The 115343-nt window shown below is 57.6% G+C and carries 101 protein-coding genes (1 of these 101 cut by a window edge); 41 read left to right on the forward strand and 60 right to left on the reverse strand.

The features are described 5' to 3' along the window. Positions 1-100, reverse strand: partial view of a hypothetical protein gene (locus SH661x_RS08070; protein ID WP_437229769.1) — the start only. 167 nt of this gene lie to the left of the window's left edge; only the first 100 of its 267 coding nucleotides appear in the window; its start codon is at positions 98-100; the stop codon falls past the left edge of the window. Here SH661x_RS08070 and SH661x_RS08075 point away from each other — a divergent pair. The 18 genes from SH661x_RS08075 to SH661x_RS08160 all read left to right on the forward strand — a co-directional run bounded on the left by SH661x_RS08075 (position 99) and on the right by SH661x_RS08160 (position 15204). Continuing rightward, complete coding sequence (locus SH661x_RS08075; RefSeq protein ID WP_437229771.1) at positions 99-1295, forward strand: pyridoxal phosphate-dependent aminotransferase; 1197 nt, start codon at positions 99-101, stop codon at positions 1293-1295. The two genes, SH661x_RS08070 and SH661x_RS08075, sit on opposite strands and share 2 nt — an antisense overlap. Before the next feature lie 121 nt (positions 1296-1416). Further along, complete coding sequence (locus SH661x_RS08080) at positions 1417-3204, forward strand: ArnT family glycosyltransferase (protein WP_437229773.1); 1788 nt, start codon at positions 1417-1419, stop codon at positions 3202-3204. A gap of 14 nt (positions 3205-3218) precedes the next feature. Next, positions 3219-3350: a hypothetical protein gene (locus tag SH661x_RS08085; RefSeq protein WP_437229775.1), complete on the forward strand. Its 132-nt coding sequence runs from the start codon at positions 3219-3221 to the stop codon at positions 3348-3350. Positions 3351-3410: 60 nt separating this feature from the next. Next, entirely contained in the window at positions 3411-4664 is a 1254-nt protein-coding gene (locus SH661x_RS08090; protein WP_437229777.1) for a CvpA family protein, read from the forward strand. Positions 4665-5322: 658 nt separating this feature from the next. Next, the gene (locus SH661x_RS08095) at positions 5323-5556 is read left to right on the forward strand and encodes a hypothetical protein (protein ID WP_437229779.1); all 234 of its coding nucleotides are present in this window, start codon (positions 5323-5325) and stop codon (positions 5554-5556) included. A 3-nt stretch (positions 5557-5559) separates the two neighbouring features. Then, positions 5560-5850, forward strand: coding sequence for a hypothetical protein (locus SH661x_RS08100; RefSeq protein ID WP_437229781.1), 291 nt, complete (start codon positions 5560-5562; stop codon positions 5848-5850). Between the two features lie 236 nt (positions 5851-6086). After that, positions 6087-6434 (forward strand): hypothetical protein, encoded by a 348-nt coding sequence (locus SH661x_RS08105; protein WP_437229783.1) that lies wholly within the window; start codon positions 6087-6089, stop codon positions 6432-6434. A gap of 710 nt (positions 6435-7144) precedes the next feature. Further along, positions 7145-8659: a hypothetical protein gene (locus SH661x_RS08110; protein WP_437229785.1), complete on the forward strand. Its 1515-nt coding sequence runs from the start codon at positions 7145-7147 to the stop codon at positions 8657-8659. 123 nt (positions 8660-8782) lie between these two features. Then, positions 8783-8914 carry a hypothetical protein gene (locus tag SH661x_RS08115; protein WP_437229787.1) on the forward strand — a complete coding sequence of 44 codons (132 nt, stop codon included), beginning with the start codon at positions 8783-8785 and terminating at the stop codon, positions 8912-8914. Positions 8915-8917: 3 nt separating this feature from the next. Continuing rightward, positions 8918-9229, forward strand: a complete 312-nt coding sequence (locus SH661x_RS08120; RefSeq protein ID WP_437229789.1) for a hypothetical protein — start codon at positions 8918-8920, stop codon at positions 9227-9229. A gap of 98 nt (positions 9230-9327) precedes the next feature. Continuing rightward, positions 9328-9495 carry a hypothetical protein gene (locus SH661x_RS08125; protein WP_437229791.1) on the forward strand — a complete coding sequence of 56 codons (168 nt, stop codon included), beginning with the start codon at positions 9328-9330 and terminating at the stop codon, positions 9493-9495. A 2-nt stretch (positions 9496-9497) separates the two neighbouring features. Further along, a complete protein-coding gene (locus SH661x_RS08130; RefSeq protein ID WP_437229793.1) occupies positions 9498-10862 on the forward strand; it encodes a hypothetical protein in 1365 nt (454 codons plus the stop codon). A gap of 129 nt (positions 10863-10991) precedes the next feature. After that, positions 10992-11213, forward strand: coding sequence for a hypothetical protein (locus SH661x_RS08135; protein WP_437229795.1), 222 nt, complete (start codon positions 10992-10994; stop codon positions 11211-11213). Between the two features lie 3 nt (positions 11214-11216). Further along, positions 11217-12914, forward strand: a complete 1698-nt coding sequence (locus tag SH661x_RS08140) for a zonular occludens toxin domain-containing protein (protein ID WP_437229797.1) — start codon at positions 11217-11219, stop codon at positions 12912-12914. Further along, positions 12886-13740, forward strand: a complete 855-nt coding sequence (locus SH661x_RS08145) for a hypothetical protein (protein WP_437229799.1) — start codon at positions 12886-12888, stop codon at positions 13738-13740. The genes SH661x_RS08140 and SH661x_RS08145 overlap by 29 nt, the downstream gene beginning before the upstream one ends. Continuing rightward, complete coding sequence (locus SH661x_RS08150) at positions 13740-14066, forward strand: hypothetical protein (protein ID WP_437229801.1); 327 nt, start codon at positions 13740-13742, stop codon at positions 14064-14066. Before SH661x_RS08145 ends, SH661x_RS08150 begins: the two co-directional genes overlap by 1 nt. Before the next feature lie 146 nt (positions 14067-14212). Beyond that, a complete protein-coding gene (locus SH661x_RS08155) occupies positions 14213-14521 on the forward strand; it encodes a hypothetical protein (RefSeq protein WP_437229803.1) in 309 nt (102 codons plus the stop codon). Positions 14522-14625: 104 nt separating this feature from the next. Further along, positions 14626-15204, forward strand: a complete 579-nt coding sequence (locus tag SH661x_RS08160; protein WP_437229805.1) for a hypothetical protein — start codon at positions 14626-14628, stop codon at positions 15202-15204. Positions 15205-16245: 1041 nt separating this feature from the next. Here SH661x_RS08160 and SH661x_RS08165 read toward each other — a convergent pair. From SH661x_RS08165 to SH661x_RS08205, 9 genes are all read right to left on the reverse strand, one after another. Continuing rightward, positions 16246-17229 (reverse strand): acetyl-CoA carboxylase carboxyltransferase subunit alpha, encoded by a 984-nt coding sequence (locus tag SH661x_RS08165; RefSeq protein WP_437229807.1) that lies wholly within the window; start codon positions 17227-17229, stop codon positions 16246-16248. Between the two features lie 186 nt (positions 17230-17415). Next, the gene (locus SH661x_RS08170) at positions 17416-18900 is read right to left on the reverse strand and encodes a serine/threonine protein kinase (RefSeq protein ID WP_437229809.1); all 1485 of its coding nucleotides are present in this window, start codon (positions 18898-18900) and stop codon (positions 17416-17418) included. 238 nt (positions 18901-19138) lie between these two features. After that, entirely contained in the window at positions 19139-19372 is a 234-nt protein-coding gene (locus SH661x_RS08175) for a hypothetical protein (protein WP_437229811.1), read from the reverse strand. Positions 19373-19374: 2 nt separating this feature from the next. Further along, on the reverse strand, positions 19375-21216 hold the full coding sequence (lnt, locus tag SH661x_RS08180; RefSeq protein ID WP_437229813.1) for an apolipoprotein N-acyltransferase: 1842 nt from the start codon (positions 21214-21216) through the stop codon (positions 19375-19377). 113 nt (positions 21217-21329) lie between these two features. Beyond that, positions 21330-22571: a molybdopterin molybdotransferase MoeA gene (locus SH661x_RS08185; protein ID WP_437229815.1), complete on the reverse strand. Its 1242-nt coding sequence runs from the start codon at positions 22569-22571 to the stop codon at positions 21330-21332. A 104-nt stretch (positions 22572-22675) separates the two neighbouring features. Next, complete coding sequence (locus tag SH661x_RS08190; protein WP_437229817.1) at positions 22676-23581, reverse strand: hypothetical protein; 906 nt, start codon at positions 23579-23581, stop codon at positions 22676-22678. A gap of 79 nt (positions 23582-23660) precedes the next feature. Next, positions 23661-24629, reverse strand: coding sequence for a methenyltetrahydromethanopterin cyclohydrolase (mch, locus tag SH661x_RS08195; RefSeq protein WP_437229819.1), 969 nt, complete (start codon positions 24627-24629; stop codon positions 23661-23663). A 116-nt stretch (positions 24630-24745) separates the two neighbouring features. After that, complete coding sequence (locus SH661x_RS08200; protein WP_437229821.1) at positions 24746-25540, reverse strand: inositol monophosphatase family protein; 795 nt, start codon at positions 25538-25540, stop codon at positions 24746-24748. A gap of 186 nt (positions 25541-25726) precedes the next feature. Continuing rightward, the gene (locus tag SH661x_RS08205; RefSeq protein WP_437229823.1) at positions 25727-26659 is read right to left on the reverse strand and encodes an FHA domain-containing protein; all 933 of its coding nucleotides are present in this window, start codon (positions 26657-26659) and stop codon (positions 25727-25729) included. Positions 26660-27309: 650 nt separating this feature from the next. Between SH661x_RS08205 and secA the strand changes: the two genes are divergently transcribed. From secA to SH661x_RS08220, 3 genes are all read left to right on the forward strand, one after another. Beyond that, on the forward strand, positions 27310-30864 hold the full coding sequence (gene secA, locus SH661x_RS08210) for a preprotein translocase subunit SecA (protein WP_437231180.1): 3555 nt from the start codon (positions 27310-27312) through the stop codon (positions 30862-30864). Between the two features lie 394 nt (positions 30865-31258). Continuing rightward, on the forward strand, positions 31259-32317 hold the full coding sequence (locus tag SH661x_RS08215) for a DUF1559 family PulG-like putative transporter (RefSeq protein ID WP_437229824.1): 1059 nt from the start codon (positions 31259-31261) through the stop codon (positions 32315-32317). Between the two features lie 127 nt (positions 32318-32444). After that, positions 32445-32870: a hypothetical protein gene (locus tag SH661x_RS08220; RefSeq protein ID WP_437229825.1), complete on the forward strand. Its 426-nt coding sequence runs from the start codon at positions 32445-32447 to the stop codon at positions 32868-32870. Between the two features lie 132 nt (positions 32871-33002). Here the strand turns inward: SH661x_RS08220 and SH661x_RS08225 are convergent, their stop codons facing one another. The 8 genes from SH661x_RS08225 to SH661x_RS08260 form a co-directional block, all read right to left on the reverse strand. After that, positions 33003-34622, reverse strand: a complete 1620-nt coding sequence (locus tag SH661x_RS08225; protein WP_437229827.1) for an Nramp family divalent metal transporter — start codon at positions 34620-34622, stop codon at positions 33003-33005. A 406-nt stretch (positions 34623-35028) separates the two neighbouring features. After that, positions 35029-35985 (reverse strand): lysophospholipid acyltransferase family protein, encoded by a 957-nt coding sequence (locus SH661x_RS08230; RefSeq protein ID WP_437229829.1) that lies wholly within the window; start codon positions 35983-35985, stop codon positions 35029-35031. 268 nt (positions 35986-36253) lie between these two features. After that, the gene (locus tag SH661x_RS08235; protein WP_437229831.1) at positions 36254-37180 is read right to left on the reverse strand and encodes a hypothetical protein; all 927 of its coding nucleotides are present in this window, start codon (positions 37178-37180) and stop codon (positions 36254-36256) included. A gap of 117 nt (positions 37181-37297) precedes the next feature. Further along, on the reverse strand, positions 37298-37717 hold the full coding sequence (gene rbfA / locus SH661x_RS08240; protein WP_437229833.1) for a 30S ribosome-binding factor RbfA: 420 nt from the start codon (positions 37715-37717) through the stop codon (positions 37298-37300). A gap of 125 nt (positions 37718-37842) precedes the next feature. Further along, positions 37843-40683, reverse strand: coding sequence for a translation initiation factor IF-2 (infB, locus tag SH661x_RS08245; protein WP_437229835.1), 2841 nt, complete (start codon positions 40681-40683; stop codon positions 37843-37845). Between the two features lie 146 nt (positions 40684-40829). Beyond that, positions 40830-42239 (reverse strand): transcription termination factor NusA, encoded by a 1410-nt coding sequence (gene nusA / locus SH661x_RS08250; RefSeq protein WP_437229837.1) that lies wholly within the window; start codon positions 42237-42239, stop codon positions 40830-40832. Between the two features lie 520 nt (positions 42240-42759). Continuing rightward, positions 42760-44139: a YbaY family lipoprotein gene (locus SH661x_RS08255; RefSeq protein ID WP_437229839.1), complete on the reverse strand. Its 1380-nt coding sequence runs from the start codon at positions 44137-44139 to the stop codon at positions 42760-42762. A gap of 211 nt (positions 44140-44350) precedes the next feature. Then, a complete protein-coding gene (locus SH661x_RS08260; protein WP_437229843.1) occupies positions 44351-45322 on the reverse strand; it encodes a PstS family phosphate ABC transporter substrate-binding protein in 972 nt (323 codons plus the stop codon). A gap of 601 nt (positions 45323-45923) precedes the next feature. Here SH661x_RS08260 and SH661x_RS08265 point away from each other — a divergent pair. Then, a complete protein-coding gene (locus tag SH661x_RS08265; protein ID WP_437229845.1) occupies positions 45924-47990 on the forward strand; it encodes a carboxy terminal-processing peptidase in 2067 nt (688 codons plus the stop codon). 135 nt (positions 47991-48125) lie between these two features. Here the strand turns inward: SH661x_RS08265 and SH661x_RS08270 are convergent, their stop codons facing one another. The 5 genes from SH661x_RS08270 to SH661x_RS08290 all read right to left on the reverse strand — a co-directional run bounded on the left by SH661x_RS08270 (position 48126) and on the right by SH661x_RS08290 (position 56348). After that, the gene (locus SH661x_RS08270) at positions 48126-49028 is read right to left on the reverse strand and encodes an alpha/beta hydrolase (RefSeq protein ID WP_437229847.1); all 903 of its coding nucleotides are present in this window, start codon (positions 49026-49028) and stop codon (positions 48126-48128) included. 31 nt (positions 49029-49059) lie between these two features. Then, positions 49060-49728 (reverse strand): HAD family hydrolase, encoded by a 669-nt coding sequence (locus tag SH661x_RS08275; RefSeq protein ID WP_437229849.1) that lies wholly within the window; start codon positions 49726-49728, stop codon positions 49060-49062. Next, positions 49725-50411, reverse strand: coding sequence for a 3-keto-disaccharide hydrolase (locus SH661x_RS08280; protein ID WP_437229851.1), 687 nt, complete (start codon positions 50409-50411; stop codon positions 49725-49727). Before SH661x_RS08280 ends, SH661x_RS08275 begins: the two co-directional genes overlap by 4 nt. A 121-nt stretch (positions 50412-50532) precedes the next feature. Continuing rightward, positions 50533-51777: an amidohydrolase family protein gene (locus SH661x_RS08285; RefSeq protein ID WP_437229853.1), complete on the reverse strand. Its 1245-nt coding sequence runs from the start codon at positions 51775-51777 to the stop codon at positions 50533-50535. Between the two features lie 59 nt (positions 51778-51836). Further along, entirely contained in the window at positions 51837-56348 is a 4512-nt protein-coding gene (locus SH661x_RS08290; RefSeq protein ID WP_437229856.1) for a DUF4175 family protein, read from the reverse strand. A 111-nt stretch (positions 56349-56459) separates the two neighbouring features. Between SH661x_RS08290 and SH661x_RS08295 the strand changes: the two genes are divergently transcribed. Continuing rightward, on the forward strand, positions 56460-57080 hold the full coding sequence (locus tag SH661x_RS08295) for a M50 family metallopeptidase (protein ID WP_437229858.1): 621 nt from the start codon (positions 56460-56462) through the stop codon (positions 57078-57080). A 10-nt stretch (positions 57081-57090) separates the two neighbouring features. On the opposite strand, the gene SH661x_RS08300 is transcribed toward SH661x_RS08295, so the two are convergent. The 7 genes from SH661x_RS08300 to SH661x_RS08330 all read right to left on the reverse strand — a co-directional run bounded on the left by SH661x_RS08300 (position 57091) and on the right by SH661x_RS08330 (position 64198). Further along, positions 57091-58803: an AAA family ATPase gene (locus tag SH661x_RS08300; protein WP_437229860.1), complete on the reverse strand. Its 1713-nt coding sequence runs from the start codon at positions 58801-58803 to the stop codon at positions 57091-57093. 334 nt (positions 58804-59137) lie between these two features. Further along, the gene (locus SH661x_RS08305; protein ID WP_437229862.1) at positions 59138-60484 is read right to left on the reverse strand and encodes a hypothetical protein; all 1347 of its coding nucleotides are present in this window, start codon (positions 60482-60484) and stop codon (positions 59138-59140) included. Then, positions 60453-61310 carry a sensor histidine kinase gene (locus tag SH661x_RS08310; protein WP_437229864.1) on the reverse strand — a complete coding sequence of 286 codons (858 nt, stop codon included), beginning with the start codon at positions 61308-61310 and terminating at the stop codon, positions 60453-60455. Before SH661x_RS08310 ends, SH661x_RS08305 begins: the two co-directional genes overlap by 32 nt. 232 nt (positions 61311-61542) lie before the next feature. Next, a complete protein-coding gene (locus tag SH661x_RS08315) occupies positions 61543-62040 on the reverse strand; it encodes a hypothetical protein (RefSeq protein WP_437229866.1) in 498 nt (165 codons plus the stop codon). Between the two features lie 131 nt (positions 62041-62171). After that, on the reverse strand, positions 62172-63008 hold the full coding sequence (locus SH661x_RS08320) for a hypothetical protein (protein WP_437229868.1): 837 nt from the start codon (positions 63006-63008) through the stop codon (positions 62172-62174). Next, positions 63008-63742, reverse strand: coding sequence for a MotA/TolQ/ExbB proton channel family protein (locus SH661x_RS08325; protein WP_437229870.1), 735 nt, complete (start codon positions 63740-63742; stop codon positions 63008-63010). The genes SH661x_RS08320 and SH661x_RS08325 overlap by 1 nt, the downstream gene beginning before the upstream one ends. Positions 63743-63796: 54 nt before the next feature. Next, positions 63797-64198, reverse strand: a complete 402-nt coding sequence (locus tag SH661x_RS08330) for an HIT family protein (protein ID WP_437229872.1) — start codon at positions 64196-64198, stop codon at positions 63797-63799. Between the two features lie 370 nt (positions 64199-64568). On the opposite strand from SH661x_RS08330, the gene SH661x_RS08335 reads away from it, so the two are divergent. Both SH661x_RS08335 and SH661x_RS08340 read left to right on the forward strand, forming a co-directional pair. Beyond that, on the forward strand, positions 64569-65030 hold the full coding sequence (locus SH661x_RS08335) for a hypothetical protein (RefSeq protein WP_437229874.1): 462 nt from the start codon (positions 64569-64571) through the stop codon (positions 65028-65030). A gap of 52 nt (positions 65031-65082) precedes the next feature. Next, positions 65083-66135, forward strand: coding sequence for a zinc-binding dehydrogenase (locus SH661x_RS08340; RefSeq protein ID WP_437229876.1), 1053 nt, complete (start codon positions 65083-65085; stop codon positions 66133-66135). Between the two features lie 38 nt (positions 66136-66173). Here SH661x_RS08340 and SH661x_RS08345 read toward each other — a convergent pair whose 3' ends face one another. Continuing rightward, positions 66174-67340 carry a sensor histidine kinase gene (locus SH661x_RS08345; RefSeq protein WP_437229878.1) on the reverse strand — a complete coding sequence of 389 codons (1167 nt, stop codon included), beginning with the start codon at positions 67338-67340 and terminating at the stop codon, positions 66174-66176. A 420-nt stretch (positions 67341-67760) separates the two neighbouring features. Here SH661x_RS08345 and SH661x_RS08350 point away from each other — a divergent pair, with 420 nt between their 5' ends. After that, positions 67761-68228 carry an Hsp20/alpha crystallin family protein gene (locus tag SH661x_RS08350; RefSeq protein WP_437229880.1) on the forward strand — a complete coding sequence of 156 codons (468 nt, stop codon included), beginning with the start codon at positions 67761-67763 and terminating at the stop codon, positions 68226-68228. Positions 68229-68251: 23 nt separating this feature from the next. Here the strand turns inward: SH661x_RS08350 and SH661x_RS08355 are convergent, their stop codons facing one another. Beyond that, entirely contained in the window at positions 68252-69613 is a 1362-nt protein-coding gene (locus SH661x_RS08355) for a sigma-54-dependent transcriptional regulator (protein ID WP_437229882.1), read from the reverse strand. Between the two features lie 414 nt (positions 69614-70027). On the opposite strand from SH661x_RS08355, the gene SH661x_RS08360 reads away from it, so the two are divergent. From SH661x_RS08360 to SH661x_RS08370, 3 genes are read left to right on the forward strand one after another with little or no spacing between them, the layout of a single operon-like run. After that, positions 70028-70429 carry a hypothetical protein gene (locus SH661x_RS08360; RefSeq protein ID WP_437229884.1) on the forward strand — a complete coding sequence of 134 codons (402 nt, stop codon included), beginning with the start codon at positions 70028-70030 and terminating at the stop codon, positions 70427-70429. A gap of 45 nt (positions 70430-70474) precedes the next feature. Continuing rightward, entirely contained in the window at positions 70475-70948 is a 474-nt protein-coding gene (locus SH661x_RS08365; RefSeq protein WP_437229886.1) for an NUDIX domain-containing protein, read from the forward strand. After that, positions 70945-71961, forward strand: coding sequence for a zinc-dependent alcohol dehydrogenase family protein (locus SH661x_RS08370; protein WP_437229888.1), 1017 nt, complete (start codon positions 70945-70947; stop codon positions 71959-71961). Before SH661x_RS08365 ends, SH661x_RS08370 begins: the two co-directional genes overlap by 4 nt. Position 71962: 1 nt before the next feature. On the opposite strand, the gene SH661x_RS08375 is transcribed toward SH661x_RS08370, so the two are convergent. After that, positions 71963-72871 carry a universal stress protein gene (locus SH661x_RS08375; protein ID WP_437229890.1) on the reverse strand — a complete coding sequence of 303 codons (909 nt, stop codon included), beginning with the start codon at positions 72869-72871 and terminating at the stop codon, positions 71963-71965. A gap of 389 nt (positions 72872-73260) precedes the next feature. Between SH661x_RS08375 and SH661x_RS08380 the strand changes: the two genes are divergently transcribed. Further along, positions 73261-74082 (forward strand): universal stress protein, encoded by an 822-nt coding sequence (locus tag SH661x_RS08380; protein WP_437229892.1) that lies wholly within the window; start codon positions 73261-73263, stop codon positions 74080-74082. A 41-nt stretch (positions 74083-74123) separates the two neighbouring features. Here the strand turns inward: SH661x_RS08380 and SH661x_RS08385 are convergent, their stop codons facing one another. Beyond that, positions 74124-74609, reverse strand: coding sequence for a hypothetical protein (locus SH661x_RS08385; RefSeq protein ID WP_437229894.1), 486 nt, complete (start codon positions 74607-74609; stop codon positions 74124-74126). A 412-nt stretch (positions 74610-75021) separates the two neighbouring features. On the opposite strand from SH661x_RS08385, the gene SH661x_RS08390 reads away from it, so the two are divergent. After that, on the forward strand, positions 75022-75225 hold the full coding sequence (locus SH661x_RS08390; protein WP_437229896.1) for a hypothetical protein: 204 nt from the start codon (positions 75022-75024) through the stop codon (positions 75223-75225). A 42-nt stretch (positions 75226-75267) separates the two neighbouring features. Here the strand turns inward: SH661x_RS08390 and SH661x_RS08395 are convergent, their stop codons facing one another. From SH661x_RS08395 to SH661x_RS08435, 9 genes are all read right to left on the reverse strand, one after another. Then, a complete protein-coding gene (locus SH661x_RS08395; protein ID WP_437229898.1) occupies positions 75268-75717 on the reverse strand; it encodes a Fur family transcriptional regulator in 450 nt (149 codons plus the stop codon). Between the two features lie 154 nt (positions 75718-75871). Continuing rightward, on the reverse strand, positions 75872-76795 hold the full coding sequence (locus SH661x_RS08400; protein WP_437229900.1) for an NAD(P)-dependent oxidoreductase: 924 nt from the start codon (positions 76793-76795) through the stop codon (positions 75872-75874). A 115-nt stretch (positions 76796-76910) separates the two neighbouring features. Beyond that, positions 76911-77828, reverse strand: a complete 918-nt coding sequence (locus tag SH661x_RS08405) for a carbohydrate kinase family protein (protein ID WP_437229902.1) — start codon at positions 77826-77828, stop codon at positions 76911-76913. Between the two features lie 162 nt (positions 77829-77990). Next, on the reverse strand, positions 77991-78440 hold the full coding sequence (locus SH661x_RS08410) for a hypothetical protein (protein ID WP_437229904.1): 450 nt from the start codon (positions 78438-78440) through the stop codon (positions 77991-77993). A 60-nt stretch (positions 78441-78500) separates the two neighbouring features. Continuing rightward, positions 78501-78896: an arsenate reductase ArsC gene (locus tag SH661x_RS08415; protein ID WP_437229906.1), complete on the reverse strand. Its 396-nt coding sequence runs from the start codon at positions 78894-78896 to the stop codon at positions 78501-78503. 43 nt (positions 78897-78939) lie between these two features. Further along, positions 78940-79398 (reverse strand): DUF6428 family protein, encoded by a 459-nt coding sequence (locus SH661x_RS08420; protein ID WP_437229908.1) that lies wholly within the window; start codon positions 79396-79398, stop codon positions 78940-78942. A gap of 31 nt (positions 79399-79429) precedes the next feature. Continuing rightward, the gene (locus SH661x_RS08425) at positions 79430-79813 is read right to left on the reverse strand and encodes an ArsR/SmtB family transcription factor (protein ID WP_437229910.1); all 384 of its coding nucleotides are present in this window, start codon (positions 79811-79813) and stop codon (positions 79430-79432) included. A 110-nt stretch (positions 79814-79923) separates the two neighbouring features. Beyond that, complete coding sequence (rnr, locus tag SH661x_RS08430) at positions 79924-82164, reverse strand: ribonuclease R (protein ID WP_437229912.1); 2241 nt, start codon at positions 82162-82164, stop codon at positions 79924-79926. Positions 82165-83002: 838 nt separating this feature from the next. Continuing rightward, a complete protein-coding gene (locus SH661x_RS08435) occupies positions 83003-83515 on the reverse strand; it encodes a hypothetical protein (protein ID WP_437229914.1) in 513 nt (170 codons plus the stop codon). Between the two features lie 292 nt (positions 83516-83807). Here SH661x_RS08435 and SH661x_RS08440 point away from each other — a divergent pair, with 292 nt between their 5' ends. The 3 genes from SH661x_RS08440 to SH661x_RS08450 all read left to right on the forward strand — a co-directional run bounded on the left by SH661x_RS08440 (position 83808) and on the right by SH661x_RS08450 (position 86973). Continuing rightward, positions 83808-84548 (forward strand): sugar phosphate isomerase/epimerase family protein, encoded by a 741-nt coding sequence (locus SH661x_RS08440; RefSeq protein WP_437229916.1) that lies wholly within the window; start codon positions 83808-83810, stop codon positions 84546-84548. A 775-nt stretch (positions 84549-85323) separates the two neighbouring features. Next, positions 85324-86355 (forward strand): DUF1559 family PulG-like putative transporter, encoded by a 1032-nt coding sequence (locus tag SH661x_RS08445; protein WP_437229918.1) that lies wholly within the window; start codon positions 85324-85326, stop codon positions 86353-86355. Positions 86356-86574: 219 nt separating this feature from the next. Next, a complete protein-coding gene (locus tag SH661x_RS08450; RefSeq protein ID WP_437229920.1) occupies positions 86575-86973 on the forward strand; it encodes a carboxypeptidase-like regulatory domain-containing protein in 399 nt (132 codons plus the stop codon). Between the two features lie 213 nt (positions 86974-87186). Here the strand turns inward: SH661x_RS08450 and SH661x_RS08455 are convergent, their stop codons facing one another. Further along, positions 87187-87711: a hypothetical protein gene (locus tag SH661x_RS08455; RefSeq protein ID WP_437229922.1), complete on the reverse strand. Its 525-nt coding sequence runs from the start codon at positions 87709-87711 to the stop codon at positions 87187-87189. A 478-nt stretch (positions 87712-88189) separates the two neighbouring features. Between SH661x_RS08455 and SH661x_RS08460 the strand changes: the two genes are divergently transcribed. After that, positions 88190-89371, forward strand: a complete 1182-nt coding sequence (locus SH661x_RS08460) for a XylR family transcriptional regulator (RefSeq protein WP_437229924.1) — start codon at positions 88190-88192, stop codon at positions 89369-89371. 31 nt (positions 89372-89402) lie between these two features. Here the strand turns inward: SH661x_RS08460 and tadA are convergent, their stop codons facing one another. Continuing rightward, positions 89403-89891, reverse strand: a complete 489-nt coding sequence (tadA, locus tag SH661x_RS08465; protein WP_437229926.1) for a tRNA adenosine(34) deaminase TadA — start codon at positions 89889-89891, stop codon at positions 89403-89405. Between the two features lie 378 nt (positions 89892-90269). Here tadA and holB point away from each other — a divergent pair, with 378 nt between their 5' ends. Further along, a complete protein-coding gene (gene holB, locus SH661x_RS08470) occupies positions 90270-91277 on the forward strand; it encodes a DNA polymerase III subunit delta' (protein ID WP_437229928.1) in 1008 nt (335 codons plus the stop codon). Positions 91278-91399: 122 nt separating this feature from the next. Continuing rightward, the gene (locus SH661x_RS08475) at positions 91400-93091 is read left to right on the forward strand and encodes a glutamine--tRNA ligase/YqeY domain fusion protein (protein ID WP_437229930.1); all 1692 of its coding nucleotides are present in this window, start codon (positions 91400-91402) and stop codon (positions 93089-93091) included. Positions 93092-93241: 150 nt separating this feature from the next. On the opposite strand, the gene SH661x_RS08480 is transcribed toward SH661x_RS08475, so the two are convergent. Beyond that, complete coding sequence (locus SH661x_RS08480; protein WP_437229932.1) at positions 93242-94084, reverse strand: sugar transferase; 843 nt, start codon at positions 94082-94084, stop codon at positions 93242-93244. Positions 94085-94634: 550 nt separating this feature from the next. On the opposite strand from SH661x_RS08480, the gene fabF reads away from it, so the two are divergent. Together fabF and SH661x_RS08490 are read left to right on the forward strand one after the other, a co-directional pair. Further along, positions 94635-95918 (forward strand): beta-ketoacyl-ACP synthase II, encoded by a 1284-nt coding sequence (gene fabF, locus SH661x_RS08485; protein ID WP_437229934.1) that lies wholly within the window; start codon positions 94635-94637, stop codon positions 95916-95918. 73 nt (positions 95919-95991) lie between these two features. After that, positions 95992-96975 carry an alpha/beta hydrolase gene (locus SH661x_RS08490; RefSeq protein WP_437229936.1) on the forward strand — a complete coding sequence of 328 codons (984 nt, stop codon included), beginning with the start codon at positions 95992-95994 and terminating at the stop codon, positions 96973-96975. Between the two features lie 16 nt (positions 96976-96991). On the opposite strand, the gene SH661x_RS08495 is transcribed toward SH661x_RS08490, so the two are convergent. The 7 genes from SH661x_RS08495 to SH661x_RS08525 all read right to left on the reverse strand — a co-directional run bounded on the left by SH661x_RS08495 (position 96992) and on the right by SH661x_RS08525 (position 102599). Continuing rightward, positions 96992-97369 carry a hypothetical protein gene (locus SH661x_RS08495; protein WP_437229938.1) on the reverse strand — a complete coding sequence of 126 codons (378 nt, stop codon included), beginning with the start codon at positions 97367-97369 and terminating at the stop codon, positions 96992-96994. Between the two features lie 40 nt (positions 97370-97409). Continuing rightward, entirely contained in the window at positions 97410-98096 is a 687-nt protein-coding gene (locus tag SH661x_RS08500; protein ID WP_437229940.1) for a metallophosphoesterase family protein, read from the reverse strand. Between the two features lie 116 nt (positions 98097-98212). Then, a complete protein-coding gene (locus tag SH661x_RS08505) occupies positions 98213-99493 on the reverse strand; it encodes a terminase large subunit domain-containing protein (RefSeq protein WP_437229942.1) in 1281 nt (426 codons plus the stop codon). Between the two features lie 67 nt (positions 99494-99560). Further along, a complete protein-coding gene (locus SH661x_RS08510) occupies positions 99561-100229 on the reverse strand; it encodes a hypothetical protein (protein ID WP_437229944.1) in 669 nt (222 codons plus the stop codon). A 384-nt stretch (positions 100230-100613) separates the two neighbouring features. Next, positions 100614-101372, reverse strand: a complete 759-nt coding sequence (locus SH661x_RS08515) for an ATP-binding cassette domain-containing protein (RefSeq protein ID WP_437229946.1) — start codon at positions 101370-101372, stop codon at positions 100614-100616. Positions 101373-101415: 43 nt separating this feature from the next. Continuing rightward, complete coding sequence (locus SH661x_RS08520; RefSeq protein WP_437229948.1) at positions 101416-101994, reverse strand: ParB N-terminal domain-containing protein; 579 nt, start codon at positions 101992-101994, stop codon at positions 101416-101418. 245 nt (positions 101995-102239) lie between these two features. Then, the gene (locus tag SH661x_RS08525) at positions 102240-102599 is read right to left on the reverse strand and encodes a hypothetical protein (protein WP_437229950.1); all 360 of its coding nucleotides are present in this window, start codon (positions 102597-102599) and stop codon (positions 102240-102242) included. Between the two features lie 316 nt (positions 102600-102915). Here SH661x_RS08525 and SH661x_RS08530 point away from each other — a divergent pair, with 316 nt between their 5' ends. Next, positions 102916-104217 carry a phenylacetate--CoA ligase family protein gene (locus SH661x_RS08530; RefSeq protein ID WP_437229952.1) on the forward strand — a complete coding sequence of 434 codons (1302 nt, stop codon included), beginning with the start codon at positions 102916-102918 and terminating at the stop codon, positions 104215-104217. A 362-nt stretch (positions 104218-104579) separates the two neighbouring features. On the opposite strand, the gene SH661x_RS08535 is transcribed toward SH661x_RS08530, so the two are convergent. The 6 genes from SH661x_RS08535 to SH661x_RS08560 all read right to left on the reverse strand — a co-directional run bounded on the left by SH661x_RS08535 (position 104580) and on the right by SH661x_RS08560 (position 110690). Further along, positions 104580-106319, reverse strand: a complete 1740-nt coding sequence (locus tag SH661x_RS08535; RefSeq protein WP_437229954.1) for an alpha-keto acid decarboxylase family protein — start codon at positions 106317-106319, stop codon at positions 104580-104582. 208 nt (positions 106320-106527) lie between these two features. Continuing rightward, positions 106528-107511 carry a CAF17-like 4Fe-4S cluster assembly/insertion protein YgfZ gene (gene ygfZ / locus SH661x_RS08540; protein ID WP_437229956.1) on the reverse strand — a complete coding sequence of 328 codons (984 nt, stop codon included), beginning with the start codon at positions 107509-107511 and terminating at the stop codon, positions 106528-106530. 35 nt (positions 107512-107546) lie between these two features. Continuing rightward, on the reverse strand, positions 107547-108062 hold the full coding sequence (locus SH661x_RS08545) for a glutaredoxin family protein (RefSeq protein WP_437229958.1): 516 nt from the start codon (positions 108060-108062) through the stop codon (positions 107547-107549). A 162-nt stretch (positions 108063-108224) separates the two neighbouring features. Then, entirely contained in the window at positions 108225-108611 is a 387-nt protein-coding gene (gene queF, locus SH661x_RS08550; RefSeq protein WP_437229960.1) for a preQ(1) synthase, read from the reverse strand. 148 nt (positions 108612-108759) lie between these two features. Beyond that, positions 108760-110130: an anti-sigma factor family protein gene (locus SH661x_RS08555; RefSeq protein ID WP_437229962.1), complete on the reverse strand. Its 1371-nt coding sequence runs from the start codon at positions 110128-110130 to the stop codon at positions 108760-108762. An 8-nt stretch (positions 110131-110138) separates the two neighbouring features. Next, positions 110139-110690 (reverse strand): sigma-70 family RNA polymerase sigma factor, encoded by a 552-nt coding sequence (locus tag SH661x_RS08560; protein WP_437229964.1) that lies wholly within the window; start codon positions 110688-110690, stop codon positions 110139-110141. Between the two features lie 332 nt (positions 110691-111022). On the opposite strand from SH661x_RS08560, the gene SH661x_RS08565 reads away from it, so the two are divergent. Then, on the forward strand, positions 111023-112906 hold the full coding sequence (locus SH661x_RS08565) for a family 16 glycoside hydrolase (RefSeq protein WP_437229966.1): 1884 nt from the start codon (positions 111023-111025) through the stop codon (positions 112904-112906). 139 nt (positions 112907-113045) lie between these two features. Here SH661x_RS08565 and SH661x_RS08570 read toward each other — a convergent pair whose 3' ends face one another. Beyond that, positions 113046-115160, reverse strand: coding sequence for an elongation factor G (locus SH661x_RS08570; RefSeq protein WP_437229968.1), 2115 nt, complete (start codon positions 115158-115160; stop codon positions 113046-113048). Positions 115161-115343: the final 183 nt, after the last annotated feature.

Here is a 115343-nt window from a genome sequence, read left to right on the forward strand (position 1 = left end):
GCTTCGGTTTTTCCAGCCAGTCCCGGACAGAGAACCTGTTGCGGGCGTATTGTGTCCCCAGATCCGGCCATTCCGGACTCAAACCCAGACTGCATTCCATGCGACTCTCAGCTGCCGTCCAATCTCTGAAACCTTCCGCCACCATTGCTGCCGCCGCCAAAGCCAAAGCATTGAAAGCCACGGGAGTGAACGTTCACGAGTTCACGCTGGGCGAACCCGACTTCCCCACGCCGGACTACATCTGCCGGGCAGCGAAGGCAGCCATGGACGCCGGCCACACTCACTACACACCAGCAACCGGGATCCCCGAGCTGAAGAAGGCGATCTGTCAGGCATACCTGCGTGATTACGGCCTGAGCTACGAACCATCGCAGGTCATTGTCGCCAACGGCGCCAAACACGCCATTCATAATGTTCTGGCTTCGTTGTGCGGGCCAGGGGATGAGGTCATTATCCCGACGCCGTACTGGGTCAGCTACAGCGCTCTGGTCGAACTCACCGGTGCTACGGCCGTGCTCGTCCCGACGACTCAGGAAAGCGGCTTCTGTCTGTCGGCAGAGCAGTTTGAATCCCATATCACCGATCGAACGCGACTGCTGCTCCTGAACAATCCCTGTAATCCAACCGGGGCGGCCTATCCGGTCAAGACGCTGGAAGCGATTGCTCAGGTGGCAGTGAAGCATCAGATCCCCGTCCTCTCCGACGAAATCTATGAGAAGCTGATCTACGGCGATTCTGAATTCCGCTCGTTCGCATCCTTTGGAGAAGACGTGAAGAAGCTGACGATTATCGTCAGCGGTGTCAGTAAAGCGTATGCGATGACCGGGTGGCGAATCGGCTGGACGCTTGCTCCTGCGGACCTCACCGTCGCGATGAGCAATCTGCAGAGTCAGCAGACTTCGAACCCGTGCAGCATCAGCCAGTACGCTGCTGTCGAAGCTCTGACCGCCAGCCAGGACAGTATTCAGGAAATGCTGGTCGAGTTTACCAAGCGTCGGAACTATGTGATCGAGCGACTGCACGCGATGCCGGGCCTCAGCTTCGCCGAACCGGGGGGAGCGTTCTACGCGTTCTTCAACGTCAGCAGCTATTTCGGCAAGACACTCCCCGGAGGGAAGGTCGTGGACAACGCCACCGACTTCTGCAATGTCCTGCTGGAAGTTCCGCACGTCGCGCTGGTTTCCGGAGACGATTTCGGGGCTCCGGGCTATGTGCGTCTCTCGTTCGCGACGAGCATTCCGGCCCTGAAAGCAGGACTCGATGCACTCGAAGAGTTTTTAAAAGGGGCCAAGTGAGCCAGAATCACGGCCGAAATTGATCGTGTCCGGCGACAGGGGACAAACTGTCGCCGGACATGATGTTCTCAATCATTTAGCATGTCATTGAGAACTGTCTTGCGAGAAGGACTTCGCAACCATGAATCGACTAGTCCGCTCGCCCCGCGCTCCCGCGGGTCCTGTTCTCCTTCAAGACGGGCCTGCTCTGAATCGGCGAGTGGAGATTGGTCTTGTCGTCACCCTGCTGACGCTTCAGTTTCTGATCGGGCTGCACACAGCGTGGTCGAAATCGGTGACGCACGATGAAATCTGGCATCTGCCCGTCGGTGCGAGGAACCTGAGAGACGGACGATTCGACATTGAGCGGGTCAATCCCCCGTTGTCGCGAATGTGGGCAGCTGTCCCGCTGGTGGTGAGCGGAGTTCATGTCGATCGGGAGACGGTCGGGCAGGGGCTGGGGCTGAAATTTGTTGAAGACCACCCCCAGGACTTTGGCCGCTGGTACCGCTGGGGCAGGGGATTGAACCTCGCCTGGACGATCGCCACCGGCTGCATTGTCTATCTGTGGGGCCGACGATTTTATGGTCCCGTATCAGGACTGCTGTCGCTGCTGCTGTATGTGACATGCCCCAATGTGATTGCCTATGGAAGCGTGGTGACCCCGGATGCTGCCGGGACGTTCGGGTTTGTCTCGACCCTGTTTGCTTTCACTCTGTGGTGCGAACGTCCACGCTGGCGACAGGCGATGCTGTGGGGCGGCATGCTGGGAATCGCCCAAGGGGCAAAGTTCACCTGCCTGATTCTCTATCCTCTTCTTGTGGTCATCGCGTTCCTGCAGTGGGGGAAGCTCTCTTCAGAATTCAGAACGTCTTGGAAGCGTTTCGTTCCGCAAGTCCTGGGGGCAGTTCTCGTCAGCCTTCTCGTTCTGTGCGGCAGTTATGGTTTTCAGGGGATGTTCATCAGGCTGGCGGATTATCAATTTCATTCTGCCGGGATGCAGGCGATTCAGGCACTTTTCAGTTTTGTGAAGTGGCTCCCGGTGCCGTTTCCGCAGGACTATGTGCTGGGGATCGATGAGCAGCGATTGGTCATGGCGGGGCAGCATCCTGTTTATCTGGACGGAGACTGGAGTCTGACGGGGTTTCGTACTTATTTTCTGAAAGCCCTGCTCTATAAACTGCCGCATGTCTTTCAGCTGTTGGTGATCCTGGCAGCTTACCTGCTGGTCCGACGAAGGGGCGACATCCCGCAGCCGTGGCGGAAGGCAACGACCCTGCTTTGTCCGGTCGTTCTATTAATAGTCATCACTAGCTATGAAAGTCTGCAGCTGGGCCTGCGCTATATTCTGCCCGTGCTGCCGCTGCTGATGATATTCGCGGGGAGCTCTGCACATCTGTTTCGTTTTGAATCCTCCGGCAGACGCCGGCTCGCCATCGCCAGTGTGACGATCCTGTGTGGTCTTTCACTACGATTTCATCCCAGCCACCTCACGTATTTCAACGAAGGAGCAGGGGGGCCAGTCGGGGGACGGCACCACCTGATCGATTCCAATCTGGACTGGGGGCAGGATCTGAATGCTCTGAGTGAGTATCTTAAAGAGCAGGGGATCGACTCGCTGGGCCTCGCCTACTTCGGAATGGTTCCGCCGAAAGCGATGGGGATCCATTATGAACTGCCTCCCTCCTGGGAGCCGAAACCCGGACTGTATGCGGTGAGCGTCAATTTTGTGATGGGCAGGCCGCATGGGATCACGCTGGAAGATGGCGCCTTCCGCGCGGCCGACTTTCAGGAGTTCGGTTACTTCCGATTCTTCACTCCGATGAAAAGCTTCGGAGGTTCCATCGACCTGTACGACATTGAAACTGATGATATTGAAGAATGGAATCAGGCGCTGCAGGCTTCCGGTCTGTCCGGTCGTCGCAGATGAACATTGAACGGTTCGTGACCACTTGGAAATGGCTGCGACCGGTCAAACGACGTGATGAAGAGGGTCGCGTTCGGGAAGCTGTGCGAGTTCCCGAAAACGCCAGTCTTGCCAAAGTTCTCTTTACCCGGCGATCCAGCGGCAGATAGACTCTGGGGAAGGGCGTAGCCTCGCTGCTGGATCAGCGCAGGAGAGTGAACGGAGTCGCGATGATGATCATGTGGTATGATGTTCTGGTGCTGGGGATCCTGGCGTTCTTCGCCTTGCGCGGAGCGATGCGGGGATTCATCTTTCAGATCGCCAGTCTCGCCGGCATCATTCTCAGCTTCGTGTTCGCGGACGCAGTTTCCAACGCTGCCGGCCCGTACGTGCATCTCGACCCGCCGATGAACCACTGGGTTCTGATGGTGGCCTCTTATCTGGGATTCACGTTTCTCTGCTTCCTGGCTGCGCGGATGCTTCATGAAGTCATTGAGAAATGCAAACTGAAAGAATTCGACCGGCATCTGGGAGTCGCTTTCGGGCTCATCAAAGGGGTCCTGCTGGTCCTCATCATGACGTTTTTCATCGTGACGGTTTCGGAGAGCGCGAGGGCTTCGCTGAAGAATTCTTACACCGGCCGGTACTGCGCCATCATCATGGACCGGCTCGAGCCGATCCTTCCTCACAAATTGCATGTGGCACTCGAAGACTACATCCATCTGCTCGACTCTCCCGATCTGCCGCTGATTCATGAACACGATCCGTTTGAAGGTTCCTCCGGATCCAATTCCAGTCTGGGGCAATCGACGACCCTTCCCCAGCCGACCAATTCCGGATCGTCCTCGACCGGGACTTCTTCGCCCGCGTCTGCTCTCTGGGGCCAGCTGCAGCAGCTCTTCGATTCCCAATCGCAGCAGATCGTTTCCAGCGCGCTTCAGAATTCGGATCCGCAGACTCGAATTCAGCTCGAACAGAAATTGAACTCGCTCATCAATTCCATCCCTCCTCAGGAGCGGGCGAACCTGCAGCAGCAGATCGTTCAGGTGGGGGCTGGCCAGCTGCAGCAATATGTGGACTGGCGATTGAGTCAGCTCGGGACGCCGGTGTCGCCAGCTCCGTCGAATTCAAGTGCCCCGAGTCCGATTCCATCCAGCAACCCGCACCTGACGGTGATCCGCGAAATCGCCGCCGTCTATTCGCCGCTGCCCAACGTGCAGCAGAATATCGAACAGGACATCCAGCGGCGGATTGCCGGGATCCCGGACTCGGTCAGCAAGGCGGCACTCCACGACTGGAAGTCGGATCTCCTCGGCCACAAACCCGATCCTGATCCAAAGACGGGAGCACAGGTCCTGGTGGAGATTCGCATCATCAATCAGATGCAGATTCAGGGGCTCCGCATTGAGCAACTCGGAGCCGATGCCCAGCAGCGCCTCCGAGCCGCTCAGGCTCATTCGAATCCCTCGGGCAGTTCCTTGTAAGCAATCGCCTAAGCCGGTCGCTGCAGAGCAGGCGACCCAGTTCGGTTCAGCAGGTTCCGAGAGTCAAACAGACATGCTTCAGAACATCGATCTCAGGCACACGATGAACGATGCGGGGTCGCTGCGCGAAATCCGCAGCTGCGTCGTTGAATCAAATCGCCACACGCCTCAGGAGCGGCAGACCGTCTCCACAGAACTGAGATCGCACCCATACCCCAACGTCCGATAATGTCCGCTAAGCCTTTACAGGGTATTGACTTACGGCAAAATTGACGCGGTGACCGATTACCAGTCGGAAGCCGAAAATCTGAGAAAAAATTTCCAAGATATTTTTTCCAGACGGGGATAAAAAAGCCCCGCTCAGTTGGAGCTGAGCAGGGCGGTGAATTGAGCCAGCGACGTTACCAGCGTCCTCGCTCGTGATCACGCAACAGGTAGAAGCTGTGCGAGACGGTTTCATTCTATCGGCGGATTTGTACCCCTGCAATCTCATTGTGGATTGCTGGGGTTTCTGCGTTTCTCCGTCTCGCCTCGAAAGTCGTGGTTTTGCCCCGTCCCCTCAGTCACCAGCAGGGCAGGGAGCCGCGACTCCTTGCCTTAGGGACGGGGCTTTTTCTTCGATTCGTCGCGGCGAAAGTCTCTTCGCGGAGAGTGAAGCATGGAATTGTCAGAGATCGTTGCGTCCCTGCGTGCGTGTGACATCGCCCTGGGCGATGCAGCGCGTCCCCTCATTCAGATTTCGCAGCGTCAATCAGCAACTGCTGCTCGGGTTTTTGACCTTGTCCGCATTGCCCGTTTGCTTCTCAAGGAGGAGGCGGATGTGCTTCTCAGCGTTGCGGACCTCGAAAGCAAGGTCGCTGGTATCACGGCTCCATCAGTACAGGGGGGCTGAATCATGCAAGAGCAAGACCTTCTCAATCAATGCGATGAAATCGCTGGTGACATTGCCTCACTCGTTGATGTCACTTGTCCGATGCTCGCAGATGACGTTCATCAAATCGGCACAGTTGCCGATCGTCTCGGCGTATCCGTTCCGCAAGCCATGTCGATGGCAGTGCGTTTACTTGGCTCCTGCTGGGCTGATGGCGTGCTTCGCTCTGATGGTGAAACAAATTTCATCATCGCTCGCTGCCAGAATCTCGTTGATCGGCGGCTTCCCGACATCTACCGTCGGGTTCATTTCTGAAGTCTCCATCCCGGCTGCCTGCCTACACCAAACCTTACCAGTCCGCGCAGGCACTCGGGTTGAATCACTGGAAGCACAGGCGTTTTCTGTGCGTCTGCGTTGCCGTCGAGAATCCGCTGTAAGCATTGGATGCTTGCAGCGGTTTTTTATTGGGCAGCGTGGACCATCTCGACGGCAGCCAATGCAGGAAGCGGCGGCTGCTTATTTCTCTGTTGTTTGACACGGAAGGTAGCCCCATGGCGAAGAGCGTCGCCGAACTGTACATCGACCATCCTCCTTGCCACATCATCGGCATTAAGATGGCCTGCACTCACAAGCCGTCTCGGGAATTCGGAGACAAGTACATTGTCTCGGCTCAAACTCCCTTCGGAAAAGTCGAATCGAACGTTGACCCCGTCATTTTTCAGGCAGCGGAACGTCTCAAGGATGAAGACGGGGTTCTGCTCCATATTCAGCCCCGGCAGGAGCAGGTGAAGGGCCAGTTCAATAAGGGCGGGTACTTCTTTCAGTTCGACATCATTGACGTGACTGCCGTTCCGCTGAACTTTGGCGAACAGCCGAAGACGACGGCTCCGAAGATCTGAAGATGCCCAGGAGCGCCCCGGCCCATTTCCGACGTTTCGTTGGGCCGGGGCAGGTTTCTGCTTTCAGAGAAGTTCACGCAAGAATCCAGCTCACGAACTCACCAGCATGTCCGAGCGTCGATTCTGTCCACAGCGTGAATTTCTCCGATAGCAGCCCAGCTGCAAATAGGGGGGTGAGTCTCTCCCGCAGTGCCCATCACCTCCCCCCCACACCTGCGGGGGAGTGATGGGTGCGGAGGGAGAGACGGTCTCTCCTGTATCCCGGAACTTCCCCCTCTTCTTTTCAGAACATCGAAAAGGCCGCTGAGAGGTTGAGACTTCTAGGAAAACGCCGCCAGCGGCCTTCATTGTCTTCACGAGTTGAGGCAAGTGGACCAGAGGAAGATGGGGTGTGGGGAAGAAACCGGTGAGGTTTCCTCCCCACATTAGATCAGGAGAAAAGACGTTGTTCTTCATCCCCGGTTACATCGTCAAAGAGTGCTGTGAAGGTGAAGGGCAAGTTCTGTTTCGACAGTGGAAGCAAGCGATTCGAGAGAGCAACAGCGAAGCAAAGCGTAGTGCTGAGTTGGCATTGGCAGGATATTTCCGAAGCCGTCGCCGTGGAGAGCGAGACACGCAAGCCGCTGAGTTCCTTGAACGAGTTCCTGACTTGGGACGTGCCCAAGCAGAGAAAGAGTTTGGTGTAGTTCTTCAAACGAAGGAGCGGGAGCATGCGAGAAGCAAGCAAGGCAAGCCTCAACGTCAGCACTGGCAGCAATGGAGATGAGGTAGGGCAGGGTGGCGTATCCAGTATCACGCCACCCCCAAATACACAGCAGTGTATCAATCAAGTAGGCGGCGTGGACTCGATCAGCATCAACGTATGGGCCGACATGCCCGAAGGGCCTTTCGGTATCTGGATGGGACTTCTGGCGGAATCGCAGTTGGTCGCACGTGCAAAACATTCCCCGGCGATCATCACCGTTGGCCTGAGCCGTTCGAATCAGGGATATCTCGCGTCTGTGCATGAGCGGGGCAGTCGTTCGGGAGCCGGGTTCAAGTACGTGGTCGAAATCGATGGTGTCCGTTTTCTGTTCAGCGGTAAGCCCAGCAGCGTGAAGCGTGCGAATGTGATGGTGGAAGCCATGGGCGGGGCAATGCTGCGGTTCGGTTGGTCTGCCCGGGAGCTGTGGCAGTTCGCGGAACAGGTTCTTCGTGCGATCGGTTACCGGGTCGACAATCATTCCATCGGGCGTATCGATTGCTTTGTGGATGTGCCTGGAATTAAGGCTGTGAGTTTTCGCAAGGCGGCACAAGCTGGCCGGTGTGTGCGAAGAGCCAACCACGTGGCTCCGTTCAGCGTGGCCAGCGAAGAGCAGCTGCACAGGGCGATCGATCGGTCATATGAGCGGGGCAAGGCCGCTGTGATTGAAGCTGTCAGCAACGTTTACGATAACGGTCTGATCGCTGTGAAAGCGGCAGTCAGCAAAGCCCGTCTGGACGGGGAAATGGACCTTGCCACGTATGGATGCGGCGGTCCCGGAAGTGGCCTTCAGGTCGGTCGGCGCGATGTGATCTGTCGCGTTTACGACAAGGTTTTCCAGCTGGAGCGGTTCCATCCGGAGCGACTGGAAGTCATGCGGGAAGCGTGGGGCGTCGCCAATGATGTCCCGGTCACTCGTATTGAGTATCAGCTTCGCGGTGCGTGGCTCCGGTCATACAAGGTCCGGTCAGTCGACGACTTTGAAGCTCGTTCGCGTGCGGTCGTTGAGTACCTGACAGAGACATGGTTTTTGCTCGCGGATTACGACGGCCACAACAAAGACCGTCGCCACATCCTGCCAGTCTGGAAGCGAGTCCAGGCGGTGTTTCGATCAGTCTTTGGCAGAAGACGGAAGCGGATGCGAAAAGCGGAACCCGCAGTGGATCCAAAAACAACGAACCGCCTCATCAAGACGGCGGTCTCACTGTTGAGGACTGCATCGGGCAGGGCATTCGGTCCGATCGAACAAGTCGGCGAATACAGGTTGGCGGTTCACCAGCTCGTTGAGCATGGCGTTGAAATGTTCGACGGCTGGGAGAACGAATACAGCGGCCATCTCCACCGGCTGAATGAGTACTTCCAGCGGGGCGGTTTCGAGACTGAGCCATCGTATCCCTTTCAGGTGTGGAGCCGACGCCCGGAGCTGGTTGACGTTGCCGGGATGACGGGCCTTCATGCGATGGCAGGGGTTCCCAATGGCTGATTACTTGGCACATTTGTTGATTCAAACGGTTGTCGGTGCGATCACCGGAACCGTGTGCGTATTCGGATTGTTGTTGATCCGGGTTCTCGTCCGGGTGTTCCGGAAGAGAAGGGGAGGTAAGTGATGGAAGAACCCGTCACCGCGTTACAGCTGTTTGTTTCGCATTACCTCGGTTTTCTTGTGTTTCATTTCGTGCTTTATGCGGCGTTCTGGGTCACTGGCCCGGCAAAGTTTATGAGCACGTTGAAGGATTGAAAAATGAAGAACGTTCTTTCCAAGGTGTCCGCTTTTGTTCCTTCTGTGGCACAGCTGCGCCGGTTCGCTCCGTGCCTGCTGGCAGCTGTTGTGATGCTGTGCTTCAGTGCTGCTGCGTTCGCTCAGGAGGGAGGTGGCGGCGGGTCGTTTCAGGTTTACGACGTCATCACCGACGACGAATGGAATTCCATTGTGACGGCGGTGGGAACCAAGGTGGGATCCGTCATCAAAGGCATGCTGACGCTTGCGGTCGGAATGCTGTTGGTCGGTCTGGGAATCAAGCTGCTGCGTCGTTACACGACTCGCGGTGTCTAGTCTTCTGATTCCGCTGGCGTAGGGGGGCCGGTACTCCGGCCCCCCGTAGCTGGCCGGTACTCCGGCCTCCAACGATCCCATCTTCCCTTGGTCTGATCATGTCTGAAGAAATGACATCAGCTGAGTTCTACGCGGAATGCCTGGGCAAGCTGAACCACATGGATCAGCTCTTGGTGGTGTGCGTTTACGCCCTCTGCTGCATCGCCGGTGCCCAGACGTTTGTGGTTTTGATGTACGCGGCTCGCAACAAGAATTTCTGGGGGTGATCATGCACAGGATTGTCGTTCTCGCACTGCTGCTGATCGGACTGATGCCATGTACGGCGAATGCGCAGTACATTTGGAATGGGGCGGGCACAGTGTTGGTTCAGCTGTCGGGTTCAGGGCAGGGGTGCACCAGCGGCGGCGCATACTTCACGCTGTTGCGTAGAACAACCGGGGGCCAAGACATCCCCTATCTGTTTCAATATTCCTGCTCAAACAATAGCTTTACCCGTCGTGACAACGGGGGGCCTGAGAACGTAATTACAGCCCAGGAGTACACCGATGCAGCAACAGCAGTCGGGTACACGTTCTGTCCGACATTTCTGAATGCAGGTTGTGGATATCCTCCCCCTCCGTGCCCGGGCTATGACGGTGGGCAGGTTGGGCAAAACTGTTGCTCCAATGGTTTGTTCGGTGCCACGTATTATGTCGCGACCGATGGTGACGGGTGCGAATACCTCGCCTGTAATTCTGGTTCATGTCACGGCTGCGGTGATCCTCCTTCGCCTGGGGAAGGTCAGTCATGTTCTTGTGGTGAAGGGCAGGGGAACGGTGTGACATCGTTCACGTACGACGGCAATGGCTGCCCCAACGGAACGTTCTGTGATGATTGCCAGCCATGCCCGGAGCTGAGCGGCGGTGACTTGGAGCAGGTGGGGCGGGAATGCCAGACGGAAACGGCTTCGGGTCATTTCGAGATTGTTGATGGCCCTGATGGGTGCCCGACGTTGGATTGCGTCTCTGATCCTGATCCCTGTCTGGCGGATTCGAATCGTGACGGGGTTTACGATTACTTGGAAGGCAATCCCTACGGTCCCATGCTTTCAATGGGGGAAGGCTATGCCTGCGTCTGTGAGGATGACCGGGAGGGGAAGTTGCATATCGAGAACAATGAAGACGGCTGTCCGGTTCCGTCCTGCGTCTGCGAAGAGGATGAATGCAAAGATGCTGGCGGTGACACCGACGGGGATGGCTGCTGTGATGATGAAGACCCGGATCCGAACGATTCCGAAGTGAATTGCGATGATTGCAATATGAAGATCAAGGAGAAGATGCAGGAGATTGTCCAGACGTTTCGGTACGCCGTGGCGCTTCCGTATGCGGGTGGAACTGAATCGCAGTGGGATTTTGAAATTGACTTGATGAGCACGTCGGATAGCCCGTTGATTCGTCCGTTCGGGATTAAGTTTGGCGGGGATTTGACTGAAGGGCGGCTTTGGGTGGGGCAGGAGTCGGCCGGAAGTGTGAATGATGATGTCCTGGCGCGGCTCTTTGAGTGGCGGTCGACGGTACGAGGAGTGATTGCAGGGGGCGTGTACCTGCTGTTCGCGATGCAATGTCTGTTTGCTCTCTTTGATCCCTCACGGTGATTTATGTGGTCTGTTCTGTTGTCTGCTCTGTACGCCGGATTCTTGGACACAATCAATCCTGTGAAGTGGGTCCGGTACATCATCCAGGGCGCTTTCAAAGCTCTGAAACGGTTTATTTGCTGGGTCGTGATGTACTTTTTGGATATGGCGAATGGCTGGGCGGAGTACTTTCTCTCGTTCCTTCCGAATTGGTCGGGAACGTACTCGTCACTGATTTCGTGGTTCGCGACGATCAACGGCTGGGTGCCTGTTGATGTCTTTCTCTGGTGTGGTTTCACCTACGTGATGTTCTGCGCCTGCATCGCTGGATTTCGTTTTGTGAAGTCCATGGTTCCGACTCTGGGAGGTTGATAGGTGGCAAGTCGTCCGCAATTGGAATGCGTGATCGGGGAGTCCGGGGCAGGGAAGACGCTGTATGTGTCGGCCTTCCAGCTGGTCAATTTTCTTCGTGATGAATCCGGAGATTACTGGCACAATCTCCCGCTGAAGCCGGAAGGTCTCGCGGCTCTCTCTGGGAAGTCCGTTCAGGAGGTGGAAGCCCGGTTGAAGCTGATCCCGGCTGAAGAGCTGAAAACGTGGATCGAAGGGAAGGGCGGTCCATGGTCGTTTTTTGCTGATAAAGACATCAAGGGTGCACATATCGCCATTGATGAAGCTCATCGGTACTTTGGCAAAAAACATAGCAAAGCCCACCTTGCCGCCCTGGGTGAGTGGACCGGGGGACTCAGGCATCACGGCGCAACCTGCCAGCTGATCACTCAGCATGAATTCAAGCTGAGCACTGATGCAAGAAATGAAGCTGGGGTGCAAACGCGGATCTTTGCACCGAGCCAGCGAACGGAGCTGTTCACCGGCGCCAAGTGGCATGATGTGTTGCAGCTGCTGAGTAAGTTCTGGCGGAAGAAAGTTGGCCTGACGATCGTTCGCGAAGGGGTCACTTCGGGCCGCTCGGCCCGGGATTTCACGAACGACGGCTTCCGGTACATCTTTCATAAGAAGGAACATTACGCCTGTTACGATTCGTACAACAACATCGCGGCAGAAGGGGCCAGCCACGATGGGGAAGCGAACCGGCCGAAAGAGGAGTGGGAGCGCTTCAGCTGGCCACGTCTGATTCTCTGGTACGTTGAGCGGAATTTCTGGCCGACCGGCTTGCGTGCCGGGGCAGCCGCGGGGCTGTTCTGGCTGTTCGCCCTGGGCGGTCTCTCGATGATTGTTGAAGGGGCCTTTTCTTTCGGGTCTCTGGCAGCCGGTTCGCTTGGCGGAACCCCGACTGCGAAGGGCAAGGCTCAGGTTCAGTCGGTGTCGCCTGATAGCGAACCGCAACCAACTCTTGCGAAGGATGTTGAATCCAAACGCCAGCTGAACCAGCTGGCGGAACAGAACCGAATGATGGCATTGAGACTGCAGGAGGCAGCGACTTATGCGGAAGAACTTACCGGTTTGGTGGCCGTTGTTGGGGATGCTTGTTATTGGGCCGATGGCTCTTCTGGGAAGGTCGGTGACCGTATTGAAACAGGGCCTTTCATTGGCCATCAGGTCGTGTCGATTGATAGCGCTCACGGTCGTGTGGAGCTTTCTGGCGGTACTGTGCTGCGGGTTGGTGTGCTTAGTCCTTCTCAGTATCAGCGGGTGCGCAGCTGGACAGCGGCAGGCACTCCCGGAAGTGGGGCACAGCCTTCAGGCTCCAGTGGTCCCGGTGAGGGAACCCATTCTAAAAGCGATCTATCAGTCAGCTCCCCCCCCATCGTCCCCATCCCCGGTGTCAAGCCTCGATTCCAAGATGGTGACAGGCCGGTTCAATCAAACCCCGATGCGGGTGTTCACAACCCTCCTCGCCGATCAATACGGCGTTTGCGTGGCGGTGGAACAAGCATTGGACCAGAAAACCGTGACGGGGGACTTTCAGGAAACTCCTCTCCGGGTGTGTCTGGCGACGGTAGCCCGGACTCTGGGCGTGGAACTGGTGGAGCTCCGGGGCCTGTTTTACCTGGGGCAGCCGAAACCGGAGGACAAGGTGGTCATGATTCGCAAGATTCGCAGGCTGACTGACACGCAGGTTGCTTCAGCGATTGGCGGGTTCCTCAGTTCAGGGGGAACGCTGACGGCGCTGCCCGATGGCCTTGTGCTCATCGGTGACAGTCTGGAAGTCGTCGAACGCATCGCAGATGTGTTTGAGAGATTGGAAAAAGCCCCGTCCGTTGTTTGGTGCGTTCAGCTGCATGTGATCAGCATGAGTGATAAGGATCTTTTGGATTTCGGACTGGATGTGAACCCTGCTCTTGAGCTGGCGGCGGGGTACGCAAACCTTTCGAACGTGACGAAGGATTTAACTCTCGGTGTCAAACAGGGCTTGAGGGAAGAGGGCGGGGCGAGTGTTGCGGACGCCAGTCTTTCAGCCGTCCTTCGTGCAACCCGCGAACGTTCGAGCATGAAGATTGTGGCGGATCCGCTTTTCACTCTGATTGAAGGGTCGTCTTCGACCGTCACGCGTGGATTGAAGATCCCGATCCGAACGTCAATCGTGACCGGCAACGCCGGGAACGTTTCCAACAATGTGCGTTTCGTTCAAACGGGTCTCGAAGCGACGGTGAGCGTTCGGGAAATCTCTGACACGGTGGGTCGCCTGACGTTGAAGCTGAATGTCTCTGATGTCGTTAACGCTGATGTGAATCTGGGGCCGACGACCGATGATCAGGGGATGACCTGCGAAACCGATATGAATGCAGGCGGGGTGTATCTGCTCGGCGGTTTGAGACGCGGGAAGAAAGAGCAGGGGAGAGGATCGTTTTTCACCCTGGGCGAAAAGAAGAATCAGGAAGCCGATGTGTGGCTTGTCTGGGGAAAGTGCTACCGCATCGCGAAGGAGATTGAATAATGCTCGCTCAGGTCCTTGATATCGTTTCGGAAGATGCATTCGGTTCGATTATTGAAGCGATGCGTCCGGCGTTGTCTGCGATGCTGTTGAAGTTTATCGGCTTCATCATCGGGATGGAGATTCTGAAGTTCTGCATTCGGCAGCTGTCACTGATCATTCGTTCGTACGACGATCAGAAGGATTGGGAGCGTGTTTACAACAGCATGAAGCCGTTTTCCTCGGATGATGAAATGCGTCGGCTCCGGAATGACTTCTGGGGCAAGCGGAATCAGGGCACCATCCGCAGCCGACGTGCCCGGAAGAACAAGTTTTTCGTTTCGAGATGATGTCACAGATTGTGGCAAAGCCAGGCCGACAGGTCGCATAGCTCCATCTGCTCGCTGTGCGTTCGAAGAGTCAGTCTCGCTGAATTGGTTCGCTTGGAATGTGGTACGAAAGTCGAATCGTCGAAGAAGTGAAAGAGGATTCTTGAATGTCGTTTTTTGATCTCAGTCAAGGCTTCTGGTTCGCCCTCGGAATGGCCCCTGTCGTCGTGATGCTTTACTGGTCCGCCCGGTATCTTGAAAATAGCATCCTCGAAGATGGAAAGATCAGTGAAGCTGAACGTCGTGAGAATGAAGCTTTCGAGCGTGGGTATCGCGAAGGTCTCCGGGCACGATGGATTGAAACGATGAATGAGAGACTCGATCAGTCCATCTCTGAAAAGCTCGCGGACATTCGCACTGTGTCGCGTAGGGAGACCAGTTCAATGTCTGAATCCGGATCCGGGCCGCATGCCTGACGTGAGGAAGGATCGGCACGGATCCGGATTCCGGGTTGAGTCTGGTGTTTCCATTTCGTAGAGTCGGAAATGCTCCGACTCTTTTTTGTTGTGAGGGCCAGTCTATGCGAGTCGTTTCGTTCGTTGTTTCGTTGATCGTGTTGGCCAGCTCAATCGTCCTGGCGGAAGAGAAGCCTGAAAAAGCTGAGAAGCCGATTTCAGAGCTCCAGTTCTGCAAAGATCTCATTGAGTTCAATCGGAAGGTCAAAGTCACTGGTACCGCTGTTAACCGTGATGCTCAGCGTCAAGAGAATTGGGTTGCATTCAATGAACGGTTCCAGCCTTTTGAAATCGAAATCGATGGTGTCATTTCTGAGGTGAAGTGGTCGCAGGGTTGGGCTGAGATTCATTATTCGTCTAGGACGCCGGCGTCCTTTTTGAAGGCGGCTACATTCGCAGCTCATCGCATTCTTCCAATTGAGTGTGAGGCTGACGCAGTAAAGCATCTGAAACGCGGAGACCGTATTTCTGTTCGGGCCTCTCTTTTCATCCAGCAGGATGGCTCAGTTGCTCAGCCTAGCGTCTGGTCTCCGGATGCGTCAGCCGTCTTTTACTTTGTAGCAGGGCGGAAGTTTGTTTCCCGGAAATTCGAAGTTCAGGTTGGGAAGGAGTCTTTCACTTTTGATCAGGGCGAACAGAAATGACACAGGACTTCATTCACATTTCCGCTCCGTTGAAGCATCCGAAGAAAGGCCTTCGATCCTGTGCTCGTTTGCCTCATGAGTGGATGTATTGCGACGTGTGCCGCAAAGTGTTGTTGCATCCTGTGGGGTCGGGCCGTCGTCGTCGTACGTGCTCCGATTCCTGCCGTCAGCAGCTCTGTCGAATGAAGAGGCGAGTCGAAAGTGTCACGAAAAGAAAATGCCCGGATTCGGCGTTGCGGGCGTTCGTGAACGTCTCAGGAAACCTTGATTTTCGCGGTCAGATCGATTAATATTGACCATACCCCAACGTCCGATAATGTCCGTTATGTTCAGTTCGGGCCTGGAAAAGCCCGGAAAACAACGGGGATTCATGCCCGCTCTCGTTTGGGGGCGGACGCTCGCCCAGGGGTGAAGTTGCTGGGGCATGAGATCGGAAGTCGCACTGCGAGGTTCTTCTTCTCGAGGTGGCCAGCGGGCGAGTCGCGGGACACTCTCCCTAGGAACGCCGTCCGGTGACGGGGTGGCCCGCAGGCAGTTTTGGAGCGATCTGTCTGGGGGCATGGCGTGTTCTCGGAATCGCTCCTGGTCTCTCGTGCGACGGCTCCCAGAGCGCGTCTTCACGACTGTGGCTGCCTTCCCAGACTCGTGTGATTCGCCCCCGCATGTCACGCCGGAAGTTCGCAATGCGGATGACTCCGAAGGTCAGCGCGAGCGACTTCGGCAGCGTCCAAAGATCAACTGCCTGGGGGGCGGCTTGAGAGTGTTTGCCCCGGGGAACGCTCCCCTTCTCTGTGCCCCGCAAGTGTCCGCGGGTTGCCAGACAGGCGATTGCTTTTCTGGGAAGCGATCGGGCGCGGGGGCGTCGACCGAAGATCCGAGCGTGAGTGTGCGTGCTCCGGACGCTCGTTTTAGCGGAGGGGCGGCACTCGGGAGGGGCCAATATCCGGATGACGATCCGAACTGCGGTCGAACCCTGTTGTCCGTTTCGGCCCTCTCCTCAGGCAGCTGCGAGGAGAGAGCACCTCGCAAGTGCGGCCTCGATCACTTCGCTCCGGTTTCGATGGCCAGTTCTTCTTCGAACCGGCCGATCTTTCGAAACTTCTGGTAGCGGCGTTCGAGCAGTTCCTGATGCGGAATCTCTCCGAGCTTCCGCAGGGCTTCACTCAGAGAAGCCTTCATCAGCATCGCCATGCGACGGTGGTCGCGATGGGCTCCTCCCAGCGGCTCATCGATGATCTCGTCAACGATGCCGAATTCGAGGAGGTCTTTCGATGTGAAGCGGAGTGCGTTTGCAGCCTTGTCTGCATGACGCGCGTGTTTCCAGAGGATGCCGGCACAGCCTTCAGGGCTGATGACGGAGTAATACGAAAACCGGAGCATCGCGACGTGATCACCGATTCCGATTCCCAATGCTCCGCCGCTCCCCCCTTCCCCGATCACCACGCAGATGATGGGGGTGTTCACGCGGCTCATCTCACGCAGATTCAGGGCAATCTGGTACGCCTGTCCCCGTTCTTCTGCTTCGATCCCCGGATACGCTCCGGCGGTGTCGATCAGACAGATAATGGGCAGATGGTACTTGGCAGCCATCTGCATTTTCATCAGGGCTTTGCGATAGCCTTCCGGATGGGCCATTCCGAAGTTGTGTTCGATCCGTTCTTCGAGGTTACGCCCCTTTTGCTGAGCGATCAGCATCACTTTGCGATCGTCCAGCTTGGCGAATCCGGTGAGAATCGCGCGGTCGTCCCCGTGAGCTTTGTCACCATGCAGTTCCACGAATTCATCGAAGACCAGTTCGATGTAATCGAGTGCCTGCGGTCGCGATTCATGCCGGGCGACGCGAACGATGTCCCAGGGGCTGAGCTGTTCGTAGATTTCCCGGCGGAGCTTGGTCAGTTCCGTTCGCAGGTTGCGAATCGCTTCCTTGATATTGGCGCTCGGATCAGGCTGGGCCTCGAGAGTTTCGAGCTGCTTTTCCAGATCAACAATGGGCTTTTCGAACGGCAAAGGGAGCAGTGCAGGCATAAATCTGATCTCGTACCGTCAACAAACTCGCTGGGGAGAAACAGGTTCACCCAGCGCGACGTGCCGGTTCAATGGAAACGATGAAATTCAACTCTCAGCGGATTCGACCAACCGGACGTTGTCCGCTGGGGAAACTGTAATGGTCCCGGCGCAATGCGGAAAGCCTGCATCACCACTCGATTCCGCTTATTCGATATCCAGATCATCCAGCGACGCAAGGGGTGTTTCCGACTTGGGAGCCGGAGCAGCTGTGGGGGCGGAAGGAGCCGGAGCTGCTGGTCGCGGAGCTGCCGGGGCTGGCATTCCGGGTTGGGCTGCCGTCGGCATCGCTGGAGCAGGTTGCCCCGGAACGGGAATCGGCTGGCCGGGCATCGGCATCCCCGGACGCTGGGGGAAGGGCATGCCCGGCATCGGCATTCCTGGATAACCTCCCGGCATCTGACCTCCGGGCATCCCCGGATATCCGGGAAACGGCATCGGGGGCATTCCAGGCTGCATCGGATACCCTGGTGGCATCATGCCCGGCTGCATCGGGTACCCCGGCATGGGATATCCCGGCATCGGCATTCCCGGAGGAGCCATCGCCGGATACGGACTGAACGGGGGTTGCGGCTGGGCCTGTGGAGGAACGGGGGCAGCTGCAACCGGTGCTTTGGCGGCAGGCTTCACCGGCTCGGGCGGGATGACGATCTTCGGCTTGGGTTTGGGAGCTGGCTGGGCTCCTCCTTCGGCGGTCCGCTTCGCATCCAGACGGCTGTCGAGCCGGTCATTCTGCTGCTGGGCATCCGAAGCCATGAACGCTGCATGCGTGCTGCGGGCGTGTTCAATCGGATCGACTTTGAAGAAGTTGATGTTCCGCACTTCCGCAAACACTTCCTGCATATTCGCAGGTCGATCTTTGGGCTTTTTGGCGAGGAGTCGAAGCACGAACTTCTCTGCCTCTGGTGTGATGTTGCTATCGAGCATCGTGGGAGGAGCGGGAGCATCCCGCACCTGCATCATCAGCAGGTCGTTGGGATTCGCGGTCCGGAATGGAGGATTGCCGGTGAGCATTTCATAGGTCATCACTCCCAGGCTGTAGATGTCGACGGAGTGGGTGAGGACTTCGCGACGAATCAGTTCCGGGGCCAGGTAGGTGCGGGTCCCCTGAATGACGATATTCGCCTTCTTGGACATGGCGTGGACGACAGAGTTCCCCGCGCGGCCTGCCAGCGAGAAGTCGATGAGGCGGACTTCGCCCCCCTTCGTCAGCAGCACGTTGTCGGGCTTCACATCTTTATGAATCCACTTCTTGTCGTGCATGTGCCCCAGCGCCTGGGAAATACATTCGACAATTCGCTTGGCCTTGGCCTGCACCTGCGGTTTTTCGTTCCGGATCATGGCTTTCACGTTGCCGCCGCGAAAGTACTCCATGATGTAGTAACCGTGGTGCCGGGTGAACTTCACTTCCTGGATGCGAATGATATTGGGGTGCTCGAGCGACTTCCCGACGCTCGCTTCATGCTTGAGATTCTTCTTGGCTTCCGGGTCTTTGAAGGCTTCCGGGAGGAGAATCTTCATGGCCATCGACTGCGTCGCGCCGGCCTTTTTCACTTCCCAGATCTGGGTCGCGTTTCCGGTCACGACGCAGTTGATCAGTTCGTAATCGTCAATTGTCTCGGAGTCCGCCACAATTCTGACCTTGTTTCGAATCTGCCCGCGAACTGCGGGATGAGGAAATGTCTGAGAGATGCCTACCCTTCAAGTGTAGACAACAGCTTGGGGGAATTGAAGAAGGGTTGAAGGGTTGAAGGTTGAAGGTTGAAGGTTGAAGGTTGAAGGTTGAGGGTTGAAGGTTGAGGGTTGAGAGTATCCTAACTCCTAACTCCTAACTCCTAACTCCTGCCCACTATCCACTACCCCCTCCCCCCTACCCCACAAAACTCATGATCGAGGAAACAATGAACCCGGTTCCGGCGAGGGTGATGATCACCCCCAGGGTGACAGCCAGTGTCCCCTGCACCGGTTTCTCGCGCTTCCGCAGGTGGAGTCGCCGATTGCGGATGGCCCGGATGCCCACGACGATCAGATAGAGCCCCACCGGAATCATCAGGCTGCGGAAGATCATGTCATCGCGCCGGCTGAGCTGGGCAAGCCCGGTCATACTCACTCCCCTGCACCAGTCGCGATTTTTGGCTTCGACAGCAGTCCCAGCAGTGCTGTCAGCACCGCCAGTGTCAGGCAGCTGGCGGCGAACCAATCTCCCAGCGTGACGTACCAGCTCGTTCGGGGATCCAGCGGAACGTCGGCGACAATCGCACAGTTCAACTGTTTGTGATACCGCCCGGTCCGCGGATCCCGGATCGAATTCCGGACAGAACTTTCGTCGTTGCGAGGACCGGCATCGTAGAACTTCAAAGCTTCGCGAACGACGCCATCCCCGTCGATCACTGCGGAGATCCCGGTGTTGACCGCCCGCACCAGCGGTGTGCGGGTCTCGATCGCCCGAAACTGCGATGTGATCAGATGCTGATCCAGCTCGCTCGATCCGTGAAACCAGCCGTCGTTGGTGAGATTGACGAGAACCTGATTCTGAGTGGGGGCATTCACCTTCGCAGACTTGGCGATCTTGCGGACGAGTTGAGGAACCGTGTCCTCGAAGCAGATGAGCGGGATCAGCTCCCAGTCCTTCCAGCGGAACACATGCGCCTGCTCCCCTTTGTCGATCCCGAACTTCCCTCGAAACGGGGTCAGCGACTGCAGGAACGGCAACGCATCACGCAGTGGAATGTACTCCCCGAACGGGACGCGATGAATCTTGTCATAACGGTTTGTGGCCCCTGCCCCTGGCTGGACGAAAACGGCTGAGTTGAACAGCTTGTACCCGGCAGGCTGGGCGAGGAAGGCATTCGTCCCGATGACCAGTGCGGCCTGAGTCATGTCGGCCATGTCAGTCAGTGCCCGATGGGACTCCTGTTCACGCCAGATCTTCACCGGGACTTCCGGGGCGATTTCAGCCAGGTTCTCGTCGGTGACCCCGTGTTCCACCTCATAAACGCCATAGGGAAACATCGCTTCCGGCCAGACCACGAAGTCAGGCTGTTCGGCAACCGTCAGCCCTGTCAGCTGGCGATGCATCAGGAAGATGTCCCGAGGATCATCTGTGTTATTTCGGACGCTGGCGACGTAATTCCCCTGAATGAGCGCGACACGCGGGCCCAGCGGAAAGTCCCCGTGACTGCGTCTTGCCATTCCATACCCGCAGGCCAGCACCACCAGCCCGACGGAGACGAGTCCTCCCAGCAGCTGTCGGCGCGGACTCTCGCTGGCAATCATCTCGACTTCACCCGGCCAGCACAGCTGCCACTTCTGAAAGAAGCGGGCCGGAACAAATTGAGCCACTGCCCCGTTCGCCAGCACGATCAGAAAACTGACTCCGTAAGCCCCGAGGATGTCGGTGATCTGAATGACATCGACCCACCGGTACTGCGAATGCCCCACGAAATACCATGCGAAACCGGTGAACAGGTGAGCCCGCAGGTACTCCAGCCCTGTCCAGAACAGAGGAGCTGCGATCATCAGCGGAACGCGGAATCGATGCACAGCCACGCGGCACAGGGCGAGAAAGACCGGCCAGAGAACAGCCAGATAGGCCGAGAGAGCCAGCAAGGCTCCATACATCGACACATCCCCCAGCCGCATCCATTGCAGTGTCGCCAGCCAGTAACAGAGTCCACTGACATAGACAATCCGATACATCCAGCGGGTCCGCTGGGCCGGACGAACGAGGGTGAGGAGCGGGACCAGACTGATCCAGGCCAGCGGCCCGAAGTCCACGGGAGTGAACGACGCCCAGAGCAGCACTGCAGTCAGCATCGACAGGGCCAGTGTGGTGATCGCACCAGGTCGACTCCGCTTTCCTCGCGAAATAATTTCCGCGACCCGGCGAGCGGTTTCCGGGGACTCCCCTGCCCCACTGTCAGCCACATTGTCCCCGACTGTGTTCACGTTCGGTCCATCCCTGCCCGATGTTGCTCCATCTGAAATCAGATGATGAGGTGATGCCTTCTGTTGAGTTCGCCCTCAAGTGTGTGACGTTCGACGTTTCCTGCATCGATATTCTATCCACCGACGAGGTCTGTCCCCCAGGGGAGAACATCCACTTCGGTTCCCTGACTCCAGGTCTGAGTGCCGGGGGGAATCAACAAACTGCAGTTGGCTTCCACGGTGGACCTCAAATCCGCCGAACCCTTCCAGGGAGCCGGCTGGACCCACACCCCTGCTTCACTGATGGTGACTTGAGCAGGAAACCAGGTCTGCCGGTCACTCCGATGTTCGAACGCAGACTTCAGTCTGGCCCTGCACAAACGTGGACCGGCGGGGGTCAGTCCGAGGAATTCCCGCACTGCTGTCCGCACGAACAACTCGAAGCAAACCATACTGCTCACGGGATTTCCCGGCAACCCGAAGACATAACAGGGGCCAGTCTCTCCACCGCCGTCCCGTTTTCCGAACCAGACCGGCTTGCCCGGTTTCATCGCCACTTTATGGAAGACTTCCCGGACACCGGCCTGCTTCAGTTCGCTGGGAACCAGATCCGCTTCCCCGGCCGAGACACCTCCGGAGAGACAGAGGAAATCACACTTCAGGCCGCTGGCGATTTTCGTCCGCAGGTCTCCCCGGTCATCTCGAGCGATGCCGATCAGCTGAGGTGTCGCTCCCAGGTGAATCACCTGAGCCATCAGCATGATGGCGTTCGAATTCCGGATCTGTCCCGGCCCGGGAGTCTGGTCGATTTCCACCAGCTCGTCCCCGGTTGCCAGGATGCCGATGGTCGGCGGACGTCGAACAACTGGCGAGGCATGTCCGGTCTCAGCGAGCAACGCAATCTCCTGAGCACGGATGAGTGTGCCGCTTCTCAGGATCACTTCCCCCGCCCGCATCGACTGACCGCGAGGAAGGATGTTTGCCCCCTGCCCCACCGGTCGGGGGGGCTGAATTTCCACCGAATCGGTCTCGCTGTGAAGCGTTGTCCATTCGACGGGGATGACAGCCGTCGCTCCCGCGGGAACCGGGGCGCCTGTCATGATTCGAATGGCACCTCCGGGTCGGACAGCCTGCTGAGCCGTCTGTCCAGCGAAGACATCTTCGATCACTTTGAGTGTCGTGCTGTCGGATTGCAGGTCTTCCACGCGGACCGCGTAGCCATCCATCATCGATTTATCAAATGGGGGCGAATCGGTTGTGCTTACCACATCTTCAGCAAGCACCGTCCCGACCGCTTGAACGAGGGGGACGGGACAGGCTTGGGTGCGAGCGACCGTCTCGGCAATCTGTTGCCACGCCTGCTCAACCGTCAGCATGAAGAAGTCCAGAGTGAGGAGTCGAGAGTCCAGAGCCAGTGTACAGACAGGACGCTTTTTCAGTTTTGAATTTGTTTCGAATTTCGAATTAGGTACTTCGAATTTCATCCAATCCCGGTGCGGTTCCCTGCGGGGTCGATCAGCCAGAGCCAGTCGTCGAAAAGAAACTCGAAGCGGATCGCCAGCAGTGCAATCCGTCCCATGACCGTGTAACCGAACGCAGCTCCGAACGTGATCATCAGCACCCAGATCCCGACCTGGGAAATCTTCCCCACTGCCCCGGTGTGCTCGATCGAAAAGAAAAAGTACACCAGTGAAGCGAGTACGCAGACCACCAGCAACAGGTGCTGCACGCTGGTCCAGAACTCGAATTTTCCTGCCTCCACAACCACTACCGGCTCGATGGTGTTGCGGATCTGGCTGAGAAAGTCGGCCTGCAGAAAGCCCACCAGACGAATCCCCGCTGTCGAACCGATGATGAATGCCAGCGGCCAGCGGGCAATCCAGGCTCCCTTCGGAGAGAGACGCCACAACAGCATGAACCCCAGAACCAGCGGGATCAGGTACAGCCACCACGTTTCGTCCCGCACGGGAGACATTCCGGGCACGGCCCAGGACTGAATCCATGCCGGCCAGATCTTCGCCAGCAGGCTGGGAACCATCACCGTCCAGAATCCGACCACCATATAGTACGCCGCCGAAACACCGACAAAGATCGACTCCGCCAGCTTGTAAAACGGGTTGTCTTTGTAAAGGAAAGAAAAGACCGACAGCGTCAGGAACGCAGCAATCCAGACCCCCAGCGTTCGGGGAAAGCTGTAAACGGCCTGCCCTGCCAGTGCATCGTTGTAGGTGGCCCCGCTGACTCGCCCGTTCAGTTCGGTGACATAGCTGGACCCGGCTCCGACAAAGACGGCCCGGTAGAGCAGCCAGAGTCCAAACACCAGCCACAACACAGCCCAGACTTTGGAAAGTCTGGGCGATTCCGGGTGTGGCAGCGCGTCAGTCAACTTTCGTCTCTCCACCGCATGCGACTGTGATACTGACCGGTTGAGCGACACACTTCAGCGTGTCAATCAACGAATTGATTTACAAACCGAACGATTTCCGCAGGACGTCTTCGCGAACTCCACCGAAGTGATGCACTCTGCCGGTCTCGACATTATGCAGGACAATCTCCGCGGGACTGAAGAGATGCGGATCCATCTTGTAAAAGTCCCGGCCCGCTGCTTCAAACAATTCGAGAAACGGCCGACCATGCATGGCGGATCCGCTGGACGGGATGCGCGGCCCCAGTTCACGAATCGATTCATCATCGCCGTTGACCCACAGCGTGACCCGACCGCCATAAAGAATGGCGTCGTTCGTCCGGCCGATCGCAGTAATATCGTCTTCAGCGACTGGAGAAATCGGAGCCCAGCCAGCTGCCGACTCCACCCGGTTGACGTCGAATTTCAGTTCGAACAGCTTGTGCATGGCGGTTTCCACGCAGCGGGCAATCACCTGCATATTGCCGGCAATGCTCGCTGTCGGAGCGACTAATAGCGCGACATGATCTGCGGAAACGCCGCAGGCTTTGGCAACGTATTTGACCACATCGGGCCCGGGAATTCTGCCCGATTCCAGCACTCCGACCACGCCGTAACCCGCTTCTTTATATTCGAGTTTCTTGAACAGCTCTTCCTGCCCTGCTGCTGCCCGCATCGGACCCGAGGCCATGGCAAAGTAGTTCTTCGTGCTGAGTTTCCAGCCGGCATATTGGCTCAGCAGACACGCTTCGACCGGGTTGTCGGTCTGCGAGGATAGCATCGGCCAGCCGATGCTATCGAGCGTTCCGGGTGCAATCGTGAACTCGGCGAGCCCGGACGTGCAGACTTCTGCAAGCGCCAGTCCTGCTGCCAGACTTCCCGCAGCTTCAATCCCAAAATCGAGGACGATGCCGGGGCCAGACTCTTCGACAGGTTCAATACGAAGTTCGTCCAGCTGCGCGAGCAGCTGATGCACGAGATCCCAGGCGAGATCGTTGAGAGACCCACTGTTCTGTTCTTCTTCAACCACAATCAGGATCCAGACAAGAATTGATGAGGCGTTGCCTCTGTTCGTTTAAGGTTGATGGTTGAAGGTTTAAAGTCGACCGAGAATGGTTTGGAGAGTTTGTTCTCAACCTTAAACCATCAACCTTCAACCAGTTTTCTCACTTCATTCTTCAACGACGGAATCACCGAGATTCCGTTCCCGCCGACTGCTGTGCTCTTCCCCTGCCAGTCCATGAAAACTCCGCCCGCTTCTTCCACAATCGGAATCAGTGCCGAGGCGTCCCACTCCGCCAGCAGCGGATCAACCATGATCTCGGCCCGGCCGGTCGCAACTAGCATATGCCCGTAGCAGTCTCCCCAGCCGCGCGAGAGTCGACTTTGTTTCGAAAGCGTCTCCAGCACGTCCATTCGTTGGATCTGCTGGAAACCCTCAACAGCGGTGTAACAGAAAAGTGACTCGGCCAGCGGCTTGGGTGTGGCGACCTGAGCACGGACGGCGGGACGTCCATCCCGCTGCCACCAGGCCCCCCCTCCCCTTCTGGCATAAACGACTTCCCGGACTGCCGGCAGTCGACAGATTCCAGCGACGTTCTCACCCTGATGCTGCAGGCCGATCAACATCCCGAACAGCGGCGTCCCGTGCACGAAGGACTTCGTCCCGTCTACCGGGTCCAGAATCCAGCGGAATCCACTGGTCCCGGTCGTCTCTCCGAACTCCTCTCCCAGGACGGAATCCTCAGGATACCGGGTCAGAAGTTCGCGTCGCAGAAGGTCCTCTGCCCCACGGTCGGCAGCGGTGACCGGAGACTGGTCCGATTTCAGGTCGACGTGAAGTTCGGTATCCAGGTAGTACCCCATCACCAGCTGTTCAGCCCGCGCCGAAGCAGCTAACGCAAATTGGAGTCGGTCTTCGAGGACAGCCGGGTCAACCATATTCAACAGAAGTGCAAAGGGTGAGAATGGATGCGGCTGAAGCGTAGCGCACGTACACCCGGGAATCAAGGAGCGACGCGGTTCCGGGAGGATTTATCAGAAATGCAAACGGTCCGACCTGAAGTGATCGGACCGTGATGGTGAACTGGGCCCCTGCAGGCACTGGCTGCGCTAGGCAGCGGCAGACTACTTCTTGCCCCCCGGACTCGGTCTGCGTTTGAGATACTGCTGGATAATATCGTCAGCCATCTTGGGAGCTTCCTCTTTGGCTTTCGCTTCAGCAGTTTTCTGGTCACCGCCCGCAGGTGCGGCGGGCTTCGGCGCAGGCGCCTTTGCTCCGGTCTCTTCAGGGTTCGGGAGCTTGAGCCCAACTTCCGGAACCTTGGAGGCCACTGCGACCGGTTCTGGTTCAGGAATAGGCGCAACCATTGGGGCGGTCGGCATTTGCATCGGGGCCTGAGGGTAGGCACCGGGCATGGGATAGCCCATCGGCTGCGGAGGATACATGCCGGGATAGCTCTGGTACCCGTACGGCATCATTTGCTGCGGATAGCCCATGGGAGGTGGATATCCCATCTGAGGATACCCAAGTGCCGGCTGCATCGGCATTTGCATTGGATTTGCAAACTGCGTATCCCCCGGAGGAGGCTGCATCAGCGGATTGAACGGGACCGTGTCGACCACTGGAATGTCGACCAGTGTATCTGTGGCCGCGGGGATTTCGTAAGAAGACTCCGGTTCCCCAACGGCTGGGGCGGCTTCCGGCTTGCCGGTTTTGGTTTCGCTTTCCAGCTGGAGTTCGGCGGCCGTCTCCATGGACGTGTCCCGGATTTGAATCTCGAACTCGATCTTTCCGATCGAGACGATGTCACCGGGGTTGAGCATCACTCCCCCGCGGATCCGCTCCCCGTTGACGAGTGTGCCGTTTGTGCTGCCGAGATCGCGGAGACGAACCGTGAATTCGTCCACTGTAAAAACGCAGTGATGACGGCTGACGGTGTCGCTGTTGGGGCGAAGGTGGCAATCTTCTTCGCGACCGATCAGGAATTTTCCTTCCGGGAGGGGAATAAGACTCCCCGCCTGTTTCCCGGAAACGACTTTCAATTCGGCATGCCGCATCGATGTCTACTCCATCTTCCGGACGACACATTGCTGCCAATTCGCGTCAATGCGATTGCGCCGGCAACAGTCTTTGGGGAAATCCGGGCGTGGGGATCCGCTTAAGAAAAAAGCTGGAACCCGAGATTTGGTTTTCTGGAGAACAGATCCTCATGGACTCAGAAACAGGAGACACGCAGGAAGATGCGAAATGACTTGATATAAAGTAGAATGACTCCCAGAATATCTCGATAGCGAACCGATGTCAAAGTCGACATGTGAATTTCTCTGCCAGAATTTCGACGAAACTTGACAAATTCTCAAAATTTCAAAGACCTCGGGACCGGCAGGATCTTGCATTGAAATGCTGCAAACCCAGCTTCTCTGCACATCTTCCAGCTTGCTTCCCCGGCCGTATTGACCCCGTCCGGCAATCAAAATAAACTTTTCCGTATTGGCAGGTTGCGGCGACTCTGCAGCCTGCGTCGAATTTTTCAGCATGATCACGGGTACGGCACCAGCAATTCGCGGGCCTTCCATGCCACTGGATGGGCGTCGAAGCGAGCGAATTTGCGGGCCTTTTCAGGATGGTGATCGTCGATGGAGTGATGTTCCAGCGTACTGGAGCTGTCTCTGGCGGCGGTCTCCGTGGAAACGTCTGGACTGAAGACATGGATTTCTTTGATCGTCTCGGTGAGCTGTTTACGGGGTTCACCGCCCTGCTGGAACGCATCATTCGCGGGATGTTTGGCTCATCCAACGAACGTGCTATCCGCAATATTGGGTTCATCCGTGAGCGGGACGGATCCAGCCGGGTCATTCCAGGCAGCGTCCTCGACCGGATCAATCAGCTTGAACCCGAAATGAAAAAGCTCACCGAAGGTGAGTTACGGGCCACCACAGACAAACTCAAAAAGCAGATTGCCGACGGTAAGACCCTGGAGCAGGTGCTCCCCGAAGCGTTTGCAGCCGTGCGGGAGTCCGGCGTCCGCAACCTGCAGATGCGGCATTACGATGTCCAGATGGTCGGGGGCTATATCCTCAATCAGGGCAAGATTGCCGAGATGGTGACCGGGGAAGGAAAAACGCTGGTCGCTTCCCTGCCCGCTTATCTCAACGCCCTGAAAGGCAAAGTGCACGTCGTCACGGTCAACGACTATCTCGCCAAGCGCGATATGGAATGGATCGGCCCGCTGCACATGGGACTCGGACTGACGATGGGAGCCATTCAGTCTCACATGCGTCCGCACGAACGGCAGAAGGAATACGCTGCGGATATCACCTACGGAACGAATAACGAATTCGGCTTCGATTACCTTCGCGACAACATGAAGCCGACCGCCGACCTGCAGGTGCAGGGGCCGCTGGATTTCGCCATCGTCGACGAAATCGATAACATTCTGATCGACGAGGCCCGGACTCCGCTCATTATCTCGGGCCCGGCGCACGATGACGTCACCAAGTACCCCAAAGCAGACCGTATCGCCCGTCAGCTGGTGCGTGACGTCGACTTCGAAGTCAAAGAGAAAGAGCACACCACTCACCTCACCGATGAAGGGGTCCGCAAAGCCGAACACCTGGCCGGCGTCGAGAGTTTCTACTCTGCCGGGAACATGGAATGGCCCCATCTGATCGATAACGCCCTGAAGGCGCACTACCTCTACAAGCGGGATGTGAACTACGTCGTCGAACAGGGCGAAGTGGTGATCGTCGACGAGCACACCGGACGAAAGATGCACGGTCGCCAGTGGAGCGACGGGCTGCATCAGGCCGTGGAGTCCAAGGAAGGGGTGCGGGTGAAAGAGGTTTCACAGACCCTGGCGACCATCACTCTGCAGAATTACTTCAAGCTGTACAAGAAGCTCTGCGGCATGACCGGAACGGCCATGACCGAGGCCAATGAGTTCTACAAGATCTACGGTCTGGATGTGGTAGCTGTCCCCACCAACCGCCCGATGAAGCGCATCAACTACCATGATGTGATCTATCGCTCTGAGCCGGAGAAATGGAAGGCGGTCATCGAAGAGATCGTCGAAGTCCACAAGACCGGCCGGCCGATCCTCGTGGGAACAGTCTCGATCGAGAAAAGCGAACGTATCTCGGCCATGCTGGATAAGCGCGGCATCAAGCACAGCGTGCTCAACGCGAAGTTCCATGAACGTGAAGCCGAATTCGTCGCTCAGGCAGGCCGTCTGAATGCGGTGACGATCGCCACGAACATGGCGGGTCGTGGGACCGACATCATTCTGGGCGGGAACGCAGAGCATCTCGCCTGGGAAACGCTCAAGCATAAGTACGCTTCCCGACTTGATGTCCCCAAGCGGGAGTGGGACGAACTGGCCGATGAGATCGCCCAGAAAGAAGGCATGAAGGCCGACGGTCGCAAGGTCGCTGAACTGGGCGGGCTGCACGTCATCGGCACCGAACGGCACGATTCCCGCCGCATCGACCTGCAGCTGCGCGGTCGGTCGGGACGTCAGGGTGACCCGGGATCCAGTCGGTTCTTCCTGTCACTGGAAGACGATCTGATGCGGATCTTCGCCGGTGATAAAGTCAAAGCGATGCTCACCTGGCTGGGGATGCAGGAAGGGGAATCGATCGAACATCCGATGGTCTCCCGGCAGATCGAGAAGGCTCAGAAGCGGGTCGAAGAACGCCACTTCGAGTCCCGTAAGAACCTGCTCGAATACGACGAAGTCATGGACTTCCAGCGTAAGGAAGTTTACAGCTACCGCCAGCGGATTCTCGATGGCCAGAACTGCCGAGAGTTGATCCTCGGCATGCTCGACAAACAGGTTGAGAAGTGGTCCCTGCAGTTCCTGCAGCCGCAGTACCGCTGGGAGACCGCTGCCGCCTTTGCCGGTCAGAGCATGGGACTGGTCATCGACTGGCAGGACGTTCGCGACATGGACAAAGACCAGATGGTCGAGTTCATGACCCGCGAAGCCCAGCGGCAGGCGGAAAGTGCGATCGAAGATCAGCTGGATGAAAATCTTTCCAAGGATCTCGACCAGCGGGAATGGAACTGGCAGACCCTGGCCAACTGGGCCAATCATCATTTCGGCCTGAACACCAACGACCGTGAACTTCGTAAAGTGGCACGCGGAGAACAGGCGGAAGGAGAATTTGATCGGGATGAAGTTGCCCGTTATCTCGCACAGCGGGCAGAAGAGTCGATCGCCCGTGTCGACTTCTCGCCGCTCGATCTGATCCTCGCGGACGACTTCGGCCATAAGCAGCTTTCCGGTTGGCTGCGTCATCACTTCGGGGTCGAGATGTCTCCGGAGGAAATCGGCAAATTCGAGACGCCTGCGCAGGCAATCCCTGAAGTGCAGGCTCGTGTCCGCGAACGTTACCACGAACGTGAAATCCGCTTCCCGGTCCTGGTGGGAATGAATAAGTATCTCGGCAGCGGGCACGCTGACCGCGAAGGCCTGATTCAGTGGGCCAATGATCGCTTCCAGACTCACCTGACGGAAGAGGATTTCAAGGAGAAAGAACGGCCGCAGGTTGCTGAAATCCTGATCAATCGCAGCCGGGCCGCCTATCCGTCGACTGAAGACTTTGCCGAGCTGCAGCCGGTTCTGGCCGAAACGTTCCAGAACGAAAATGGCTCATCTCATCGCAACGGCTCGATGGCCAAATTCGTGACGGTGATGCGAGACAAGTTCCATATCCGCATCGACCCCCAGGAACTTGCCAAGCTCGATGACAAAAAGGCGCAGCAGCTCTGCCTGCAGAAGATTGACGACCTGTATCGTCCGGAACTCGGACAGGCGGAACGTTACCTGCTGCTGGAAATGCTCGATCACGCCTGGAAAGAACACCTGTACTACATGGACCACCTGCGGTCCGGGATCGGGCTGGTCGGCTATGCCCAGAAGGATCCGAAGGTTGAGTACAAGCGAGAAGGGATGAAGGCCTTCGAACAGATGTGGGACCGCATTGCGGAACAGTCGACATCGGCCGTGTTCCGGCTGGAGACGGAGAGTTCGCCGCAGTTCCTGGAATCGCTGTGGGCAAACGCTTCGGAGCAGCACTCCCAGGCACGATCGGCTGCTGAGGAATATCAGGCCAGCGGTCCTGGAGAGAACGGGGCCGAGCCGGGTCAGGAAGCGAAGGCGGTTGAGCCGATTCGGAACTTCGATGCGAAGGTCGGCCGCAATGACCCCTGCCCTTGCGGGAGCGGGAAGAAGTACAAGAAATGTCATGGAGCTGACGCCTGAGACGAGCTTCACGGCAGGGTGGGCGTCATATCACCTGCAATCATCGTACCGGCACTCAGTGAACACGTTTCATTGAGTGTCGGTTTTTTTGTTGGGGGCCTGTTTTTCGTCGTGGAACGTCGAATTTCTGGGTGGTCGATATCTCGTTTTATGAGACGCAAGTGTCTCGTTTATAACGGTTTATGATTCAGTGGGATATCAAGGGAAATTTCTGCGTCCCGCATAAAATGTCGTTGACGTATGGTCATCTCGGCTTAGAATCGATGAATCTTATGCGAATGAATCGCTGTGGGTAGTCGTTTTCTCATTCGGCTTTCGCCGATGGCGGTTGCTCGTCAAAAGGCCGCCATTTCTCGCTTCTCTATATCACGTTTTGACCCTAGGAGCCCTGACCATGGTGTCCAACCCACTTGTTTCGCGCAGAAAAAGATCGTACGCGAATAAATCGCAGCCAAATGGATTTACGCTCATCGAACTGCTCGTCGTGATCGCCATCATCGCGGTCCTCATTGCACTGCTCCTCCCCGCTGTCCAGCAGGCACGCGAGGCCGCCCGGCGATCTCAGTGCAAGAACAACCTCAAACAGATCGGCCTGGCTCTCCACAACTACCACGATAGTTCCAATAGCTTCCCGATCGGTTCCCGTCGCGACTCTAATGGCGACTTTGGGGTTTCCTGGTGGGTCGGACTCCTGCCCGGCCTGGATCAGAGCGCTATCTACAATCAGTTCAACTTTACGATCCCCGCAACCGGGTACGGCGCAGGGAATAATGGGACGCTGATCGGCCAGGCGGGAGTCATCCCGGTCATGTCCTGCCCGTCCTCCACAATGGGACAGCCGACTTCATGGGAGAAGCGTTCTTCTTACATTGGCATCTCCGGCGGAACTCCCACAGCTGCGTTCCCTGAAAGCCGTGTGAATAACAATGCTGCCAACTGCTGCAGCGACCGGGGTTCCTCGGGAGTCGGAATCTCCGCTGCCGGGGGGATGCTGGTTGCTAATGAAGTTCGCAGCCTTCGCGATGCGTCAGACGGATCGTCGAACACGATCCTGGTGGGTGAAGCGGGCGGCAACCTCATTTCGTCCAACACCACCATGACGACAGCGATTGCCACGCAGCATCCTCACACGATCTCCGGCAACCGCATTTTCATCGGAGGTTCGGGACCGCATTCGTGGGCGATGGGGACGCACGGTGGCGAAGGACCGCTCCCGAGTGAACGTACCTTCAACATCACGACGGTTCGGTATGCCCCGAATTCAGCCAACTACGACCGCGAAGGGATTAACGTGAACTTCGGGCCGAACAACCCACTGAATTCCGCCCACACGGGCGGAGTGCATGCTGTTTTCGGCGACGGTCACGTCTCGTTCCTGAGCGACAACATCAATCTGGACACCCTGCGGCACCTGGCCATCCGCGACGATGGCGTGGCACTGGGTGAATTCTAGGGCGGTTCAACACAGGAGGCGCGAAGTACAAAGGAGCGCTCAGGCAGTTTCAGGCTCCGGCGTCCTTCGCTGCCTCTTGAGTTTTGTTCAGACCCGGAAGCACATGAAAAACAACGAGGGGATTCACATGCATCTCAGAACTCTACTCTCAATGGGCCTGATTGCCGCTTCGTGTGTCGGATGTGCGGCAAAGGTCGAACAGATCGGAGGGATCACCGGCAAAGCGGAAGCGGGGGGGAAGCCCCTGCCCGAGCGGACGACCTTGACGTTCTACTCGCAGCAGGCCGATTCGAACTTCACCGCTTATGTCGATGCTCAGGGAAACTACCGGTATGTTCCCGCACCGGAGATTCCGGTCGTTCTGGGGAAATATAAGGTGGCCATCTCTCCGCCAGCGCCGCAGACCATTAACAAAGACGGGTTGTCACTTCCCGATCCAAATTGGAAGCCGGTGAAGATTCCTAACTTCGACAAGAAGTACCAGAAGAAGGAAACGACTCCGCTGGAGGTGGAACTGACCAGTTCCCAGGAAACCTTCGATATCAAGATTTAACCCGGCCGCAGTCAAGCGATTCAGGGCGAAGGGCAGGATTGGGGAGACGGTACGCCGGATCCAGTCCTGTCCTTCTTTTTCGTTCAGGTCAGGCTGCGGACAGACGACGTCGTGCTGACTTTCTCTTGCGGATCAACTCTTGAAATAGCCCAGGCTGTGCAGCGTCGTGATGACAGCGATGCATGTAAAGAAGGTTCCAGCCAGCGACAAAGCTGCCCGGCGCCACCAGGAAGGCTGAATTTCCTTCGGCAACAGCAATGAATTGATTGCCAGCACGTGAAAACAGCTGAAGCCGAGTGCGTAGTTGTAAAGATTCGTTGTCCAGACCAGCAGCCGGTCCGGCTTGGCCACGTTCAGAAGGACCAGTGCCGTCAGACCGTACATGCAGAGTGATCCGAAGTAGAGCTTGCCGATCCAGTGGGTGTCGAGCTTTCGCAGATGGGAGCTGGCTGTCCAGTACACGTCGATCCAGCGGCGCAACGCCCCATCCATCGTGACAATCGCCGACGTGGTGAGGATCAGAAATCCGCAGAAGAGCGTGAGCCCCCAGAAGAGCGGACCCATCGTCTCGCCGACGGCTTTGGCCACGCCATCCGCAGTCATGCCGGCGGCCAGCCATTGATCCTTCAGCAGAACCCCTCGCGGAAGAAACTGCATGGAGAGCATGCTCGGAAGTGCCATTCCGAAAAAGCAGGCGGGCAGCCAGACCAGAATCTGCTCCCGATGCACATGACGCATCCAGCCATACCAGCTGCGGAGAGAGTCTGCGGTGATCTGAAAGACCTTACCCACATGGGAGAGCTGAATCGACCGACCGCCAACGATGCTGGGAATCGCTCCCACCGACTTCCCCATTCCCCACCCTTGATCCCTGGTGAAGTTGCTGATGGGGGTGTTGGTCAAACCTCCATTTCCGGCGATGGCTGCCATGGCGGTGATCATCCCGACAAGGCTCAAATCCAGCGGCGGCAGCGTTTGCCCATGCCAGAGCATCCACGGGACATTCAATAGCTGCGAGGGGCCATCCGGAGTGGCCGGTTGAAACGGCAGCGTTCCGAAGCTGACAAAGCCGATTGCAATTTCACGCCAAGTGTCCCAGGTGGAGAAGCCCAGCGCCAGGAACATGAGGAACCCCATGACGAGCACCAGCTTCCCGGTCATCAGATACTTCAATGAGCTGTAGACTTTGCCGCCGAAGATCAGCGGAAGCATCGTGAGGAGCAGAATGCCACATCCGGCGATTCGCAACAGCAGCCCGTCCGTCTTCAGATCGGGAAGGCGTCCCAGGTACATGGCGAGTAACGGCACAGCTGCATTCGAGCACAGGTACGGGAGAAACGAGCCGAAGTCGAGCAGCAGGTACAGGAAGGGCCAGAAGAAGGGGCCGGGAAACGTCCGGAACTTGCCGGTGAAAATCGGTTCCCCGCAATACAGCGTGTAGCGGCTGATCTCGATGTTGTAAAAGACCTGCCCCAGAATGCTGAGTGTCGCCAGCCAGAGGAGTGCTCCTCCGTATTTCGCTGTCACCACGGGACCGGTCAGCCACTCCCCTCCCCCGACCGCTGCCGCTCCGAGGACCAATCCGGGTCCGAGCAGCATCGGGAGTTGACGCCAGCCGAAATGAGGTGCGTCGCCGAGCGTCCCGGTCGTCCATTGCGGCATTTTCTTCGACCCCGGATAAGGGGCCTGCCACGTCGCGTTTTTTCCGTGATCTGCGTTTTCATCACGTTCTTCGATAACTGCATTCGACATGCGGAATTACCCGGTCTGCTGAAAGGAGTTCGTGCGAAGTTCCGTTCTCCTCCGGTCAGCCGGTGGGGCGAGTTTCCCCGGGATCGGCAATCAGGGACAGGAAAGCGGGCCTCGATTCAGTCATTCCGCCTCCGCTAAGCGACAGGCAGCGAACCTGCCCACTTTTTCAAGTCTGCGGGACGATCGCAAGCCAACGGAGCCGATTTATGCGTAAAAGGACGAAGAACTTTGGTCAGTCAGCGACAGATTTCGCGGATCAGGCGAGAAAATCGCCTTGGCGAAGCGGATGAAATACGGAATTGAGCTTCGAAAATAGAGTCCAGGCGGTTTCGTGAGATTCTCTGGTGCGAGAGCGATCGGGCGAGAAATCCCGCTCGCTCGTCGCCACATTTCCCGGAGACAGAGGTCAGCCCGCTTTCTTTGAGCGGGACGCTCCTGCCTGACGGGGAACCGACTTCCAGCGTCGATGCACCCAGAAGTACTGCTCGGGAGAGCGTCGAACTGCTCGTTCAAGGGCATTGGTGAAACGACGGGTCACCTCGTGTACCTCGTCGTCCGCCTGAATCTCGGCCACGTCAATGACCTCTTCGCACCCGATCTCAAACCGGGACCAGCGGGCTTCGTTGAAATCGTCCATCACGCGCCGCCCGTAGCCGACCACGATCAGCGCTTTCGCTTCCAGTGCCATCAGCGCGATTGAACGAAACGTGGATGCGGGCCGTCCGAGGAAATTTACGAAGACTCCCCGCTTCCCTGCATCCTGATCACAGAGCAGCCCCAGATTCCCGCGCGCCTGCAGGATTTCAGCCATGCCGTCCCATCCGCCGTTCTTCAACAGCAGCTGATGACCGGTCTGCTCCCGGGAAGCCTGAAACCACTTCTGCAGATACGGATTATCCAGTTTGCGGGCGACGATCCCCATCTGGAAGCCGAACACACCAAACGTGGCGGTCGACGCTTCCCAGTTTCCGAAGTGACCGCCGACCATGAAAATCGGCCTGCCGGAATTGATCGCTTTCACGCTCGCGCGGCGATTGCGAAAGACCATCACGTCCCGGCAATTCTCCAGACGAAGCTTGCGTGGGAACTGGATGATCTCCCCGACCATGCGAAAGAGATGCACCCACATGCGGCGGATCAGCTCATCGATCTGGGCGGGGGAATACTCCTCCCCGAAGGCATGGGTCAGGTTTTCGCGGGCAAGGTCGTATCGACTCCACTTGCGAGGAACGATCGTCATCATGACCCACGCAAGGAAGTTCGCCAGGCGGGCGATCTGGCGGGGCGAGAGCATTTCCACTACGCATGCGAACAGGCGAAAGCCGATGTATTCCGCCCTCCACCGCGCCTGCTCAAGTGTCATGATGAACGTCCCTGTGCGTGACGAACGACGCTTCCCGTGACGTCGCCCGGAGATCCCCGATCAGCGGGCGATTTTCGCTCGAACCGCCCCCATAGGTCAACAGCGGTTCGTTGAGAGTTGAGCGTTGTCTGACTGCTGATAGCTGACAATTCCGTCAGATCACGTTTAGCTGCACACTTAAAGTGTGCAGCTAAACGTTGTATTGATTTTCAACGGAGGAGAATCGCCGGTCAGATGATTCGCCGAACCCACAACCGGGCTTGGACGCTTACTTCGTCCGCTTGCGGTCTGTCTTCTTCGCAGGAGCGGGGACTTTCTTGGTCACTTTGCGGACTGCGGCAGCGGGTTTCGCCTTTCCGCTGACGGCCCGTTCAGGGGCCTTCTTCGCAGGCTTTTTTACCGTGACCACTTTCACAGCAGCGGCTGCTTTGGCAGGAGGGGCTTTCGCTGCGGGAGCGGCCGGCTTGGGTTTCTTCTTCTTTTTCTGCGGGTTTTTGAACAGATCCGCGAGCCGGTTGGCACAGGTAAACGGATCGGTCTCGTCCTCACTTGTGGGGGGATCTTCGAAGTGCTCGCGCAGCTCCGGATCAACGGAAACCGACTTCAGCAAATGGCAGAGCAGCACTCCGTCCGCCTTCTTGATGCCTGCTTTGATCTCTTCAGCAGCGGTCTCGCCGTCCATCCCGGCATCGGCGAGTCCCAGCCACTGCAGAAGCAACAGAGCCGAGTGGTCGATGGGGAGAACATGTGCCCCCAGAACATGCTGGACGACGTATCCCCGCACAAACGGTGTCTGATAGGGAATCTGCGCCAGTTCCTTGACCGCCTGTTCCTGTGTCTTGCGTTTCAGGAATTCCAGGTCGAAGGCGTAAAACTTTTCGAAGACATGCTGTAGGGCTTCACGAATGCGGAGAGCTTTCCAGTCTGCGCCGCGCAGGTCGCCCAGGGCTTCTTCGATCTGCGAGACGGAGCTGACCCGGATTTCGTTCATATCGAAGAACGGTTCGAGCAGCTGGGTATAGGCTGCATCAGCTTCTTCGCTGCCGACGTCTTCGAGACAGATTGCATAGAGCAGAGTTTCAAATGCTGGACGGTTCTGCTTGGGCACCGAGCCGCCAAATCGGCGTTTCATCTCGGTGATGAGCTTCTTCAAAATCGTCTGCTTGTCTGCTGCCTTAAGGGATTTGGCAGGCATCAATGCCTCCCGCGCTAATGCTGGGTGATCTGGTGATAAAGTGGAAAGTTCGCAGATTTCAGGAGCCGGTCTCTGCGCAGAGAGCCGGGTCGCAAAGAGCTGATCGTTTCCGGGACATCATTCTTCTTCGCCGCCGTCCTCTTCTTCCTCATCGTTCAACAGGTCTTCATCATCGAGTGTCTCATCTGGATCGGTGGGGGGCTGAATCTCCCGGAGCAGTCGTGAGACTTCAATGCTTTTCTTGATCCCGTGATCGACGATGAACGTGAGCACGGGGGTCAGCCGCAATTGGAGCTCGTCGGCGATTCTGGATTGAATCCAGCCTCGTGCCGCTTCGAGTCCCTTCATGGAGAGGATTTCTGTTTTCTCATCCCCCAGGATGCTGACATAGACCTTGGCTGTGCGCAGGTCTGAGGGGACTTCGGTTCGCAGCACGGTGACGTTCTTCACGCGTGGATCGCGCAGCTCGAACAGGATCGCGGTGCTCACGACCTGACGAATCGCTTGCGCCACCTTGGCTGTCCGGCGTGATGACATACTCGTTCCGATAATCCGTTTTCAGTGGGCTGTTGACTGGCGATGATTGAAGGCAATGCGACAGGAATCTGACCTCCCCGCACGCACGCTCCCTTGCCCGGGGAGCGGCGTTGGATGCGGTCGGTTTATTCTTCCAGGGTCCGCTTGCGTTCTTCAATCTTGTAAGCTTCCAGCAGATCCCCTTCCTTGACGTCATTAAAGCCGTCCAGGCGGATTCCGCATTCGAAGCCTTCACGCACTTCACGCACGTCATCCTTACCACGCTTCAAGGAAGCGATGGCGTAATGGTTGAGCACGGTCTGGTCGCGAATCACGTGCACGCGGTTGTTGCGGTCGATCGTTCCGTTGAGGATTCGGCATCCTGCAACAGTCCCGACGCGGCTGATTCCGAATGTCTGCAGAACCAGGGCCCGGCCGGTGGCGACTTCCACCTTCTCCGGTTCCAGCAGACCTTCGAGTGCCTGCCGGATGTCGTCGGTGACGTTGTAAATGATGCGGTAACGGCGGATCTCCACACCTTCCTGAGCGGCCAGAGCTTCTGCACGGTCTTCGGCGATCACATGGAATGCGACAACAATCGCGCCTGTCGAGGCAGCGAGATAAACATCGCTTTCGTTGACCCCACCGACACCGGTGTGCAGGATCTTGATCCGGACTTCCGGGTGGTCGAATTTCTCGAGTTCGCCCCGGATCGCTTCCAATGATCCTGGTGCGTCTGCCTTGATGATCAGCGGCAGGTCCTTGACCCCGCCCCCCTGCTTGGAGGCGAAAAATTCTTCCAGCGACATCGGTCCGCCGCGCCCGGACAGTGCCGCGGTGCGTCCACGGGTCCGGCGTTCTTCCGCGAATTCGCGAGCCTGTTCGATGTCGTCCATCACGTACAGGTGATCCCCTGCGCCGGGCACTTCGTCCAGTCCGGCGATCTTCACAGGAGTGGATGGACCTGCTTCCTGAATTTCTTCGCCACGGTCGGTGTACATCGCACGGACACGACCATAGGCCGGACCGCAGAGTACCAGATCGCCCACTCGCAGTGTTCCCATGCGGACAATCGCCCAGGCGATCGGTCCACGGCCTTCGTCGCGGAACGCTTCCAGGCAGACCCCGTCAGCGGGGACACCCACTGGAGTGCGGAAGTCGCTCAGTTCTGCGGTGACCAGCAGGGTTTCCAGAAGTTTGTCGACGCCGGTTCCGACCAGGCCGGAGACGCGGACGACTTCCACATCACCGCCCCACTCCGCCGGGAGAATCCCGTGTTGTGAAAGTTCGGTGAGGACTCGCTGCTCGTTGATGCCCGGGAGATCGCATTTGTTCATGGCGACCACAATGGGAACATTGGCAGCCTTGGCATGGCTGATACATTCCACCGTCTGCGGCATGACGCCGTCGTCGGCAGCCACCACGAGGACGATGATGTCGGTAACGTTCGCTCCGCGAGCCCGCATTTCTCCGAATGCGGCGTGACCCGGGGTGTCGACGAACGTCAGTTTCTGTCCGCCGTGCTCCACCTGATAGGCAGCGATGTGCTGGGTAATCCCCCCTGCTTCGCCCGCTGCCACATTGGTCGTGCGGATGCGGTCGACGAGGGTCGTCTTCCCGTGGTCGACGTGACCGAGGACCGTAATGATGGGAGGTCTTGGAGCAGTTTCCACGTCACCACCCTGAACATCCTGGCTGAGTCGACTGGCGAGCACGTCTTCGAAATCTTCTTCCTGTTCGATCTGCAGATCGACCCCCAGCTCCATGGCAATCTCCAACGCAATTTCTTCGTCGAGGAGATCGTTGATGGTCACCATTTTCCCTTGTGCGAAGAGAATGGTGAGGAGGTCGCGAGCGGGACGGCCGAGTTCTTCGGACAGACTGCGGACGGAAATGGGAGTTGTGATGACCGCGGAGGTTTTGCGCTCCACAGTGCTCGATCCGCGACGCTGCCGTTTGACCGTTTTGAGAATCACGCCTTCATCTTCGTCGGCGCCTCCTTTGGTCTTGGCGCGACGACGGCGACGGGCTTCCCGGGCTTCTTCAAGTCCCAGACCGCGTGCTGCGGCTCCTCGTCCTTTGGCGGGAGTGGCCTTCTCTTCTTCCTCAATTCCGGGGGTCCGGCGAACCGATTCGTCACGGTTCTTCTTGAGAATGTCCGCCAGCTTGTTTTTCTTCAGCACGTCGCCGGTGAGAGCCAGATCCGGCTTGTGGATCGGTTCTTCGGTCTTCTTGGCGACGGTTGGTTTGAACGTCGGAGTGGCCAGCGCGGGGAGTGCGGGACCGCGTTTCTTGTCGCGACGAATGGGCGGAGTATCCACCTGCGTTCTCAGCGGGCGGTCTTCCGTGATTCGTACAGACCCGTGCGGCTTCATTTCACGGATCGGCGAAGCAGCGCGAGTCGGGCTGACGTAGTCCGAACGTGTGATTGGAGCCGGTCGATCGGGAGCGGGGGCGGATTCCGGTTCCACCTTCTCCACTTCGGGTTCCGGGGTGACAGTGGGAGCAGCTTCACTGACAACTTCTGGAACTTCGACGGGGGCTACCGGTTCGGGGGCAGCAAGGACTTCGACCACGGGAGCCGGTTCCGGAGCAGGTGCTTCCGGAGCCGCTTCGACAACAACCGGAGCTGGTGCGGGTTCCGGTTCCGGGGCAGCGATTTCCGGCTCGCTGGCAGGGAGGTCTTTGCGCGGGGGTGGCCGACGCATCTTCATCTGAGCAGAGGCGCTCAGATCGCGGATTTCTCGCCCCTGGAACTCGCGTCGCGGTTCCTCTCGGGCAATCTCCATGCTGGGGGTTGCCGAGACTCCAGCCGATGGCTTGGACTTCAGCGCCTTCAGGTGCTGCATCAGCACATCCCGTTCTGCGGGTGTGATACTGGCCAGCGGCGAGCTTTTGACATCCAGACCGGCATCGTTGCAGTGCTGGATGAGATCTTTGCTGTCAAAACCGAGTTCCTTCGCAAGTGCGAAGATGCGGATCTTCAATCGTCACCCCTCTGAATCTGACCTCTGGTACCGGCCGCGAACCGATGCCGGAGACGCTTTGGCGCGTTCACTCAACAGCGCCGTCATCTCGTGTTTTGTCCCTGCTGACACCATTCCGCGTGGCAGCAACTTCTGCTCCACTCTCATCAGGACCGCTCCAGCTCCGTGCCGGAACCTTCCTCGGATGCGGAATTGTCCACATCCACTTCTTCGGACACTGTGACAGCTCCCTCTCCCGGTTCGGAAGAGTCTGCTTCGACTGCAGCTGTCTCAACTTCGACTGCAACTTCACCGGCTGCATCTTCCAGGCGGTTGCCGGTCATGGCATCCAGCTCGGCGGCTTCACGCTCAACGCGCTTGGCATCCCGCTCAATGGCTTTTCGGCGATCGGTCTCGTGTTCTTCCCGCTCAGCTTCCTTCTCGGCGTACTCCACGACTTCGTCGATTTCGTCGCTGGAGAGGCCGCTCAGCTGATTCAGGTGATCCGGCTCGATGACCGACAGGTCTTCGAAACTGAAGAATCCTTGCGAAACCAGCGACTCCGCCAGTTCCGGGGTGACGTGCGGAACCTGACTGAACGCAGCGACCGAGCGCTCGAGCTGTTCGTCCAGTTCGTCCTGAGTCATCACCTCGATATCCCATCCGACCAGCTTGGAAGCCAGACGGACGTTCTGCCCCTTCTTCCCGATGGCGAGTGAAAGCTGATCTTCCCGGACCAGCACAATCACGCGACCGAGCATCTGACAGAGAATGACGTCTTCCACTTCCGCAGGCTGCATCGCGTTGGGGATGAGGACCTGCAGGGAGTCACTCCAGCGGACGATATCGATCCGCTCACCGTCGAGTTCATCGACGATGGTTTTGATGCGCGACCCGCGAACTCCGACGCAGGCACCGACGCAATCGATATTGTTATCGAAGCACGAAACCGCAACTTTGGAGCGGTAACCAGCTTCGCGGGCCAGTGAACGGACTTCGATAATCCGTTCGGCCACTTCGGGAATTTCGACTTCGAACAGGCGACGCACCAGTTCCGGATGGGTCCGGGAAAGGACGACCTTGATTCGGCTGCCCGCTTTACGAACTTCCAGAACGACGGCGCGAACGCGGTCTCCGACGCGATGGGATTCACCGGGAATCTGCTCGCTGCGAGGGAGGATGGCTTCCACTTTGCCGAGGTTGACCGAAGCGACGCCATGATCGACCCGCACAACAGTGCCGTTGACCAGATGGGTTCGCAACTGGCTGAACTCGTCGTAGAGTGCATCGCGTTCGGCTTCGCGAATTTTCTGAATCATCACCTGCTTGGCGGTCTGGGCCGCGATTCGCCCGAGCAGGTCACCGAGTTCTTCAGGGGGCAATTCGGAGCCGTCGAGAGTCGCACTCACATCGCCGGTGGTCCGGTGAATGTTAATGACGATCTCGCTCTCTTCGCCGTAATGCTTGCGGGCTGCGGAGAGAATGGCCGCCTCAATCCCGCTGAACACGATCTCTTTATCGATGCTCTTATCGCGATGGATGGCGTCAACAATGCGAAGGACCTCAGTGCCATTCATGAGCGTATACTGCCAACGTTTAGGTAAAAAAAAAGAGCGGGTCCAAAGCCCCACTCGCCGTCACTTCACCTGAAATAACCGGCCCCACCCAACAGTCGTCCGAGGAAAAAGTCCCCAAACACCGTTGGTTGTCGAGCACCGGCTGTTGCCAACGCCAATGCCTACATGACGGGCCTTCTCAGCTATTCCGGCCGTAGCCAGACAGGTTTTGTAAATACAACGACGCCTGACTCTCGTGAGTCAGATATAAACAATATGACTCCTGAACGGATGTGTCAAGAATCACGAGCTTTCCGTCTCCGTTGAATCACGGAAAGCCTGCAACGCTCCATCCCCGTTCAAGGATGTTTCCATCGCCTGAGATCCAACCGAAGTTCCAATGAAATGACCCGGACGTGTCAGGAACGTCCGGGTCACGGGGTTCTCAGGACTTTTGCAGCTTCCCGGGATCGATCGCTCAATTCCCGCGTGACCGCATCTACTTCATACCAATTCACTTACACGAGCAACACGCCTGGTGTTAGTAGATTCCAAGTGCTCCCTGGAATTCCTGGGCCAGGTTCCGGCGAATGCCCCCCTGGGCGTCGTATCGAGCCACCCAGTAGGCGAGTTCTTCCGGCGTCGGGTTCCGGCCAATCAGCATCTGGTGCATCCGCTCGATGTACACGCGTTTATCAGCGTCGCATCGATTGAAGAAGTTCTCGTTGGCCAGCAGGCTCAGCTGAATCTGGGCCATTGACTGTCCCTGACGCAGAGCTCCCAGATAAGCGACCAGCTCACGATCCGACGGATTGCGACCAATGTAATCGTTGAACCACTTGACGATCTGTGCGATCTGAGCTTCTTCGCCCAGCTGCACAGTCGGAGCGTTCGGGTAAGGGCCGGTCGGCTGCTGCACCTGGTCCAGCTGCAGTGCGACGGTGCGGATTCCCCCCTGCTGGGCAGGAACCGGCTGAGCCTGATTGGTACGGTAAATTTCGCGTCCGTTGACCAGCACGCTGGCGTAAACCAGATAGCGACCGTTCTGCGAGACGTGAGCCGGATCGTAGTCCAGGCTGAACGGAATTGGATACTGGGTGATCTTGTCGACCTGGGTGCTGGCGAATGTCACCGGGTTGGCGTTGTTCCCGATCACTTCTTTCAGTTCCACGCTGACGATGGCGTTTGCCGGCAGGTTCTGGCGGTTCTGCAGGGCAATCGAACCGTTCAGTGTCGACAGCCGGGAGTCCAGCTGGACAGGAACGTTCACCAGTTTCCCGTCACGGCTGTTCTGAACCAGCAAATTGACCCAGCCGTTCTGGTCGGCGGTGCGATCAAACTCGGTGGCACAGTCGAACAACTGTCCTTTGACATATCCGACCTGATAGCCATTGACGGCAACAATGTTGTCGTTGACTTCCAGTCCGGCGCGGTGAGCCGCTCCGCCATTGACGACATCGTGAATCTTCACGCCGGTGTCGCTGTCCTTGGAGTAGACTCCCAGGCGCCACTTCTTCGGTGTGGTCCCGCTGTTGTTTGCTGGAACCGTGTACCCTGGAGGTGTGGTGACCCGCAGTCGCGCGTTGGGATCGTTGATGTTCGGATACGTGGTCGGGTTCGGATTGGGAACCGTGGGATTCGGGGTCACCGGATTCGTGCCCAGTCCCGGGTATGTCGGGGAGATGGGGTACGTCAGGTTCGGGTTGAAGAACGGGTCGTTGTTCCCCAGTCCGTTGCCAACTCCGTTGTAGTAGCCCTGCCCCGGGAGCAGGCTGGGGTTGTACAGGTTGTTCTGCGGAGTGGTCGAAGTTGAGTTTGTGGTGCCGTACACGCGGTTGACATCGACAGCGTGTGCCGTCTGGCACGCACCGGCTGCAAAATAGCCCGCCAGCGCTGCGGCGGCTAATGAAATCCGTTTCATTGAGATGCTCCTGGATGAATTGATGCCACAATCGGTGCGGGTTGGATTGAACGTCTGTTCCGAAGAACGGGCGGAACATTTCAAAACGCGGTCGAAAGTGGAAAGGAAGTGTCCTGATCTTCGAAAAACCGCCTGCCGGACGAACGCCAGGCAGGCTCGACACACAACTTCCGGAACCGTGCTGGACGGTTCCGGGTCATTCGCCGTGCCGTTAGTTGAGGATCCTGAGATCCACAGCATCCAGGGCGATTTGAGCTGCACGGGCCTGCACCGGGACAAAGCCTCCGAGAATCACGTCCTGCTGGCCTTTCTGGCTGAAGACGAACTTCAGGAACTCTCGCTGATTCTCAGACAGCTGTGCGTTCGGGTCGCGGTTGATGACGATCTGCAGCGGGCGAACCAGCGGGTAGTTGGCTTCCGTGATCTTGATGGCCGGGTCTTCATCGCGCCATTTGAGGGCAATCGCTTTGACATCAGGTGTGACGAAGGAAGCTCCGCCAAATCCGATGGCTCCCGGAGTCGTCGCAACCGACTTCACCAGTTCCAGATTGCTGACGTGCTCTTTGACATCATCCCGGAATTCGCCATTCCCCAGGATTGCGGCCTGGAAAAAGACCTGTGAACCGGTCTCGTCCTTACGGGCTTCGCAGGTGATCGGTGTGGCTGCCCATTTGCCGGCGGCCCCCAGGTCTCCCCAGGTGGTGGCCGTCTTGGAGGCACCGCGTTTCAGCGTTTTGGAGAAAATCGCGTCCAGCTGAGCCAGCGAGAGGGATTCGATCGGGTTGTCCTTGTGAACATAAATTGCGATCGGCTCGAGGGCCGGGGTCACCACGGTCGGCAGGTAACCGAACTTGTCGTGAAACGCCTTGACTTCTTCTTCGGTGATCTGACGGCTCAGCAGACCGAAGGATGCTTCGCCGCTGATGACGGAGGAGACGGCATTTTTCGAACCTTTCGGATCGATTTTGATCTCAACTTCCGGGTACAGCTTCTGGAAGCTGTCGGCCCACACTGCCCCCAGCTGGGACATGGTGTAGGAACCGACCATGACCACGTTCCCCTTCAGATTCTCCGTTCGAGGATACACGGGAAGTCCCGGATCGACTGCGGTCTGAGCGGCAGCGGTGCTGGCGACCAGCATCATCGCCAGGGCAACGTACAATTTCTTTCCGTGAAATTTCATTCAACTTCCTCCATGAGATTTTGCTGCACCGGCAGTTCCGAGTCCGTTGAGCATCAACGAAAACAACCGCTTCTGCCGCTTCCCCCCCTGGCATCATCGGACCCGGGGCGCAGCGATCAGCGGGAATATAGGGGGTCCGGCAAATTTTGCTCAAGACGAGTTTTTGGGAGTCGAGAGTCCAGAGCTGAGAGCGGAGAAAATTCGTGATCCTTGTCTCGAAGACGAATTGGACAGTCCGCAACTCTGTCGACCTGCCCTTGATCCCTTCTCCGGCTCTGGACTCTGGACTCTGAACTCTCGCCCCTTCTTCCCCCCCCCATCGCGTCTTGTCCTGTTCTTCCTCATGGGATAGCATTTCTTCTACATCGAACTCTCTGCAGGGATTGGTTCGTTTCTGACCGGAATTCTGTCCGCCAGTTTGGCTGGGGGGATCTGTTCAGACCCGTGCTTTTCGACGGTAGAGCGGAACCGGCAATATGGAAGCTGGTTCAAAGACAACTCGACATCGAGTCAACAACCAAACTGACCGTGATCCTCGCATGGACGGGACGCCCAGTCTCTGACATGTTTTTTCGCGGCAACATTAGAGCAGGCGATCAGCATGGCATCTTTCGACGCGACTCGGGTCCGACGCTTTACTGCAGTGGCCTTGCTGCTGCTGGGGCTGTCCACCGCGTTCGCACAAAAACTCTCTTCCGCCGATCCGGCTGACCAGGAAACGGCAAAACTCGTCGCCAAGATGATTCCCAAGTTTCATCTCAGCCGTGGCGAGATCAACGACAAGATTTCCAGCATGCTGCTGGACGGATTCATCAAAGACCTGGATCCTCAGAAACTTTACTTCCTGCAGTCGGACATCAAGGAATTCGAAGCTCATCGCACCACGCTGGATGACGAAATCAAAGCGGGAAATGTCGACTTCGCTTACAAGGTCTTCGATCGCTACAAAAAGCGACTCGATCACCAGATCGGAGTGGCCCATGCCCTGGTTGCCAAAGATCCCGACTTCACGGTTGATGAAACCATCGAGACCGATCCCAAGAAGTTGATCTGGGCGGCCGATCAGGCTGAGCTGGACGAACGCTGGCGTAAACGTGTGAAGTACGACCTGCTTCAGGAAAAGCTCGACGGTAAAACCACGGAAGAAGCCCGCGATCGCCTGAACAAGCGGTACCGCAATATTCAGCTGATGGTCGATCAGTATTCTCCCGGCGAGGAACTGGAAATCTACCTGACTGCCCTCTCGCAGTGTTTCGACCCCCATTCGACCTACATGTCTCCTCATAGCTGGGAAGATTTTGAAATCCAGATGCGGTTGAGCCTGGACGGGATCGGAGCAGCACTGCGGGCCGATGACGGGTTCACCGTCGTGGCGTCGATTGTTCCGGGCGGAGCTGCTGCCGAGGAAGGAAGCCTGAAGGTCAACGACAAGATCATCGGCGTCGGACAGAATGCAGATGGCGAGATCGTCGACATTTTTGAGATGAAGCTGAGTGAAGTGGTCCGCAAGATTCGCGGGCCCCGCGGCACTGTCGTCCGCCTGCAGGTCAAACCGGAAAACGGCGGCGAGACGAAGATTATCTCCCTGACCCGCAAGAAGATCGAGCTGAACGACTCTGAAGTCAAAGGCGAGATCATCGACGGGAATGAGCGGCTTGGCCGACCCGGGAAGATCGGTGTGATCAGCCTTCCTTCGTTCTACCGCGATTTCGCTGGTGCTCAGGGGGGCGGCGAGTTCAAGAGTGCCGCAGTCGATGTCGCCAATGTGCTCAACCAGTTCGCCAAAGAACGCGTTGATGCCGTGATCATCGACCTGCGAAACAATGGCGGCGGTGCTTTGACCGAAGCCATTGAAGTTTCCGGACACTTCATCGACAAGGGGCCGGTCGTTCAGGTCAAAGAGCCCAGCGGCTTCGTGCAGGCTCTGGATGATCGCGAACCGGGCATCAAGTACGGGGGTCCGCTGATCATTCTGAACAATCGACTGGCCGCTTCCGCATCCGAAATTTTCGCCGGGGTGATCAAGGATTACCGTCGCGGAATCATCATCGGGGATACGACCACACACGGCAAAGGGACTGTGCAGAACCTGATGGATGTGGCTCCCGGGCAGCTCTTCAGCCGGGTCAAACAGGGAGATCGCGGCAAGCTGAAGCTCACGATTCAGCAGTTCTACCGCGTCAACGGCGACAGTACGCAGAACCGCGGGGTTCGCTCGGACATCGTTCTTCCTTCGATGATCGATCACTGGGACCTTGGCGAAGCGTTCCTGGATCATGCGGTTCCGTTTGATCAGGTTCCGGCTGTGAAGTACTCGGAAGGCCGCATGGTCAGCCCGGAAGTGGTCGCCGACCTGCAGAAGAAGAGCGAAGCCCGCATTGCCGCCTCTTCAGACTTCCAGAAGCTGAACTCTTCGATCGAACGTTACCTGGCCCGCAAGGACAAAACCCAGCTGACGCTGAACGAAGAACAGGCGAAGAAGGAACGGGGCGAAGACGAACAGGCGAAGAAAGAAGCTGAAGCCCTGACCGCCGAAGAAGGGGCCACCCCCAAGCCCGGCGACCCGATCTTCCCGAAGCGGTTTTATGAAGATGAAGTTCTCAACATCGCTCTGGACTACGTGGCCGATCTGCAAGCCCAGATGGCCGCCACCCGCGCCCAGAAGTGATTGTGAGACGGTGCTGAATTGCCAAGCCGGACGCCCCAAGCGTCCGGCTTTTTTGTTACTGATCTGAAAGATTCACAAGGCGAGTGATTCAGAATTCAAGGAACCAAGAGATCGAAAGCATTAAACTCAGAGTCGCTACGGGCTTTGAAAAGAAGCCGGAGACGCGGAATCCGCAGCGAAAATCTTGCTGAGAAATCGACTGTGTGCCTGATGAATTTCTCCCGCTGCGGTCAGCTGCAGGTCGTTGTGACCGGAGCCCGGCAGCGAGAGAAATGTCTTCTCGATCCCATGTGATGAAGTCGCCGGCGCAGCGGCGAAGAGCTTCTCGCCCTGAGAATACGGGACGATCGTGTCCTGCTTTCCATGGATCACGAGAACCGGACAGGTGATCTCGCCAATGCGCTTCAGTGAGTCGTAGCGGTCAATCAGAAAAGTGCGGACCGGCAGCCATGGATACAGGAACTTGGCGGCATCGGTGAGGGATGTAAAGGTCGCCCGCAGGATCAGGCCCGCTGGCGGAGTGCCTGCCTGAGTGAGGTCAGCGGCCAGTTGAACAGCGACGCCTCCCCCCAGTGATTGTCCGCAGAGAACGATCTGATCGGGAGAGTATCCAAGACGCTGGACCGCTTCATTCCAGATGGCATGTGCATCCGCGATGAATGCCTTCTCGCTGGGTTGTCCTTCGTTCTCCGCATAGCCGCGATAGTCGCAGATCAATGCATCGCAGCCGCAGCGGTTGAAGTCCTGCAGGACGGGAGCCCGCGATGCGCGGTTGCCGGCATTCCCCGGGAAGAGAATCACCAGCGGCCGGGAGGACAGATTCAAAGGGGAGTCTGTTCTGGAAAGCCAGCCATGCAGCGTCACGCCGTCGGGAGTCGAGACAAGAACTTCGCTGAGAGAGTCCGCGGGGAGTAACGGTGAGGCCAGCGGGACAGCCCCTTTGCGGGCAGCGTAGATCATGGAACGTTGCAGACCGACGAACAACAGCAGCACTCCCAGAGAGAGCAGGCATACCCCCAGCCCGAGCCCGGCGGACACCCTTCCCCACCGGATTTTTCGGCTGGCGTTCTCAGGCATGTGGTTGGAACAGGTTCATGATGATGGGATCATTCAGTGCCGTCGCGACCCCCTGGGCCCCTCGAAAATCATGGTGCCGGCTATGGTCATGCGGAACCGAAACGACATACGCCCCGGCCGCCACCGCAGCACGGGTTCCGTTTTCGCTGTCTTCCATGACCAGCATGTGGGCCGGATCGACCCCCAGCTTGCTGGCGGCGGTCAGATAAATCTCCGGATGCGGCTTTCCGTGCGAAATGTCATCCCCGCTGAGGAGATCATCGAACCGATCCAGCAGGTCAAACCGTTTCAGCATGCGGGTCAGGTAAACGCGGTTGGACGATGTGGCTACCGCTTTGGGAACCCCACTGGCTTCGATCGCATCCAGCAGTTCATAGAGCCCGGGCATGGTGGTCAGATGCACTTCGAGAAACTCTTCGAAGATGATTTCCGATTCGGCGCTGAGATCATCAATGGAGTCGGTGAGTGACATCATGTCGATCATGGCCTGAAACGCTTCGCGGGTGCGCCGCCCCATCATTGCGTGAAAGAGTTCCCGCGTCGCAATCTTTCCGCGTCGCCTCAGTAGTTCGGTTCCGGTCAGGTGAAAGACTTCTTCCGTATTGATCATCAGGCCGTCGAGGTCGAACGCGACTGCCTGGATTTTTCGTTGCTCACTCACTGATCTGCCTGCCCCTTCTTCGTGGCGGTCAATTTTTCAATCTTCAAATTGCGGAGTTCACCGGTCGTCCGGTAACTGGAGAGTCCCAGCGGCTTGGAGCGTTCCATCTCGATCCGAACTGACAGTGATTTCTCGCTGATGTCCAGGTTGCAGATCTGCTTGTCGTCAATCCAGGCCTGAATGGCGGTCTGGGTGACGCGTACGCGGATCGTGTACCATTTGTTCTTCTCGAATTCGAAGTAGTCGGTCGTTTCGTTCTCGGAGGCATCCGCGCCGTTGACGCTGGAGAGTCCGATCAGTCCCCCGCCCCAGCCTCCCAGCACCAGTGAGCAATATTCATCCTTGACCGGGAATGTCAGCGTGGCGAAGAAGTCACTCCCCTCGACCCGGCGGGCCTGCATGCTGAATTCGTAATCGACTGTGGGAAGCTTCTCTCCCTTCCAGACGATCGTGCTGATCGGTTCGCCTTGTTCCAGAACGAGAACTCCCTCCTTGACCACAGCCCCGGAACTGCTCGGATCGAGCAGTTCCCAGCCTGTCAGCGTCTTGCCATCGAAGAGGCTGATGGTTTCCGCCGGTTTCTTGTCTTCAGCTGAAGATGTGGAAACTGACGAGAAAAGCATTCCCAGCGCCAGACACAGATGAACGAGGGGACGGCGGGATCGCGTTTGAGTGGTCTGCATGGAAAGGGTCCTGTGGGAAGGATGAGAATGTTTCGGGGATGGTCTCTGTGAGAGTGCGAGTAATGCAGACCGCACTTGCCGAGTGCGGCAATCTGAGTCCGGCTGCTGCTTCTGAATTCATTTACTCCTGCGGATCAACAGCCGGCGATTGTTCCGGATGCTGCTGTGAATACTTTTTGACTTTCTCCGCGACACCCGGGATCAGCCGGGCGGCGTTCTCATTGTAGACCTTTCGCAGGACGTTGTCTGGCAGGCCGATCCCGTAAATATTCCAGAGTCCCTGCGGGGGGAAGGGATTGTCTTCATAAGGAAAATATTCGTCCCAGGTCTCCAGATATTGAAAGTGCGGGATCAGCTCGGTCATGGGGGGAATTCCGTCCGTTCCGAAGAGGATCCGGTCGGCGTACTTCATGAAGAACTTCCTTGACGAATACGGCTGACGTCCGAGTTCGGAAATCCGCGCGGCGATCTCAACATTCATATTGGAATAGCGATCCAGTTCCTCGCCCAGCTGTCGCAGGTCTTCGGACTGTTCAGCCATATGTGCACAGATGAAGACTGTTTCCGGATGCTTGGCAATCACGCGGTTTCTGGCATCCATCAACTCCTGATGACTCGGAAATCCTGGGCCGTGAAAGCTCCATTCGGGATGGCGATACAGTTCTTCCCAGCGTTCATTCTTTTCATCCGTCGGGGTGAAGAATGCCGGGGGGTCGGCACAGTGCCAGAGAACCGGGACTTTCAACTCCCCTGCCCTGGCCCAGATCGGATCGAAACGGGGATCGTCCGGCATGATCAGCTTCCCGGCAGGATCCTTCATATAGAGTCCCAGATCTTTCCAGACTTTCAGTCCGCTGGCTCCCAGTTTGACCGCCTCGCTGAGCCGGTCGGCAGCCCGCTGTCCGAATCCGGGACGATGCACATCCCAGGTGGACGGGTCGTCGCGGTGGCCATCGCCGACGTAATCAATCCATAAGAACACCGTGAACCTGTCGGGGTAGTTCTGCATCAGCTGATAGTAGTGATCGCTGAATTTGCTGCCCCGGAGACCGCCATCGAGGCTCACGCTGACAGCGATATTCGCTTCATCCATGACCCGGACCATTTCGTCGAGTTCTTCTTTCGTGAGCCGACCGGGATGGCTGTGCACATTCACGCAGGGAAACTTCGCACGTGTCAGTTCATGCATTTCCCCCTTGAGCATGGGAGTCGGTCGAAACTCGTCCAGGTAGATTCGTCGAGGCCGTTCGGGAGCCGCCGGTTCTTCCGCCTGAGAGTTGGCGACAACACAACAAACACAAAGGAGCATGCCCAGGCTGGTCCCAGCGAGAACTGTCCGGCGCCGCGCCTGCTTCGCGAAGTTCATGATTCAATCCTGATTGAGTGGTGGAAGGTCTGCGGGCGGGAACGAAGGAGGGAACAAAACTACTTCCGGGGAGATTCGTTCAACTCGGGAGAACGTGCTTTCGAAATCTCTTCGAAGTATTTGCGGATCAGGCTCCCGTAGGCGGCATCGCGTTGTCGTTGGGACGACTCGAGAAGTTCGGTCTGCAGCGTGCCGGGGAGTTTCCCCCAGTCGCGACCGCTGACCTTTCCCAGCGAGTTCTGCAGTTCTCGCAGATTGGCGTCGCCGTTCGATGCGGTGTCATTCGGGGCCGATCCAGTGGACTCGTTGGTATCCCGACCGTTGGGAGGCTGCGGCCCGTTGGTCCGCTGTGCGTTCGCGGAAAGACCCATCTGGTGAGCTGCGTGCCGCATGTTCTGAGCCGCCTGACGCAGCGATTGAGAAGCATCGGACTGTCCAGTCGCCTGCTCTTCAGACAGTGAATCTCCTCCGCGCATTTCGTGCTCTCCTGACGAATCCTCAGCCATCTGCTTTTCGCCGTTGTCGCTGGTCGATTTCTCCGAGTCCGATTCCTGAGGAGCCTGTTCGCGAGAGGGGGATTCCGTTGTTTGCATCGGCTCACCCAGGCGGGCGAGTTGTTGTCCGGCCTGATTGAGATGCTGTGATGACTCCGCGACCTGTTGACCAGCTTCCCCTTGCGCGGGATTCTCGGGGGCACGCTGGGCGTTTCCGCCGTTGGAGGCCTGGCGGGAAAGGTTGGCCGCCTGTCGCAGCGCTTCTGCGGCTTTGAGTGCGGACTCGGCAGCCTGGCCGACGTTACCTGCCTGCTCGGAGTGAATCGACTCCTGCAGAAGATCATTGGCCTGCTTGAGCTGGTCTTCCCCCTGCTTTGCGGTTTCAGATTGAGCGGGACGATCGATCTGCTTGAGTCCGAGTTGTTCTGCGCGTGTGGACAACTCCTGGGCGAGCTGCTTCGAACGCTGTTGCAGTTGTTCCTGACGTTGCGAACGGAATGCAGCCTGCTGCTGGGGGGAATCTGCCAACGCCTGAAGTTGATCGGCGAGTGCCTGCTGTTGCTGACTTGCGCGGGCAGCCTGATCCCGCAGACGCTCGGGAATGGTGTCGTTAGCCTGCTGGGCCAGCACGTCGGCAAACTCGCGGGCTTTCTCGGCAGCTTCTTTCGCCCTTTCGGCAGCTCTCTGGAAGTTCGCTTCTCCCAGTTCGTGCGATGCTGCGCGGGCCACGTTCGGAAATTCGGAAGAGGTGCGGTTCACATTCTCCTGATTCAGGCCGAGATCACGCACTTCTTCGCCCAGCATGCGGGACTCGGCGGCGAGATCCTGCTGGGCATCGGCGAGGTCCGCTGGAGAGGAAGCGTCTGCGGGATTCTTCTCACCCGATTGCTCTGTCGGGGTCGCTGCCATCGACTCCTCCTGAGCGCGAATGAAGTTCGCAATCTCGTCCGTCATCGCCTGCTGCTGTCTGGCGAGTTCACTTGCTTTCTCGCTGAGTTCCTGTGTGCGGGCCCGCTCTTTCTGGATCTCGGCCTGCACGTTTTCCGCGGCCATTGCTTCCTTCTGCGAAGGCTCCTGCAACGCGGCCTGAATGGCCTCGGCCAATTTGTTCATCGCTTCTTCAGCTTGTTTCAATTGATCCTGAGCTGCCGGTTGATGATTCCCGGCAAGTTGCCGCGCAGCTTCCTGCGTGCGGTCCATGACCTGTTGCCGCAGTTCCTGGAGCGATTCCGTTGGAGGGATCTCTGCAATCGCTCTTTGAAAGGCGGACTGCTCTGCTGCCAGCCGACTCATCTCCGCCTGAGAGTCTGCGGTTGCCTCGGGGGGAAGTTGACTCACTTGCTCCGACAGGGCCTGCAGCCGGTCTTTCAATGCCTGGGCAGCCTCACCCGGATCGGTCGGGAGCTTCTGATTTTCTCTTAACGCGTTTGCAAGCTGTTCGAGCTGCTTTTGAGCCTGGGAGTGCTGTTCTTTCGAATCGGTAAAGTTTCCCTCTTCGAAGTTCTGACGCGCCTGCCGGGTTTCCTGCGTTCCGTGGACAGACATCTCTTCGGAGGTTGGCAGCTTCAAGGCTTCCGCCAGTTGTTTCTCATCCTGCAGCAGCTGGTCCTGCTTCTGGCGCAGTCCCGACTCCTGGGCCTTTTGCCGGGCGGCTTCGCGATTTGAATTGGCCAGCGCCTGCTGCTGGCGAGCCAGTTGATCAGCCTGTTCGCCCAATGCAGCCAGTTGGTGCTGCAGATTCTCGCGTGCCTTCTCCAGCAGGTCGGGATGGTCCTGCAGAACCTTGTCGAGATCCCGTTCCAGTTGCTGGTGTCGCGAGACGAGTCGCTGATGATCCTGATTCCACAGTTCGCGTTGAGGGTTAGACTCTGCCCCCTGCTCTGCCGGAGTCCGCGGTTGCTTCTGAATCAGTTCATCAACCTGCTCAGCGAGCTGTTCGGTATTCTCAGCCAGTCGGTTCAGCTCGAGGAGTTCACGCTGCGTTTGTGCAAGTTGATGGTGTTTCTCCTGAATCTTTTTCAACGATTCTTCGGCCTTCTGCAGACGGTCGGCAGCGTCGGAGAGTTTCTGCTGCTTCTGAGGGAGAGCAGCTTCGCGGGCTTCATCCACCTTAGCGGCCGCCTGTGCCAGTTCCCGTTCGGCGATCTTGCGGGCCTCTTCCGCCAGCGGCTGGAAGAGCGGTTTCTGTTCCATCACCGCACTCAGCTTCTGCATCTGCTGTGAGAGGTCCCGGATCTGATCTTCCAATGCAGCTGCGCGGTCATCGGCGTTCCAGTCTTCCCGTCGGGCTTCGTTGGTCTGCGCTTCCGTCTGCAGCTGTCTGGCTGTCTGACGCTGTTTTTCGATCTCCCCTTTCAGGTTGTCCATCGCCTGATCCATGCGATGCTGGGAATCCGCGAGCGTCTGCTCTCCATACGGTTTGGCGTCTTCAAGAATCTGGATCAGTCGAGTTCCGGTCCAGGTCTCGTTGGGGCCGGGAACCGGGCGGCCGTCGGTGGCCCGTGCCCGGATGGCGACCTGCATTCCATGTGTCGCCTGCAGCCGGTCGAGGTTCAGTGTCACGTCTCCCCTGAAGAACTTTCCTGTCAAATCTGCAGGAGCGACCGGGATGATGCCAGATTCCTTCACGCTGTTTCGGAGCAGTTCGTAATGCAGTTCGACGATGGACAGTCCGTAGTCATCGCTCGCCTGCAGCGGAATGCGCAGCAGGTCCTGAGGGCGGGCGGAGGCATGCTGCTCATTGTCGGCGAAGGCGATCACTGGAGGTTGATCCGGTTGAATCGTCAGTCGTCGCAGCGGCTCGACGCGGGCCTGCAGTCCGTGCTCGTCGCGAGTGCGAACAACGAACCGGCCTGAAGGGCCATCGAGCGCAGCAATCATGTTGAGCGAAGCTGATGTTCGGTGGGGGGCGAGGGGCAGTACCGTCCTGGAACGAACGGGACTGCCGTCCACGAGTTCCGCATCCTTGCCGGAGCGACGACCGCGGGCCGCAGGGGTCTCGCCTTCCAGCCACAGAAATTCCGCTTCGACAACCGGCTTGTTGAACGTCAATTCGAGCTTGAGCTGGCTTTGTTCAAGGGCCAGAATTTCACCCAGCAGGGCGTCATGATGACTGGCGGCCGCTCCTGTGTATGCGGGGGGAGTGATGTCGACGGAGAACCGGGTGACTTCAGGTCGGTCGACCACATCGATTCGATGACGACGCGTGCGAGACCCATCCGCAGAGACCGTGAAATCAAAAGCCGTGTCGACGCGAGGAAGAACGACGGAATAGCACTTTTCCGCATCGTTCCAGTCCATGCGTCGTGAGGTCGCGGATGAAGCCGGACCAGCTCCATCCCCATCGTTATGAATCGAATGAGTCCACTCAAGCCACGCTGCCTGGGGAAGCGTCCCTTCCCGGAATCGCCAGCTGGGACGGGCGGTGATCAAGACGTCATCTCCACGACCGACAACCCGGTCGGCATTGTCGACGGTGAGCACCAGATTCTGCAACCGCTCATAATTTCCCCATGGATTCAGGAACCGGGAGAGCAGAACCGCATAGGCATTCGTCGCGAACACCAGTGGAAGCAGGAGTGCGAAGAACGCAATTCCTCCCAGCCAGCAGCGGCGAATCGCGCGGGTGGCATCGACGGAGTCCGCAAATGCATGAGTGCTCGCGAAGTCGACCGTCTGCTGGACGAGCTTTGAACGCATCAATTCCGAGCCGGCGTCTTCGCCCCGTTCCGAGGCTGCCTGAAGTTCTACAACTGAAAGTAACCGCTCGCGAAGTTCCGGGTGAGCCTCTTCGACAACGACCGCCAGTTCCGTACTCTGATAGCGAGCTGCCAACGGACGCAGAATTTTCCAGATGATCACTCCGGCAGCACAGACCGGCACGGTCGCCACCAGACCGACGCGAGCATTCAACGGAAGATCAAACAGCAGGTCCAGCCCCAGAACGATCGCCACGTTGATGGAGACGACCAGCAGTGTCAGGCCGATCCCATCTGCGACGGAGACGCCGACAATCCGATTCCGGAGTTGGCGCAGCTGCTGCAGCAACACATCAGGGATTCGCAGGTCTGGCGGCATGTCTACTTCCATCAACAGGCTTTGTGATGCATTCCCGACGGAACTCTGTTCCAATGGAACGTGCGGGCTTGCACCTCATGAAGTTTACCATCGCTCAAAACGGAAACGAAAGTGGCAAACGGGCTGAATTCCACTTCATGGACTCGAGTTGTCCTGTTTGCGTTGTGCCTGGGACTCGTCTCGTGGTTGCTGATGCAGGTGATTCACGAGCTGGGACACGTTCTGGCTGCGTGGATGGTCGGGGGAACGATCCTGCATGTTGACCTGCATCCGCTTCACATATCGGAAACGGCCATTCGACCAAAACCGTGGCCGGAGTTCGTGGTGTGGTCGGGGCCGGTGGTGGCGAGCATTGTACCCCTGTTGGTCTGGGGTGCTGGCCGTCAACTCAGAAGCGAATGGGAACCCTGTCTACGTTTCTTCGCGGGGTTCTGCCTCATTGCGAACGGGGCTTATCTCGGCTCCGCGATCGTAGCGCCGGTCGGGGACGCCTTCGATCTGGTGCAGCTGGGAACACCGCGCTGGCAGCTGGGGGTGTTCGGCCTCGTCACCGTCCCCGTCGGGATCCGGTTTTGGGATGGCCTGTCAAAGAAAATGGGGATCGGTCCTCAAGCAGAGCCGATCCCCTGGAAGCAAGTGATCATCCTGGCGATGTTACTCGTCCTGATCATCGCACTGGAGCTGGGAGGTCATCAGGTCTTCGCCAAAGGTTCGCCGCACAGACAGGTCTGAATGCACAGGCTTACCGTGACTGCTGATCCGATTCCAGTTTTCTGCGCCGCAACCGCAGGCGGGTGAAGAGTTGTTCGAAGCGACGCGGCGGCGCTGATTCCGCTGGCGTGCTCTCTTCCGCACGCTCCTCAGGCTGCTCACTAACAGGCAGATCAATCTGCGGCAGCTGGTGATGGGGACCTGGCAGGGTCGCGCCCGCGGTCTGCTGAGGAAGGATCTGTTCGCGGACTTCCCTGCGGATCTGCTGGACGAGTTCCAGAACATCCTCTTCAGGAATGCTGACAGGAGTGCTGGGGGTGTCCACAGCAGAAGATGCGCGATCGAACGACTCTTGTGGAACATCCAGAGAGCTGAGGTCAATTTCGCTCCGGCGTTCTTCAGGGAGTTCGTAGATCCGGTCGAGCAGCGTATAGCGGTCGATCACCGGAGTTTCGATCATCTCCGGCCCGCAGAGTGACGGTGCGTACGCAGGCGGGTTGATCACAGGCTGCGGAAATTCGAGGATCTCGATGGGAGACTGAATCGCTTGCGGCTCCTCGACGGTGGATGTCGTCGCAGCGTGCGTCTGAGTCTCTTCCGTGTCGAGCCCTGCTCCAAATTCGAAGACGGCGTAGTCCGCGGGGGGAGATTCGGAAACGGGCTGCGACAATTCAAGCGGCAGCGTCGGCGTTTCGTGTTCGCCAGCACCGACTTCCAGTGCATCGTGCGCCGAGGCGATGGAGCCGTCGTCGAGTCGCAGGAATTCCGGAATCGGAAACTCATCGGTTTCCTGCTCTGTGGGAGAGATTCTGCGGGGACGCGGGAGGATCATCGACTCGTCCTGATTGAGTTCGATTTCTTCCAGCGGGTCGACCCAGGAGTCATTCACCGGTTCTGCGGCGAGTTCGCCGGGGACATCGTTCCAACGCAAGGGGAGTTCCTTCAGGCTGTCGAGAGCGCTTCGAACGTGCTGCCGGTCGATTGGTTGTACGGCATCAGCAAACGCCAGCAGGCAGGCGTGATCGACGAGCTGGGTCAGGCAGCGCAGGTTGCCGTCGCTGGCCCGGCAGATTAACTCCAGTGCATCCTCATCGATCACGGAGAAGACGTCCGGTTGCCCGCATGTTTTGAATCGTTCGCTGATGAACCGTGCGGAGTCATTCAACGACAAGGGATTCAGACAGATCTGCAGCCCGATCCGCTGATTGAACGAGGTCAATGCAGGGTCGGCGAGCGTCTCTTCCAGTTCGAATGATCCGCACAGAACAACCTGAATCAGGTTCTCGCCATCGGGAGCGTATTCCGTCAGCGTGCGGACCTCCTCGAGGAGCCGATGGGACAACAGATGGGCTTCATCGACGATCAGGAGAAACCCGCGGTGATCCGCTTTCGCATCGCGGGCGGCCTGATAGATCTTCAGCCGGGCTTCCTGATCGGTGAGACCGACATAGCCCATGTTGAGTTCGAACAGGATTCCCTGCAGCAACCCCAGACGTGACTCCATCCCGGCCGCACTCAGATAGATGCTGCGGACGTTCTGCTGGAGCAGCTTCGCCAGTCGCCGACAGAGCATCGTCTTTCCGAGCCCTGGGGCAGAGGTAATGACAGCGATTCCCCGGGCCTGAGTAACGCAATGGACCAGCGAATCGAGTGCATCCTGAAACGGAGCAATCCCGACGAAGTCTTCTCCGCTGGGGGTCGTGGAGAAGGGACGTTGCTCAAAGCCAAAGAATTCTTCGTACACCGCCGGGCCTCTCGATCAGGACCATGTCCAAGGGATCACGGTTTCTCAACTTCAACTCGGATCGCACTCCACAGGTGCAGATTCCACACCGGGAGCCTGTACTGAGATCGAATCGTTGCCGCCTTTGCATCCAGTAAAATGCGGGTTGTCGTTATAACCCGCACAGATTGACGTGCGCAGCGGCCTCAAAGTGCCCTGACTTCGGCAGGTTCCGCCGCAAGGGCGTTTCACTTATTGCATCTTTCGAATTGGTGTTCAGTGTTCCGCAGGCGATAATATGGACTTTCATGCGGCGAAAACCCTGAATCGCCTGCAGACGGTAGAGCAAACTGCTCTATTGCGAAGTTGATGCGTTGCGGCGGGCGGAATTAAAGAGCGGCCATGCACATGCAGCGATCAGCACGAGTGCCGGAGTGATCGGGGCGCGCATCCGGGCGTCACTCCAGTAGACCAGATGGGCACCGGTCATCGAAACCACCAGCAGGATGGGGACCTGCCAACCCTGGTGCTGTTCGAACTGCCGCAGCAGATTTCTGAAGATGCGGATCAGCCCCAGGATCAAAGCAAGCCAGAACGCGGCGTAAAACAGCCGCACTCCCCACAGGAGGATCGGCGGGATCTGTTGTGCCTCCGGCCCGTGAGGTCCAATGTTCCAGAACCAGCAGAACTTGAGCAGACAGGCTCGCAGAAATGTAACGGGTTCCGATCGAATACATTCCCAGGCTTTTCTGGAGAACCAGCGATCCAGTTCCACCTCCCCCAAACCTGCTTCGGCCGCCGCCTGTTCGAGTGTCGCATCGATCCACGCGGACTGCCCTGCCCCTCGCGACCCGTCCCAGATCGTCCCCCATGGCTGGTCGACCACTTCGCGATAAAATGCCGTGTTATTTCCCAGCAGCAACGTGTATCCGCCGTGGGTCGTCATCAGGATGGGAGAGTGAAGAACAATCGCATTTCGAACGACCCAGGGGGCCACCGGCAAGGCGACTCCCAAAAGGATGAGTGCTGCCGTTCGCACTGTTTTCATTGCTGACGCCTCACCGCCCGATGGAGTCGCCTGCCGCCATTGGAGGAACAGCCATACGGGGGCGTAGAGGAATCCGAAAATCCAGAATGTCGGTCGCGACAGCACACAGATTCCGAAGACGAGTCCCGTCAGCAGCGATCGGAATCCCCCTGCTCGTCGATCCGTCAGCGTGACCAGCAGGAGGGAAATCACACACGCGCAGAGCGTTTCCGTCATTGGAAACGCCAGATACCTCAAAGCGAGCGGATCAACTGTGTAGATCGCGTTCGCCAGGAGTCGCTGATTGAAGCTCAGCCCCAGGTTGATTCCAGCCTGCCAGAGTGCGAAGAACGTGACGATCGCCAGTCCCAGATGAAGCGCTGCTCGCCCGAACTGTTGGTCAGGCTGACAGATGGGGACCAGCAGCAGCGGATAGAGCGGCGGCCGGTGTGCGGAAGGGGGATACGATGTGCTGTCGGACGGTGAAAGTGCTGCTCCCCGGGAGAATCCATGTCCTTCCGCCACATTTCGGGCGATGGACATGTAGGCATCGGGATCCTCCTGCAGATCGGCACGGTGCTGCCAGATCACCGCGATACGAACGAGAACGAAGATCGCCAGCAGGCCAGCGAACAGGACGCGTTCAGACAGAGCTCGGTTCAGCGGATGTTGCACTCGGGGATTTTAAAGAGTCCGTATCCAGTCCGCACGCGCCGGCCAGATTCGGCCGCGCGACCCGTGGAAACTTCAGGGTGAACTTCGTCCCTCGGCCGACGGCACTCTCCACGCGGATTCGCCCTTGATGAGCGTCCATGATGTTCTTGCAGAGTGCCAGTCCCAGTCCGGTTCCCCCCTGCCCGTTCTGATCCGTGGTTTTCGTGGTGAAAAACCGGGTGAAAATGTGCGGAAGCTTGTCGGCTGGAATTCCGGAACCGGTGTCCTGAATGGAGATTTCCGCCCACGCTTCGTCTTCGCTCTCAGACACAGTGACGGTCAGGGTCCCTCCCGGCTGCATCGCCTGCCGGGCGTTCACCAGCAGGTTCATGAGGACCTGCTGAATCTCTCCCGGATTGACTTCAGCGTAAGGATCGCCCGTGATATGGGTTTCGAGCCGGATCCGATGCACTTGCAGGTCTTTATCGACAAGCACGAGCATGTCCTGCACCAGCTTGGCCAGGCTGTTGGGCTCGCGCCGATTGTCTTTGGCACGGGCGTAGGAAAGCAGTCCCGTGGTGATTTTGGCGGCCCGCTGGCCGGCGGTGAGAATTTTATCGAACGCTTTATCCCGATTGGCTTTGTCCTGATGACGCAACCCGAGCTTGGCGTAGTTGATAATCGTGGTGAGGATGTTGTTGAATTCGTGCGTGATGGACGAAGCCAGTTCCCCCACTGAACCCATTTTCTGGGCCATGAGTAACTGCTGTTCCAGTTCCGACAGCCGGGTCCGCAGGGCCTGCAGCTCCGTGGCAGCGGTCGCATCTTGTTTCTTGCTCGAAACCACGAGAAGTCACTTCACCAACAGGAATTGATCAGTCCGTCGACCACTGAGAACCGGGAACGTTCCCCCGCAGAAGCGTTCCGGTCAGCGACATCCTTCAGTTGCTTTCATCGATCCAGACTCTTGGCATCGGCAGGATGGATAGACGGACTTCAAGCCATTGAACCGAGAATCCTCCGCCGATCTGGTTCTGCAGGGTTCTCAACGGGGAGGATCCGTCAAACTCGTAAACGGATTAGTCGACGAACTCTGCCCGTTCCTGAATCTCTTCCCGCTTTACCCCATTTTCCGCCAGATACTTCAGCAGGTCTGCCCGAGCCCCTTCCTGAGCGCTTTTCCCTTTCAGAATGCGGACGCGGATTCCTTCCGGAGTTCCGGTCAACTGCTTCGCGCGATCTGCAATTTCGTTCAATGTCAGGACTTTCCCGGACTGCGGAGCTTCACCGTCGACGAGGCGATACTCATTTCCGTAGATCACGATTGTCATCATGTCGGTCGGAACAACCTCTGGTTCCTGCGGCTGAGTCTTTGCGGTGCCGGCCGCTGCCCCGACGAGATCCCCGCTGACATGCACCCGGTCCAGCGCAGCTTCATCTGATGATCCGGTCTGCGACGACGTCCCGAATCCCGTTCCGGATCCGCCCAGCCCTGGACCTTTCCAGAAGCTTCCCAGCCAGATTCCCAGCGCCAGAGCACCGATCACCGCCCCGCCCACCAGATTTCGTACTTTCATCACATCGCTCAACTGTTGAAGAGGGGGTCCGAATCGACTTGAGCCTGCTTCACCCGCAGCAGGCAGCGCAAACAGTTCTAAAATAGCATCGGCAGGACGCGAGTGGAGAATTTTCTGGACCGATTCGCGATTCACTCGAGACGGAAACCGAGGTCGGCATATTCAAACCGGACCTGCCCCGCGTGATCGGACTGCATCCGGGAGACGAGAATCGGAAGTGCCTTGCGGATCGATTCCATCACCGAGATCCGTGATGCACGATCGTACGTCAGCAGAATGACCACCAGGCTTTTCGGTTGCGGCAGCGAGCGGTACCAGGCATAGACCTCCGACACGAACCGCTCGACATCGACGTCCTCGTTCGGGAGTGTCGGAATGCGGATCCGCGTTGTCCGGCTGCCGGCGGTCAATGTGGCAATCCCCTGAGCATCGATATGCAGGTCCCACACGTCGCAGCGTTTGCGAATTTCATCATACGACAGCAGATGTTCGAGCATCCGCCCCCCCCGCTGCATGGAGAGTTCGCGGATCTGCTCTTTGACCCGATTCATCTCCTGCGGAGATTTCTCTAACGAGGGGACCCGGGCCGATTCCAGCAGGCTGTTCAGTTCCGAGGTCGGAATCTGAAACATCTCCGTCATCAACCCTGCGACCACGCGTTGTTGATCGAGCACACGGTCGAGGTCGTTTTGAGTCAAAGCCAGTTTCTGCTGTTCGGTAGCCACATTGCTTTCGGCAGCGAGGCGGCGGACCCGCTCGGCATCGATCTGGCTGCGGAGAAGTTCTTCCTCAGCCAGCAGTGCCTTCAGACGTGCCCGGGTTTCCTCGAGATCAACCACGGCAGTCCGGGTTTCCTTGGTCTCCAGGGCCTGCTTCTCGCGGATCTCCAGATATTGGGCGAAGACGATAATCAGCAGCATGTCCAGCAGCGGAGTCAGCTGCAGGGACATCCTTCGCGGATTCAGCATCAGCTTTTCTCCGCTGCGGATTCGGACATCGCTAGTTCACGCTTCACCCGGGCAATGGTCTGTCGGATGTGAACACGGTTTTCAGCCAGTCGGGTGAATGCAGGTTCGACGCAACTGTTGATGAACATCAGGATCATGGCGGAAACGAGTCCCGCTGCCGTCGACCAGATGGCTTTCCCCAGCTCTCCCAGCAGGCCGCCGACAACGGACACGGAAGCATCCGCCGATTCCGGCATCTGCAGTGCCGCCCCAATGGCCAGGATTGTCCCGAGTACCCCCGCCAGCGGATACGCTTCAATCATGGTGCGGGCCATGTTGTACACGGTCTCGAAGGTCATCGAGTCGAGGTAGCGTCGTTTCTCATCGAGGATCCGCATCCGTTCGAGCAGCGAAGTCCGTTCTGTCTTTCGGCTGGGATCATCCAGAACATCATTCACATCCGCGAGGAACGCCTCAATTTGATCCGACAGGTGAGCGTGCGAATCGAGCAGGCTCTGGTTTCGCAATCCTTTGGTGAAGTCAAACAGCGAGGAAGCGATTTTTCGCAAATCGCGGCGGAACCAGACCCACAACAGGAAAAACACGAACAAGTGGACGCAAAACGCTCCACAGATCACATAAGTGGACGCAGCGGACAGCTGTTGGAGCAATGGACCGTACACGCGATTTTCCGGAAACGATGTGGGGAAGCGGGCCTGCGTTCCAAACATCCCACCGAAAACAGGTGCGGTCAATACGGATTCATTTTCCCGCGACGAATTCGGCGACGCGTGAACCGAAAAAAAGCCTTATCCGGCATGGTGAAGCTGATCGAGCTTTTCCGCAATCTCAGCGACTTCCTGATCGGAGTAAGATTTGGCTCCCGACAGGTTCCCCCAGACCGGTTTTGGCCAGCAGTCATCTCCCGGGGCCCGTCCGATGACGTGCAGATGCATCTGGGGGACTACATTTCCCAGCTGGGCAAAGTTGATCTTTTGTAGGTTCCAGTGTTCCTGGATCAGTTTCGAAACGACTGCTGCTTCTGCCATGACGGCTTCACGCTGCTGAGAGGGCAATTCGAGCAAGTCGGCGAGTTCCGTCTTAGGCACGAGGATGAACCAGGGGACAATGGCATTTCGGTGAAGCAGCACATGACACTCTGCCCATTCCCGCAGGACGTGACAATCAGCAACAAGTTGAGCGTGAAGCATGGTGAAGAATCGATCAGGTCATGAGTCTCGAGCGGGTCAGTCATGACTTTACCAAGTGCGGGAGGAGACGGAAGAGAACCGCGAATCTCGCGAATAAAGCGAATGAATTGAGCAATCGGGGCCGCTGACCGGTCAACTCATCTTCATTCGCTGCATTCGTTCGATTCGCGGTTAAAACTCTTCCTCGCAGGCGTGCGTTGGCGTCACACTCTTTGATCCGGTGTGTCACAGCGGCACGCATTTCCCCGCGTCGTCACTGACGGAATCCGCAGTTCATTCGCGATTTCAAAATCCCAGTGATTCCGGTCCCGGGCACCCGGTTTGCATTTGGACGCCAGAGAATCAGGACGCAGATTCTCTGGAGAACGAAATGACTCGGAAGCACCTTGGAAAAATTGCAGCTGTCGTGGCGGGATGTGTGGTCTGCCTGACAACCGCCGTTGAGATTTTCGCGGAACCGAAACCGGAAGCGGCGAAGAATTCCCCTGCTCAGGACAATGCGGATGAGGCCAAAGCGAAATCGTTGCAGGAATTCATGCGTCTGAAGCTCTCCGCTTCAGAGAAGATTCTCGAAGGGCTCTCGCTGGAAGATATGGACCTCGTCCAAAGCGGGGCCGACTCGCTGAACAAGATGAGCACCGCTGAGAAATGGCGGGTCTCCAATGACGCCATGTATCGCCAGTTCAGTGAGGAATTCCAACGGAACACCAGTGAACTGGCGAAGGCTGCAGGCAACGATAACCTCGATCAGGCCGCACTGAAATGGTTCGCGACCACGATGAGCTGCATCGAGTGTCACCGGTACGTCCGCAACAATCTGGTCGTCAAATGAGCAACGGGCGGGGACAGGCCCGGCCCGTCTAGATTTAGCAGGAGATTGAAGGATGAAGGCAGCTGTCTTCGTGGAGCCCGGCCGAATCGTTCTGGAAGACAAACCGATTCCCCACGTGGGACCTCTGGATGCTCTGCTGAAGGTGACAACGACGACCATCTGCGGGACTGACACGCATATTCTCAAGGGAGAGTACCCCGTTGCCAAAGGTCTGACGGTCGGTCATGAACCTGTCGGGGTGATCGAGGAACTCGGGAGCGCTGTTGCCGGGTATCACGTCGGACAACGGGTGATTTCCGGTGCGATCACCCCTTGCGGGCACTGTCACTCCTGTCTGGATGGACTGGGGGCACAGTGCGGCGGCAAGGCGATGGGGGGGTGGCGGCTCGGCAATACGATCGACGGATGTCAGGCGGAATACGTCCTCATTCCCGATGCGATGACGAACCTCGCGCCGATCCCTGATGGCCTCACCGACGAACAGGTTCTGATGTGCCCGGACATCATGAGTACCGGCTTCAGTGGCGCGGAGAGCGCGAAGATCCGCATCGGTGATTCGGTCGCTGTTTTCGCACAGGGCCCGATCGGTCTGTGTGCTGCACTCGGGGCCCGGCTGATGGGAGCGACTCAGATCTTCACGGTGGATGGTCTCCGGCAGAGACTGACGATTTCACAGCAACTGGCTGCGGATGTTGTGATTGATTTTCACTCGCAGGACCCGGTCAGCGCGATTCGAGAGGCGACAGGCGGACGCGGAGTGGACGTGGCCATCGAAGCCCTGGGAACCCAGCCGACCTTCGAAAGCTGCCTGCGTGTCCTCCGACCGGGTGGGACACTCTCTTCGCTGGGAGTTTATTCCGGCAAGCTGACACTGCCGCTGGATGCCTTTGCTGCGGGCCTGGGCGATTATCGAATCGTTTCCACGCTCTGTCCCGGCGGAAAGGAACGGATGAGGAGGCTGATGAATGTTCTCGCTTCCGGTCGAGCTGACCTGCAACCGCTCGTGACGCACCGCTTCACCCTGGATCAGATCGAAGAGGCCTACGATCTGTTTTCGCATCAGCGGGACGGTGTGCTCAAGGTGGCGATCACGCCGCATGGATAGCGTGCGGATCTCCCCCCCTGCCCCGCATCAGAACATCATCAGGATGATGAAGCGGCCTGCAGCCGGACGGTGAAGGTTGTCCCGCGTCCCAGCTCGCTGAAGACCCGAAGTCGCCCGCCGTTCTTCTCCAGAATCGCCTTCGCCATCGGCAGGCCCAGACCGATCCCGCGTGACTTGGTCGAATAAAACGGTTCCATGATGCGGATCAGGTGCACGGGATCAATCCCCGGGCCGTTGTCCTCGACGAACACTTCCAGATGCGGCTCAGCGTTCTCTGTCCGCAGATTCACGGTCCCCCCCTCGGGCATCGCTTCAATGGCATTTCGAATCAGATTGGTCAGGACAATCCGAATCTGACCCGCGTCTGCGAGAGCACACGGGAGGTTTTCGGGACCTGTCACATCCATGTGGATGTTGCTGGACCGTTCCGTCGATTCTGCCAGTCCTTTCAATAACAACGGCAGATCGAAGGGCTGTCGATTGGGGAGCGGGAGCCGGGCAAAGTTGGTCAGCGAGGTAATGACGTCATTGGCGATGCCGACCTGCCGTTCGATCCTCTCCAGATGTTGAGCGATCTTTTCCGGGGTCGCGTTTCGGCTGTTGAGCAGATAGAAGACCGACGTGTTCACCACGTTGAGAGGGTTTCGCAACTCGTGCGCGATTCCCCCCGCGACCTGACCGATGAGAGCCAGACGCTCGGTCGCCTGCTCGCGGAAGGTGTATTCCGTCTGATAGGCGTCTTCGATCAGCGCGAGATCCAGATCAATGAGCGTGTTTAACGTCGTGCGGGCCTGCAGAAGTTCTGCTGGAGACGCTTTCCATTCCCGTTCCAGGACCTGCAGCAACCCCTTCCTCAGCCGGGAGAGAGCGACGTTTGTATAAACCTGATCGAGTCCGATTTCGACGTGGCGATAGCCAATCTTCCATCTCCGGAAGACATAATCGGCGTCATAGCGGCCGGAGAGGAGTTCGCGGAGCCAGACGACCAGGGTTCCCTTCAGTCGTTCGATCTGCGGAGTTCCCCCCGTAATGACCTCCCGAGCCGGCGGGTGACGCTCGATCTCCTCATAGAAATCTTCAACGAGCGAAACGAAACTTGGTTCGGCGATCGGAAGCAACGCATGCGCGACAGCGGAATCCGCTTCGGTCCAGCCGACATAACGCTGCAGTTCCTGATAGCGAAGATAGACCTGTTGTTTGTCCATGGAGTGAAAGTCGGAATTGTCGTTCAGATGGGAAGGAACTTTTCAGCGGGACTTCGTGATCATTCTGTAATCTTGCAATTCCGGGACCGCGACCCGGGGAATATCTTGGAAGCGGAGTCAAATCGCCGATTCGCATCGGGCTGAGGTCAGGGACCATACCATTTCGGGTTCTCCGGATGTGCGTTGTCGCGCATCTGGGGCCGCACTGGCGCGCTGTCTTCATTTCCGCTGAAACTGCTTTCGGCAGCGGAAGTCCGGGGACCGCAATGAAAGTGAAGCGGCAGACACACTTTGAATGCTGAAGCATGCCAGATGCTGACCATCGCCAATTTCTGGCACAAAGATCGCTTTTCTCCGAGGAATCGGCGGCAATTTTGCCCGACAGGAGTGGCCACAGAAAATCGATAAGGAGTCCAGAAAATGACGACAACATTGCCATCGCGTGTTTCTCGGGGAATCCAGTCCTGGCTGCGGAAAAACCCCATCGACAATCTTCGGGAAGAGCTCGATTCCCTGTTCAATCAGGCCGCCAATGATTTTGATGGAGGCCTCCTCGAAGGGATGAAAGTCCCGTCGATGGATCTTTCTGAAACCGAAAAGACTTTCGAGGTGCAACTCGATGTTCCCGGCTTTAAGCCGGAGGAAGTTCATGTGGAGCTGCAGGGGGACACTTTGCTGATCCGCGGAGATCACAAAGAGGAGAAAGAGGAGAAAGGAAAGACGTTTCATCGCATCGAACGTCGTTCCGGAAGCATTCGGCGATCCATTCCGCTTCCGGCTGCTGTCGATCAGGAGAAGGTGATTGCCAATTGTCACGATGGAGTCTTGACGGTCACTCTCCCGAAGGTCGAAGCGTGTCAGGCCAAGAAGATCCCTGTGAACGCCTGACTCGTTGAAAATCGCAACGAGTGCTAAACGTGTCCCTCATCCGTCGCAATCTGAAATCGTTCGATCAACCGATACAGCTTGCGACGGTGAATCCCCAGAGCACGGGCCGCCCGCGCCTTGTTCCCCTTCTCCTTCTTGAGAACTGCGAGGATATGGGCGCGTTCAACGGAACTCAGGTCTGTCTCCAGATCGCCCGCCGCGGAGGAGGCATGCCTGGGTTCCCCACTGGCCTGGACCACTTCGCGTGGCAGATCCTCCAGTGTGATGACTCCGTCATCAGCGAGGATCATCGCCCGGTCCAGCGCATTGATCAGCTGACGCACATTCCCCGGCCAGCTGTAGTTGAGCAGAGCCTCACGGGCTTCGTCTTCCAGTTCCCACTTGCCGTCCAGACAGGAGTCGATAAGTAGCTGCTTGTCGTTGCCTCGATCGCGGAGGGGCGGAAGATCAATGCTGATGACGTTCACGCGATAATACAGGTCTTCGCGGAATCGCCCTTCTCGAACTTCCTTCTGCAGGTCCCGATTGGTCGCTGCGATGACACGAACATCCACCCGCCGTTCCTGATGAGAGCCGACACGGCGAAGTGAGCCGTCTTCGAGGACCCGCAGTAATTTCGGCTGCAGCGCGAGGGGCAGTTCTCCGAATTCGTCGATGAAGAGAGTTCCCCCGTCGGCGATTTCAAACAGGCCGGACTTCCGATGATTCGCACCGGTGAAGGCCCCCTTTTCATGACCGAACAGTTCGCTCTCGACGAGCGATTCGGGAAGAGCCGCGCAGTTGATCGTCACGAACGGGGCCGCTGAACGAGTGCTCTTTTCCTGAATGGAACGGGCGACCAGTTCCTTACCCGTCCCGCTTTCGCCATGGATGAGGACAGTCTTTTCGGTCGGAGCCACCCGGTTGATGAGGTGAAAGACCTCCAGCATCGGAGGGGACTGACCGATGATCTGTGTCTGGCTCCGCTGACGTTGAGCCAGTTCCTTCAGCTGCCGGTTTTCCTTCAGAAGCTGCCCACGTTCGGCAGCCATCCGGGCCCGGCGTTCCAGTTCGGTCAGGGCGAATGGTTTTGTGAGATAGTCGCTCGCCCCCAGCTTCATGGCAGCCACGGCATTCTCGACGGTCGCCTGTCCGGTCAGGATCAGGATCTCCGTCTCGATCTCACGCTCGTTGAGACGCTGCAGCAGTTCCAGTCCGGTAATCCCCGGCATGTTCATGTCGACGATGGCGACATCGAATCGCTTGCGTTCGAAATGCAGCAGTGCTTCCTGGCCATTGGCAGCCTGTTCAACACGATGTCCGGTTTTGGCCATCCACCTGGCAGCGGTGGTCCGGAATGCCTCATCGTCTTCGACCAGCAGCAAGTCCAGCGGTTGATCCGGCATGCGGTTGATTCCATTGGGATGATCATTCATGAACCGTCACAAATTATAAGAATTCCGCAGGAGATGCCATGACCTCGCACTGCGCGTCCAGATGCAATGCCTATTCCGTGACATGAAAGTTCTGGTTCGTGACATCCATGCCCGTTCACGCTGTGACAAAACGGAACCGTCTGTGCGAATCCGCACGGAATTTCGACAGCACGTGCCGAAGACTTTCTTCTGCGAACGGGCAGCGATTCGTCTGCGCGGGGGCTTGTTGACGGGAAATGTGACCGGCAAGTTCATCTCGGTATTTAATTTGCGATCCGGCACCTCTCGCGGAGGCTGTCCTTCAACGCAGAGAACTTTCTTGTGGAGCTCATGATGACCCGGCAAACATCTCAATGTGGATTGGTATTGTTACTTGGAATGTTGATGGCCCTCCCCCTGTATGGAGACCCGAAACCAACCGCTCCAGCCAAGGCTGAGCAGCCCGATCAGAACCAGACAGAATCGAACAAGTGGATGCAGCTGAAACTGCATTCTTCGCAGGAGATTCTGGCCGGGCTCACCAATGGAGATTTCAAGAAGATTGAAGACCAGAGCCGACGCCTGCTTGTCTTCAACATTCTGGAGAACTGGCGACGGGAGAATCCATTGGCGAGAGATTCTGAATATCAGGGGCAGCTGAATTCATTCGAGTTCGCCGTTAAAGAATTGGTCCGCCATTCCGAAGCCAAGGAGATTGATGGTGCTCTGGACGCGTATGTCCGCTTGACGCGATCCTGTGTGGAATGCCACAAAGTGATTCGGGATGCTCCCAAGTTGCCGAAATGACGCCAGTCCCCGTTCCGGGCCATCACTGCCCGGGGGTGAGAGTCGATGCCGACGACCAGTGCCGGTCTCTTGATGTACCACCGTCCTCGCGGGAGGGGGATCGAGGTGCTGCTGGCTCACCCGGGCGGTCCGTACTTTCGCAGAAAAGACCTGGGTTCTTGGACCATCCCGAAAGGCTTGATTGAGCCGGGCGAAGATCCGCTGGCAGCTGCCTGTCGCGAGTTCCGGGAAGAAACCTCGCTGACCCCGCAAGGACCCTGGATCGATCTGGGAACTGTCCTGCAGAAAGGGGGAAAGAAGGTCTATGCCTGGGCCTGCGAAGGGGACTGCCTCCCTTCGCAGATCGTGAGCGGGACATTTCAGATCGAATGGCCTCCCCGCTCCGGCCAGATGTCGACCTTTCCTGAAGTCGACCGCGCTGAATTCTTTGATCTTGAGACGGCCCGATTGAAGTGTCTGGCGGCACAAGTCGCATTCATCGACAGGCTGGAAAGCATTCTGTCAGGAGGCGAGACGTGAAAGCGATGGTCCTTCGCAGGCTCGTTTCACTGGATGAAGACCCTGCTCCACTGGAAATGACAGATCTTCCGCAGCCGATCCCTGCCACACGAGAAATCCTGATCCGGGTGTCGGTCTGTGGCGTCTGCCATACCGAGCTGGATGAAATTGAAGGCCGCACCCCTCCCCCTCAGCTGCCGATGGTGCTCGGTCATCAGGTGGTCGGACGCGTCGCGCAGCTCGGGCCGGACGCCAATCGCTTCCGTCTGGGCGATCGCGTTGGAGTCGGATGGATTCATTCATCCACCGGGGCTCCGGACGAGAATCTGAGTCCCGCATTTCGTGCGACTGGACGGGATGCTCCCGGAGGGTATGCGGAATTCATGACAGTTCCCGAAGCGTATGCCTGCCCCATTCCTGAAATCTATTCGGATGAGGAAGTGGCTCCGCTGTTATGTGCCGGAGCGGTCGGCTACCGTGCGTTGAAGTTGACGCAGCTGACCGACGGCCAGTCGCTGGGGCTGACCGGCTTTGGGGGCTCAGCTCACCTTGTCATTCAACTGGTCCGATATCTCTATCCGCAGACCAGAATCTTCGTATTCGCCCGCGATCCCCAGAGTCGAAAGTTCGCGACGGAACTGGGAGCCAGCTGGGCGGGCGACACCTCGGAGCGGGCTCCCGAGGGGCTGGATGCGATCATTGATACCACCCCGGCCTGGGGGCCGGTGATTGAAGCCTTATCGAACCTGAAACCGGGCGGGCGACTTGTGATCAATGCCATTCGCAAGGAAGACCGGGACAAACACCTGCTGATGAATTTGAGCTATCACGAGCACCTGTGGCTCGAGCGGGAAATCAAGACCGTGGCGAATGTCACCTATGCGGATCTGTCGGAGTTCCTGAAGATTGCTGCAGGCATTCCGATCAGACCCGAAGTGCAGGTCTACCCGCTCAGCCAGGCGAACCAGGCGCTGGACGACCTCAAGCATCGTCCCGTTCAAGGAGCAAAGGTCCTCCGCGTTGCTTCTGAGTGAATTACTGATTTTCTGCTGACTGATCCGCGGCAGACAACCGCTGAATCCAGACTGAGCAGTGAGCATGACGCAGCACGCGTGTGGAGACGCTCCCCAGCAGCAGCCTCTCCCAGGCGTTTTTGCCTGTGCTTCCCATCACAATCAAGTCTATCTCCAGCTCTTCGCTGGTGGCAAGAATTTTGTCGGCCGTATGCTCTGCCTTCACCAGCTGTGACTTCACCGCAGCCTTCGTCGCTGTCAGTTTGATTTCTGATGCTGCCAGATGCTCTTTCAAGTCGGCCGCCTGAGCTTTCCAGAACGGATTGGCCTCCACGATTCCTTGCAGGCTCTTATTGGGAATGAACTCCAGAATCCCCAGCAACGACACGCTTCTCTCCGGACCGAGCGGGAGTGAAGCGAAAGTGTCCACAGCGGCTGTGACCTCATCCGATGTGTCGTCCGCAATCAGGATGTTACTTGCGACGAGAGAGTCAGGTCCACGGGGATCCCGGACGACGAGCACCGAACAGGGGGCATAGAGAGCGACTTTCTCCGAGACGCTTCCCAGCAGGAAGCGGTTCATGCTGCTCAGTCCCCGACTTCCGATCACAATCAGATCGGACTGTGTCTCTTTGGCGAATCTCAGAATCTCTTTGGCAGGGTGCCCGTCGAGCATGTGTGTCGATACGTTCGGTGACACGTTGTCGAACTTCTTCGCGCCCTGAGCCAGCAGCTTCTCCCCTTCCGCACGAAAATCATCGACGAGCTTGTTCACGTCACGGCTGATCACATCTCCGAAGTCGTGCAGATCCTGGACGAAGCAGACATGGACAAGGCTGATTTCCGGGGGGGACTGGAATGGAAATCCTGCGACAAAGCGGATGGCTTCCTGCGAGTGCGTTGAACCGTCGACAGCGAGCAGAATCTTCATGAATGATCAACCTTTTCGGGAAGGCAACGAGGGTTGCTCACTGCCGGGGGGATCGTTTCCATTTGTCGCTGGATCGTGATGGCAAATCGAAGGCCAATCCTGATCATTCCGTGAATCTTGTGACGCTGTCATTTTTCGGCTCCAAAAAGAGGAACTCACTTCATTCAGCGGCGAATCTGTGACGAAACCGCACGGCTTTTGAGGTAAACTGTGCGGAATCGCACGTGAGTCATGGCCGGCGATTGCGGTCACGCAGAGAGGCCTGCGTGTGTGATGGAACTGGGTATGAAAAGTGCCAGCTTTTGTTCAGTGCTGTTGTTGAGTGCGGATGTGGATGACCTGTCGATTTTCACACTGGGAATGAGATGTCAGAAGGAGTTCAGCACAACATGCCTCAAACCGTACTTGCCGCCCTTCGACCCGCAACGGACCAGACGTGGCTGATTCCCGCCATCACCGCATTGGCTCACCGACATCAGCTGGAGATCTACGGAGTCTCCGTCCTTGATGCCGGCCAGCTGGCCCCGCCGGAACCGGTTCCTCTGGGGGGAGAACGATTCAAGGTCGAGTGTGACCGGATCGCTCTGGAGGGTGGCCGGGAACTCGCTGCCAAAATGGTTCAGCAACTCGCCGATGCTGCCGTGGAGCGAAACTTGAAATGCGCGGCCAGTCTTGTCAGCGGAACAATTGCAGATGTACTGACGATCGAGGCGCAGGCTGTCGACTTCCTGGCGTGCGGTGCGAAACGTCAACCGAGTGCTGCTGAACGAACGTTGTTGCAGACGATTCTCCAGTTTTCCCCCCGCCCCGTCCTTGTTCTCCCGGAAGAAGGGGTTGAATCTGAGGGAGTGTTGATTGCCTATGACGGGAGCCGACAGTCTGCCCGTGCTCTCTCCTCGTTCGTCGCATCAGGACTCTGGAAAGGCCGTACGATTCATCTGGTGACGATCGACAATGGAGACCTGAAACTCTCCAGTTCTGTGAAAGCGGCAGCGGCTTATCTGCATCACCATGGGATTTCGAGCGAGCTGCACGTGCGAATGCCCTCAAAAGATGCTGGTGCAGATCTCCTTCAGGAAATCGATCGCCTCGGGGTAGGGATGGTGGTGATGGGAGCCTTCAGCAAGAGCACGTTCCACGAGTTCTTCCTCGGCTCCGTCACACGAACGCTTCTGACAAAACTGCCGGTCCCCATCTTTCTGGATCACTGACAGCGGCCGATGTTCAGTTCATTCCGTTCGGGAATGAGTGATTACGGAGACGCGGCAGCAGCGTTCGCCAGGTCGACTTCTCTCTGCTCATGAGATCGCAACTCTTCGAGAATCTCGTCGAGTTCCTGACAGGCACTGCACCATGAGAAGTCGCTTCGATGAGACATCTGCAGGCTGTCGGTCAGCCGATTTAATCGCGAAAGGATTTCTGCGTGTTCGTGCAGCAGCTGGGCGTGCATCTGCGGATCGCTGCTGCCGGACCGGGCGAGAGATTCGAGACGCCCCGACTGCTCTTCATGCTCAAAATGTTCCCGCAGCCGCTCCTTGATCCGCGCCAGGTAGAGCTCGAGTTCGCAGAAATTGGGATAGCCCATCTGCTTCATTTCGGTCCACCATGCCTTCCATTCCCGGACAGCCTCTTCGATGCGTTCCTGTTCGGCAGACAGAAGCTCACGCAGTTGTTTGGGGTCAGTTGAGTTCATGTCTTTGCTCAGCTGGCAAGGAAGATGTTGGGGTTCGGAATGCATGGGAAAACTCCGCGCCATTCATGGCCGATGCTCGGTCAATCGCAGCTGCCAGTGGAAACGGGCATCCGGTCCCCCTCAGACAGCCGAGTCGCTTCAGAGAATCTGAGACGAGCCCGTCAACCGATCCGCATAGATGATGCCAAGTGTGGGCAGCGGCTGGATCGTATGGGGATTTCCGACAAAAGTGGCCAGTTTCGCGGCTGTTGGGCCCGCATGGCGGTCGCCTCCTGTCACAGCTGTGCGGAAGAGCACATTTGGGCCCACTGCTTCGCATTGCGAACAGCGAAAAAGCGGTTTGGTACGCAGATTGCTTTTCGTCCCGGACACATTGTGATGTCTGACACGGTCGGAATACATCCCGGGTGTCAGACGTTTTCGGTTCACCGATTTCATGAACGAGGAGACTGACCAAATGTCGACCGCTCCACGGATCGTGGATCCGTATCCCCAGGCTCGCGAGACTCTCAACAGTGCCTACGAAGCGTTGATCGCTGCAGCTCAAACCTTGAAGCAGGATGACCTCTCACCTGAGCAAAAACGGGAGCTTGCAGAGATCCTTGCTGGACCAGTCAAAGAGATCAGCGACTTGCTTTGCGAAACCAGCAGCTGTTGCTGACACAGGCAATGATCCGTGCGGAGATGCAGCCAGTCTCGAAGCTCAGCCGGCGCCCTGGACACATGTGGCGCAGTGCCCTTTGAGAAGGATTTCGGTGACCTGTCCGACTTCATTGGACCGCTTGCGAGAAGCGCTTGTCAGCTCCACATCCGACAGGCAGGTCACCTCGCCACAGTCCATGCAGACGAAATGCGGATGATCATCCTGGTGGCGTTTCGAACCTTTCAGTTCGAAACGCCACACATGATCTCCCAGTTCGGTGCGGCGAACCAGATTGGCCTCCGCTAGATCATTGAGATTCCGAAAGATCGTCGTCTTGTCGAATCCCGCAGGGACGAGTCGCTCGGTGAGGTCCGCGTGAGTGAGAGGAGAGGTCGCCAGCTGGAGTTCGAACAGAACAAGAATTCTGGCGGGCGTGCTTCTTAACCCTGCTGCGCGCAGGACTTCACGGGCTTGCTCCACCTCCTCCGGTGTAGGTCGACGGATCGCCATGAGAAACTCCCGGTGCATGAAAACCTGACTCTGCAGCGCGAAACAACCAGTTTAACGCAGACAGGATTTCCTCGTAAATGCAATTCCGATGCAGTTTCAACAAGTGTCCGAAAAGCGATTCCGCGTCGTCGCAGAGGATCAGCCTGCGCTGTCCTCACGACTTGCGATTCAGCCAGTCCGTGCCGGACATCTCCGCCAGTGCCAACATCAAAGCATGAGTCCCGTTGCGTCCCCAGCCTTTCGCCTTCACGGACTGATAAAGCTGTTCCGCCAATGCCAGGCCCGGCAGCGATAGCCCCATGCGGCGGCTTTCCGCGAGCGCGATTCCCATGTCCTTGATGAAGTGCTCGACAAAGAAGCCGGGGTCAAAATTGCCGTTGATCATTCGCGGACCCAGATTCGACAGCGACCAGCTCCCGGCAGCACCGGTGGAAACCGACTTCAATACAGTTTCCAGATCCAGTCCGGCTTTGTACCCGTAGAGAAACGCTTCGCAGACTCCGATCATCATCGTCGAAATGAGAATCTGATTGACCATCTTGGTGTGCTGGCCAGCTCCAGCCGGTCCCTGATGCACGATCGTTTTTCCCATCGCTTCCCAGCAGGGCTGCAGTGCATCAACGACCGCTTGATCCCCGCCGATCATGATGGACAAACGGGCTTCCTTCGCTCCGATATCTCCACCCGAGACGGGAGCGTCCACCGCGTAGACTCCCTTCTCTTTTGCTGTCTGAGCGATCTCAACAGCCAGAGTCGGTTCGCTGGTGGTCATGTCGACAAGAATCGTCCCGGGCCTGGATCCGGCGAGGGCTCCCTCTTTCCCCAGAAAGACTTCCCGCACATCTTTCGGAAAGCCGACGATCGCAAAGACGACATCCGAATTCTCCGCGACAGCCCGTGGTGTCTCTCCCCATTGTGCCCCCTGATCCAGCAGCTTCTGGGCTTTCTCTTTCGAACGGTTGTACACCGTGGCCGAAAACCCTTTTGCCATCAGATGGCTACACATACTGGAGCCCATGACTCCTGTACCAATCCAGCCAATTCGTGTCTGCCCGGGAACGATCTGCGGAATGGACATGGGTCGTGTTTCTGGTTGAGGGTAGAGGGTTGATTCTGGCGTCGCCAGAATCGATCGGCTGTTGGTGGCGAAGTTTTACTGGACGATCCTGGCTCTGGACTCTCGTCTCTGGACTCTAAACACTCCCCGCCGGGCGATACTGTTCCACAAGCTGCTTGAATTCTTCTCGCAATTCAGGCATCGCCCCCTGCCGGGATGCGACCATACCGCCGACGCGATTGGCGAATTCCGCAGACCGGGCCAGAGGCCATTTCTGTAACTGCGAAGCGATCAATCCCGCTGTGAATGCGTCACCTGCTCCGACGGTGTCAGCGACTTTCACGGCTTTCCCGGGGATATCATGGGCCTCGGTTTCCGTCACCACCAGACAGCCTTTGGCTCCCCGCGTGATGCACACAGTCTGCGGCCCGTAGTTCCGGATGACAGCTCGTGCGAACTCAAGCTGGTCCTGCGGCAGCTCCAACAGCGGCGCGAGCAGTTCAACCTCTTCATCATTCAACTTCACAATGGTCGCCAGCTTCAAAGAAGCGGTCACCCATTCAGGGGTGTAGAACTTCTGACGCAGATTCACGTCATACACGCGCAGACAATCCGGACGAGTCATCGAGACTGCTGCGTGAATGGTTTCCCGAGACTGCTGGGTGCGCTGCGCGAGCGTTCCGAAGCAGACTGCCGACGCGGATGCCATCGCCTGCTGCAGCGAGTCGGTCAGTTCCAGAAAATCCCAGGCTGCGTTTTCGTGGATTTCATACGCGGGGATGCCGGCTGTCAGTTGCACGGTGACCCGGCCTGTCGGGTGAGCGGGGTCCCGCTGAACGATAGACAGGTCCAAGCCTTTGCCCGTGAGGAGACTGCAGAGCTCCTCGCCGTCCCGGTCCTCCCCGACGCGCGTGGCAACCAGCCCATGACAACTCAGCTGGTTGGTTTGAAAAGCAACATTGGCAGGTGCTCCGCCGGGCAGCTTTCCATCCGGAAAATCGTCCCAGAGCAGTTCACCCAGTCCAATCACAATCGGCAGTGGCTTCGTCGACATAACTTCTGATTCATGAGGAAATTCAGCACAGTCCTGTTCCGTACCGCAACGTACCAGACTGCAACCCCCACGAAAACCGTCGACTCAAATTTCGTCCCCCGCACATCCCAGGAGATGCGGCAGCGACGGTTGTTGATGCGAGCGTGGCCCTCTCCCCGACGACTAAGTTCGGAAAGTCTCCGCAAAAGATGATTCTTCCCGGGAATACAGCTTCAAGGCGGTTCTGATCAGACCCTGATCGGGGTCATGCAGCCGGGATTTCAGCTGTGCCAGCGAGGCGTCAATGGCCGCCTGACGTGCCTCCCAGGCAGTCTGCCATTCCTCAAAGCGCGCCGCTTCGGCTGCGAGGGATCCCCGCTGGGCTGTGAATTCCTGTTCAATCCGTTGCAGTTCCTGTGCGACTCCGTTCTCCGTGGTGTTGGTCAGCATGGCTGTCGTCCGGTTGGAGAATGTCTTTATCCACATCGTCCACGACAGCAACGCTCCATGAGAATTCAGGAGGTCTGCGGAAGATTTTCTGTCCTGTGAAACTTTGTCGGTTGCGTAAGCTGTGCGACCGGAATAATTGGAAGGGACGAGGGACGAGGGACGAGGGACGATTGGAATCGCCATCGGCGACTTCCTAACTCCTAACTCCTACCCCCTAACTCCTGCCCCCTCCCCCCGCCCCCCTCACAGCGTGGCCAGGAGATCGTGGACCTTGGTTTCGATCAGGTTCCGCACTTCGCGGTATTGTGCCGGCGGCATTTCTTTGGGGTCGGGAATCTGCCATTCTTCGCGTCTGGCTGCGTTCACCAGCGGACACTCGTCCCCGCATCCCATCGTGACAGCCACATCGACACTCATTCCGTTGAAATCAGCCAGCGACTTGGACGAATGAGTCGTCAGGTCGTAACCGAGTTCGCCCATGAACTCGATCGCTCTGGGATTGATCCGTCCCGAAGGCCGTGAGCCCGCGCTGTGTGCCTCGACATTGGGACCCCCATGCAGCTTTGCGAAGGCCTCCGCCATCTGGCTGCGATTGGAGTTCTCGACACAGACGAAAAGAATACGTTTGTTTTTCTGCATGGATGAAAAGTCCGATTCAGACGCTGGAAGAGACAATGAACTGCTAACAGCAGCCCGTTGAAGAGCAGCAGTCAGAGGAAAGAACCGTCAGACCGCACCGGTCGGGAGCCAGACAATCGGTCTTCTTGGACGTCAGCCGCAGTTCAATTTCCTGTGCGGTCGTCCGGATTTCTGAAACGGGATACTGGGAGATGACGCCGGCATCGAATTCGATTTCGACCGGCAGGTCATCGCTTCTCAGCAGCGGCGATGCCATTTCCAGGATCGTTCCTAGTTTCGACGGAGAGAGGCGATGGTCCAGGTCATTGGCCACCCAGGTCTGCAGGACGCAGGCAGCTGTCGAGCGGACTGTTCCGCCGCAGTCTATGAAGTCTTTCTGAACGCGGCCCACCTCGGTCACGTGAAAGTGATGGGGAATCAGGTTTCCGTTGGGGAGCCGCACGTTGAGGGCGGCGGAGGGGTTCTCTGCCAGCACGGCCTTGAATTGTTGAAGGGTCATCATCTCTCCGGGATCACAGGAACGAATTCGGAATTCAGTCTTCAGCGCAGCAACGGGCGCTGCGCACGCTCAGCGGTTCACGGGCCACCGCTTCCTCCATCAGGCACAAGCCTTGTTCCAGCAAGGACTGCACACAGATGTCGATGACTTTGTATTTGGCGTTGGGCCCCTCTTTTCTCGAAACGAGAATTCCCAGGTCGGACAGGTGACGCAACTGGTTGGAGACGGTTTGAACTTTCATCCCGACAAGCTGTGCCAGGTCGGTCACGCACACCTCATCGAGTTTGATCAGGGCGTGAAGGAGTCTGAGCCGGGTGTCTGAAGCGAGGACTTTAAAAACAGCCGCCAGCCCTCCCGCCTGAATCGGGGAGAGCAGCGAGCGGTTCTTCAGTGGGAGTGGCGTGCGGCACTGTTTCAAGGTGAACTTCCCTCTGTTCGTGCACAATTACTGGATTACATGGAATAGTGTAATGATTCCGGGAAGCTGTCACAAGACCTTCTTCCAATGCCGGAATTCCCTAACTCAGCTCACTTCCCTTTTCGCCGAGACTTTCCCGGGGGGCGCTTTTTCGAGCGCGGTCGCGGGGTGCGCTCGGCGTTCAGCTGTGCACGGTTTGAAGTTCGGCGCGCCGGAGACTTGCCGGGACCTTCCAGCAATTTGAAATTCATTTCACGCCGGTCGACATCGACGCTCGCAATCTCGACACGGACCCGGTCGCCGAGTCGGAACATCTTTCCGCTTCTGGAGACCAGGGCCATCTTGGCCCGATCGAAATCGAAGTAATCCCCGCGCGAGAGACTGCTGATGTGGACCAGACCTTCCGCAGGAATCTCCACGCCCCGGCAGAAGAAGCCATAACGGTCGACGCCGGTGATGATGGCATCCATCTGCTCGCCGACACGGGTTTCCATGTAGCTGAGCAGTTTGATCTTGATCAGTTCGCGTTCCGCACGTTCTGCCCGGCGTTCGGTCGTGGAGCAATGCCGTCCCAATCGCAGGGTTTCTTCCATGCTCTGGCCCATCGCGTTTTTCTGATGAGTCAGCACAGCCATCAGCAGGCGGTGAATGGTCAGGTCCGGATACCGGCGGATCGGGCTGGTGAAGTGACAGTAATTCGCCTCAGCCAGTGCGTAGTGTCCTTCTTCGACGGGTGAGTAGATCGCCTGTTTCAGGCTGCGGAGGACCGCATAATGGATGGAGTGTTCTTCAGGCGTTCCTTTGACTCGTTCGAGCAGTCGCTGCAGGTCTCCCCTGCTCTGCACTTTCTTCATGGGGTAGCCGAGGTTCTCGACGAACTCCCCCAGTGCAGTCATCTTCTGCAGACTTGGATCCTGATGAACGCGGCGGAGGAAATGCAGGCCGCGATCATTGAGTTCGGTCGCGACAGCCACGTTGGCTGCCAGCATGAATTCCTCAATCATCTGATGGCTTGCGTCGTGCTCGGTTTCATGGGCACCGATCACCTTGCCGTCCGCATCCAGGTCCAACTTCACTTCCGGCATATCCAGCTCCAGAGCGGTGCGGGCGAAACGCCGCTGCCGGAGGATCATCGCCAGCGTGTGCATATCGCTGAGCAGCTGGCGAATCTCCGGCGTGGTCTCCGGAGTAGAATCGGTCTGTCGCATCTCGATGAGAGGCATCACCTGTTCGTAAGCAAATCGCTGCTTGACTCGAATGGCTGAGCGCGCGAACCGGCTGCTGACGCGGATCCCCTCGTTATTGAATTCCATGAAGGCCGAAACCGTGAACCGCACCCGCCCCTCCTGCAGCGAGGCCAGTCCGTTTGAAATGACCTCCGGCAACATCGGGATCACTTTGGTCGGAAGGTAAACGCTGGTCCCGCGGAGTTGGGCTTCGCGATCGATTTCCGTTCCGGGCTGGACGAAGTGGGAGACGTCGGCGATGTGAACACCCAGATGCCAGTGGCCGTTCTCCCAGCGTTCCAGAGAGATCGCATCGTCGAAGTCACGGGCGTCGACCGGGTCGATCGTGACGATGGTCATGTCGGTCAGATCTTCCCGCCCCGTCATGTCATCATCGCGGAAGTTTTCTGCTTCCAATCGGGCGGCCGCCAGCACCGCTTCTGGAAAGTCATCCGGAATCCCGAACTCGTGAATGACGAGTTGCGTATCAACCCCCGGGACGCCGCGCGGACCGAGGACCTTGGTGAGCACCCCTTCCCCGCTCTGCCCCAGCGAAGGAAACCGGAGCATCTCGACGACAACCTTGTCACCGTCCCGGGCACCCTTCGCGCCGGGGTCGCCGACCCAGATCGGTTCGCTGTAGTTTTTGCCGTCGATCTGGACCCAGCCGGATTCATCGTCTTCGGAATAAGTTCCGACAAAGACGTTCGTCGCCCGCTGAACAACTTCAACGACCGCTCCAATCCGCTGGCCGTCGTTGCGGGTTCGTTTCTTGAGTCGAAAGAGGACTTCATCGCCGCTCTGAGCATCGAGCAGATCCGCCTCTTCAATGAAAACATCTCCTGTGATCTTCTCCGGGCGAGGCTCGTGCAGAATGACGTATGCCGCTCCGCTGGCAATCTTGCGAACGATTCCAAGATGTGTGTCGACGGGTCTTCGGCCCAGAATGCGGCCTGAGGGCATCAGGACCAGGTCTCCCGCAGCGATCGCCGCTTCGAGCGCCTTTTCAAAGGCGTCCCATTTTTTCTTGGTCACGCCGATTTTCTTGGCCAGCAGTTTGGGCTTGAGCGCCTTGTAACCGGGACGCTGTACGTATTCGGCAATGAGTTCTCGAAAGCGGTTCATCACGGTTCCTGCAAGCGGGTCTGGGAGGGATCGATCCCTGCTCCTTCACCCTGTAGAGGGATTGACAGTGCTTGTGTCCACCGTACAGAGGATCTGCCAGCAGTCTACCAGCGAAGTGACGCAACGTCGCCCGATTTGCAGCGAGCCGAGTTTGTCTGGCCCCCTTACATGACCTTCTTGAAACCAGTGAAGCACGGTGAGGCTGAAGCATCATGCTGAAGATTTTGAACCACGGAAGAGACGGAATTCACGGAAGTAGAAATCCAAGGTCTGAACCGCGAATCAAGCAAATCTCGCGAATCTAAAGAATTGCTATTCATTCATTCGCTCAATTCGCGAAATTCGCGGTTTGAATCTCCTGCCTCTTCTACATCCGTGGTTGAATCAGATGTCCGTCCGCAGAGAAAGCAAGCTGATCGTCAGGATCGGTGGGGCGGAAGATCGAAGCAGCGACGTCCATCAAAAAGAACAAGCGTTTCCGAGACCATCCCGGAAACGCTTGAATTGCTGCAGCAGAAGCGGGCAGATTCTGCGTGAGCGGAAATATCTTATGCACAGTTCGTGCCAGCGAAGAAAGAACGCACTTTCACTAGTTTTTTCAGTGCTCCTTCCGCCATTCGATTCAATTCGATCCAGCTGGAGCAGTGTTTGGCAGCAGTGAATTAGAGCATCGACGCATCAGACGGCACGGGTACGTCTTGAAAAAAGTATGCTCGATGCGGAGTTAAAGCATCAGCAAAAGACGATCCAGAGCCGGGTATGTCAGCCGAAAAACGAAAAAGACCTCTTCCCGGAAAGGAAAGAGGTCTTGGAATTCCATCAAATTCGTTCTTCAGGCCTATTGGCGGAAGAAGTCGCTGGGGCCTTTGTGTGTGTAATAAGGATACACGACCGCACCACCGACTCCCCCTGCCGGCGGGTATACGAGGTCATTGGGAACCTGGTAGCCGTAGCTGAAGCGATCCTGACAGAGCCCGCTCCGGCACCCGTGACCCTGTCCTGGGGGGCACTCCTGATACCCCTGCGGCGGGCAGTTCTGACCAGCGTAGGCGGGCGGGCAGTTCCCCGATCCTCCCGGCGGGCAGGATTGGTACCCGGCAGCGGCGGGGCCGCCCGGACCGTAGTAATAGGTGTCTGTATTGTGATGTTCGTGATGGATGTCCTGCAGTTCCGCAGCAGCGGAGCGGACCGGTGTATGGTAGAGACCGCGGATTTTTGGAGTATCTCCCCCTTGTCCACCCGCTGCAGGACTCTGCCCGCGGACGGTCGCTGTGCCGAACGTCTGGCATCCTGAGCAGACCGCCATCGCCAACAGGCCCAGCAACACCATTGGTTGTTTGGATTGCATCATGACATTTGTTCCCAAAGTCGTTTTCCGCACTGCCGCAGATCACCGTTGAGCGGTCGAATTGAAAATCGGCAGAAAGTGCCTGACACGCTACGCACCCGCGACCTGCAGGCGCCCCCTCACTCTGCTTATCGACATTCCGCATGGAAAAATGCGGAGAATCCTCTGGAAAGAGAAAGTCGATGTATTCCGCAAAGTTTGCACATCTTGCAGCAACTGCCAGATCGCAATAAAGTATGCGAGCAAGCGTCAATCCGTCTGATTGGCGTCAGAATCACGAGCAGGGAGTGTACGTGTGTTTGTGGCAGCTTCGACCCGTTGCTTCGCCGAATTGGATTTCTGGCAGGCGTTGGACCAGATCCGGGATCTGGAATTTGATCGAGTTGAAGTCTGGCTGGACGAAAACGGCGCATTGAAGCCCTCTGCCCTTGCGGCGGACCCGGACGACTTCCTTCGCCGAATTCGCGAGCAGACCCGGCTTTCTCCGATCGCGTTCTGCTTCGCTCACGATGTCGACGAATCGACATTCAAAGCAATCTGCAAGATTGCCAAATCACTGCGAGTGACGCAGTTCATCGTCCCGTCGTCACCGCTGGGAACACCGTTCAACCTGGAAATCGACCGTCTGAAGGGGCTGGTCAGCATTGCTTCTGCCGATGGAATCCGGGTCGGGATCAAAACCCAGGCCGGTCGCCTGACCGGCGATGCCTATACGGCCGTCGAACTCTGTCAGGCAGTTGACAAACTCGGCATTGCCTTTGACCCCAGTTACTTCCTCGATCCCAAGTCGGTCGGCACTGTGATGGAGATGGTCGCCCCGCATACCCTCCATACGCACTTGCGAGACTCCACGGCCCAGGACGTTCAGGTTCAGGTCGGACTGGGGGAAATCGACTACAGCGAGCTGGTCGAGCAACTCAATCGCAACCGCTACGCCCGAGCTCTTTCGATTGAGATCCTTCCCGAGAAGATGGAACTCGAGCAGCGACCGCTGGAACTTCGCAAACTGCGAATGCTGCTGGAATCCCTGCTGTAAACAGCTTCTGAAGTTGGAAGTTTTCGCCTGAAACACGGGGATCCGGCTGACTTTCGGTGCGGCAGACCCCTCCCTGCCGTCTGTTGGGAGAGCCTGGAGCGGCTCTCACTGAAGTGTGGCGTTCCGGCGGCGATAACCACAGCTTTTGTTGATCAATTCTCCCGAATCGCCGCCACGCTCCCCTGAGGCAGCGGCGAGCCAGCATCGTCTCATGAGGCGTTCGCGTGATCCGGCTCTCACTGGGGTGATGTTCGGGCAGCGAGGCTTCCGTGCGGATCCGCGGTCGTCGCGATCCTCGTCCGGAGCATGAGCGTTCTGTGCAGCCAATGAACGCGGAAGCCGCTCCGGGTTTACGCGACAGACAGGCGAGAATTGGCCTTTCTATTGCCACTCAACTCTCACTCCGGGGACGGATTTCATCTCGTTTGCCCGCATTCCTGCGTTGGGGGTTCACCGGGTTGAAGAAGCTGTATGGATGCCCGGCGCTAAAAGCCAGATTCACATCAGTGTTGATGAATGTGATTACGGAATTCTGACGACGACGAGCACTAAAACTGCTTCTGGCTCAGCGTTATGAATGACTTCGATGTTGCGAATTTGCGCGCAAAACTGACGATTTTTACATCGTGATTGCATACAAACGCGTTCTTTTCGAAAAAATTGCAAAGATTGGTCGCATACGATCTTGTTGTAGGCGCTTCTGATCGAATAATTGTTGGGGTTCTTAATGAAAGTCTGTTCCCTCCCTCCCTCCACATTTTTAGAAGGTGACTGAATGATGGCGTCTGTTCCAAAGAATCGTTCCAAGAATGGAGCTGCGGGCTTCACGCTGATTGAGCTGCTGGTGGTGATCGCGATCATCGCCGTCTTGATCGCCCTGCTCCTGCCGGCTGTGCAACAGGCCCGCGAGGCCGCACGGTCAAGTCAATGCAAGAACCATCTCAAGCAAGTCGGGTTGGCACTGCACAACTATCACGACGTTCACAGCACGTTCCCGCCCGGATCCAACGGCGGTTCGACGACGGGCGAAGCGCAAGAGCTCGTTCCGAACTGGCGCCTTCACATCTTCCCGCAACTCGAACAATCGGCCCTTTACAACCAGCTCGATTTCACCTCGTCCTACCGCAGCTTCTCAGGGGCCTATGGTGGTGTGAACGCAGATCTGCTCCGGGACAAAAAAGTTCCCGTCTACATCTGCCCGTCGAGCCCGCTGGATCCAAACGGGACGACGACTGCCTGGACAGACACCCACAACACTTCCCGGATTCAGGTTCCCATGTATGTCGGCGTTGCCGGGTCTTCGATCGGCACTTCACCGGAGTTCCCTCTCGGAAAGGTCGTCGGTTTTACCAACCCTTACGGGACCTACACCAACAACGGGATGCTGCAGTGGAATCAGAACATCAGCATGAAGCACTGCGTGGACGGGACTTCCAACACGCTGATTGTTGCTGAGCAGTCTGCTCCGATTGGAACTCAGGACCTTCGCTCCGGTTACCACGGTGGCTATATCGGTGCCACGTTCCCGAATCCGGTGACCTCGTCTCTGCAGTCCGCTCCGGGAGCAGGCTCCGATGTCTGGTCGGTGGGGATTTCCAGCTTCAAGGTACGAATCAATTCGAAGACGACATCCTCGGGAGCTGAGACCTGCTACGGCCCGAACACAGCCTGGACGTCTTATCATACAGGCGGAATCCATGCACTGCTGACCGATGGTTCCGTTCGGTTCCTCTCTGAGAATACCGATATGGATACGCTTCGACGTCTCGCAGCCCGTGACGACGGCGAAGTTGTCGGCGAGTACTAAGATTTGACGGGATTCGACTCATTTCGAACGTATCCCGGCTGAGTTTGCGAGACGCATTTCCGGGTGAAATGCGTCTCCTTTTTCAGACTCGACCAGCCTGGTCGATCGTGCGCAGGCGATCCAGGATTTTCACCGCATGAAAGTCCATGCGATCCTCTGTGGATCACTGAATTTATTTTCAAAGATGCTTCCCCCCCATTGAACTGGAGGATGAACAGAATGTTGAAGTTGAAGACTGCCCATGTTCCCGTTCTGCTGATGTCGAGTATGTTCCTGCTGCAGGGATGTGGTGGCGAGAGGGCAGCTCCGACGGGCATTGTGACCGGAACTGTCACCTACGAAGGCAAGCCGGTGAAATCGCTGGTTGTCGAACTGTTCTCTCCGGAACTGGGAGTTGGAAGTACAGGCATTTCGAAGGAGGATGGGACCTTCCGGATTGATGGCAACCTGCAGGTTGGGAAATACGCTGCCACGGTCCGACCGCGGCCCCCCTACCCCGGTCAGCCTGTCGAGAAGATTCCGCCCATCCCCAAGAAATACTCGGCAGCGAAGACTTCAGGATTTGAAGTCACCGTGGCTGCCGGAGAAAACGTTCTTGAAATTCCGCTCACGAAGTAGTTCGATGGGGATAGAAGGTGACCGTGCGGATCTCGCTACGAAAGGCTGAGGATCCCCTCACCTCACCGCTGAAAATTGAACCAGCAGAAGTTTAGCTGCGCACTTGGAGTGTGCAGCTAAACGCGATTTGACAGGACCTCTCGGCAGCACCGGCTCGCGCACGTTAGTACGCTTCCATCCGCTCGGACCCGCTCGCCCCAGAATCTTCTCTTATCACTCAAGATGGTTTTCAGAGCCTGAAGCCTTTTTGATCTTCGGGATTCGCGACAGGCACCAGCCCGCTGCGATCACATTGATGAGCCCGATCACCAGGTACTCCTTGCCGAATCCTTTGAACCCAAAGAACGCAAAACCGCACGCAAAGCACATGAGTACCAAGGCGGTGGCGAGGCTACCTGCGCGAGACATCAGTGCAGTCCGTTGATGAGGACTGTGGAGCTTCGCTTCAAACGGAGACCAACCTTGCTGGATGTCAACGTGGAACAGATTTCTGAGGCGATTGATCAATGTCTCTCGTTCCTCACGCGAGAAACCTTCCAGTTCAATGGTGATCCTTGCTGACTCACTTTGGATGATCACGCTTCCGCCAACCGGCCAACACCGCCAATGCACCTGCTTGACATCCGTGAAAGCAATTTGTTTGGAGCGGAAGACCCCGTGCTGAATAATGGCAGTTCTGGAAAGGAGCAGCCGTTCGCGGAAGTATGCCGCGGTAATCCATATTGCCACCAGAGTCATGAAACTCCAGAATGTTCCAAGAACCCAGGCAGCGAGACGAGGTTGGGGGAAGGAGCCGTCGATGTTCCAAAGGGCGGCCAGAGTTGAGCCGATTCCCATCAGGGCGAAGAATGCTCCCCCTGAAAGGCCGAGGAGCAGGTAATAGCGACGCAAGCGGAAACACTGCGGGATGTTCGATGGGGAGCTGACTGATTCGGTCTCCATGATGCTTTCACCATCGCCATAGGGGGCGGGAAACAATTGGTGGCTCAGTCTCTTTTCGCCAACTTCGGAGTCATTGCACCACGACTTCAAAGGTGCTCCGCTCTGTGAATCTTAGCATTCAGCACCATCTGCTGCCTCGGTAAGCTGACCCAGTCACCCCCTGCATTCGATGCGGGACTTCTCAATTTCCGTCTCCGGATTCTTTTTTTCCGCCAGCCTGATAAGATTCGGTGAGTCGCATTTGTTCACCTGAGTCGAAAACGGAAGAACTGCCATGGCTGGCCGGGCCCCTCGCATTGCTCTTTTGATCGAAACGTCCCGTGAATTCGGGCGGGCGTTGCTGCGCGGGGTGATGCAGTATGAGCGGGAGCATGGTCCGTGGTCGATCTATTTCGAACCCCGTGGCTTGTACGACGCCCCCCCGACCTGGCTGGGGAACTGGGACGTCGATGGCATCATCGCCCGTATCTCGACGGAAGAAGTCGCCCAGGCTGTGACCGCTGCCAATGTGCCGGTGATCGACGTGCGGATCGGCGGCTTCGGAAAGGATTTTCAGCAAGTCGGACTCGACAACACCAAGATGGTGCATCTGGCGTTTGACCATCTCTGGGATCAGGGGTACCGGAACTTCGCCTTCTGCGGCGCTCCCGAGGGATCCAATCCGTGGTCTGAGTTCCGGGCGCGGGCGTTTGAAAAGGCAGCTCTCCATGCTGGGGGGAGTTTTTCGCAGTTCCGCCAATCACTCGATGGCCGGTCTCCCGCCCGCTGGGATCAGGATCTGGATGAGATTGCTCAATGGTTGTCGACTCTCCCCCGCCCCGTCGGGTTATTGACTCATAACGACGACCGGGCACTGCAGGTGCTGGAAGCGGCTCGACGGGCCGAGATGAAAGTCCCCGACGAACTGGGGGTCATCGGGATTGATAACGACGAATTGCTTTGCAACCTCGCGAATCCTCCATTGTCCAGCGTGGAATGTGGCGTCGAACGGGTCGGATATCGAGCAGCTGCGGAATTGGACCGACGGATTTCCGGAAAAGGAAAGAAGCAAAAACGGATCGAGCTTCAGCCGTTGTGCGTCATCGGTCGGCAATCGACGAATATCCTCGTCTTTCCTGATGAAGAGATGGCACGTTTGATTCGTGATCTGCGGGCGAATGCGTGTGACGGTGTTCGAGTCGACGCGCTCCTGGAGCAGAGCAACCTCTCCGAAAGCACGATTCAACGGCGTTTCAAACAGTTCGTCGGTCGATCCATGAAAGAGGAGATTACCCGCATCCGAATGGATCGAGCCCGGGAGCTGCTCACGCATTCCGATCTGCCCGTCAGCGAGATTTCGGAACGCTGTGGATTCACCGAGCCCAAACAGTTGAGCACGGTATTTCACAAGAAGATGGGAATGACGCCGATGGACTACCGCCGGCAGAACCGCATGGCGAACTTCGGAGGACTGTGAGGGGAGAGGGAAGAGGTCAGCGGGTGGCTGATCACTTCTTCCCGAGTGCTCGCTGTTCTGCGAAGAACCGCTGCAGGATGGCCCGGCAGTCGGGCTGCATCACCCCGCCGATCACCGTTGCCCTGTGATTGAGGCGGGGATCTTCGGTGATCTGGTACAGCGTGTGGCAGGCTCCCCCCTTGGGATCGGTCGTTCCATAGATGACGCGAGGAATGCGGGCCTGCACGATCGCCCCGGCACACATCGGACACGGTTCAAGCGTCGCGTACAGCGTGCAGTCCAGCAATCGCCACGACTGCAGAGCGCTGGCTGCCTGAGTAATGGCGATCATCTCTGCATGAGCGGTTGGATCGTTGAGCGTCTCCCGCAGATTGTACCCTTCTCCGACAATTCGACCTTCGAAGACGACGATCGCCCCAATCGGCACTTCCCCCTGATCGTACGCCTGCACCGCCCGGTCGAGCGCCTGCCGCATCCAGTATTCATGCTGGTCGATGTCGAGCGGGTTAGGAGGGATCATGAGCACGGAAACGATGAGAGGGGAAAGGGAACAGCACTGGAGCGTGGCATCTTGGGTGAATTCTCTTCAGAATAGGGAGATGCGCACGTTCACTCAACCCGCTGATCCCGTACTTTGTTCTCGCTGGCCCGGGAATGGGCGTTCGGTCTTGAATTGGGGTCAGTTCACCACGGAGGCACGGAGACACGGAGCGACGAAAGTGAGTGATCGCGATCGCATTTGCTGCAAGGAAGTCCCGATGCTGAATGCAGTCTCCGGCGGCACATCAAAGCTTCTCGTGTTGAATTGCCCGGAATTCGACTGGGGGGCCGTGCTCTGTTCTCCGCGTCTCGGTGCCTCCGTGCTGAACCTTCTGCCTTCCTCGTCCAGGAGCGTGCTGTGATCTGGGATCGGATTCTGGGGCATCAACTGCAGGTGGAGATGTTTCGCCGGGCGATCGCTCGCGGCCGTCTTGCGCATGGTTACCTGCTGGTCGGTCCCCCGGGGATCGGCAAGCATCTGTTCGCGCGGACCTTGGCGCAGTGTCTGTTTTGCGAGCGGATTCCTGATGAGGAACTGGACGCCTGTGGGGAGTGTGCGAGCTGTCGGCAGATGCAGGCTGGGCATCACCCGGACCTGTTGACTATTGGACTGCCGGAAGGGAAGAAAATCCTGCCGATCAGCCTGTTGGTCGGTGAGGAACGCAATCGGGGTCGCAGCGGGCTGTGCTATGAAATCGCCATGGCTCCAATGTCAGCCGGTCGGCGGATTGCGATTATCGATGACGCCGAAGCGATGAACGAAGAGGCAGCGAATTCCCTGTTGAAAACGCTAGAGGAACCCCCCGTCGGGTCCATTCTGATCCTTCTTGCGCCCGATCTGGAACCGATTCTGCCGACCATCCGCTCCCGCTGTCAGCCGGTCCGGTTCGCTCCTCTGACGAACGAACAGGTCGTCACTCTGCTGGAGGCCGAGTCGATCCCAGCGGCACAAGTCCGCGACGTTGTCGATATGGCAGAAGGAAGTTTGAATGTCGCCCGGCAACTCCTCGATCCCGGGATGATGAAGCTGTGGAAAGTGACGGAATCGCAGTTGAAGAAACAGGCTGTCGAGCCGCACAGCGCCGTGCAGCAGATTCAGGCCGCTCTTGAGGAACTTGGCGGCGATACAGCGACTCAGCGGGAAAACATGCTGTGGGTGGTGCGATTTGCAATTGAATCCCTGCGGCGACAACTGGCGGGGACGGACGATTTTCACTCTCTGGACCGCCTGGGAACGATGCTCGACCGGTGTTTCGACGCGGAACTGCATTTGAAGCAGACCATGCCTGTGCCGCTCTGTCTGGAAGCGTTGTTCGCCGAGCTGGGTAAGCGGTCTCGTGTCCCGGCAGGGGCTCGCACCGTCTGAGCGGCCGATTCCGAGGCAACCGAGAACCCCTCTTTCGCAGGCAAACTTCACTTTTGCGAACCTGCGTTGTGTCTTAGACTCCAGACATCAGGCAGTCTTTCTCAGTCAGGAATGAAAAGTTCATGGACGTTGCAGGCACGCAGTCAGAAGGCGAAAAGCGGGATTTCATGCGGGAGATCGTCGCGCGGGACGTGGCGGCAGGCACGCATGGAGGCCGCGTGCAGACACGGTTTCCTCCCGAACCGAACGGGTATCTGCACATCGGGCACGCCAAGTCGATCTGTCTGAATTTCGGCATCGCCAAAGAGTTCGGCGGTCGCTGCAATCTGCGTTTTGATGACACGAACCCGACGAAGGAAGATGTTGAATACGTCGACTCCATCCAGGACGACATCCGCTGGCTGGGGTTCCAGTGGGATGAACTGCACTTCGCCTCAGATTACTTCGAACAGCTTTACGACTGGGCCTGCGATCTGATTCGCCGAGGGCTGGCCTATGTCGACAGCCAGACACTGGATGAAATCCGCAGCCAGCGGGGGACCGCGACTGTCCCGGGGACGAACAGTCCTTACCGGGATCGCACTGTCGAGGAGAACCTCGATCTGTTCGGTCGGATGCGGGCGGGCGAGTTTCCGGATGGAGCTCATGTTCTGCGCGCGAAGATCGACATGGCTTCGCCGCATCTGATTTTCCGTGATCCCCTGCTCTACCGGATTCGCCACGCGGAACATCATCGCACCGGCGACAAATGGTGCATCTATCCGATGTACGACTACGCCCACGGTCAGAGCGATTCGCTCGAGCAGATCACGCATTCCATCTGCACTCTGGAGTTCGAGACTCACCGGGCTTTGTATGACTGGTTCATTGAAAAGCTCGGGATCTTTCCGTCCCGTCAGTACGAGTTCGCGCGGCTGAACCTGACGTACACGGTCATGAGCAAGCGGAAGCTGCTGGAACTGGTCGAAGAAAAGATGGTCGACGGCTGGGATGACCCCCGCATGCCGACGATCAGCGGGCTGCGACGCCGGGGCTATACCCCGGAATCCATTCGAGCCTTCTGCCAGACGATCGGCATCACCCGGTACGCGGGCCTGACGGACATGGTAGTGCTCGAAAATTCACTCCGGGACACGTTGAACACCTCTGCGTTTCGCCGGCTGGCGGTGCTGGATCCGGTCAAGGTCGTGATCACGAACTTCCCGGAAGGAGAGACGGAGCTCCTGGAGGCGGTCAACTTGCAGGATCGTCCGGAAGCGGGCAGTCGACAGCTCCCCTTCACTCGCGAAATTTACATCGAGCGTGAGGACTTTGAAGAAGTCCCCCCGAAGAAGTATTTCCGCCTCGCTCCCGGGCAGGAAGTCCGCCTCCGCTGGGCTTACTTCATCAAATGTAACGAGGTGATCAAAGACGAATCTGGAAAGATCATTGAACTGCACTGCACCTACGATCCCGAAACCAAGGGGGGCAACGCTCCCGATGGCCGTAAGGTCAAAGGGACGATTCACTGGGTCAGTGCTGCCCACGCGTTGGATGCAGAAGTTCGACTGTACGATCACCTGTTGAAGGTGCCCGATCCCAGCGAACTCCCTGAAGACGCAGATTGGAAGACGGCTCTCAATGAGAACTCGCTGCAGGTTCTGCGGGGCTGCAAGCTGGAGCCGGCGCTCGCTGAGTGCGAAGCAGGAACCCCGGTGCAGTTCGAACGCAAAGGGTACTTCGTGCTCGACTCGAAGGACTCAAAACCGGGACAACTGGTCTTCAACCGCTCGGTCACCCTGAAAGACAACTGGGTGAAGGTTCAGGGACGTTAGAACCAGGGGCACGGGAGGAGAATTTTAACCACGGAAAACACGGAAGAGACGGAAAGAAGAAATTCAAAAACCTGAACCGCGAATCATCTTCTTCCGTGATTTCCGTGCATTCCGTGGTTCACTCTTTTTCATCGCAGCGTCTGACGTGCGTCAAAGCGCGCCACTGCCGGTGAGGACGACGCCAATCGTGCGGACCAGAATTTTGAAGTCGTTCCACGGGCTGCAGTTCTGCAGGTAGTGCAGATCAAACGCGACCTTTCTGCGGAAGCTTTCAATCTCGTTGTCGTATCCGTTGAGGATCTGGGCAACGCCGGTGAGTCCCGGCTGCAGGCCGAGGCGATCGACGTAAGAGGGGATCTGCTCGCTGAGTCCCTGGATGAATTCGGGGCGTTCCGGGCGTGGACCGACGAGAGACATTTCCCCTTTGAGGACGTTCCACAACTGCGGAAGTTCGTCGAGTCGGGTCTTTCTGAGGAATCGTCCGATGGATGTGATTCGGGCATCTCCTTTCACAGCGAACTGGGCCCCGTTCTTTTCGGCATCCGTCCGCATCGTGCGAAACTTGTACAGGGTGAAGTGGCGACCGTAATGAAAGGCTGTGCGGCGATCGCTGCCGGGGACCCGGCGCTCCACCTGCCCGGGCGGTTTCGCGGCTCGATTCTGACGGCGGTCGACTCCGGGGGTTCGCAGATTCAACCCCACCCGGGTCTGTCGGAAAATGACGGGACCGGGCGAAGTCAGTTTCACCAGGCAGGCGACGACCAGCATGACCGGGGCGAGAACGATCAGCATCACGGATGCAACGCAGATGTCGAGGATCCGTTTGAGCCGACGTGTTGCCACGGGGAGTGAACGGATGTTCGTTCGGGACTCTTTCAGATCCAGTTCCGTCAGCCACCAGACTTTGGGGAAAGACTGCTGTCCTGCGTAGGCGACGACATCGGGCACATCGTTGCCGGCATCCGCGAGGGAAGCAGGCTTCGAGGGGGGCATGCCGACGCTCGACGGAAGGGGGTGAGTGGCAGGAACCATTTCAGAACCAGTTTCATGACTAAATCAGCTTGATTCGGGGCCTGCGGAGTCACAAATGGCGACTCGACCGAATCAATTGGAGGAATTGCGTCAAACATACCTCTGGAAGGGCGTGGTTTGAGGGTGGAGTCCAGTTTTTCCGCGTTTTGCATCAAAAACACGAAACTTTTCCGCCAGATTTAGGGAAAAGCGGGGTGCTGCGGGTCTGTTTCCCTGTGACAACACTGACGGCAGAACTCCTTACGAGACCGTAAGAAACGGGGCATTTGCCGTGGTCTGGGGGATTCCAGGCTTCTCAGAGGGATCCACGTCCCCCTATACTTTATTTTCGGAGCAAATCGACTTCGTTGCGTTGATTTCGCGCAGCATGACAAATCAGTCGGTTCATGGGACGAATGGAACTCTTTCCCTTCGCTGAACTGAGAAGTCCTCTCCGATTCGCCATCAGGCCCAGTAGCGGGCGCTGCCGTGGCTGAATGTGCATGCGACCGGAATACAAGGGCATTTTTTGATGAGAAGACGTGTCGTCGTCACGGGCATGGGATGCATCACTCCCATCGGGAATGATGTCAACTCGATGTGGACCGCGCTGCAGCAAGGGCAGAGCGGCATTGATTACATCACCCACTTCGATGCTTCCGGATTCCCGACCAAGTTCGCAGCAGAAGTCAAAGACTTTCAGCTGGGGAACTATATCGATCATCCAGAGCGGTTTGAATTCGCCGGCCGGAATATCCGATTTGCCATCGGAGCAGCTGTTCAGGCCATGCGGAGTGCCGACCTGACCGACGACAAGTTCGATCCGACCCGTTTCGGCGTTTACCTGGGAGCAGGAGAAGGCCAGCAGGACTTCTTCATGTTCATGCGGCTGATTGCGAATGCCCAGAAGGATGGGCAGTTCGACATGGATGAATTCACCCGGCAGGGTCTGCAGAGCATGAACCCGCTCGAGGAACTCGAGCAGGAACCGAACATGCCTGCCGGTCATCTCGCCAGCCTGTTCAATGCTCAGGGGCCGAACCTGAACTGTCTGACTGCCTGTGCCGCTTCCAGCCAGGCGATTGGAGAAGCAACTGAGATTATCCGGCAGGGGGAAGCGGATCTGATGCTTTCCGGCGGGGCTCACAGCATGATCCACCCCTTCGGTGTCACAGGCTTCAACCTTCTGACCGCTCTTTCCACGCACAACGAGAACCCGCGGGGAGCCTCGCGGCCATTCGATCGGGATCGGGACGGGTTCGTGCTGGGAGAAGGAGCCGGCATGCTGCTGCTGGAAGAACTCGATCATGCCCTGCGCCGGGGAGCCCCCATTCTGGGAGAGGTTCTCGGCTATGGATCAACGGCCGATGCCTACCGGATTACCGATATCCATCCGGAAGGACGAGGTGCGACCGCCTGCATCAACATGGCGCTGAAGGATGCCCGCTGCAATCCCGAAGATATCGATTATATCAATGCTCACGGCACCAGCACGGCGGTGAACGACAAAGTGGAAACGCTGGCGATCAAGCAGGCCTTTGGTGACGCTGCCTATAGAACCCCGGTATCCAGCACAAAGAGCATGATGGGACATCTGATCGCTGCTGCGGGGAGTGCTGAAGCGATCGTCTGTCTGAAGTCGATGCAGGATGGAGTGCTGGCACCGACGATTAACTATGACAACCCGGATCCGCATTGCGATCTGGATTACGTTCCCAATCAACCTCGGGAAGCCCGTGTCCGCAAGTCGCTTTCCAACAGTTTTGGATTCGGTGGCCAGAACGTCTCGCTGATTTTTTCCACTTTCGAAGGCTGAGTCGATTTCCGTGTCTTAGGATTGAGAGCTTTCGAGAACCGGTTCCTGCATCAGATTGACTTATTCCATGACCATGTGGCTGACAATTGGGATCTCCGCGATCGGCCTGCTGCTTCTGGCGGATCTGATCGTCCATGCAGTGTACTCCATTGCCGCCCTGCACCGCTTCGAGACGATGCCCGCGCTGCGGGTGGCGCCTCCACCGGAAAACACTCCCTCGATGGAGCCGATTCAGTTTCCGACAACCAACGGATTGCAGCTGGCAGGAGGAGTGTATTTCCCGGAAGACGGACAACCGCAAGGGGTCGTCCTGTTCTGTCCGGAGAACGGGGGAACTTTCGATACCGCGATGAACTACGCCCAGCCGCTCGTGGATGCGGGCTTCGCTGTGGTCGCATTCAGTTTTCGGAACCAGTCTCCCAGCGACTCTCTTCCCGGATATCGTTCGAATTACTGGGTGACCAAGTACGAAGTGGAAGATGTGCACGCGGCTCTGGATTTCATTCAGTCGCAGCCGCAGTTCGACGGGCTTCCGATCGCGCTGATGGGAGTCAGCCGCGGAGCGGGAGCGGCCCTGGCTGCCGGCGCGGTCCGGCCTGAAGTGTCGCAGATCTGGACCCAGGGGAGTTTCTCAACGCAGGGGCTGGCCATGCTCCATGCGATGAAGTTCCTGCAGACCATGGTCGGTAAGTGGGGGCAACTGATTCCCCGCTGGCATGTGCGCATCACCATCTGGTTCATGCTGCGGCTCAATGAGATTCGCAACCGCTGCCAGCTCGTGAATCTCGAATCGCTGCTGCCGCTGTGGCGCGACCGCGAAGTGATGTTTGTCTCCGGCGCCCGTGACACCTACGTGCCTGCGGTGCTGACCAAAGAACTGTGCAGATTGAGCGGTCATTCCCCGGAGACGTCGCACTGGGTCGTTCCTCACGCCAAGCACAATCTGGAGCGTCCGGCTGCCCCGCGAGAATTCGATGAACGCATCGTGCATTTCTTCGAGAGGGTCGCAGCGCCAGCGCAAGAAACCGTTTCTCGTCGAACCATCGTCGCGAAGTGATGGGTCAAGACAGGGGTCAGTTCCCTGCGAGATCCGCCTGCAGCAATCGCTGAAGTGAGTGGGCTACTCTCCACTTTTCGGTCGTCTCTGACAACACGCAGGTCGCCCCCAGTTCCCGGGCGAGCCACTCCCAGTTCGAATTCGATTCAGAAACGATGCACACCATCGGAGTCGATGCCGCTTTCGCATGAATTGTGCGAATGAGCTCAAGGCTGGCGTCGTCTCCATCGACAACCAAGAGTAGTCCCTGAGCAAGAGACAGTTCTTCCAGGAGCTCGGTCTGATAGGGACGCCAGCGAAAGACGATCTGCGGAGTGTCCGCGAAGGCTCGTTCCAGTTCCGCAGTCCAGTGCGAGACCTGTTCGTGCACAAGAATGGTGATCGCGGAGTCCATGAAATCGTTCCGGTCCATTGGGACAGGTGTACTGACAACCTCAGGTAGAAGCGAACTCAAGCTTTCCCCCGGTCCGCGTTTTCCCAGCCTGGTTCGCCTGCCAGTACTCGCCTGTGTCGACATTCATGCAGGTGAGCCAGCCTTCACCATAGGCCCAGGTGTCCAGGCAGATGCCGTAGCCGACGTTGACAGGGAGCCCGGATTTCTGGGCCGTGTGACCGCAGATCACAATCTTCCCGGACTGATGCGGCTTCAAGGTGTCGAAACGATCCCAGTACAGACTCTCTTCACTCTGCTGAGCCAGCGGAAGGTGCGGACTGGCTGTCGCATGCACAAAGATGTGAGTCCTCGTCTCGTAGTACGGAAGTAACTCCCGCTCGAGGAAACGCAGGTGTTCGATCGGGACATCTTCCGGCTGGCCGGGTTGGTCCCCGGGGGCATAGGAGTCGAGTGCTTCCTGCCCGCCGAACCGGAGCCACGTGGGGAGCGACATGCGTCCGGCGAGTGCGTCCAGCAGCATGATCTCATGGTTCCCACGCAGCGGCAGACACTCCCCTGCTGCAGAGGCGTCCATGACCCACTGGACGACCGCTTTTGAATCCGGACCCCGGTCGACGTAATCGCCCAGAGTGATGACCAGATCATCCGGACGCACAGGGACAAAATCGAGCAACGTCTGTAACGCTGTCCAACAACCGTGAATATCACCGATGGCATAAAGGCTCATGCCGGAATGATAGCAGTCAGCTGTGAGCTGTCAGCCGAGGTTGCAGATTTCTCGCACTCGGAGAGTGCGAGGGACATTGTACGCCGCACTCTCCGAGTGCGGCGAAAACAGCAGCCTCACCATGAGAACCCACCCATCTGTTCGGGAGGGGTGACCATCAGAAAATCGCCCGTCCCCTGCTCTTCCGTCAGCGCCAGGCAGGCCACTCCCAGGGCAAAAGCCCGGTCATCATGGTGCTGGCGATCGCTTTGATGATCGATTCGCAGTCGTCCCCCCGAGGATTGTTTCAGAATCAACGACGCCAGTTCCGTCTCCAGATCATTGCGATGCGGACCGGGGACCGTTCCACAGCCGGGATACCATTGCACTCTCTGATGGACAATCAGTTGCCGAAGTGCGACCGCCAGCCGGTGGTTCCCCTCCCCTCCCGAAAAACGGAAACGCTGAATCGGAAATCTCGACTCCAGCTTCTGGATGGTGCCCACCAGCTGAAACTCGTCGACAATGAACCGCACGCGCGGGAACCTGCCCGCGATCTCTTGAATCCAGTCCTCCACCCAGGAGATTAACGTTGGAGACTGGGGACTGGGACAGACCACATCCATGCGATCCACAATGACGATCTCACCTTCCCGGTGACAGACGCAGCCGACGGTGAAGTCATGCTTCTCCGCGTAGTCGATGGCAGCCACGTAGTCGAAGTTGCGCAGACCCGCAGGTTGATAGCTTCTCTGTGAATGGCGACAGGCTTCGACTTCTTCCAGCGTCAGGAAATTCCCTTCCGCATGCTGCCAGCGATTGAGCCAGAGTCGTTCATAGACCGGTTGTGGCAGCAAGGCCCGCTGCTCGTCCAGCCACTCTTCCGTGATCCAGGGAGCCTGCGGACCGTCCAGAGAGGAGAAATGCCATCGCCGGTCCGTCCTCGCGTGTTCCCGCACCTCCCACTGCCAGCCTCTCCCGACTCCCGCATTCGTCAGGATGGTCAGGACGCATTTCGGCTTCTTGGCTGCTGAGGAGAGCAGCGAATACCAGAGTTCGGGTTTTCGCCAGTGACTGAGTTCATCACAGACAATGAAATCCGGGAGAGCGCCGTAGGAGCCGTTGACGTCCGATGAGATCACCTCCAGCCAGCTGCCAGTGTCTTTGTTGACGATACAGTGTTCGATGAACCGAAGAGGTTCCAGAATTTCTGGATTCACATTCGCCAGTCGGAACAGTGCATCGTGGAGGAAATGGGCTTGGGCGAGATCGGCAGCGGCTGCGAGACCGTTCACCGTTTGACGGGCCGCCAGGAGGATCCAGGCGATCTGTACCGCCATGTCAGAAGTCTTGGAATGTCCCCGAGGCCGTTCAATGTACGCTCGCCGGATTGTGGATCCCTTCGTCGCATTGCACACGCCAGCCAGATCGGTCCATGCGGAGTCGAGAGCTTTTAAAGTGGACTGCTGCCAGGGCTGGATGACATCAGCGAGTCGTACGTCTTCGTTGCCGGGAAGTATGAGATGATTTCGAAAGGCTTCCGGGTGGAGGAGAATTTGCCCCTTTGTCAGGTATTGATGCCAAACCTGCGTCCACCGCGGCGAGGTCTGCCAGAAGTGCAGGCGCTTCTTTCTTGAACTGGGCAATGAGTTCATCGTCCGTCAGATCGTTCAGTTGTCGCGAAAGGGGGTCATCTTCGGCCCGCGACCAGTCCGGTGGCGGCCAGTTCTTCACATAGAACGTCTGGGCGGTCACCTTTCCCTCCATCGCGGAACGGTAGAGCGCAGCCGCCACATTCTGACTCAGCAGTTCATTCACCCGGGCCAGCAGCTTGCGGAATTCCTCATCCTGTTCGATCAGTTCCGCCACGGTGACCAGCGAGATGTTGAGTTCCTTGCAGGCCCCCGATGGAGAGGCTCCCCGGGCCAGCAGGAGAAGAAATGATTCCCGTTGCTGTGGGTCGAACTGCGAGGTGGGAATGTCGACAGCCAGTAACCGCGAGGGAGCAACGGGGACGGCTTCAGTCTGAGGAGATCTCGCTGATGCGGGAACTTTGTCCGTAGTTCTTGCGGTTGTCGAAGATGTAGTAGACCGGGTTCGAGTACCGGCTTTTTTCGAAGGTGGCCTGCGTGAGGAGAGCTTTTTTGCCGCCATGTTTCTGCTGCCTGCGATAGATCATGGAATGAGATTCCCGGGAACGCTCCACGGTGGAAGAGACCCCCACGCGTGTGAACCCAGCTCGTTCGAAAAACGGATTGATGTGCCCCATCTGCGTCTGTGTTTCGATCCAGGGATACGGGCACAGCTCACAGCATCTTCGGACAAAACGATGTGCAATCCCTGCCCCTCGAAAGGTGGGGTGCAGCACGACCCGCGAGAGTGTGACCAGCTGCCGGTTCAGCGTTCTGAGTGTGGTCCGGTCCCAGCGGCCGTTTCGACCGAAATAGCGATTCCGCTGCGACAACGTTTTGGGAGGAGCGATGAAAATGCAGATCCCCACCGGATCGTCTCCATCCCAGAGCAGCAGCATCGTGCGGATCAGCCCGATGTGATGGCTGCGATAATGCCACCGAGAGAAATACGCCCAGTCGGACTTGGTCGCGGTGGAAATCCACAGGTTTCCTCCGAGGTCGGGCATTTTTTTTTACTTCGAACCTCATCAGCTTCCGCAGTTACCACTTCGATGTGACCATCCAGCCGACAGCGGACATGCAGCTGCGGAGACAGATCGGTGACCACGTCGTCATGAGTCGTCGCCAGCAGAAATCCGGTCCCGCTCCGAGACGCGGTCTTCTGAAGATTGAAGGCGATCATCTTTGCCAGCCGGCGGTCGAGCGTCGCAGTGAATTCATCCGCGATGATCCAGTCGGGTCGCTGGGAGAGTGCGAGCGCCAGTCGAAACCGGTATCGCTGGCCGTCCGAGAGTTCCGCAGGCGTTCGGAGCATCAGATGGGCTTCACCCAGCCCGCAGGCGGAGAGCAGCTGCAGCGAAGCTTCCAGCGGGAGCGGCAGGAGATCGACGAGGATCCGGTCGTCCCATGTCAGTTCATCCAGATCGATGACCCGGTCCCCACGGTCTCGTAATTCGGCTGCAGCCTGTCGCATCAGAGACGATTTCCCCGAACCGCTTTCTCCGGTGAACAGTGCCACCTGACCCGACTTCAAGGGGAGTTGCAGGTCACGCGCGATGACGTGCTCTCCCTGTTCGAAGTCAATTCCGAAATGATCCATCACCAGGGATGCCCGTGTGGAATTCTGCTTGGGGAGGAAGCGGTGAGAGACGTTGAGGTGGAGCATGGGGGGAAGAGGGAAGAGGGAAAAGGGGACGAGGGAACAGGGATCAGGATGGTGTTCCGCGGACGTGCAGGCGGACTTGCGGGAAGGTTGCCAGCAGGGAATCCAGTTGGGTTTGCACCCCTTCCCAGTCAGTAGGTTCCACTTCCAGCGTGGCCTGAATTTTGTCCGAAGACGCCTGCTGAGAGGACTCTTCCTGATCTACTTCGGGATCCGGGGCGAGGATCAGATCGTGAAGTTGCTGGGCGTCGAAGCCGGTGAGTGTGGCATCGAAGTCAGGCAGGTCCTGAAGTTCAGCGACCAGCTCGATCAGCTTGTCGGCGTCCCAGTCACTCGCCACTGCGGCGTTATTCAGCGTGACGTTCAGGGCCTTCTCTTTAGCGAGTGGAAGGTCGACGATAACGCAATCGACTTCCTCGTCGCCGCGATGTTTGAGCAGGGCCAGTCGCTGATGCCCCGAGACGACATGACCCGTCCGCTGATTCCAGACGATCGGCTGAACGAGATCGAACTCGTCCAGCGAGCGTTGCAACTTCTTCCAGACAGGACTTCCCGGCTTGAGTTCAACGCGCGGGTTGTAAGGAGCGGGATTCAGTTCGCTGATGGGGAGCTTTTTGAGGAGCATGAAGGCACCGTGTGAGTGTGGAGAGCGCGGATGACTGTGAGCGGAAGTTTCCGGAAGACGATTTGTCATTGGTCATTTGTCAATCATCATTTGACATTGAAGAAGAAGAGTCAGCTTCAATGAAATCCCAAATCCCAAATCCCAAATCCCAAATCCCAAATCCCAAATCCCAAATCCCAAATGACAAATCCCAAATGACAAATCCCAAGTGACAAATCCCAAATGACAAATTTCCCCCCCCCCCGTCAGTCTGCCTCCCTCCCTTCAACCTCCATCTCCAACCCCGCGCCGAAGTCTTCCGCGTTTTCCGCTTCCCAGTTCAGTTCGTCATCGAGGTCCAGAAACTCCGGCGAGGCCTGAAAGTCCTGACGCAGCTCCTGCTTGATGCGCGCCAGGCAGCGGGTGACGTGCCCTTTGGGGTGGCCGAAGACGTTGCCGATCCGGTCCAGTGGCCATCCGGCGTTTTCACGCAGGGCCAGCATCGCAAGGTATTTCCAACGCCGGGAGTCCTCACCGGCAAAGTGTTCGTGGATGATCTGCCAGAACTGATCTGGGCCCGAGCGTGGAAGAAGAATCTTGGTACCATTCGGGCGGGAGACGGACATGGATTCACCTCGTTCGGAAGCTGGAACTGACGATGACGACCTGCATTGGATCGCCTGCGTGTTGCGCAAACGCGCAGCGTGAATCTGGTAAATGAGCCGTGGGAAGAGGAGATTCGAAAGATTTTGATTTTTGCCGAGAAGCTGCCCCCGCTATCGATGTGAGTCTGGTACTCGCATGAAGGCTTCCCGCCAATATTCCTCTATGGTCTCTCGACTCTCCGCTCGGGATGTCATCCATCTTGAATCCCGGTAAACTCAAGCATCCCCCAAAGCTCACCCTGACCCCTGACCCCCATTCCCCTGCCCCACCCGACCTATGCAGCTTGATCGACCCGAGACTGGTTCACGTCACGCACTGGATGCGAGGCAACTCTCGCAGTTCAACGCATTGCTCGCTGAGGTCTATGCGCGGAACCCCTTCTGGCAGGCGAGACTGAAGGACGCTGGAATCTCAGGACAACCGCTCACTGCATTGCAGCAGCTGCAAGATTTTCCCCTGCTGACGAAAACGGAACTGGTCGAAGATCAGCAGCGGCACCCCCCCTTCGGGTCGAATCTGACATACCGGCTGACCCGCTATTCACGGCTGCATCAGACTTCGGGGACGACCGGCCAGCCAATGCGGTGGCTTGATACTCCGCAGAGCTGGGACTGGCTGATGGAATGCTGGGCTCAGATCTACAGACTGGTCGAGGTGAAGCCCGAAGATGTCTTTGCGTTTCCATTTTCGTTCGGCCCGTTCATTGGTTTCTGGGCAGCTTTTGAGGGGGCACAGCGGATTGGAAATCTCTCTCTGACCATGGGGGGAATGAGCAGCGAATCCCGTTTGAAGATGATTTGCGAGATGAAAGCAACGATCGTCTGTTGCACGCCGACCTATGCACTCAGGCTGGCCGATGTCGCTGCTCAGGAAGGCATCCCACTGGCCGACAGCTCTGTGCGGATGTTGATTCTCGCAGGTGAGCCCGGAGGTTCCGTACCCGCCATCCGTGAACGGATCCAGCGGGATTGGGGGGCGCGAGTGATCGATCACTGGGGAATGACCGATATCGGGTCGCTCGGAATTGAAACTGTTCAGTCTCCCGGATCGCTGACCATTCTCGAGGCACAATGCATCCCCGAAATCATCGACCCGGAAACTGCTCTCCCGGTCGAACCGGGGCAGCTTGGCGAACTGGTGATCACAAATCTGGGACGCTGGGGACAACCTGTCATTCGTTATCGCACCGGCGATCTGGTGCGCGCGACAGCGACTCGCAGTGCTGACGGACTCGCCATGCTGCAGCTGGAGGGAGGAATTCTCGGCCGCACGGATGACATGGTGACCATCCGCGGAAACAACGTCTTTCCTTCCAGCCTGGATGCGGTGTTGCGTGAGTGCGACGAGGTGGCGGAGTACCGGACGACGGTCGTGACCCGAAAGTCGATGCCGCATCTGCGGATCGAAATTGAACCGGTCTTCCCAGCTGCCGACCATCCCGAACGTGCACAGCATTTGCTGGGCATGATCGAACGGCTGATCAAGAATCGCCTGAACTTTCAGGCGGAAGTGACGGCTGTTGAGTCTCTTCCCCGATTCGAACTCAAAGCCCGCCGATTCTTCCGCGAGGACCGATAGAAGAAGAAATGAACCACGGAAGAAACGGAAAAGACGGAAGAAACAATGGCCCGGAAGGTTCGAGCTTTCAAGGTTTGTGGATGACTAACATGACGTCATTGACTGACAATTCCGACATGTTTACGGCACTGGCAGAGCCTCAGGCGTTGTTGTTCTTATGGGTGAGCTGGTCAGGCCAAGCTCAGGCCTCAAAGAACTTATAAGTCAGTTCACCAACACCGTATTATTCAGTTTTTTGAAGTAAGTCTGAGCGACTTTGCACTTCGCCCGCTGACGGTTGCCGTAAGAAATTTTCAAGCCCTCTTTCAATTCTTTTCCGTGTCTTCCGCTTTTTCCGTGGTTAAAATTCTTGTCGTCCCCTCTCACAACTGCTTCGACATATTCTCCGCCAGCCGTTCCAGTGCCGGGCTCACGTCGTTGGGCTCCAGGTGCACGTTGAGGATGCTGTAGGCGTCCTGATGGGCGAGGGCTGCTTTCATGGACTGCTGGAGTTCGCCGAATGTCCTCACTTCGAACCCCCAGCCGGCTCCGAGGAGGTCCGGCATGCGGTGGTAGTTCCAGTTCAGAATGTCGTTGAAGGGACCTTCCTGCAGGAACCGTTCCGTGGTGTAGCCTTTGTTGTTCAGCACGACGACGATGGGATTGAAGGAGTGCCGCACGATGCTGGAGAGTTCCAGACAGGTCATCTGAAACGCTCCATCGCCCACGAGCACCAGCGGTCTGAGGTTGCGATCGGCGATCTGCACCCCCAGCGAAGCGGGGACGGCAAAACCCATCGACGTGTAGTAGGCGGGACTGATGAATTCTGTGTGCTTGTGGATCGTCAGATCCGAGGCTGCGAAGAGCGAATCCCCCACGTCCGCGATGACGACCATCTGATCGTCCAGAATTTCGTCGATATGATCGAACAGACTGACGATGCTGACGTTGTCCTTGGCGTGATGGTTTCCGCGCGGACGTGGGACGCGTGCCGGAAACGGAGTCTTTGATTTCCGCAGCTTCTCTTCCCCCAGCCCTTTCACAAAATCCTGCAGCAGCACATCGTGAAAATGATGATGCCCGATTCGCAGCTGCTCGCTGGTGACATAGATGCACTGACCGGGATCGAGTTTTGCGGTGTAAATTCCGAGGTTGATATCGGTCATGAACGTTCCCAGAAGGATGACGCAGTCACTCTCCTCGACGAACTTCGTGACGGCCTTTCTTCCCATCGCTCCTTCATAGACGCCGACATACAGCGGGTGACGCTCGCTGACGACCGACTTGCCCAGCAGCGTCGCGCACATGGGGATCTGGTTTTTCTCAGCGAGCTTCAGAACCTCTTCCTGAAGTCCGAATCGATGGATTTCCACGCCTGCGATGATGACTGGCGACTTCGCAGCGGAGATGCGGTCACGGGCCGCACTGAGCGCCGCTTCCAAGGCTTCCCCGCTGCTTTGAGGGATCACATCCAGGGGCTGATGCGGGACGAGTGAATGGGCCTGCACCCGGTCGCGTGGAATTTCGAGATAGACGGGACGTTTGAACCGGACAGCCGCTTCCAGACAGCGATCGATTTCCCGGAACGCTGTGAGTGGATCATCCAGAGAGGCACTGGCGACGGTGATCTTCTCGAAAATCTCACGCTGAGTGTTGAAGTCCCTAACCTTGTGGTGCAGCAACGGATTGTTACGGCGCTCGTAAATTCCGGGGGCACCGCTGATCACGATGACGGGCGATTTTTCGGCATAGGCCCCCGCGATCGAATTGCACAGGCTCAGGCCGCCGACACAGTAGGTCACGCACACCGCCCCCAGGCCATGCACGCGGGCGTAGGCATCGGCAGCGTACCCGGCACAGTCTTCACGGGTGCATCCCACCACGCGAATCGGACTTTCTTCGAGCATTCCATAGAACTGCAGAACGAAGTCGCCGGGGATTCCAAAAACGTCCTGCAGCCCGTAATCCTGCAGTCGCTGAATCAGATAACGACCGATCGTTTGAGAGTGTGAAGCGGAACTCGCGCCGTTGGAAGCTGTGCTGCCGACAGCGATTTTTCGAACGGGAACCTTCGTCACGCGGGTTCCAGTCTCGGCATGTTTTCGAACCGTCTTGCGCGCCATGGGGAATCCTCCTCAATGACCGACATTCTGAAGACAGAGCTTCTGCGACGTCGCACGATGACCGTTTCCCCAAATTATAGCAATGGGAAGTGTGGCGACAGCAGGATTTCGCGAGCCGAAGTTGAGTGCTGAGAGTCGAGAGTCGAGAGTCCAGAGTCCAGAGGGAGTCTTGCGTTGGTTGGAGGGTGCAGTGATCTTTGGGGCGAGTTCAGTTGGCTGGGAGGTGGGGCCAGAAGATGGTTGCGGGGAGGTCGGTTTCTGTTGTCCGCACGGTGAGAGCGGTTCCGGGGGCTGCGTGTTGCGTTCGAATCATCGCCAAGGCGACCGTTGCGGAACGCGTTGGAGAATAGTCTGCCGATGTGATTCGCCCGACTTCTTTTTCTGCTGCCATGACCGCAGCTCCCACCGACACCTCATCACCCTGAATCAGCATCCCCCGCAGTTCGCGATTCGTATGTCCCATCGCATCCAGCCGGGCGATCGGCTCCTGCCCCAGATAACATCCTTTGGTGAAGCTGATGGCCTGCGTGGTGCGGGCAGCGGTCTGGGCCAGATCTTCCGCCGAAAGGTCCCGTCCGTACCAGGGGAATCCCGCTTCGATTCGAAGAATGTCGAAGAGTGTGGAAGTCCCCAGTGCCAGAAATTCCGCGGGGATTCGTTCCCTCAGCGCAGCAACTGCGTCACGCCCACCGGAGATCAGGATTGCAGGTTCGGGGAGCATGTCGGTTCCAGCAAGCAGCAGCTCACCTGCCTCAGATGCAAACAGTTCACACCGCCCCACCCGCAGGTCAACTGGCTTTCCGAATGCCGTCTCCAGGACCGCCTGAATGCCAGCTCCATGCAGGCAGAGCAGACCCAGTTCCGCGGAGCGGTCTGTGATCGTCACCGGGGCATCGAGCAGATATTTGGTGAGGTGTGAAACGAGTGTCGAAGCTGAGCCCGGAACAGCGATCAGTCGAAGTCGGTCCTGAATGGCGAGGACCAGAACATGCCCGAGGATCCGGCCCTTGATGTCGCAGATGAACGCTTCGCACGACTCTCCGCTGCTCAGCTTCTTGATGTCGTTTGTGCAGAAGTTATGCAGAAATGACCGCGCCTGATCGCCACTCATCTCCACTTGCGACCAGTCGGACAGGTCAAAGGAGACAGCTCCGATCTCTGCCAGTGATTGAGAATTCGGCTGGATAGTCACCGGAGGCTCCTGCTGCTGACGTCTGTTCCCGTTTCCTATCGATGGCGCAAGCGAGACTGCGGCATCGTTCCTTCAATCAATCTTCGCAGAAGCACATCGTTGATGCTTCCACGAAAGCGGACTCTTCCATCGATCTCGACGACGGGAACGGTCTCATCGAATCGCTCGAGTAACTCGGGGTCCTCGTCGATGTTCACTTCGGAAGGGACCGGAACCCACTGCCGATATTCCGCCAGTGTTTCCATGGCATCTTCGCAGAGGGGACAGTCCGGTCGAGAGTAGACAATGACGGTGCGAAACCGGATACCGGGCCGGGTCGGTCGCCACGCGGCTCGCCGGTGCCCTGCCTGCCAGAGCAGCCGGATTCCCACAATCATGCTCACCACGCACCCCAGTGCCCAGATCGCGGAATTGCCGCGAATGAACCGTTCCAGTGCTGCCGGCAGTCCCTGCAGTTCACTGGCCAGCCACAGAAATCCCCCGATCACACCCAGAATCAGGAGCGTGCTTCCCAGAAACACGCGTGTTGAGTTCGAGGGTGAAGCGGGCATGTGACACCGGATGAAGAATCGTCTTCGAGAGTACTACTGTCCGACTTCTCTAAAAGCTCAGCGAGTTTTTTCAGAGCACGAGGCGTGAGCGAGTGCATTGTTTACGTAGATAACGCCATGCACTTGCTGACGCGGCGTGCTCTGAAAGCGGCAACTGCGGTGCTACGATTTTCCGGCGCGCTCGATCGGCAACTCCGGATGCTCCACAATCACGGTCGTCCGGATGCCGCCTCGTGGAGTGAACGCCGCTTCAATCTTCATCCAGCGGGGCTCGGTCACCGCCACGAGATCGTCGAGGATGGTGTTTGTCACCCGCTCGTAGAACGCACCATGATTGCGATATTGCTGCAGGTACATCTTCAGCGATTTCAGTTCGAAGCACTTCCCGTCCGGAATATACGAAATCGTCAGAGTGCCGAAGTCAGGCTGGCCGGTCTTCGGACACAGCGAGGTGAATTCGGGGCAGATTGTATCAATGACGTAATTTCGCTGCGGAAATGGGTTTTCGAATGTTTCGAGCAGATCCCGGGTCGGGTCGGACGTAGCCATGAGCAAACTTTTTTCTGCGAAGAGAACAAGATCCTGGAAGGATTGAATAGCGGAGATCTGCAAGCATAGCTCCACCGGACGACACGTCAACGGACGGGCGGAGTTCAGCCCGTTGATGCGTCGCGTCCGGATCGGCGGATCCACCCGATTAATTGTTGGGTGAAGTCGATGCGGGAGACTGTGGTTTGAGCAGGATGAACGCGCGGAACCGGGGAGCATCTTCCCAGTTCGCTCCGGGTTCCTGGGGCGTCTGGCTTTCCGCTGCTTTGGCCGAAAATCCCTGCTTGGCCCGGGCATTCTGAAGTGCGGGCGCCGATTGCCCCACAGGGAGCGGCGGGGCAGGAGCAGCCAGAGCATCCGCCATCTTCGTCGATTTCGATGCACGAGCTGCAGCACCACTTTGCTCAGCGGGGAGCGATTTCGCGACGGGCATCCCGGCTCGACGCGGACTTCCAGAATTGTCGATGACCGACTGGTCCGCCAGCTGCTGGAAGTTGAATTGTCGCTGCTGCTGCTGCTGCTGCTGCCGATCCGACTTGTCCTCTCGCTTTGCTGGGCTGCCGAACTGATCGGAGGTCTCGTTTGGCTGCACCGTGCGGGACACGGTCGAGCGGGCCTGCGTCTCCGCAAGCGAGTGATCCGTCTGGTTCAGATTCACCCCGTCTTCCACATACATCACCGCGTCGAAGGCTGCGACGTTGTTGAGCACATGGGCCATTTCAGGGCCGTCCATCTCCAGCTCCAGCCCGACAGCGGTCAGCTTCGGAACCCCGAATTGCTGCAGATTGGCGGAGAGGACCCGATTGTCGCCCGAACGAACCTGCTGCTGTTCGACAAGGACCTGCACCTGATTCATGGCCTTCATGACGTCGACGACCGTGAACTCAATGACGATGGGAGTCTCCCCATCATCGTCCTGGATGCTTCCCGGAACGTTGATGGTGTTTCCGACCACCGGCATGCGGTTCAGATCCTGAATCCGGCGGCGGATCTCTTCTTTGGAAAGGCTGACGACCGGGACGGGTGGAAAAGCGTCATCACCCTCACGACTGAATTGCGGGGCCATATCCGCACTGCTCTCGTTGAGGCTCGTTACGGGGCTGGGCATGGCTTCCGGAACAGCTTCGGTATTGACGGCCAGAGACTCTTTGAACTGCTGCTGGTGTTGAACATCCTTCGGTAAATTCAGTGAAATGCTGACGACCACCAGCAGGCAGGCTGCCACCGCCACAGCGCTCCAGCGGGCGATCCGTCCGAGTCCGGCAGACCCGCCACTTCTGGATGCGCGTGGAGAAATCCGGCGTTGATCGATCTGATGCAGGACCTCAGTCCGCATCTCGGGGGGAGCGTACGGACGGGGCAGCATCCGCACCTGCAGGCTGACCTCTTTCATTTCGGCCAGCAGTTCCCGCAACTCGGACGATTCCTGCAGGCGGCGCTCAACGTCAGCCTTCTCGGCCGGGGACAATTCCCCGTCGAGGTAAGCGGATAACAGTTCTTCTGGATGTTGAGTGGACATGGTTTCAGTCACTTCAGCTCGCGTTCGACAACGCGGGCCAGTCTTTCGCGGAGCAATTGGCGGGCGCGATGAATTCGACTCCGGACCGTCCCGATCGGGCAGCCCGACAATTCCGCAATTTCTTCGTAACTCAGCCCTTCAATCTCTTTGAGTACGATGGCGTCCCGGTATTCCGTTCCCAGTTGATCCAGCGCAGCTCGCACCTGCCGCTGGGCGTCATCCGTCTGTAGATTCCGGGTGGGATCGGCCGAAGCACGGTCGTCTTCCGGTTCGACTCCGACCCGTTCTTTGTATTCGTCCAGCGAGTGACGGGTCTGCTTGCGTCTGCGGCTGGAGATCGCTGCGTTGTAGGCGATGCGAAACAGCCACGCGTAAAACGAAGCTTCCTGCCGGAACGTTCCCAGTTTCTCGTACGCCAGCAGGAACGCATCCTGTCCGACATCCCGCGCATCATGAACGGACCCCAGCAGCTGAACCAGCGTGCCGTAAAGACGGTCCTGATGCTTGAGCATCAGTTCGCCAAAGGCATCCCGGTTCCCTGCCAGAGTCGATTCAATCAAGCGAGAATCGTCTGACGTCATGATCACCACGATAAGACGCAAGGGGTCTGCAAAGAGTTCCCTTTATTATGGGAAGCGCGGGTGTTTGCGTAAACACCGAAATGCCAATGAGTCCCGTCCCACAGGCCGGTGACACGCCTCGCAGGTCTGCATCTCGTGAATCTTATGGGCCCCGTTCCCGTCCTTTGCGGAACCGGCAGGACGAGACTACCATCCAAAGCGATGCAAGTCGTTCAGCCGGATACGGAACATCGTCACCGTGAGTGTGACCACGCTTCGGCCTGCTGACCCCGGACTTCCTGCCTCCTTCCCTTTCAACGTGAAGACCTTCCATGAAATATCGCGTGATCACAGCTGCTGCACTTTTTCTGGCTGGTGCAGCCGGTGAACTTGCTGCCAATGAACCGAATCAGCTGACCCCGAACGAAGAACTCTCTGGCTGGAAACTTCTCTTCGACGGCAAAACGACCAACGGCTGGCACACCTATAAAGAGAAAGAACTTCGCCCCCAATGGGTCGTTGAAGATGGGGCTCTGGTGCTGAAGTCCAAGGGGGGCGGCGACATCACGACCGATGGCGAGTATGACAGCTTCGAACTGGTGCTGGATTATAAAATCGGTCCCAAAGGCAACAGCGGACTGATGTTTCATGCTCCCGAAGGACCCAACTGGGCCCCTTTTGAAGGGCCTGAAGTTCAGATTCAGGACAACATTGAAGGGAAAGACCCCCAGAAGTCGGGCTGGCTGTATCAGCTTTATCAGCCCGGCACGAATAAGAATACCGGCGAAATCGTCGACGCCACTCATCCTCCCGGAGAATGGAACCAGCTGTATCTGCGAGTCACGCCACAGAACTGCGAAGTCCAGATGAACGGTGTGCAGTACTACAGCTTCCAGAAGGGGTCCGAGGACTGGAAGAAGCGGGTCGCCGCCAGCAAGTTCGCCGAGTTCCCGGAGTTTGGGACCTTCACCAAAGGCCACATTGCCCTGCAGGACCACGGCGATGAAGTGGCCTTCCGCAACATCAAGATCCGGGAACTGAAGCCGGAACAGCAGTCTCCGAACATCTCCACCGGAGAACTCGATCTCAAGCCGGTGCTGGCCTTCCCGAAGCTCCAGTGGGAAAACTGGGAACCGGAAGACGCAGCCGGTCGCGTGCAGTCCTTCCGTCCTGTTGTCATTACTTCGGCCAATGATTCCACCAACCGGCTGATTGTCGGCGAACAGCATGGTGCGATCTGGGCATTCGAAAACAAGCCGGATGTCACCAGCTCCAAGCTGCTGCTGGATATCCGTGATCGCGTGAACTACAGCGACAAGCAGAACGAAGAAGGTCTGCTCGGTCTCGCTTTTCATCCGAAGTTCGCTGAGAACGGTCTCTTCTACGTTTACTACACCCAGAAGCCCGGCCTGATCAGCGTGGTCTCTCAGTTCCAGGTTTCCAAGGACGATCCTAACCGTGCCGACCCAGCCACTGAAAAGAAGCTGCTGACGATCGAACAGCCCTACTGGAACCACAATGGCGGAACGATCTGCTTTGGTCCTGACGGGTTTCTCTACATCGCATTGGGAGACGGGGGAGCGGGGAATGATCCCCATGGCAACGGCCAGAACCTGGGAACCCTGCTCGGCAAGATCCTGCGGATCGACGTTGATCACGCTGCGGACGGTCAGGCATATGGCATTCCCAAGGACAATCCTTTCGTGGGAAACAAAGAGGCCAAGCCCGAGATCTATGCTTATGGGTTCCGGAATCCTTGGCGAATCGCCTTCGACCGCAAGACCGGTCATCTCTGGTGTGCGGATGTCGGGCAGAATCTCTGGGAAGAAATCGACATTGTCGAAAAAGGGGGCAACTACGGCTGGAATTCCTTTGAAGGAACTCACCCCTTCGGCTCCAAAACGCTCGATCCGGCCAAGACCATCTTCCCCATCTGGGAATACGATCATCAGGTCGGCAAGTCGATCACCGGCGGCTCGGTCTATCGCGGAAAAGCGGTTCCGGAACTGGCTGGGAAGTACCTGTACGCCGATTACGTGACCGGAAAAATCTGGGCACTGTACTACGATGAAGATGCGAAAAAGGTGATCTCCAACGAAACGATCCCGGCAGACGCCATGCCGGTGATCACTTTCGGCGAAGATGATGCCGGCGAAATCTACTTCGGCATCGTCGCCCCGAGCGGCAACGGGATCTTCAAGTTCGTGAAGAACTAAGTACGTCTCCTCCGGAGTCTTTCACCACGGAAGGCACGGAATTCACGGAAACATGAGAAGTGGCAACATATACGGGCCGTCGCTTCTAAAACGTTTTCCGTGATTTTCCGTTCATTCCGTGGTTCATTTTTTCTGTGGGTCAGTGCGCTTCCCCGTTGTGGCTTTGTGCGTGAGCCTTCACGATCTTCTGCTGTTCATTCGGCGGCACCATTTCGTAGCTGGCGAATTCCATTGTGAACGACCCCTGTCCCCCTGTCAGTCCGGACAGGGCGCGGGCGTAGGTCATCACTTCCGCCAGCGGAATCTTCGCGTGGATCAACGAGAATCCCCCGGGGACTTCTTCCATCCCTTCCATGCGCCCGCGTCGGGTGTTCAGGTCGCTGCTGATGTCTCCGATTCGGTCGCTGGGAATGGTAATTTCCACCTGCATGATGGGCTCGAGCAGAGTCGGCTGGGCATTCTGAAAAATCTCTTTCAGGCACATGCTCCCCGCAGTCTTGAACGCAGCTTCGTTGCTGTCGACCGGATGATCCTTCCCGAAAAAGAGTTCGACGACGATGTCCTGAACCTGACAGCCGGCAACGATCCCCTGACACATCCGCTCGCGAATCCCCTTCTCCACAGCGGGAATGAACTGGTTGGGGACCGATCCCCCGCTGACGGCATCGATGAAGCAGAAGTTGAGGTCGGGGTCGTAGTGAAAGGCCCGCATCCCTTCGAATCGGGAGCGTGTGAAGTACTCGTCGGGATGAATTCCATGCGGGCACGCGGAGACCCGAAGGTGAACCTCGGCGAACTGCCCCGATCCGCCCGACTGCTTCTTGTGGCGGTAGCTTCCCTCGGCTGAAGCTGCGACTGTTTCGCGATATGGGATGCGCGGCTGGTGGGTGATGACATCGACCTTCTCCCGATTGTGCAGCCGGTTCTGGATCAGCTGCAGGTGCAGCTCACTCATCCCCTCCATGACCATCTCATGTGTCTGGTCTTCGCGGTGGACTTTGAACGTCGGATCTTCTTCTTCGATCTTGTGCAGGGCTGCGGAAATCTTGGCCTGATCCGCCCTGCTCTTCGGCTCAACCGCCAGACCGATCATCGGGCGCGGAAACGCCATTGGCGGCATCGTGATGTGATCCGATCCGTCGGAGATGACGTCTCCGGTATGCAGGTCTTCAATCCGGGAGACCGCGACGATGTTTCCGGCGATCGCTTCATCCACGTTCTCGTGCTGCCCTCCCTGCACATCAATCAGGTGATGCACCTTGATCGACTTGTCAGTCCCCACGACGTGAACGGTGGAATCCTTCTTCAGAGTTCCTGAATAGATTCGCAGGTAATTGACCTTCGAAACGAACGGATCGATGCGGGTCTTGATCACCTGTGCCACAAGCGGTCCGTTCGGATCCGGCTGAATCAACAGGTCTTCGCCGTCTTTGAGCACATGTCGCTGGACCTGGGCTGGCGAGGGGGCGTACTTTGCCAGGGCGTCCATCAGTTCTGAGACTCCGATGTCGGATTTCACCGCTGTGCAGAAGACGGGAATGAGGGTGCCAGCGACGATTGCCTTCGAAATGGCACGGTCCAGCTCTTCGCCCGAGATCGTTTCCCCTTCAAAGTAACGGGACATCAATTCTTCATCCGCCTCGACGACAGCTTCGATCAGCTGCTGATTGGCAGCGACCGGATCCAGGGCAGCGTCACTGGGGATCTCTTTGGGAAGATGCACCGTGCTGATGACACCATGAATCTGCGGGCCGGTCCCCAGCGGAATCGTCAGCGGCACGCAGCCCTGTCCAAACTGTTCACGAACACTCGCCATCAGCTCCGGCAGCTTGACGTTTTCCCCGTCGCACTTGTTGAGCACCAGGCATCGGGCCAGCCCGCGATTTCCCGCATGCTGAAACGACTTCCGGGTATTCATTTCGATCCCGTGAGGAGCGTTCACGGTGATCAGCACTGTTTCGGCAGCGCGGTAGGCTCCGATCACCTGCCCCACAAAGTCCGGCATCCCCGGCGCATCGATCATGTTGATACGTGATCCGCCGTGCTCGAAGTGGCAGACATGTGACGTGATGGAGTGATGCCGCTGCTTTTCGTCGTCATCGATATCGAGCAGGCTGGTCCCTTCGTCGGGCGAACCAATACGGCGGTTCACTCCCGACTTATACAGCATCAAATCCGCAAGCGACGTTTTCCCCGTCGCTCCATGTCCGACCAGCACGACGTTTCTGAGTTCTTCCACCGGATGACGAGGCATGAGCATCTCCTGCAAAGGTGTGAGAATGAACAGCGCGAAGTGCGCAGAAGCGATGTGAGAATACAGACAACCCGTTCGAGACAACGCGACCAATGCTTATGTTTAACCGCGACTCGCAGAGGAGCGATTTTCCAAATGCACGACACTTTGACCACGATCGACTTGTGATCAGATCGTCACAGA

The sequence above is a fragment of the Planctomicrobium stercoris genome (assembly GCF_051465655.1).
Lineage (GTDB): Bacteria > Planctomycetota > Planctomycetia > Planctomycetales > Planctomycetaceae > Planctomicrobium.

Bases quoted from the DNA above. Each gene is read 5' to 3' on its own strand.
- SH661x_RS08200 (WP_437229821.1), bottom strand. From the start codon at position 25,540: ATGGTTGACCCGGCTGTCCTCGAAGACCGACTCCAATTTGCGTTAGCT.
- SH661x_RS08125 (WP_437229791.1), top strand. From the start codon at position 9,328: ATGTCTGAAGAAATGACATCAGCTGAGTTCTACGCGGAATGCCTGGGC.
- SH661x_RS08570 (WP_437229968.1), bottom strand. From the start codon at position 115,160: ATGCCTCGTCATCCGGTGGAAGAACTCAGAAACGTCGTGCTGGTCGGA.
- SH661x_RS08155 (WP_437229803.1), top strand. From the start codon at position 14,213: ATGTCGTTTTTTGATCTCAGTCAAGGCTTCTGGTTCGCCCTCGGAATG.
- SH661x_RS08185 (WP_437229815.1), bottom strand. From the start codon at position 22,571: ATGCTGACGGTTGAGCAGGCGTGGCAACAGATTGCCGAGACGGTCGCT.
- SH661x_RS08395 (WP_437229898.1), bottom strand. From the start codon at position 75,717: ATGGCGATCCGTCGACCTACACCGGAGGAGGTGGAGCAAGCCCGTGAA.
- SH661x_RS08455 (WP_437229922.1), bottom strand. From the start codon at position 87,711: ATGACTCTGGTGGCAATATGGATTACCGCGGCATACTTCCGCGAACGG.
- SH661x_RS08545 (WP_437229958.1), bottom strand. From the start codon at position 108,062: ATGCCCGCTTCACCCTCGAACTCAACACGCGTGTTTCTGGGAAGCACG.
- rnr (WP_437229912.1), bottom strand. From the start codon at position 82,164: ATGAACCGCTTTCGAGAACTCATTGCCGAATACGTACAGCGTCCCGGT.
- SH661x_RS08405 (WP_437229902.1), bottom strand. From the start codon at position 77,828: ATGTCGACGAAGCCACTGCCGATTGTGATTGGACTGGGTGAACTGCTC.
- SH661x_RS08460 (WP_437229924.1), top strand. From the start codon at position 88,190: ATGGCTGGCCGGGCCCCTCGCATTGCTCTTTTGATCGAAACGTCCCGT.
- SH661x_RS08090 (WP_437229777.1), top strand. From the start codon at position 3,411: ATGATGATCATGTGGTATGATGTTCTGGTGCTGGGGATCCTGGCGTTC.
- SH661x_RS08205 (WP_437229823.1), bottom strand. From the start codon at position 26,659: ATGCGGCATGCCGAATTGAAAGTCGTTTCCGGGAAACAGGCGGGGAGT.
- SH661x_RS08230 (WP_437229829.1), bottom strand. From the start codon at position 35,985: ATGACACTTGAGCAGGCGCGGTGGAGGGCGGAATACATCGGCTTTCGC.
- SH661x_RS08515 (WP_437229946.1), bottom strand. From the start codon at position 101,372: ATGCTCCACCTCAACGTCTCTCACCGCTTCCTCCCCAAGCAGAATTCC.
- SH661x_RS08145 (WP_437229799.1), top strand. From the start codon at position 12,886: ATGATTCGCAAGATTCGCAGGCTGACTGACACGCAGGTTGCTTCAGCG.
- SH661x_RS08135 (WP_437229795.1), top strand. From the start codon at position 10,992: ATGTACTTTTTGGATATGGCGAATGGCTGGGCGGAGTACTTTCTCTCG.
- SH661x_RS08285 (WP_437229853.1), bottom strand. From the start codon at position 51,777: ATGAACTTCGCGAAGCAGGCGCGGCGCCGGACAGTTCTCGCTGGGACC.
- SH661x_RS08480 (WP_437229932.1), bottom strand. From the start codon at position 94,084: ATGCCCCCCTCGAAGCCTGCTTCCCTCGCGGATGCCGGCAACGATGTG.
- SH661x_RS08355 (WP_437229882.1), bottom strand. From the start codon at position 69,613: ATGCCGGATCAACCGCTGGACTTGCTGCTGGTCGAAGACGATGAGGCA.
- SH661x_RS08475 (WP_437229930.1), top strand. From the start codon at position 91,400: ATGGACGTTGCAGGCACGCAGTCAGAAGGCGAAAAGCGGGATTTCATG.
- SH661x_RS08380 (WP_437229892.1), top strand. From the start codon at position 73,261: ATGCCTCAAACCGTACTTGCCGCCCTTCGACCCGCAACGGACCAGACG.
- secA (WP_437231180.1), top strand. From the start codon at position 27,310: ATGGATTTCTTTGATCGTCTCGGTGAGCTGTTTACGGGGTTCACCGCC.
- SH661x_RS08315 (WP_437229866.1), bottom strand. From the start codon at position 62,040: ATGAAAGTACGAAATCTGGTGGGCGGGGCGGTGATCGGTGCTCTGGCG.
- SH661x_RS08435 (WP_437229914.1), bottom strand. From the start codon at position 83,515: ATGATGCAATCCAAACAACCAATGGTGTTGCTGGGCCTGTTGGCGATG.
- SH661x_RS08165 (WP_437229807.1), bottom strand. From the start codon at position 17,229: ATGCCTGCACTGCTCCCTTTGCCGTTCGAAAAGCCCATTGTTGATCTG.
- SH661x_RS08520 (WP_437229948.1), bottom strand. From the start codon at position 101,994: ATGCTCCTCAAAAAGCTCCCCATCAGCGAACTGAATCCCGCTCCTTAC.
- SH661x_RS08130 (WP_437229793.1), top strand. From the start codon at position 9,498: ATGCACAGGATTGTCGTTCTCGCACTGCTGCTGATCGGACTGATGCCA.
- SH661x_RS08105 (WP_437229783.1), top strand. From the start codon at position 6,087: ATGGCGAAGAGCGTCGCCGAACTGTACATCGACCATCCTCCTTGCCAC.
- SH661x_RS08490 (WP_437229936.1), top strand. From the start codon at position 95,992: ATGTGGCTGACAATTGGGATCTCCGCGATCGGCCTGCTGCTTCTGGCG.
- tadA (WP_437229926.1), bottom strand. From the start codon at position 89,891: ATGATCCCTCCTAACCCGCTCGACATCGACCAGCATGAATACTGGATG.
- SH661x_RS08510 (WP_437229944.1), bottom strand. From the start codon at position 100,229: ATGGCGGCAAAAAAGCTCTCCTCACGCAGGCCACCTTCGAAAAAAGCC.
- SH661x_RS08290 (WP_437229856.1), bottom strand. From the start codon at position 56,348: ATGCCGCCAGACCTGCGAATCCCTGATGTGTTGCTGCAGCAGCTGCGC.
- SH661x_RS08555 (WP_437229962.1), bottom strand. From the start codon at position 110,130: ATGTCCACTCAACATCCAGAAGAACTGTTATCCGCTTACCTCGACGGG.
- rbfA (WP_437229833.1), bottom strand. From the start codon at position 37,717: ATGTCATCACGCCGGACAGCCAAGGTGGCGCAAGCGATTCGTCAGGTC.
- SH661x_RS08365 (WP_437229886.1), top strand. From the start codon at position 70,475: ATGCCGACGACCAGTGCCGGTCTCTTGATGTACCACCGTCCTCGCGGG.
- SH661x_RS08220 (WP_437229825.1), top strand. From the start codon at position 32,445: ATGCATCTCAGAACTCTACTCTCAATGGGCCTGATTGCCGCTTCGTGT.
- SH661x_RS08360 (WP_437229884.1), top strand. From the start codon at position 70,028: ATGGCCCTCCCCCTGTATGGAGACCCGAAACCAACCGCTCCAGCCAAG.
- SH661x_RS08280 (WP_437229851.1), bottom strand. From the start codon at position 50,411: ATGCAGACCACTCAAACGCGATCCCGCCGTCCCCTCGTTCATCTGTGT.
- SH661x_RS08095 (WP_437229779.1), top strand. From the start codon at position 5,323: ATGGAATTGTCAGAGATCGTTGCGTCCCTGCGTGCGTGTGACATCGCC.
- SH661x_RS08330 (WP_437229872.1), bottom strand. From the start codon at position 64,198: ATGCTTCACGCTCAACTTGTTGCTGATTGTCACGTCCTGCGGGAATGG.
- SH661x_RS08345 (WP_437229878.1), bottom strand. From the start codon at position 67,340: ATGGACAAACAACAGGTCTATCTTCGCTATCAGGAACTGCAGCGTTAT.
- SH661x_RS08100 (WP_437229781.1), top strand. From the start codon at position 5,560: ATGCAAGAGCAAGACCTTCTCAATCAATGCGATGAAATCGCTGGTGAC.
- SH661x_RS08495 (WP_437229938.1), bottom strand. From the start codon at position 97,369: ATGGACTCCGCGATCACCATTCTTGTGCACGAACAGGTCTCGCACTGG.
- SH661x_RS08335 (WP_437229874.1), top strand. From the start codon at position 64,569: ATGACTCGGAAGCACCTTGGAAAAATTGCAGCTGTCGTGGCGGGATGT.
- SH661x_RS08450 (WP_437229920.1), top strand. From the start codon at position 86,575: ATGTTGAAGTTGAAGACTGCCCATGTTCCCGTTCTGCTGATGTCGAGT.
- SH661x_RS08340 (WP_437229876.1), top strand. From the start codon at position 65,083: ATGAAGGCAGCTGTCTTCGTGGAGCCCGGCCGAATCGTTCTGGAAGAC.
- SH661x_RS08150 (WP_437229801.1), top strand. From the start codon at position 13,740: ATGCTCGCTCAGGTCCTTGATATCGTTTCGGAAGATGCATTCGGTTCG.
- queF (WP_437229960.1), bottom strand. From the start codon at position 108,611: ATGGCTACGTCCGACCCGACCCGGGATCTGCTCGAAACATTCGAAAAC.
- SH661x_RS08400 (WP_437229900.1), bottom strand. From the start codon at position 76,795: ATGTCCATTCCGCAGATCGTTCCCGGGCAGACACGAATTGGCTGGATT.
- SH661x_RS08115 (WP_437229787.1), top strand. From the start codon at position 8,783: ATGGAAGAACCCGTCACCGCGTTACAGCTGTTTGTTTCGCATTACCTC.
- SH661x_RS08530 (WP_437229952.1), top strand. From the start codon at position 102,916: ATGCAGCTTGATCGACCCGAGACTGGTTCACGTCACGCACTGGATGCG.
- SH661x_RS08410 (WP_437229904.1), bottom strand. From the start codon at position 78,440: ATGGCGATTCCAATCGTCCCTCGTCCCTCGTCCCTCGTCCCTTCCAAT.
- SH661x_RS08260 (WP_437229843.1), bottom strand. From the start codon at position 45,322: ATGAAATTTCACGGAAAGAAATTGTACGTTGCCCTGGCGATGATGCTG.
- SH661x_RS08320 (WP_437229868.1), bottom strand. From the start codon at position 63,008: ATGCTGAATCCGCGAAGGATGTCCCTGCAGCTGACTCCGCTGCTGGAC.
- SH661x_RS08120 (WP_437229789.1), top strand. From the start codon at position 8,918: ATGAAGAACGTTCTTTCCAAGGTGTCCGCTTTTGTTCCTTCTGTGGCA.
- SH661x_RS08215 (WP_437229824.1), top strand. From the start codon at position 31,259: ATGGTGTCCAACCCACTTGTTTCGCGCAGAAAAAGATCGTACGCGAAT.
- SH661x_RS08075 (WP_437229771.1), top strand. From the start codon at position 99: ATGCGACTCTCAGCTGCCGTCCAATCTCTGAAACCTTCCGCCACCATT.
- SH661x_RS08375 (WP_437229890.1), bottom strand. From the start codon at position 72,871: ATGAAGATTCTGCTCGCTGTCGACGGTTCAACGCACTCGCAGGAAGCC.
- SH661x_RS08110 (WP_437229785.1), top strand. From the start codon at position 7,145: ATGCGAGAAGCAAGCAAGGCAAGCCTCAACGTCAGCACTGGCAGCAAT.
- SH661x_RS08415 (WP_437229906.1), bottom strand. From the start codon at position 78,896: ATGCAGAAAAACAAACGTATTCTTTTCGTCTGTGTCGAGAACTCCAAT.
- SH661x_RS08385 (WP_437229894.1), bottom strand. From the start codon at position 74,609: ATGCATTCCGAACCCCAACATCTTCCTTGCCAGCTGAGCAAAGACATG.
- SH661x_RS08350 (WP_437229880.1), top strand. From the start codon at position 67,761: ATGACGACAACATTGCCATCGCGTGTTTCTCGGGGAATCCAGTCCTGG.
- SH661x_RS08080 (WP_437229773.1), top strand. From the start codon at position 1,417: ATGAATCGACTAGTCCGCTCGCCCCGCGCTCCCGCGGGTCCTGTTCTC.
- SH661x_RS08525 (WP_437229950.1), bottom strand. From the start codon at position 102,599: ATGTCCGTCTCCCGCCCGAATGGTACCAAGATTCTTCTTCCACGCTCG.
- SH661x_RS08565 (WP_437229966.1), top strand. From the start codon at position 111,023: ATGAAATATCGCGTGATCACAGCTGCTGCACTTTTTCTGGCTGGTGCA.
- SH661x_RS08420 (WP_437229908.1), bottom strand. From the start codon at position 79,398: ATGATGACCCTTCAACAATTCAAGGCCGTGCTGGCAGAGAACCCCTCC.
- nusA (WP_437229837.1), bottom strand. From the start codon at position 42,239: ATGAATGGCACTGAGGTCCTTCGCATTGTTGACGCCATCCATCGCGAT.
- SH661x_RS08225 (WP_437229827.1), bottom strand. From the start codon at position 34,622: ATGTCGAATGCAGTTATCGAAGAACGTGATGAAAACGCAGATCACGGA.
- SH661x_RS08265 (WP_437229845.1), top strand. From the start codon at position 45,924: ATGGCATCTTTCGACGCGACTCGGGTCCGACGCTTTACTGCAGTGGCC.
- SH661x_RS08175 (WP_437229811.1), bottom strand. From the start codon at position 19,372: ATGACCGGGCTTGCCCAGCTCAGCCGGCGCGATGACATGATCTTCCGC.
- SH661x_RS08535 (WP_437229954.1), bottom strand. From the start codon at position 106,319: ATGGCGCGCAAGACGGTTCGAAAACATGCCGAGACTGGAACCCGCGTG.
- SH661x_RS08255 (WP_437229839.1), bottom strand. From the start codon at position 44,139: ATGAAACGGATTTCATTAGCCGCCGCAGCGCTGGCGGGCTATTTTGCA.
- SH661x_RS08160 (WP_437229805.1), top strand. From the start codon at position 14,626: ATGCGAGTCGTTTCGTTCGTTGTTTCGTTGATCGTGTTGGCCAGCTCA.
- fabF (WP_437229934.1), top strand. From the start codon at position 94,635: ATGAGAAGACGTGTCGTCGTCACGGGCATGGGATGCATCACTCCCATC.
- SH661x_RS08445 (WP_437229918.1), top strand. From the start codon at position 85,324: ATGATGGCGTCTGTTCCAAAGAATCGTTCCAAGAATGGAGCTGCGGGC.
- SH661x_RS08500 (WP_437229940.1), bottom strand. From the start codon at position 98,096: ATGAGCCTTTATGCCATCGGTGATATTCACGGTTGTTGGACAGCGTTA.
- SH661x_RS08390 (WP_437229896.1), top strand. From the start codon at position 75,022: ATGTCGACCGCTCCACGGATCGTGGATCCGTATCCCCAGGCTCGCGAG.
- SH661x_RS08235 (WP_437229831.1), bottom strand. From the start codon at position 37,180: ATGCCTGCCAAATCCCTTAAGGCAGCAGACAAGCAGACGATTTTGAAG.